This window comes from Nocardioides pyridinolyticus (assembly GCF_054653575.1).
Genome location: NZ_BAAIFY010000006.1, coordinates 110,190 through 217,047, shown reverse-complemented (window position 1 = coordinate 217,047; position 106,858 = coordinate 110,190). Strand labels below are relative to the sequence as shown.

Here is a 106,858-nt window from a genome sequence, read left to right as displayed (position 1 = left end):
ACCGGTCGGGCTGCATCGGGACCGCCGATCAGGGCGATTGCGGGGATCTCAGGGTGCCCGTGGCAGAATGAATCCCGCGGCTCTTGACGACACCGGGACGGGCCGCGCCCTTGATCAGGTTTGACCGTCGTTTCCACGAGAGGTGTTCGTGTCCTCGAACGCGCGCAAGATGCTTCCTGCCGAGGTGCTCACGCACCCTGCCGTCGTGGCCCTCATCGAGCGAGGTGCCCCCGCCGGCAGCATCACCCCCGAGGAGGTCCGGCAGGCCAGTGAGGACGCCGCCGTCGAGCCGCGCCACCTCAAGGCCCTGCTGGCGCACCTGAGTGTGCTGGGCATCCACGTCCAGATCCCCGCGACCAGCCGCGCCGTCGCCGCGACCTCCGCTCGCCAGACGACGACCGCGAAGACCGCGACCAAGAAGGCGGCGGCCAAGAAGCCGGCCGCCCCGGCGAAGAAGGCGGCCGCCCCGGCCGCCGACGCCGAGGCCGCGCCCGCGGAGGCGGAGGTCGTGATCGGCCCCGACGGCAAGAAGGTCCTCCCGGACATCCCGGACGAGCAGTTCGAGAAGGACGTCAAGTCCGACCCGACGATCGAGGAGGACGAGAAGGACGCGTCCTTCGTCGTCTCCGCGGCCGACGACACCGACGAGCCTGAGCAGCAGGTCATGGTCGCCGGTGCGACCGCCGACCCGGTCAAGGACTACCTCAAGCAGATCGGCAAGGTCCCGCTGCTCAACGCCGAGATGGAGGTCGAGCTCGCCAAGCGGATCGAGGCCGGCCTGTTCTCGGAGGAGAAGCTCGCCAAGGGCGGCAAGATCTCCCCGAAGGTGCTCGAGGAGCTCGAGTGGATCGCGGAGGACGGACGCCGCGCCAAGAACCACCTGCTCGAGGCCAACCTCCGCCTCGTCGTCTCGCTGGCCAAGCGCTACACCGGCCGCGGCATGCTGTTCCTGGACCTGATCCAGGAGGGCAACCTGGGCCTGATCCGTGCGGTCGAGAAGTTCGACTACACCAAGGGCTACAAGTTCTCGACGTACGCCACCTGGTGGATCCGGCAGGCCATCACCCGCGCCATGGCCGACCAGGCCCGCACCATCCGCATCCCGGTGCACATGGTCGAGGTCATCAACAAGCTGGCCCGCGTCCAGCGCCAGATGCTCCAGGACCTGGGCCGCGAGCCCACCCCGGAGGAGCTCGCCAAGGAGCTCGACATGACCCCCGAGAAGGTCATCGAGGTCCAGAAGTACGGCCGCGAGCCGATCTCGCTGCACACCCCGCTCGGCGAGGACGGCGACTCCGAGTTCGGTGACCTCATCGAGGACTCCGAGGCGATCGTCCCGGCCGACGCCGTGTCGTTCACGCTGCTCCAGGAGCAGCTCCACGCGGTCCTCGACACGCTCTCCGAGCGCGAGGCCGGCGTCGTCAGCATGCGGTTCGGCCTCACCGACGGCCAGCCGAAGACGCTCGACGAGATCGGCAAGGTGTACGGCGTCACGCGCGAGCGCATCCGCCAGATCGAGTCCAAGACGATGTCGAAGCTGCGGCACCCGTCGCGCTCGCAGGTCCTGCGCGACTACCTGGACTGACGGCTGGACGTCCTTCGGGACTGTTCGAACCAGAGTCAGCCGGCGGCCACCAGCACGACCGCGGCAGCGCACAGCACCATCCCGTAGCCCTGCATGCGGTGCACCTGCTCGCGGAGCACGGTGGCGGCGAGCAGCACGGTGAAGGCGGGGTAGAGCGACGTGATCACGGCCGCCACGGTGAGGTAGCCGTGCTGGGTCGCGACCAGGAACGAGCCGGTCGCGAGGGTGCCGAGCACGCCGCTGATCGCGCCGCCGAGGGCGTAGCGGTTGCGCGGCACCCAGTCGGCCCGCAGCGCGAGCGCCACGCCGACGATGGTCGCGGCGGCCATCAGTTGGTTGGCCGCCAGGGGCAGGAAGCCGGCCTCCTCGGGGATCTGCGCGAGCGCCGCGAAGAGCGTGCCGAAGCCGAGGCCGGCCAGGACGCCGTCGGCCAGGCCGCTGCCGCCGGCGGTGCCGGCGGCCGGCTGCTGGTCCGGCTCGCGGGAGACCAGCCAGATCGCGGGCAGGGCCAGCAGCACGCCCACCCACACCAGGGGGCCGGGCCGCTCCCCGCCGACCACCCCGACGACGACCGGCACGAGCACGGCCCCGACGCCCGAGACGGGCGCGACCACGCCCATCCGGCCCGCGGAGAGCCCGCGGTAGAGGAACGCCGTCCCGATGCCGTTGGCGACGCCGGCGACCAGCGCCCAGGCGAGGTCGGTGCCGGTGGGGGAGCCGCCGGTGACCAGCGCCACCGTCAGCACGACGGTGAACCCCGTCAGCTGGCCGAGGAGCGAGACCGCCCAGACGCCGCCGCGGCGGGAGAACAGGCCGCCGCTGAAGTCGCTCACGCCGTACGACACCGCGGCGAGCAGCGAGAGGAGCACGCTCACGTGGCGACGACCCCCGCGACCCACGTCCCGGTCGCCAGCAGTGCGAAGACCAGCTCGATCACGATGCTCCAGCCGACCGCCTTGAGGGAGTGGACGGTGGAGGGCCAGGCCCGGTCCGCGCCGACCCGGCGTAGCTCGGCGAGGTAGACGCCGACCACGAACCCCAGGAAGAGGCCGACGACCGGGATCACGAAGAACCCGACCACGCCGAGGGCGACCCCGATCCACTGCGTGGAGGCCGGGATGCCGGCGACCTGGAGCTGCCGGCCGGGGATGAGGTACTTCACCACGGCGCCGACCACGATGAGCGCGGCCGCGACCCCGAAGACCAGCCAGGCCGTCGTACCGCCGGTCACGACCGCCCAGACCAGGATGCCGCCGGCGACCAGCACGGAGCCGGGGAGGATCGGCACGAGGATGCCGACCAGGCCGACGGCGATGACGACGGCGACGAGGACCTCGGTCACGGACACGGGCTGATCCTAGGGACTCCGGACGACACAGCGGGGCCCCGGACGTGGTCCGGGGCCCCGCTGGAAGTCGGTACGGAGTCGGGTCAGCGCTCGTCGTCCGCGGCGCTGGCCGGGGTGCTGGAGAGCTTGTGGGTCTCGTCGACGACGTTGGCGGCGATCTCGCGGAGCTTGTCGCCGTGCTCCCGCGCGTGGTGGGCGCAGAAGAGCAGCTCACCGCCCGACTGGAGCTCGACGCGGAGGTAGGCCTGGGCTCCGCAACGGTCACAACGGTCCGCGGCGCTCAGCGCGGCGGTGCTGGGGGCAACTGCAGTGGTCACATCGGCCTCATTTCTCGTACTGCCTCGGTGTCTGGGTCAACGTACTGGCGGGTTCCAAGATTCCCTGTCGTGCGTGGCGCCGGACACGTCATCCAATCATGTGTTCTCTTCCCGTTCGGACGCTTTTCCATGCAATGGGCAACCGGATGTGAGGAGAACGACGCTCTGTGCTGAGTGTGACGCGGGTCCGGACCGTCTCGTTGCGGAATCGGGGCTCCCGAGCGCCGATCGTGTCCACATCGTGACAACCGCGGTGGTGCCTGGTGCTGCTCCGGGGAAGTGCTGCCCACGGTAGCCCCGGCGTCGGCAGGCGAGCCTTCATCGGGGTCCGGCGTGTCGCAGGTAGATTCGGAGCAGAGCACGGACCGGATTTCGCACAGCTGTCGCACCGCAGGAGCCCCACCATCGACAACACGTACAACGCAGCGCACCTCCTCGTCCTCGAGGGACTGGAGGCGGTGCGCAAGCGTCCCGGGATGTACATCGGCTCGACGGACACGCGCGGTCTCATGCACTGCCTGTGGGAGATCATCGACAACGGCGTGGACGAGGCACTGGCCGGCGCCGCGCACAGCGTCCAGGTGACACTGCACCCGGACGGCTCGGCCGAGGTCCACGACGACGGCCGCGGCATCCCGACCGACAAGGAGCCCAAGACCGGCCTCCCGGGCGTCGAGGTCGTGGCGACCAAGCTCCACGCGGGCGGCAAGTTCGGCGGCGGCTCGTACGTCGCCACCGGAGGCCTGCACGGCGTCGGCCTCTCGGTCGTCAACGCGCTGTCGGCGCGGATGGACATCGACGTCCAGCGCTCGCCGTCCGAGCAGGGCCTGTCGTTCCGGCACGGTGCCCCGGGCGTGTTCGCCGGCGAGGGCCCGGACGCGGCGTTCGAGCCGAAGTCCGGCCTGACCCGCAAGGGCGGCCGCGTCGCGAAGGGCAGGAGCGGGACCCGGATCCGGTTCTGGCCGGACCGCCGGATCTTCACCAAGGACGCCGCGTTCGTCTTCGACGAGCTGATCGGGCGCGCCCGCCAGACCTCGTTCATCGTCCCCGGCCTCGAGCTGGTGATCCGGGACCTGCGCGGCGAGACCCCGCGCGAGGAGAAGTTCCGCCACGACGGCGGCATCGCGGAGTTCGCCGACTTCCTCGCGCCCGACGAGCCGGTCACCGACATCATCCGGCTCCAGGGCGCCGACACCTTCACCGAGACGGTGCCGATGCTCGACGACAAGGGCCACATGACGCCCCAGGAGGTCGAGCGCGAGCTCCAGGTCGACGTCGCCGTCCGGTGGGGCACCGGCTACGAGACCGTGCTGCGGTCGTTCGTGAACGTGATCGCCACCCCCAAGGGCGGCACCCACGTCAGCGGCTTCGAGAGCGCGGTCACCAAGACGTTCAACGAGGCGATGAAGGCCACCAAGGTCCTCAAGGTCAACGACGACGACGTCATCAAGGACGACGTGCTCGAGGGCCTCACCGGGGTGGTGACCGTCCGGCTCGCGGAGCCGCAGTTCGAGGGCCAGACCAAGGAGATCCTCGGTACGCCGGCCGCGCGCACCGTCGTACGCCGCGTGGTGTCGGCCGAGCTCAAGAAGTTCCTGACCTCGACCAAGCGGGCCGAGAAGGCCCAGGCCAAGCTGGTCATGGAGAAGGTCGCCGGCGCGGCCAAGACCCGCGTCGCGGCGCGGCAGCACAAGGAGACCCAGCGCCGGAAGAACGCGCTGGAGTCCTCCGCCCTGCCCTCGAAGCTGGCCGACTGCCGGGCGACCGACAACGAGCGGACCGAGCTGTTCATCGTCGAGGGCGACTCGGCGCTCGGCACCGCCAAGCTCGCCCGCAACTCCGAGTTCCAGGCACTGCTGCCGATCCGCGGCAAGATCCTCAACGTCCAGAAGGCGTCGGTCGGCGACATGCTGAAGAACGCCGAGTGCGCCTCGATCATCCAGGTCGTCGGCGCCGGCTCGGGTCGGACCTTCGACCTGGAGGCGCGCCGCTACGGCCGGATCATCTTCATGGCCGACGCGGACTCCGACGGCGCGCACATCCGCTGCCTGCTGGCGACGCTGTTCTACAAGTACATGCCCGAGCTGATCACCGAGAAGCGGGTCTACACCGCCGTGCCTCCGCTGCACCGCATCGAGATCTCCAACCCGAAGAAGGGCATGGACAAGTACGTCTACACGTACTCCGACGCCGAGCTCCAGCGGACGCTGGCGGAGCTGAAGAAGAAGAACGTGCGCTGGAAGGACCCGGTCCAGCGTTACAAGGGCCTCGGCGAGATGGACGCCGACCAGCTGGCCGAGACCACGATGGACCCGCGCCACCGCACCCTGCGCCGGCTCACCATCGACGACGCCGACGCCGCGGCGAACATCTTCGAGCTGCTCATGGGCTCCGAGGTCGCCCCGCGCAAGGAGTTCATCGTCCAGGGCGCCTACGAGGTCGACATGGAGGCGCTCGACGCCTGATCCCTCACGTCGAGTTGGGCCATGTTCGCGTGCGAGAGGGGCGAAACTCCCGCCCGCCCGGGAGAACGGCCCAACTCGATTGCGAGGGGGCCCAACTCAACGGGGAGGGGGGCCCAACTCGACGGGTCAGACCAGCTGGTCGAGCAGGCCGGTGTCGACGTCGTAGAGGAAGCCGCCGACGAGGGTGGCGTCGGGGACGAGCGGGTGGGAGCGCACCTTCTGGACGTCCTCGCGGAGGGCGGCCGTCTGGTCCGCGACGACGGGGAAGGGCTGCCACGAGGCGTCCTGGCCGGCGGAGGCGGCGACGCGCTCGCGCAGCGCGGCCTCGGTGTTGCTGGCCACGGCGCAGCGGGTGTGCGGGACGATCAGCACCCGCTCCACGTTCAGCAGGTGGACGGCCAGCACGAGGGCCTCCATGGCCTCCGGCGTCACCCGGCCACCCGGGTTGCGGAAGATCTTGGCGTCGCCGGCCTTGAGGCCCAGCATCCGCAGCGGATCGATCCGCGAGTCCATGCAGGTCACGATCGCGACGCCCGCGTGGGCGACGCCGTCGAAGCCGGCGAGGTCGAAGGAGGCCGCGAACTCTTGGTTGGCGGCGAGCAGGTCATCGAAGCCGTCCACGAGCGGCGACGTTATCGGACGCTCATCCGGCCGCGCGCAGCAGGTCGCCGGTCGAGACGGCGCGGGTGGCCGCGCTGCGGAACAGGACGAGGGCGAGCACGCCGGCGACGACCGCGCACGCGGCGGCGCCGAGGAACACCGTCTGCTCCTGGGCGATGCCGGCGGTCTTGAGCAGCTCCGTGAACTCCGCGCACCGGGTCGAGTCGCCGCAGACCTCGCGGGCGGCGGGCAGGTCGGCCTGCTCGGCGTAGTAGCGGCGCAGCCCGATCGTGGTCAGGGCCGAGATGCCGACGAGCATGCCGACCATCCGCGACACCACCACGAACGCGCTGGCCAGGCCGTGCACGTCGTCGTCGGTGCTGGCCAGCACGGCGGCGTTCACCGGGGCGAGCGCGAGGCCGAAGCCGAGCCCGCCGAGCACCAGCGGCAGCGTCGCGACCGGGCTGTCCAGGCTCTCGAGGTCCCACGTCGACATCCAGAGGAAGCTGCCGGCCGCGGCCGCCATCCCGATCGCGGTGACGACCCCGGCGCCGACCGACCGGGTCAGCCAGCCGCCGATCACCGCGCCGACCGGCAGCGCGACCAGGAACCGCACCAGCACCAGCGCGGCCATCAGCTGGTCACCGGGGTAGATCGTGGTCCGCGCGAACAGCGGGATGTCGATGAGCGCGGCGATCAGCGCGGCGCCGACGAAGAAGCTGACCAGCATCGCTCCCCAGGCAGGGGTACGGCGCAGCGCGCCGGTCGGCACCAGCGGCACCTCGGCCCGGCGCAGGTGGAGCACGAAGGCGACGGCGGCGAGCGCGGCGCCGAGGAGGTACCAGAGCCCCTGGTCGGAGAAGACCTGGATCTTCGGGTCGGCGGTCGCGAAGGCGAGGATCACCCCGGACAGCGCGAGCGCGAGCAGCAGCGCGCCGAGCAGGTCGGCCGCGCGCATGGTGCGCACCCACTCGCGGACGTCGAGCAGCGGCCGCCGCGCGGTGCAGCAGCGGACCACGAGCAGCGCGCAGGCGAGGATCGCGGTGAGGCCCAGCGGCGTGAGCCAGCGCCCGTCGCCGAGGACGGGGATGAACAGCCGGCCCCATGTGAGGTCGCGCATCAGCTGGGACGGACGCACGCAGACGAGCGCCCCGGTGACCAGCGCGGCGCCCAGGAGCACGAGCCCGACCCAGTCGAAGCGGCGCAGGTCCCGCGGAGGGCGGTCCCCGGCCAGCGAGCGGATCGCGGCCGCGAGCACCAGGCCGACGGCGAGGTTGATCAGGAAGATCGCCCGCCAGTCGGCGACGGCGACCACGAGGGCGCCGAACAGCGGGCCGACCACGCTACCGAGCTCCTGGACGGCGGAGACGATGCCGAGCGGGACCCCGCGACGCTCGGCGGGGTAGAGGTCGGCGACCAGCGCGAGCGTGGCGGGCACCAGGCCGCCGCCCCCGACACCCTGGAGGAAGCGGCCGGTGACCATCGACGGCATGTCGTAGGCCAGCGTGGTGATCAGCGAGCCGACCGCGAACACCACGAGCGCGGCGACGAGGACCGGCACCCGGCCCCGCAGGTCGGCGATCCGGCCGATGAGCGGCAGCATGGCGACGTAGCCGAGCAGGAAGCCGGACACGATCGGGGCCGCGCGCTGGAGCTCGTCGACCGGGATGCCGGAGCTGGCCATCATCTCCGGCAGCGCGAGGACGACCACGTAGGTGTCCGCCGCCGCGAAGGCCACGGCGACTGCGGCAAGTCCGAGCAGCCAGCGCGGCGAGCGCGTCATGGCGCGGTGATGTCCTGCTCGGTGCCGTAGTCCTCGAAGGTCACGACGTAGCTCATCGGCTCGGAGTCCGCGTAGAAGACGCCGGTGAGCCGGGCCGCACGGAGCTCGTCGTCGTCGTCGGTGATCGTGTAGACGACGTCGAAGTCCCCGGACGCGGTCGGGATGACGTGCTGCATCACCTCGCCGGTGACGGAGCCGGAGTACTCGGTGAGCACCTCGCTGTTGTCGTCGCCGCCCCGGACGCTGTTGCCCCGCTCGAGGCCGGTGGTCTCGCTCAGGAGCGTGGAGAGGCCGGCGTCGGGGTTCATCAGCTGCGCCGGGTCCGGCGCGCCGTAGTCGGCCGGGTCGACGTCCTGGAAGCCGCTGGTGAACGGCAGCTCGGCGTAGACCGTGCCGTCGACCGCGACGACCGGGACCTCGACGGCCTGGCCGAGCAGGTTGACCGTGATCGTGCCCTCGAACGCCGGCGCGTGCGTGGCCACGCCCTGGGCCTTCTCCACGCCGGTCACGCCGTCGGGGAGGTTGTCGGTCGCGAGGGTGAGGTGCACCCCGCTGGTCTCGTCGAGCGTGGTCTTCGCGGCGGCGAGCACGTCCTCGGGAGGCGTGTCGTCGGCCGAGCTGTCGTCGCCGCCGCACGCGGTGACGGCGGCGAGGAGAACGCCGACGGCCAGGGCCGAGGTGAGTCGGGGTCTGCGCACCGGGTCAGCCTTCCACACGGACGCGAGCGGCGACCGGGCCCGCGCACGCCGCGATCGGCTGGCTGCCGGGCACGCCGGAGCCGTCGCGCTTGCCGGTCGCCTCGGGCAGGTCGACGGGGGCGCCACTGGCCGCGGCCGCCCGCGCGGGCGCCGTGCCGGCCCAGGCCAGGACCAGCGCGTCCTCGCCCTTGAGGAACCGGTGGCAGCGGACGCCGCCGGTGGCGCGGCCCTTGGCAGGGTACTCCGAGAACGGCGTGACCTTGAGCGAGCCCGGCTCGGTGCCGGGCAGCGCGGTCGAGGAGCCGGACGAGGTGACCACCACCGAGCCCTCGGGCGCGTCGGGGTCGATCGCACCGAAGAACACGACCCGCTCGCCGCCGGTGACCCGGATGCCGGCGATGCCGCCGCCGGAGCGCCCCTGCGGGCGGACCGCGTCGGCGCCGAAGTGCAGCAGCTGGGCGTCGGACGTGATGAAGCACAGCGTCTCGCGGCCGGTGGTGAGCTCGACCGCGCCGACGACCTCGTCGCCGTCGGCGAGCCGGATGACCTCCCACTCGTCCTTGCCGAGCACCTCGGGGTTGACCCGCTTCACGGTGCCCTGGCGGGTGCCGAGCGCGAGCCCGGGGCCCTCGGTGGCGAGCGTGCACAGCCCGAGCAGGCGCTCGCCCGGCTCGAGCGCGAGGATCTCGCTCACCGGGAGGCCGCCCGCGAGGTGCGGGTCGTTGGCGGTGTCGGGCAGCTGCGGCAGCTCGAGCACGCCGATCTTGACCAGCCGGCCGGCGCTCGTCAGGCCGCCGACCTCGCCGCGCGCGGTCGCGCGGACCGCCGAGACCACCACGTCGTGGTTGGCCCGGCCGCCGCCCTGACCGGGCTGCTCGGCGTTCGCGGTGCGGGCGAGGAGCCCGGAGGAGGAGAGGTAGACCAGGCACGGGTCGTCCGCGACCTCGAGGGGTACGGCGGCCGCGGTGACCGCCGTGCCGGCGGACTCGAGCAGCACCGTGCGGCGCGGGGTGCCGAAGGTCTTCGCGACCTCGGCCAGCTCGTCGGAGACGACCTTCCAGCGCAGCTTCTCGTCGCCCAGGATCGCGTCGAGCGCCTCGATCGTCGCGCGCAGCTCGTCCTGCTCCTTCTCCAGCTCGATGCGGGAGAACTTCGTGAGCCGGCGCAGCGGCATGTCGAGGATGTAGTCGGTCTGGGCCTCCGACAGGTCGAAGACCGACATCAGCCGCTCCTTCGCGGCGGCGGCGTTGTCGCTGGAGCGGATCAGCTGGATGACCTCGTCGATGTCGAGGATCGCCAGGAGCAGGCCCTCGACGAGGTGCAGGCGGTCGGCGGCCTTGCCGCGGCGGAAGACCGAGCGCCGGCGGACGACCTCGAACCGGTGGTCGAGGAAGACCTGCAGCATCTCCTTGAGCGACAGCGTGCGCGGCTGGCCGTCGACCAGCGCGACCGCGTTGATGCCGAAGGTGTCCTCCATGGGCGTCAGCTTGTAGAGCTGCTCGAGCAGCGCCTCCGGCACGAAGCCGTTCTTGACCTCGATCACCAGCCGGAGCCCGTTCTCGCGGTCGGTGAGGTCCTTGATGTCGGAGATGCCCTGGAGCTTCTTGCCCTGGACGAGCGTCTTGATCCGCTCGACGACCTTCTCGGTGCCGACGCCGTAGGGCAGCTCGGTGACCACGATGCCCTTGCGGCGGTTGGTGATCGCCTCGACCCGCGCGGTGGCCCGCATGCGGAACGTGCCGCGGCCGGTCTCGTAGGCGTCGCGGATGCCGTCAAGCCCCACGATCTTGCCGCCGGTGGGGAGGTCGGGGCCGGGGATGAACCGCATCAGGTCGTCCACGCCGGCCCGGGGGTGGGTGATCAGGTGGCGCAGCGCCTGGACGACCTCGACCAGGTTGTGCGGCGCGCAGTTCGTGGCCATGCCGACCGCGATGCCCGTCGTCCCGTTGACGACGAGGTTGGGGATCGCCGAGGGCAGCACGCCGGGCTCGAACTCGCGGGAGTCGTAGTTGGGGCGGAAGTCGACAGTGTCCTCGTCGATCGACGCGGTCATCGCGACGGCGGGCGGCGCCATCCGGCACTCGGTGTAGCGCATCGCGGCGGGGGAGTCGTCGGGCGAGCCGAAGTTGCCGTGGCCGTCGATCATCGGCAGCCGCATCGACCACGGCTGGGCCAGGCGGACCAGCGCGTCGTAGATCGCGCCGTCGCCGTGCGGGTGCAGCCGGCCCATCACCTCGCCGACGACGCGGGCGCTCTTGACGTGGCCGCGGTCGGGCCGCAGGCCCATGTCGTTCATCGTGAACAGGATCCGTCGCTGGACCGGCTTCAGCCCGTCCCGGGCGTCCGGCAGCGCGCGGGAGTAGATGACGGAGTAGGCGTACTCGAGGAACGACGACTCCATCTCCTGCTTGATGTCGGTGTCGAGGATGTGCTCCTCGAAGTCGTCGGGAAGGTCCTGCTTCGTCGTACGCCGTGCCATGCCTGTGATCCTCTCAACCTCCACCGACCGAAACGGCACGGCCACGCCGTCTTCACCCGGGCAGGCTAGATTTCAGGCGTGAGCGAGACCACGGATGTCGCAGTGGACATAGCCGCGCCCCCGAAGCACTGGGAGGCCGACGTCCTGCTCCGCGACGGCCGCACGGCGCACATCAGGCCGATCCGGCCCGACGACAAGGACCTGTTCGTCGAGTTCTACAGCCGGGTCTCCGACCAGTCGAAGTACTACCGGTTCTTCTCCCCGATGCCGCGGCTCTCCGAGCGCGACCTCGCCCGGTTCATCAACGTCGACCACGTGAAGCGGGTCGCCTTCGTGCTGACCCTGCAGGGGCGGATCATCGCCGTGGGCCGGTACGACGAGGTCAAGCCCGGTGAGGCCGAGGTGGCGTTCCTCGTGGAGGACCAGCACCAGGGCCGCGGGATCGGGCAACTGCTGCTCGAGCACCTCGCCCAGGCCGGCCGCGAGCGGGGCATCGACCGGTTCATCGCGGAGGTCCTCCCGGACAACGCCCGGATGATCCAGACCTTCCGCGACGCCGGCTACCGCGTGGTGAGCGAGTACGAGGAGGGCGTCCTCCAGCTGGAGTTCTCCATCGACCCGACCGACACCGCGATCGGCGTGATGATGAGCCGCGAGCACCGCGCGGAGGCCGCGTCGATCGAGAAGTTCTTCAAGCCGCGCTCGGTCGCGGTCATCGGCGCGAGCCGCCGCCAGGAGACCATCGGCCAGGCGCTGGTGCGCAACCTGGTGACCGGCGACTTCACCGGCCGCGTGTACGCCGTGAACCCCAGCGCGAACGCGGTGAGCGGCCTGCCGACGTACAAGACCGTCGGCGACATCCCCGACGACGTCGACGTCGCGATCGTCGCCGTGCCCGCGGAGTCGGTGCAGGACGTCGTGCTCGACTGCGCCGCCAAGGGCGTGCACGGGCTGGTCGTGATCTCGTCGGGCTTCGCCGAGACCGGTGAGGAGGGCCGGGTCCGGCAGCGCAAGCTGGTCGGGCTCTCGCGCTCCTACGGGCTGCGGCTGATCGGCCCGAACGCGCTGGGCATCATCAACACCCAGAGCGACGTCTCGCTCAACGCCTCGCTCTCGCCGCTGATGCCGCCCCGCGGCCGCGCCGGCTTCTTCTGCCAGTCCGGCGCCCTGGGCACCGCGATCCTGGAGAAGGTCTACAACCGCGGCCTCGGCCTCTCGACGTTCGTCAGCGCGGGCAACCGCGCCGACGTCTCCGGCAACGACCTCCTCCAGTACTGGGAGGAGGACGACTCGACCGAGGTCGTCCTGCTCTACCTGGAGTCCATCGGCAACCCGCGCAAGTTCTCCCGGATCGCGCGGCGGGTCTCGCTGCGCAAGCCGATCATCGCGGTCCGCTCCGGCCGGACCACGCAGGGCGTGCCGATGGGCCACGCGGTCCGCCAGATCGCCGCCCCGCCGGCCGCGGTCGACGCGATGTTCCGCCAGGCCGGCGTGATCCAGGTCGACACGCTCGAGGAGATGTTCGACGTCGCCCAGCTGCTGGCCCACCAGCCGTTGCCCCGCGGGCGCCGGGTCGCGATCGTCGGCAACTCCGACGCGCTGGGCCTGCTCGCCGCGGACGCCGCCGCCGCGGTCGGGCTCGTGGTCAACAAGTCCACGGCGCTGGGCACCGACGCGGGCGCGGAGGACTTCGAGGACGCCCTCGACGCGGCCATCGACGACCCCGAGATCGACTCGGTGGTCGCGGTCTACGTGCCGCCGATCAACGTGTCCGGCGAGGACGTCGCCAACGTGCTCGCCGCGGTCGGCGAGCAGTCCGACAAGCCGCTGGTCTCCTCCTTCCTCGGCGCCGAGGGCGTCCCCGAGCTGCTGCGCGTCCCCGACGTCGCCGGCTCGACCGCGGGCCGCGGCTCGGTCCCGTCCTACCCGGGCGTGGAGGCGGCGGTCCGGGCGCTCGCCCGGGTCGTGGACTACGCCGTCTGGCTGCGCACCCCCGACGGCTCGCCCGCCGACCCCGCGGAGGTCGACGCCGCGGCGGCGAGGCGGCTGGTCAACGAGCTGCTCTCGGCCCACCCCGAGGGGGTCGAGCTCGACGCCGACACGCTCACGAGGCTGCTGGCGGCGTACGGCATCGAGCTCTGGCAGACCCGGCCGGTCTCCTCGCGCGAGGAGGCCGTGGCCGCCGGCGAGGCTCTCGGGTGGGACGTCGTGCTCAAGGCGACCGCCGAGCACCTGCGCGAGCGGCCCGACCAGGCCCACGTGTGGCGCAACATCGACAACGCCGAGGAGATGCGCGACGCCTGGGACTCGCTGTCGAAGCTCATCACCAACCCCGAGCACGCCGGGTTCGTCGTCCAGAAGAACTCCCGCCCCGGGGTGCCCGTGGCGATCCGCAGCATCGAGGACCCGCTGTTCGGCCCGGTCGTCTCGTTCGGCATCGCCGGCCCGCTCACCGAGCTGCTGGCCGACAAGGCCTACCGGATCCCGCCGTTGGGGGAGCGCGACGCCGCCTCGATGGTGCGCGAGATCAAGTCGGCGCCGATGCTCTTCGGCTACCGCGGCAGCGAGGTCGTCGACGTCGCGGAGGTGGAGCGGCTGATCCAGCGGGTCGCGCAGCTCCAGAACGACCTGCCGCAGATCAGCTCCCTGGAGCTGTCGCTGGTCCTCGCCGGGGCCGACGGCGCGACGGTGCTCACGGCCGCCGCCCGCGTCGACCCGGTCACCGACCCGCGGTCGGACTGGTTCGTCCGTCGCCTCGCCACACCCGCGGGGGACACGCTGCCGCAGTGACCCACCCCCGGTGCGTGCAAGACTGGCCGTCATGCGGAGCAGCAGGACCCCGGAGCTCAGGGACGCCATCGACCGGACCGGGTACTACCCGGACGTCGTCGCGGAGGGCGTCGACGCGGCCGTCGCGGGGGAGCAGGTGGTGTCGTTCTTCGTGCACCACGAGCCGACCTTCGACCGGGACGAGGTGCGCCGCCACCTGTCCGTCGTGGTGCTCACGCCGACCCGGCTGATCATCGCGCACACCGACGAGCACGAGGGCGACGACCTGCTGCCCGAGCCGTACACGTCGACCTCGACCGAGGCGGTCTCGCTGTCCTCGGTGAAGTCCGTGGTCGTCACCCGCATGATCGCCAACCCGACCGCCGGGCCGAGCCGGCCGGCCGAGGCGGTCGTGACCATCGGGTGGGGCGGGGTGAGCCGGGTCGACCTCGAGCCGGCCGGCTGCTCGGACCCGAACTGCGACGCCGACCACGGCTACACGGGCGTGCTCGCCTCCGACGACTTCTCGCTGCGGGTCTCGTCCGCGGCCGACGGGGCCGAGGCCGTGAACCGGCTGCTGGCCTTCGCGGAGTCGCTCTCCGCCCGGACGCAGTGACCGCCTTCCTCGAGCCCGCCTACGGCTCGAGGTCGCTCGGCGACGTGGTGCCCGCGGTCGGCGCGGCGCTCGGCCTGCCGCTGAACGTGGCGGGTGGTCCTGCTGGTGGTCCTGCTGGTGGTCCTGCTGGTGGTGGGGTCGGCCTCGAGCTCCCCGACGCGTCGGCGTACGTCGTCTTCCTCGTCGACGGCCTGGGCGCCCGGCTGCTGGAGAGCCACGCGCACGCCGCGCCGTTCCTCGCCTCGCAGCTGACCGAGCAGGCGACCGCGACCGCCGGCGTGCCGTCCACGACGGCGACCAGCCTGACGTCGTTCGGCACCGGGCTGACCCCGGGCGCGCACGGGCTCGTCGGCTTCACGTCGCGGGTCCCCGGCACCGACAAGCTGCTCAACGCGCTGTGGTGGGACAAGGACGTCGACCCGGTCGAGTGGCAGCCGCACCCGACCGCGTTCTCGCGGCTGCGCGAGCTCGGCGCGACCGTGACCGTGGTCAACAAGCGGGAGTTCGAGGACTCCGGGCTGACGATGGCCGCGCACCGGGGGGCGGACTACGTCGGCGCCGACAAGGTCGGCGAGCGGATCGCCGCCGCGGTCGCCGCGTCCCGCGAGCCCGCGTCGCTCACCTACCTCTACGACTCCGACCTCGACTGGACCGGCCACAAGTGGGGCGTCGCGTCCCACCAGTGGCTGCAGCAGCTCGCGATGGTCGACGCCGAGGCCGAGCAGCTGCGCGAGACCCTGCCGCCGTCGGTGCGGCTGCTCGTCGTCGCCGACCACGGCATGGTCGACTCCTCGCCCGCCTCGCGGGTCGACATCGACGAGCACGCCGAGCTGCGGGACGGCGTCGCCCTGCTGGGCGGCGAGGCGCGCTTCCGCCACCTCTACTGCCACAACGGCGCCGTCGCCGACGTCGTCGCCACCTGGACCGCCGTGCTCGGGCCGCGGGCGACCGTGCTCACCCGGGCGCAGGCGATCGAGCGCGGCTGGTTCGGCGCCGTCGCGCCGTCGGTCCTTCCCCGCCTGGGCGACGTGGTCGTCGCGGCCCACGACGACCTGGCCGTGCTCTCCTCGGTCGACTTCCCCTACGAGGCCTCGCTGGTCGGCCTCCACGGCTCGCTCACGCCCGACGAGATGCTGATCCCGCTGCTGGTGAGCTGAGCTCAGCCGAACGGCAGCGGCTCCGGGGCGAGCGAGACCGCCTTGGCGCGCGCGGCGGTGAGCCGGCGGCGGTGGTGCTGGCGGCAGAGCACCTCGTAGGCGATGTCGTCGGGGCCGGCCGGGGGCTGGTCGACCGCATCGACGTCGCCGACCACGATCACCTCGCCCTCGACGACCATGATGCCGTTCTCGGTGCGGGCGTTGTGGGTGGCGCGCTTGCCGCACCAGCACAGCGCCTCGACCTGGAGCACGTGCATCCGGTCGGCCAGCTCGACCAGCCGGGCGCTGCCCTCGAAGAGCTGGGTGCGGAAGTCGGTGAGGATGCCGAAGGCGAACACGTCGATCTGCAGCTCGTCGACGATCTTGGCGAGCTGGTCGATCTGGGTGCGCGTGTAGAACTGTGCCTCGTCGCACACGAGGTAGTCGATCCGGCCGCCCTGGGTCAGCGAGTCGACGACGTAGCGCCAGAAGTCGAAGTCCGGCGTCACCTCAAGCGCCTCGTGGGTCAGCCCGAGGCGGCTGGAGAGCTTCGCCTCGCCGGCCCGGTCGTGGGTGGTGAACAGCCGGCCCACCAACCCGCGCGCCGCGTGATTGTGGTTCGTCTGGAGCGCCAGCGTGCTCTTGCCGGAGTCCATGGTGCCGGTGAAGAAGTGCAGTTCAGCCACGGGGCAGAATCCTCTCATGCGATCCCCGCTGATCTCCGCCGCCGAGCTCCACCAGGCCCTGGGCGGCGTGACCGTCCTCGACGTCCGCTACCGGATGGGCGGGCCGGGCGGCCGCGAGGAGTACGAGCGGGGCCACGTCCCGGGTGCGGTGTACGTCGACCTGGACGCCGACCTGGCGGCGGCGCCGGGCGCGGGCGGCCGCCATCCGCTGCCGGACCCGGCCGACTTCGAGGCCGCGATGCGCCGGGCCGGAGTGCGCGACGACCGGCCGGTGGTGGTCTACGACGACTGGGCCGGCCTCGCCGCCGGCCGGGCCTGGTGGCTGCTGCGCCACCACGGCCACCAGGACGTGCGGGTGCTCGACGGCGCCTGGCCGGCCTGGGTCGAGGCGGGGGGAGCGGTGCACACCGGCACCACGCTGCCCGGCCGCGGCGACTTCACCGCCCACCCGGGCGGCATGCCGGTCGTCGAGGCCGACGCGGTGCTCGGCGTACCCGTCCTCGTGGACGCCCGGGCCCCGGAGCGCTACCGCGGCGAGGTCGAGCCGATCGACCCGGTCGCCGGCCACATCCCGGGCGCCGTGAACGTGCCGACGAGCACGAACCTGCGCGCGGACGGGCGGTTCCGCTCCGCCGACGAGCTCCGCGCGCTGTACGCCGCCGCCGGCGTGTCCGGCGACGCGCCTGGCGACGAGCCGAGCGTCGCCGTCTACTGCGGGTCGGGGGTCACCGCGGTGCACGACATCATCGCGCTGGAGGTCGCGGGGATCCCGGCCGCGCTCTACCCGGGCAGCTGGTCGGGCTGGGTCACCGACCCCGGCCGGCCGGTGGCCGGGCCTACCAGTGGACGCCCTTGAACATCCTCGCGAGCATGATCTGCTCCGACTCGCGGGTGCCGCCCTCGGCCGGCGGGCCCTTCGCGGCCGCCGAGTCCGGGAACACGTGGTAGGCCATGTTGAGCACCCGGAACGCCAGCTTCGGGGCCACCGTGTGCGCGACCGCGCCGGCGTTGCCGAGCAGCGTGTTGATCTCGTGCGGGCGCTCGACCATCGCCTCGATCACCAGGTCCGCGGCCTGCGCCGGTGAGATCGTGGGGAACTTGTCGTAGAGCTTGGTCGGGGCGATCATCGGCGTCCGCACCAGCGGCATGTGGATGTTGGTGAACGTGATGCCGTCGCCGACGAGCTCCGAGGCGACCACGTTGCTCCACGAGTCGAGCGCGGCCTTCGAGGCGACGTAGGCCGAGAACCGCGGCGGGTTGGTCTGCACGCCGATCGAGGAGACGTTCACGATGTGTCCGCGCCTCTGCTCGCGCATCGACGGGATCAGGCCCATGGCCAGGCGGACGGCGCCGAAGTAGTTGAGCTGCATGGTGCGCTCGAAGTCGTGGAACCGGTCCTGCGAGAGCCGCAGCGACCGGCGGATCGAGCGGCCGGCGTTGTTGACGACGAAGTCGATCGAGGGGAGCTCGGCGGTGAGGGACTCGCAGAGCGCGTCGATCGCGTCGAGGTCGGACAGGTCGCAGGGCTGCACCACGGCCTGGCCGCCGCGGTCCTCGATCACGGCCCGCAGCTCGTCGAGCTTCTCCTTGCCCCGGGCCACGAGCACCGGCGTCCCGCCGGCCTGCGCGACCTTGAGCGCGGTCACCTTGCCGATGCCGGAGGAGGCGCCGGTGACCACGACGTACCTGCCCTGGAGCTTCTCGCGCACCCGGGCGTCCCGGCCGGTCGCGTCGTCGAGGTGCTCCTCCCAGTAGCCCCAGAGGTTGCGGGCGTAGGAGTCGAGCTCGGGGACGCCGATGCCGGAGCCCGCCAGCGCCTGCTCGGTGCGCCGGGAGTCGAAGTGGGCCTGGAAGGACGTGTGCGCCAGCACCTCGGCCGGCACGCCGACCCGGCTGGTCGCCAGGTCGAGCGCCGACTGCACCACCGGCTGCTTCGCGAGCAGGTTGAGCGCGCCCGCCGGGGTGAGCGGCTGGGGGAGGAGCCGCGTCCGCTTGCGGTCGACCGGCGTGAGGAACCGCGGCGCGCCGGCGGCGCCGCAGAACGCGTTGACCATGTCGATCACCGGCTGCGGCTCCGGGTTGACCAGGTGGAACGCCTCGCCGTCGCGGTCGGGCAGGTGCGCGATGTGGTCCATCGCGGCGGCGACGTAGTCGACCGGCACCACGTTGGTGTCGCCGAGGTCGACGCCGAGCATCGGCAGCCAGCCGGGCAGCCGGTCGCGCATCGCCTTGATGACGCCGAAGAAGTAGTAGGGGCCGTCGATCTTGTCCATCTCGCCGGTGTCGGAGGCCCCGACGACGATCGCCGGCCGGTAGACCCGCCACGGCACGGTCGCCTCGGTGCGCACGATCCGCTCGGACTCGAACTTCGTGCGGTGGTACGGCGAGGGCAGGCGCTGTCCCTCGTCGAACATCGTCTCGTCGAACCGCCCGCGGTACTCGCCGGCGGCGGCCACCGAGGACACCTGGTGGAAGCAGCCCACCCGGAGTGCCTCGGCCAGCGAGAGCGCGTGGCGGGTGCCGCCCACGTTGAGCGCCTCGTTGGTCTCGTCGTCGGCGGTCATGTCGTAGATCGCCGCGAGGTGGAAGAAGTGGTCGACCTTCCCCCGGTGCTCCTCGACCCAGCCGGGGTCGACGCCGAGCGCGTCCGCGCCGAGGTCGCCGACGACCGGGGTGACCCGGTCGGTGTCCCAGCGGGCGATCAACGCCTCCATGCGGGGGAGCGAGGACTCGCGCACGAGCACGAAGACCTCGCGGTCGCGGTGGTCGAGCAGCTCACGGACCAGGTGCCGGCCGATGAAGCCGGTCGCGCCGGTGACGAAGTACGACGACATGGGGGGACGTTACCCCCGGGTCACACGTCCGAGTCACCCCTTGTCGCCGCCGCCGAACATGATCTCGTCCCAGCTCGGGACCGAGGCCCGGCCCCGGGTCTTCTTCACGGGGCGCCGGGTCGGCTGCTCGTGCTCGTGGTCGTGGAGGTCGTCGGAGCCGTGCAGGTCGTCCTCGGCCGCGGCCTCCTCGGCCTCCTCGCGGGCCTCCGCCTCGTGCTCGACGACCTCGGGCTCGGTGGGCGGCTCCTCGTCGAGGAACGCCTCGACCGGCTGGTCGGAGCCCACGCCCGCGCCGGAGACCAGGTCGATCGCGTCGGCGCCGAGCTCGTCGCCGAGCGGCAGTTCGTCGTCCTGGACCGAGGTGAGCCGGCGCTCGCGGGCCTGGCGCAGGTCGTCGCGGTGGGCGGGTGTGGGGGCGACGGCCTCGCCGACCAGCCAGCGGGCGTCGTCGTTGTCGAGCGTGACGTAGTTGCCGGGGGCGTCGAAGGTGAGCTCGGCGGTGCCGGAGCGGTCGGCCGCGGTGAAGCCGGCGGTCATCGACCACCGCCCGTCCTCGCGGCGCCAGGCGTCCCACTCGACGCTGTCGGGGTCGACGTTGAGGCCGCGCAGGTGCGTGGTGACGGCGTCGCCGAGGGTGCGGGCGCCGTGCGGGGCCGCACCCTCGCCGCGGCGTACCGACGAGCGCTGGGCGCGCTCGGCGACGTGCTGGCGCTCGGCGAGCACGGGCGCCGCGAAGGCCATGATCTTGTCGACGGACGTCTGGGCCGCCTGGGCCACCGCCTCGGGCGTCTCGCCCGCGCGGATGCGGGCCTGGATGTCACGCGGCCGGAGGGCACTGTCCATCTTGGTCTCCAATCGGCGGGAGGGCGGGTCTCCCAGGGCGGCCCGGAGGCGGGCGTCGATCTCGACGGTGTGCTCGGTCCCGTCCTCGTCCCGGAGGCGCAGGCGCTTCCCGTCATCGCTCACTCCGGCGAGCGTGAGGTGCGCCATGGTGGGTCCTGCTCCTGTCCCGTTCCTGCTGAGGGTTGCCTGCGGTGCGCCGAGCCTACGCCAGCGCCGACCGCTGGGCCGGGAGCGTCGCCGGTGTCGCCGGCGTTAGCCTCCCCACGTGTCCACCTCCGAGCCCCCGCTCATCCTCGTCGTCTTCGACCTGCTGGGCATCTTCGTCTTCGCGATCACCGGTGCCCTCGTCGCGGTCCGCAAGAACCTCGACGTGTTCGGGGTCCTCGTCCTGGCCGGGACGACCGGCCTGGGCGGCGGCTTCCTCCGCGACGTCCTCATCGACGCCACCCCGCCGGCCGCCCTCCAGGACTGGCGCTACCTCGTGGTGCCGGTGGCCGCCGGCCTGCTCGCGTTCTTCTTCCACCCGGCGATCGGGCGGGCCGAGCGCTCGATCAACGTCCTCGACGCGTTCGGGCTCGGGCTGTTCTGCGTGACCGGGGCGTTCAAGGCGCTCGACTACGGCCTCGGCGTCGTGCCGGCCGCGCTCATGGGCATGGTCACCGGCATCGGCGGGGGCATGCTGCGCGACCTGCTCGCGGGCCGCGTGCCGGCGGTGTTCCGCGGCGACCTGTACGCGACCCCGGCGCTGGCCGGCGCCGCCCTGGTCGTCGCCGGTGCCCACACCGACCTGCCGACGGTCGCCGTGGCCTTCGCCGGCGGCGGGGTCTGCATCGCGTGGCGGCTGCTGGCCATCTGGCGCCACTGGCAGGCGCCGATCCCGACGGGCTCGGCGTCGGTGTAGCTAGTCGCCGAGCACGCGCCGCAGGTAGGGGTTCGCGAACACGCGGTCCGGGTCGAGCCGGTCGCGCAGCGCGAGGAACTGCCCGAAGCGCGGGTACGCCGGCTCCAGGTCGGCCGCGGTCCGCGTGTGCACCTTGCCCCAGTGGGGGCGGCCGTCGTGGGCGCGCAGGATGGGCTCGACGAGCGCGAAGTACGCGCGGTGGTCGGCGTCGCGGTGGGTGTGGAACGCGAGGTAGAGCGAGTCGCGGCCCGACGAGGTGGACATCGCGATGTCGTCGGCCGGGGTCACCCGGATCTCGACCGGGAACGTGATCCTCAGGTCCGACGCGTCGATCGCCGCCCGGGCCTCGCGCAGCGCGGCGAGGCCGGCATCGCGCGGCACGGCGTACTCCATCTCCCGGAAGACCACGTCGCGCGGGGAGGTGAACACCCGGTGGGCGACGTCGCTGTAGGAGCGGGCCGCCAGCATCCGGCTGGAGACCTGGTTGAGGCGCGGGACGATCGCGGGCACCGCGTTGGCGAGGTGGTTGAGGGCGCCGAAGAGCGAGTTCGAGAGGAACTCGTCGTCCCACCACCTCCGCAGCGGGGAGAGCGGCTCGGTCTCCGGGGTGGCGCGGCGGTCGTTGGTCTTGGTCAGCATCCGGTCGGTGTGCGGGAACCAGTAGGTGTCGACGTGGTGGTGGTTCGCCACCCGCTCGTCGAAGCCGTCGAGCGCCTCGTCCCACGACATCGGGGTCTCGTTCGCCTCGAGCACGAAGAGCGGCTCGACGCGGAAGGTGATCGTCGTGAGGATCCCGAGCGCGCCGAGGCCGACCCGGGCGACCTCGAGCACCTCCGGGCTCTCGGTCTCGGTCGCGGTGACCACCTCGCCGGTGCCGGTGACCAGCTCGAGACCGCAGACCTGCGCGGACAGCGAGGCCGCGACGCCGCCGGTGCCGTGGGTGCCGGTCGAGATCGCGCCGGCCAGCGTCTGCTCGGCGATGTCGCCCATGTTGTGCAGGCTCAGGCCCATCGCCTCGAGTTGGGCGTTGAGTACCTCGAGCCGGGTGCCGGCGAGCGCGGTGACCGTCATCGCGTCACGGTCGACGGACAGGATGCCGCCGAGGTGCGTCGGCCGGAGGATGGTGTCCTCGGGCGCGGAGATCGCGGTGAAGCTGTGGCCGGTGCCGACCATCTTCACCGTCGAGCCCTCGGTGCGCGCCCGCTCCACCGCCGCCACGATCGCGGCCGTGTCCACCGGATCCTCCACGCGCGCGGGCCGGGCCGCTTCCAGACCCGACCAGTTGCTCCACCCGGTCACGCGGTGAGCGTAGTGGCCGGTCTCTGTCGCGGGATGGCCAGCGCGGCGAGGGCGGCGACCGTGCCGGCCGCGAGCGAGACGAGGTACGCCGACGAGGCACCCTGGTGGTCGACGACGAGGCCGCTCAGCGTGGCGCCGGGAGCGACGCCGGCGACCAGGCCGGTCTGCATGATCGCCATGCCCTCGGTGAGCCGTCCGGACGACACGACGGCCTCGGTCAGCGACATCGCGGCGATCATCGTCGGCGCGATCGCGAAGCCCGCCACGAGGAGCGTGAGGCCCATCAGGGGGAGCGACCCGACGAAGGACAGCGGCGCCATCGCGCAGGCCATCGCCAGCGCGCCCCATCGGACCCGGTAGGACGGGCCGCGGCGCCAGTGCACGGCGCCGGTGATCACGCCGGCGGCCAGGCTGCCGAGCGCCCAGAGCGCGAGCAGGACGCCGGAGAGCGCCCGGTGTCCCTGCTCGTCGGCGAAGGCGACGGTGGTGACCTCGACCGCGCCGAAGAGGACGCCGAGCGCGGCACACACGACCGCCAGTGGGATGACCGTCCGCCACGGCATCGGCGGCCGCGGACCCGAGGTGGTGGCCTGCGACTGGGCAGGTGGCTCGGTGGCGCGCTGGCCGGCGAGGTAGAGGGTGCCGCCGACGCAGGCGACCAGTGCGACCGCGATGCCGGCGACCGGGTGCCATGCGGTGGCCAGCACGGTGATCAGGATCGGCCCGAGCATGAACAGGACCTCGTCGAGCACGGCCTCGAGGGCGTAGGCGGTCTGCACGTCGGCCGGCTGGTCGAGCACGTGCGACCACCGGGCGCGGACGCTCGAGCCGACCTGGGGGAGCACCGCTCCGGCCAGCGCGGCGAAGACGTAGGCGGCCGCGATGGGCCAGTCGGCCTGCACCGCCACGACGAGCAGCGAGACGAACGTGCCGAAGGCCAGGCTCAGCGCCGACAGCACCCGGCCCTGGCCGAACCGGTCGAGCCAGCGACCCTGCGGGATCGCGAGGGCGGCGTTGGCGATCAGGTACGCCGCCGCGACGGCGCCCGCGACGGCGTACCTGCCGGTCGCGGCCGAGACCAGCAGCACGATGCCGAGGCCGACCATCGAGATCGGCAGCCGGGCCACGAGGCCGGTCAGCGAGAACCGCAGAGCGCCGGGACGAGCCAGGATCCGGCGGTACGACATGAGCACGCGGCGAGCCTAGGGGCCGCCTCGGACCGCCGACGAATCCTTATCCGCCCCTCCCTACGATGAACGGCATGACCCCCGACGCCCGGCCCTACGACGCCGTCCTGCTCGTGTCGTTCGGAGGCCCGGAGCGACCCGAGGACGTCGTGCCGTTCCTCGAGAACGTCACCCGCGGTCGCGGCATCCCGCGGGAGCGGCTGGAGGAGGTCGGGGAGCACTACTTCCTCTTCGGCGGCACGTCGCCGATCAACGACCAGAACCGCGCCTTCCTCGCCGCGCTGCGCGAGGACCTCGACGGCGCCGGGCTCGACCTGCCGGTCTACTGGGGCAACCGGAACTGGGACCCCTATCTCACCGACACGGTCCAGCAGATGGCCGCCGACGGGGTACGCCGGGCGGCGTGCTTCGTCACCAGCGCCTACTCGTCGTACTCCTCGTGCCGGCAGTACCGGGAGAACCTCTACGACGCGGTCGAGGGCGTCGGGCAGCAGGGCGAGCACGCGCCGCAGCTGGACAAGCTGCGTCACTACTTCAACCACCCCGGTTTCGTGGAGCCGATGGTCGACGCGACCCTGGCCGCCCTCGCCGACCTGCCCGACGAGGTGCGCGACGGTGCGCACCTGACGTTCGTGACGCACTCGATCCCGGAGGCGATGAACGCCGGCAGCGGACCGGACGGCGGGGCCTACGTCCTCCAGCACCTGAGCGTCGCCGAGGAGATCGTCGAGCGGGTCCGGCAGGAGACCGGTCGCCGCCACCGGCACGCGCTCGTCTACTGCTCGCGCTCGGGCTCCCCGCACGTCCCGTGGCTGGAGCCGGACGTCAACGACCACCTCGAGGCGCTCCACGCCGACGGCGTGCCGGGCGTCGTGATGGTGCCGATCGGCTTCGTGTCCGACCACATGGAGGTCATCTACGACCTCGACACCGAGGCCCTCGCCACGGCCGAGCGGCTGGGGCTGCCCGCAGCCCGGGCCGCGACGGCCGGCGTCGACCCGCGCTTCGTCGCGACCGTCCGCGACCTCCTGCTCGAGCGCGCGGCGGTGGAGCGCGGCGAGGAGGTCGCTCGGGCCAGTGTCGGGGCGCTGCCGCCCTGCTGGGACCGGTGCCCGGCCGGCTGCTGCCCGAACCCGCGCGGCGACCGCCCCGCCCTGGCCGGCGCATGACCGCGTCGAACGCCGAGCTCGCCGGCCTCGCGCTCGAGGTGGCCCGGGAGGCGGCCGCCCTGGTGCGCGAGCGCCGTCGGGGCGACGTCACCGTGGCCGCGACCAAGAGCAGCGACGTCGACATCGTCACCGAGGCCGACCGCGCGAGCGAGACGCTGATCCGCGAGCGGCTGCTGGCCCGGCGGCCCGACGACGGGGTCCTGGGGGAGGAGGGCGACGACGTCCCGAGCCGCAGCGGCGTCCGCTGGGTCGTCGACCCGATCGACGGCACCGTGAACTTCCTCTACGACATCCCGCAGTACGCCGTCTCGATCGCCGCCGAGCGCTCCACCGACGAGGGCAGCGAGTTCGTCGCCGGCGTGGTGCTCAACGTGGCGCCCGGCACCGAGTACGTCGGACACCTGGCCGACGAGCACGGCCCGGCGCTCGCGACACGCGACGGCCGGCCGATCGCGGTCCGGGAGCCGACCCCGCTCGCGCTGCGGCTGCTCGGGACCGGCTTCAACTACGACGCCGGGATCCGGCGCCGGCAGATGGGGGCACTGGTGAACCTGATCACCGAGGTGCGCGACGTGCGCCGTCTGGGGGCGTGCTCGCTCGACCTGTGCCACGTCGCTGAAGGATCGCTCGATGGGTACTTCGAGGAGGGCCTGAACCTCTGGGACCACGCGGCGGGCGGTCTGATCGCCCGGATCGCCGGCGCGCGGCTCGAGGTGCATCCCGGAGTGGGCGGCACGCCGATGGTGGTGTGTGGTCCTGCTCACGGGTTCGAGGACCTCCTCGGGGCCCTGCGCACCGCCGGTTTCTCCCCCGAAGCGGCGGAATAGCAAGCCGTTACCAGATGTTCACGCTCCGCGTCGTGGACCCAGTGTGCGAATCCGGCCCGGAATGGTGCACAATCTGGCGCCGGCGACGACGACGCAGCGAGCATTCAGCACGGGAGATTGGGAAGACGATGGCGACCGATTACGACGCACCGCGGAAGAACGAGGACGAGCAGTCCGAGGAGAGCATCGAAGAGCTCAAGGCGCGGCGTCACGACAAGAACTCCGGCAAGGTCGACGAGGACGAGGCCGAGGCGGCCGAGTCGTTCGAGCTCCCCGGCGCCGACCTCTCGCACGAGGAGCTGGCCGTCGAGGTCAAGCCGAAGCAGGAGGACGAGTTCACCTGCATGAGCTGCTTCCTGGTGCACCACCGCAGCCAGCTGGCCGACCAGAAGAAGATGATCTGTCGCGACTGCGCCGCCTGACCTGAGACGTCAACACACGTCAACGTCGAAGGACCTCGACCCCGCAGGGTCGAGGTCCTTCGTGCGTCCTGGGCTGCGCGACTCAGGCGCGCTGGCCGTCCCTGCGGAGGTCCGGCGGCAGGTGGCCGGTCGACCGCGTGTAGTACGACGCCGCCTTGCGCTGCGCGAGCATCCGGGCGAGCCCGACGGCCACACCGCTGGCGATCGCCCAGCTGACCGCCTCCCAGATCTCGACGTCGGGGTCGGCCGGGTTCTCCGGCGGCTGCTTCCCGGTCGCCAGCGACCAGGCCTTGTCGAGCCCCTTCTTCGCCAACGCCGCCGCGCCGAGCGCCGAGGCCAGCGAGAAGACGGACCAGATCTTCGAGGAGTCCTTTGCCATGACGGCACAGTACCCAGCGGGCTCAGGCCCGAGTCATGGCCGTCAGGGCCCGGGCCAGCTCCTCGGGGTGGCGGGTGCCGATCAGCCAGTACGGCGCCGGGTCGGCCGGGTCGGTGATCTCGACCTTCACCGCGCGCTTGAGGTAGGGCCGGATCAGCAGGTAGGCGCGGGCGTCCGCGTCGACGCCGGCGGTCCGGCGGGTCTGCCCGGCGTCCAGGGCCACCGCCTCGCCGAGGTGCTCGGCGGCGATGTGGGCGCGGCCGGCGCGCAGCGTGCCGTCGGCCACGACGACCCGCGCACCGCCGTACGAGGTGAAGAGGAAGGTCATCAGCGCCAGGGCCACGAGCGTGACGATCCAGGCCCCGAGCGGCGGCATCGCCACCGCGACGGCCAGCCACAGCGACGCGATCAGCATCGTCCCCTGCACCCACCAGCGCAGCGGGACGCCGAGGCGCTCGGCGTAGGCGGGGGTCAGACTCACGGGCTGAATCCTTCCATTGGCCCGGCCGCGCCCGGCCGGTAGGGTCCGGCCACGTGTCCGATCTAGAGGTGCTGGTCACCCGCCTCGACCCCGACCTCCCGCTCCCGGCCTACGCGCATCCCGGCGACGCCGGTGCCGACCTCGTCACGACCGTCGACGTGGCGCTCGCGCCGGGTGAGCGGGCGCTGGTCCCGACCGGCCTGGCGATCGCGCTGCCGCTGGGGTACGTCGCCCTGGTGCACCCGCGCTCCGGCCTGGCCGCGAAGCACGGCCTGTCGATCGTCAACACCCCGGGCACCGTCGACGCGGGCTACCGCGGCGAGATCAAGGTGATGCTGATCAACCACGACCCACGCGAGCCGATCGAGCTGCGGCGCGGCGACCGGATCGCCCAGCTGGTCATCCAGCGGGTCGAGCTGGCCCGGTTCACCGAGGTGGAGGAACTCCCCACGTCGGTCCGTGGTGACGGGGGCTACGGTTCTACCGGGGGTTTCGGCACCCCGCCCGTCCCGACCGAGGAGTAGTCCCGTGAAGTTCCGTCGCAAGTCCACCGAGGCCGACCCGGCCGTCGAGGAGGAGACCGTCGACGCGACGGGCGCCGAGACCGGACCGGCGACCGGCGGCCCGTACGACGTGGACGACCTCACCGAGGACGAGGCCCGGGCCCTGACGGACCTCGGCGCGATCCTGATCCCGCCCGCCGAGGGCGTGGAGCTGCGGGTCCAGGTGGACGAGAGGACCGAGCAGGTCCAGTCCGTGCTGCTCGCCGGCGAGGAGGGCGCGGTCGAGATCCGCGCCTTCGCCGCGCCGCGGGGCGGCGACCTGTGGGGCGAGGTGCGGCCGCGGCTGGCCGCCGACTTCGCCCAGCGCGGCGGCACGGCCTCCGAGGCCGAGGGCCGCTTCGGCACCGAGGTCCACGGCCGGCTGACCGTGACGGCGCCCGACGGGCGCACCGGCACCCAGGTCTCCCGGATCATCGGTGTCAACGGCCCCCGCTGGATGCTCCGGGCGACGCTGCTCGGCAAGCCCGCCGTCGAGTCCGAGTCCGCCGGCCCCTGGGAGGACCTCATCGCCGCGATCGCGGTGCGCCGCGGCAGCCAGGCGATGCCCTCGGGCGCGGAGCTCCCCGTCGTCCTGCCCCCGCGCGGCTAGGAGCCCCGATGGCCGAGAAGAGCCGGCTGCGCCGCACGATCAGCCGCTGGGCGAGCCCCGACGACCAGCACGCCCGCGACCTGCGCCGTACCTTCGCCGCGGAGGACGTGGCCGGGGTCGACCGGATCGGCGACGCCGCCGACCGCGAGCGGGTCCGCCTGCGCGGCACGCTGCGCACGGTGACGCTCCGCCCGCGTGGCGGCGTGCCGGCGCTCGAGGCCGAGCTGTACGACGGCACCGGCTCCATCACCGTCATCTGGCTGGGCCGCCGGCAGATCTCCGGCGTCGTCCCCGGCCGCTCGCTCGAGATCCAGGGCCGGATCGGCCGCCACGACGGCCAGCGGATCATGTACAACCCGCGCTATGAGCTGATGCCGTGAGCGAGCCGCACGCGCCCGCGACGGTCGACACGGTCGAGGCCGTCGTCCGAGCCCAGATCTCGCGGGCGCTCGGTGGCCGCCGCGGGATGATCGAGGCCGCGGTGCCGACGATCGTCTTCACCGTCGTGTGGCTCGCCACCAAGGAGCTGCGCTACGCCCTCACCGCGAGCATCGCGATCGCGGTGGTCCTGCTGGTCGTGCGGTTGGTCCAGCGCTCGACGGTGCAGTTCGTCGTCAACGCGCTGTTCGGCATCGGCATCGGCTGGCTGTTCATCACGATCTCGGCCCGCCGCGGCGGCAGCGAGGACGACCAGGCGCTGGCCTACTTCCTGCCGGGGATCATCTACAACTCGGCGTACACCGTCGTGCTGGCGCTGACCTGCCTCATCGGCTGGCCGCTGGTGGGCTTCATGGTCGGCAGCGTCACCGGCGACCCGACCGCGTGGCACCGGGACCGGCAGATCGTGCGGCTCTGCGCGATCCTCACCTGGCTGCTCGCCGTGCCCTGCCTGCTGCGGGTGCTCGTGCAGGCGCCGATCTGGTTCGCGGCGAAGAGCGGCGCGATGGACGTCGACTCGGCCGTCGCCGCGCTCGGCGTCCTCAAGATCGTGATGGGCTGGCCGCTCCAGCTGGCCGCGCTCGCCGCGATGGCGTGGGTCCTGGCCCGGAACAAGACGCCGGTCGGCGGCTCACCCTCCGTGGGCTGAGGGGGCCAGGAGGCGCTCGAGGTCCTCCTCGACGTCGGCGGGTACGACGAACAGCAGCTCGTCGCCGGCCTCGATCGGCTGCTCGGCGTCGGGGACGTAGACCTGGCCGTCGCGCAGGATCGTCACCAGCGCGCAGTTCTCGGGGAACGGGATCAGCCCGGCGGGCTTGCCGACGTAGGGCGAGTCCGTGGGCAGCGTCATCTCGACGAGGTTGGCGTTGCCCTGGCGGAAGGTGAACAGCCGGACCAGGTCGCCGACGGTCACCGCCTCCTCGACCAGGGCGGACATGATCCGCGGGGTCGAGACGTTGACGTCGACGCCCCACGCCTCGGTGAACAGCCACTCGTTGTTGGGGTGGTTGACCCGGGCAACCGTGCGGGGCACGCCGAACTCGGTCTTGGCGAGCAGCGAGGTGACCAGGTTGACCTTGTCGTCGCCGGTCGCGGCGATGACCACGTCGCACTGGTCGAGGCGGGCCTCCTCGAGCGACGACATCTCGCAGGAGTCGGCGAGCAACCACTCGGCGTCCGGTACCCGCTCGGGGCGGATGGAGGACGGGCTCTTGTCGACGAGCAGCACCTCGTGCCCGTTCTGGATCAGCTCGCGGGCGATGGACCGGCCGACGGCTCCCGCACCGGCGATGGCGACTCTCACCTGGTGTCTCCTAGCTCTCGTCCGGGCCGGCGTCGAAGACCTGGTAGGCGTGCGCGGCGTTCTCCTCGCGCATCACCAGGTGCAGGAGGTCGCCCTCCTGGATCACGCTGTCGCGGGTGGGCAGCATGCCCTCGCCGAGCCGGTCGATCCACGCGATCCGGCTCTTGGACTGCAGCTGGAAGTCGACCGTGCGGTGGCCGATCCACTTCTCCGTGACGGGCACCTGGTCGAGGCGGATCGTGCCGGACGGGTCACGGAAGTCCGGCTCGGCGCCCGCCGGCAGGATCCTCCGCAGCACCTGGTCCGCGGTCCACTTCACGGTCGCCACGGTCGTGATGCCGAGCCGCTGGTAGACCTCGGCGCGGCCGGGGTCGTAGATCCGGGCGACGACCTGCTGGATGCCGAACGTCTCGCGGGCCACCCGCGCGGCGATGATGTTGGAGTTGTCGCCGCTGGAGACCGCGGCGAACGCGTCCGCCCGGCGGATGCCGGCCTTCTCCAGGACCTCCTGGTCGAAGCCGTAGCCGGTGACCTTGTCGCCGTTGAAGCCCGGTCCGAGCCGACGGAACGCGTCCGGCTCGCTGTCGATGACGGAGACCGTGTGATTGCGGTCCTCGAGGCTCCGCGCGAGCGTCGACCCCACGCGTCCGCAGCCCATGATCACGACGTGCACGGTGCAGACGCTACAACAGGAGGACCGAGGGTCTAGCCTTTCCCGTCGTGGGCGTCGGCGACGTATCGAAGCGGATCCTGCTGGGACGCAAGCTGCGCAGCTCCCAGCTGGGCGAGACGCTCCTCCCCAAGCGGATCGCGCTGCCGGTCTTCGCCAGCGACGCGCTCTCCTCGGTCGCCTACGCCCCCGACGAGATCTTCATCATGCTCTCGCTGGCCGGCGCCTCGGCGTACATCTGGTCCTGGAAGATCGGCATCGCGGTCGCGCTGGTGATGATCGCGGTCGTCGCGTCGTACCGGCAGACCGTCCACGCCTACCCCAGCGGCGGCGGCGACTACGAGGTCGCCACGGTTAACCTCGGGCGGACGGCGGGCACCACGGTCGCCAGCGCCCTGCTGGTCGACTACGTGCTGACCGTCGCGGTGTCGATCTCCTCGGGCGCGCAGTACGCCGCCTCCGCGATCCCGTCGCTGTCCGGGCACGAGGTGACGGTCGCGAGCCTCGCGGTCGTCCTGCTGATGGCCATCAACCTGCGCGGCATCCGCGAGTCCGGGTCGTTCTTCGCCGTCCCGACCTACGCCTTCATGGTCGCGATCCTGGGCATGTCGCTGTTCGGCCTCTACCGGCTCGCCGCGGGCGACCTGCCCCAGGTCGAGAGCGCGTCGTTCGCGATGGCGCCCGAGCCGGGCTACAGCGACTCCCTGACCACGTTCGCGCTGCTCTTCCTGCTGGCCCGCGCGTTCTCGTCCGGCTGTGCCGCGCTGACCGGTGTCGAGGCGATCTCGAACGGCGTCCCGGCGTTCCGCCGCCCGAAGAGCCGCAACGCCGCGACGACGCTGATGCTGCTTGGCCTGATCGCGATCTCGATGATGCTCAGCGTCATCGTGCTGGCCAAGCAGATGGGGCTCCAGCTCGTCGACCCCGACGACCTTGACCGGCTGACCCGCGACGGTGAGCCGTTGCCGGCGGGCTACGACCAGCACACCGCGATCTCGCAGATCGCCGACGCGCTCTTCCAGGACTTCCGGCCCGGCTTCTACCTCGTCGTCACCGTCACCGGCATCATCCTGGTCCTCGCGGCCAACACCGCGTTCAACGGCTTCCCGGTGCTCGGCTCGATCCTGGCCAAGGACGGCTATGCGCCCCGCGCCCTCGGCTCGCGCGGCGACCGGCTCGCCTACAGCAACGGCATCGTGTTCCTCGCGGTGATGGCGATCGTGCTCATCGTCTCCTTCGACGCCGAGCCCACCCGGCTGATCCAGCTCTACATCGTCGGCGTGTTCGTCTCGTTCAACCTCAGCCAGCTCGGCATGATCCGGCACTGGACCCGGCATCTGAAGACCGAGCGCGACCCCGCCGTACGCCGCCGGATGATCCGGTCCCGGCTGATCAACACCGTGGGTCTGTCGATGACGGCGGTCGTGCTGGTCATCGTGCTCATCACCAAGTTCTTCGCCGGCGCCTGGATCACGATCCTGGCGATGGTGATGTTCTTCGTGGTCATGCGCGGCATCCGCCGGCACTACGACAACGTCGAGGAGGAGCTGGCCGCCGACGAGGAGGACAAGGTCCTCCCGACGCGCGTGCACGCGATCGTCCTCGTCTCCAAGCTGCACAAGCCGACGCTGCGCGCGCTGGCCTTCGCCAAGGCCGGCCGGCCGAACGTGCTCGAGGGCGTCTACGTCTCCACCGACCCCGCCGCCACCCAGCGGCTGCTGCAGGAGTGGGACGAGCGCAACACCGGCGTCCCGCTCAAGGTCCTGCACTCGCCGTACCGCGAGCTGGTCCGGCCGATCGTCGACTACGCGCTGGAGATCCGGAAGGCCAACCCGCGCGGCGTCGTGGCCGTCTACATCCCGGAGTACGTCGTGGGCCGCTGGTGGGAGCAACTGCTGCACAACCAGACCGCGCTGCGGCTCAAGGGCCGGCTGCTGTTCGCGCCCGGCGTGATGGTGACGTCGGTGCCCTACCAGCTGCGGTCGTCCCAGATCGTCGCCGAGCGCGAGGAGCGCGAGGGCATGTGGCTGCGACCGGGCCTGCGCACCGGCCACGTGCCCGAGCGCCGCGACGACCGGCAGGTCCAGTGACACCTCCGACGAGCCGTCGGCACCGCCAGCGCAAGGCCCGCGGTGCCTCCCGGGTCGGCGAGCGGTTCGAGGCCGTCGTCGGACCGGTCGCCCACGGTGGCCACTGCGTCGTCCGGCTCGAGGAGCGCGTGGTCTTCGTGCGCCACGCGGTGCCGGGGGAGACGGTCGTCGTCGAGATCACCGAGGGCACCGACGGCGACCGGTTCTGGCGCGGCGACGCCGTCGAGGTCGTCGAGGCGTCGCCCGACCGCGTCGCGCCGCCCTGCCCGTACGCCGGGCCGGGGCTGTGCGGCGGCTGCGACTTCCAGCACGTGGCGCTGCCGCGCCAGCGCCAGCTCAAGGCCGCGGTCGTGCGGGAGCAGCTCAGCCGGCTGGCGGGCATCCAGGTCCCCGTGGACGTCGAGGCGGTGCCCGGCGACGAGGAGGGGCTGCGCTACCGCACCCGGATCCAGTGGGCGTCCGGCCCGCGCGGCGTCCGCGGGCTGCGCAGGTACCGCTCCCACGACGTCATCCCGGTCGACGACTGCCTGATCACCCGCACCGACGCCCGCGCGGTCACGCGCGCGGTGACCTCGGGCACCTCGGGCACCGTCGTCAGCGAACGCGTCACCGTGTCGCCGTACGGCGAGCGCGCGTTCGCCGTCGAGGCCGACGGCTTCTGGCAGGTGCACCCCGGAGCGCCCCGCGCGCTGGTGGCGGCGGTGCTGGACGCGCTCGAGCCGAGGCCGGGGGAGGCGGTGCTCGACCTCTACTCCGGCGTCGGGCTGTTCGCGCGCTTCCTCGCCGAGGCGGTCGGGCCCACCGGGCGGGTGCTGGCGGTCGAGGGCGACCGGACCGCCTCGGACCACGCACGCACCAACCTGGCCGGCCTGCCCGGCGTCACGATCGAGTGCGGTGCGGTGGACCGGGTGCTCGCCGCGCCGCTGCCGCCGGCGTTCTCGTCCGCGGACCTCGTGGTGCTGGACCCGCCACGCGAGGGCGCGCGGGCGCGGGTCGTCGAGCAGGTGGTCCAGCGCGGGCCCCGCGCGGTCGCCTACGTCGCCTGCGACCCGGCCGCGCTGGCGCGTGACGTCGCGACGTTCCAGGAGCTGGGCTACCAGCTGCGCTCGCTGCGGGCCTTCGACATCTTCCCGATGACTTCCCATGTGGAGTGCGTTGCGCAACTCGTGAAGAGCAACTCCGGCCTGCGTTGATGCGCCCGTGCCCCGGGCGTCGATCCGTGAAGACCGGCGTCGAGGCTCGCTTTGGGCTCGCTTTGGTTCGGGGCTGTCGCGACTACATGACCCAGGTCAGCTCGAACTGGCACATGCGGCGCGGAGAGGCTCAGCTGGGGCGCGGGGCTCCCTTGCGTGCGTAGCGCACCCAGGTGATGACGACACACATCACCGCCCAAGCGATCCCCACGGAGTAGAAGGCGGTGGCACCGATGGTGGTGATTCCGACACCGAAGAAGAACGGCCCGAAGGCGGCGATCGCGGCAGTCCATCCGATCACGCCGCCGGCCTGGCGGCGCTCGAAGATCATCGGCATCTGCTTGAAGGTCGAGGCGTTCCCGATGCCGGCGAACAAGAAGATGGCGAGCATGCCCCACAGGAACTGGTCAAAGTCGGAGTTCAGGCTGCTCGCCGAGCTCAGGTCCGGGGTCAGCGCTGGGATGGTGTAGGCGATGGAGGCGATCAGGCCGAGCCCGGAGATCAACGTCCAGACCGCGCCGCCCATGCGGTCGGTCAGCGGCGCAAAAGCCACGCGTGCTCCGGCTCCGATGAGTGGGCCGAGGAAGACGAACTTCACGGGGTCCGGCACGGCATACCCGTCGATCAGGACGGTCGCGGTGGCGCCGGTCCCACTGATGATGTCGCCGTTGCCGGAGCCGTAGAGGTTCGACATCAGGAGGCCGAACTGGGCTGCCAGTCCCGAGAACGTCCCGAACGTCATGATGTAGAGCAGGGTCATCAGCCAGGTGTCGGTGTTGTTGAAGATGTCGAACTGCTGGCGGATGTTGGCCTTGATCGGCACCGACTTGAGCATCGTCCACGCCAGTGCGGCGCCGATCACCATGAGCGGGATCCACACGAAGGCGGCGTTCTGGTACCAGACCTCCGTCGATGGCTTGCCTGCGACGGAGAGGTCCTGGCTGTCGCCGAGGAAGGCGAAGAACGAAACGGCGATCAGGTACGGCGTGAGCAGCTGGACCAGCGAGACTCCGAAGTTGCCGAGTCCGGCCTGGAGACCTAGAGCCGTGCCTTGCTTGCTGCGTGGGAAGAAGTAGGACGTGCTGGGCATGAAGCCGGAGAATGCGCCACCGCCGATGCCGGCGAGGAAGGCAAGGACCATCAGCTCCCAGTAGGGCGCGGTGGGGGACTGCACGCGGACGCCCCACCCGAGCGTGGATGCGATCAGCAGCAGCGTTGTCAGCGAGACCATCTTGCGGGTACCGAGGATCGGAGGGAGCGTCATCCACCCCAGTCGGAACAAGCCTGCCGAGAGCCCCGGCATGGCAGCCATCCAGTACAGTTGGGAGCTGCTGAAGCTGTAGCCGAGGGCGTTGAGCTTCGGGATGATGGCGCTGGGCAGGAACCAGGCGACGAAGGCCAGGGTCAGGCAGAAGGTAGTGATCCACAGTGTCCGCCAGGCGAGTCCCGAGTCCCAGGTCGCCTCGTCCTCGGGGTCCCAGGACTCCAGCCATTCTCCGGACTTGGTCGATGTCGTGGAGCTCATACCAGGCTCTCCTCACGGGCCTCGCTCGGCCGCTCGATGTGTCGCGCCAGCTCGGGCGACTCGGTGTGCAACATGTGGACGACAGTCCAGTGCATCCACGCCAGGCAGATGACGGTCAGGACGAACAGGACGAAGAAGGTGCTCGAGGGGAACCCGGACCACGCTTTGGTGTAGGCGAACAACGGCGGAAGGAGGAACCCGCCGAGGCCACCGAGCATCCCGACGAGACCGCCGACGGCGCCGACGTTGTCAGGGAAGTACTCCGGGATGTGCTTGAAGACCGCCGCCTTGCCGACGCCCATCGCGCACCCCAGCAGGAAGACCAGCACGGCGAAGGGAGCAAGACCGATGGCGTAGGCGAGATGCTCGGTCTCACGGCCGTCGGTGTGGTCGATGACGATGTGACCGTTGGGCATCATCAGCAGCGCCGTGACCAGCAGCATGATGCTCAGCGACCAGTACATGACGCGGCGGGCCCCGAACCGGTCCGAGAGCCAACCGCCGTACGGGCGCAGCAACGAGGCGGGGAAGATGTAGAACGCGGTCAGGAACGCCGCGGTCTGCAGCGAGACGTCGAAGTTGTCCATGTAGTACGTCGGCAGCCAGGCCGCCAGGGCGACGTAGGCGCCGAAGAACGCTACGTAGTAGAGCGCGAAGCGCCAGACACGAAGCTGCTTGAGGGGTGTGAGCTGCTGGGCCAGCGGCTGTGACGCACCCGGCGCCCGGTCCTCGTGCGGGGCGAGGAACCAGGTCGCCGCAGCCATGAACACCAGCAGCACGGCGTACAGAACCGGCACGAAGCGCCATCCACCGGGGAAGATGCCCAGGTAGGTCGCCCCGACGGTGGTGCCCGCGATCAGCGGCGGGCCGACGAACTTGGTGACTGAGGCCCCGACGTTGCCTGCACCGAAGACCCCGAGTGCGAAGCCCTGGTGACGGCGCGGCTGCCAGGCCGAGTTCCAGGCGATGCCGGAGCTGAACGAGTTGCCGGCGAAGCCGACGAAGAAGGCCAGCACCAGCAGCATGGCGTAGGAGTCGGCCCTCGAGACGAGGTAGGCCGGCACAGCAGATCCGAGCAGCAGGAAGGTCATCACCTTCCGGCCACCGATTCGGTCCGTGATCATCCCGGCGGGGAGTCGCCACAAGGACCCGTTGAGCACCGCCGCGGCGATGATCCACGACAGCTGGACCTCGGACAGACCGAACTCGGCACTGATCGGCTTCCCGAGGATCCCGAACATCAGCCACACCGCAAACATGAGGGTGAAGCCCGCGGTCGAGAGGACGAGCACCCGGGTGGGGCCCGGTGCCACGACGCCAGTCGTACCGTCCGGACCGCGCACCGGGTCGTGGACCTGGCTGGGCGGGCTCACGGACGCCATGGGCTCTCCTGAACGACGGGCGCTGGCTGCTTCAGCGGCGGGATGAGAAGCGTGCTCCTGTATTTCCTCACCCGCACGAGTCATCGACCACGCCCGAGGGTCCTCTCAATAGGGGACTTTGGACCCGTTGCCCGTCCTTCTAATACAGGTGATGGTGAGGAGGTGACCTCCGAGCAGACGCCTCACGCCGCTGTCGGCGCCGGCCTGCTCGCCTCACCGGTGCGCCGGGCCATCGTCGATGCCCTGAAGGAACATCACCCGGCCGAGGGGGACATCGATCCGGGAGGGATGACGGCGGCCCAGCTCAGCGAGGTGCTCGGGCTGCATCCGACCACCGTGCGGTTCCACACCGACCGCCTCGAGGCCGCCGGCATCATCGCCTCGCACCTCACTACGGCATTCGGCGTAGGCCGGCCCCGTAAGGTGTACGCCCTCCCACCCCACGCCGACGACGCGGACCGGGCCACGTACCTGCTTCGCCTCCTCGAGCTGATGACGGAGTCGTTCAGCACCAGCGACACGCCCGAGCAGGCCGGGGAGCGGTGGGCCCGCGACCACCTGCCCCTGTCGGCATCTGCGCCGGCGTCATCTCCTGGAGCATGGCTCGGCAAGATCGGCCCCCTCGTTGACCTGCTTCGGGATTGGGGCTACTCGCCCGAGCTCACCACCAGCGACGGCGGGAGGACCTGGCGCATCGCTCTCGCCGACTGCCCCTTCATGGAGCTCGCACGCGCCAACACCGCTGTTGTGTGCGGCATCCATCATGGCCTGCTGCGCGGGGCTCTGCACCAGCTCGGCGAGGACGACGTCGGTGTCTCCGTCAGCCCGTTCGTCGGTCCGAACCTCTGCCACGCCGACGTCACCACGCGCCAGTCCTTCGCAGACCATCACGTCCACCTGTCAGCCGACCCGCCCCGCGAGGAGTCTCCGCATGAGTCTTGACAGCCCAATGCAGCAGGCCCTGATCTCAGGTCGCCGGTTCTTCACCAAGGCGGAGGTCAGCGACGACCAGCGCAGCCTCCACAAGAAGGGCGGCCGCGACGGCGACGCCTTCTACCGTGACCGGTGGAGCCACGACAAGGTGGTGCGCTCGACCCACGGGGTCAACTGCACCGGCTCCTGCTCGTGGAAGGTCTACGTCAAGGACGGCATCATCACCTGGGAGGCTCAGCAGACCGACTACCCCAGCGCCGGCCCCGACCGCCCCGAGTACGAGCCACGCGGTTGTCCCCGCGGTGCCGCATTCTCCTGGTACACCTACAGCCCGACGCGGGTGCGCTACCCCTACGTCCGCGGCGTGCTGCTCGAGATGTTCCGTGCGGCCAAGCAGACGTACGGCGACCCAGTGGTCGCCTGGGGATCCATCGTCCAGGACGAGGAGCAGGCACGCGTGTACAAGAGGGCGCGCGGCAAGGGTGGCCTGGTGCGGGCGAGCTGGGACGAGGTGGCTGAGATCGTGGCGGCCGCGCACGTCTACACGGTCAAGCGCTGGGGTCCGGACCGGATCGCCGGGTTCTCGCCGATTCCGGCGATGTCGCCCGTGTCCTACACCTCCGGTGCGCGCTTCCTCGAGCTGATCGGTGCCCCGATGCTGTCGTTCTACGACTGGTACGCCGACCTTCCCAACGCCTCGCCGCAGATGTTCGGTGACCAGACCGACGTCCCAGAGTCGGGCGACTGGTGGGACGCCGGCTACCTGATGATGTGGGGATCCAATGTCCCCACCACACGCACCCCGGACGCCCACTGGATGACGGAGTCGCGCTACCGCGGCCAGAAGGTCATCGCCGTCGCCCCTGACTACGCCGAGAGCGTGAAGTTCGCCGACGAGTGGGTCAGCCCGGCGCCCGGGACCGACGGCGCGCTCGCCATGGGGATCGGGCACGTGATCCTCAAGGAGCACTTCGTCGACAGCACCACCCCGTTCTTCGCCGACTACACCAAGCAGTTCACCGACCTGCCGCACCTGGTGTGCCTCGAGCCGTCCGCGGACGGCTCCTACCGTCCCGGCAAGTTCCTCGTCGAGGGCGACCTCGGCGGGGCGAGCGAGAACGCCATGTGGAAGCCGGCGCTCATCGACGCAGGCACCGGCGAGGTGCGGATCCCGCACGGCTCGATCGGCGACCGCTTCGGCGAGGAGGGCGTCGGGAAGTGGAACCTCGAGCTTGGCGACATCGACCCCGCGCTCAGCATGTACCGCGACCACCAGGGCGGCGCCCGGGAGGCCGTCGAGGTCGAGCTCCCGCGCTTCGACGCCGCCGACGGCAAGGTCCTCCACGAGCGCCGCGGCGTCCCGGTGGCCCGGGTGGGCGAACGCGTCGTCACGACCGTGCTCGACCTGCTGCTCGCGCAGTACGGAGTGGCACGCGAGGGCCTACCGGGGCAGTGGCCGCGCACCGACGCCGACGACCCGTACGGCTACGACGACCCGGCCGTGCCGGCCACGCCCGCGTGGCAGGAGCAGCACACGGGTGTCGCTGCGAGCCAGGTCACCCGGCTCGCGCGGGAGTGGGCGCAGAACGCCATCGACAGCAAGGGCCGGGGGATGATCCTGCTCGGGGCGGGTGTCAACCACTGGTTCCATTCCGACCAGATCTACCGCGCGATCCTGCTCCTCACCACCATCACCGGCACCCAGGGCCGCAACGGCGGCGGCTGGGCGCACTACGTCGGCCAGGAGAAGATCCGCCCGATCATGGGCTTCCAGCACATGGCGTTCGCCCTGGACTGGCACCGCCCGCCGCGCCACATGAACCAGACGGCGTACTGGTACGTGAACACCTCCCAGTATCGCTACGACACCTTCAGCGCCGACGACCTCGACGCCGGCACGGGGGTTTTCGCGGGACGGTCGGTGATGGATCTGCTTGCCCAGTCGGCGCGCCTGGGGTGGTCGCCGTCGTACCCCACCTTCGACCGCAGCAGCCTCCAGCTCGCCGACGACGCGGCCGCGGCCGGCATGGACCCCCCCTCCTACGTCGCCCAGCAGCTCAAGGACGGTGCCCTCCGCTTCGCGGTGGAGGACCCCGAGCACGAGGACAACCACCCCCGGATCCTGTCGCTGTGGCGCTCGAACCTGCTGGGGTCCTCGGCGAAGGGCAACGAGTACTTCCTGCGCCACCTGCTCGGCACGGACTCGGCTGCGACCGCCGTCGAGGCCCCGCCCGACCAGCGCCCACGTGACGTGGAGTGGCCCGAGAAGGCCGCCGAGGGACGCCTCGACCTCTTGATGACCATCGACTTCCGGATGACGTCCTCGACGATCTTCAGCGACGTGGTGCTGCCCGCAGCGACCTGGTACGAGAAGCACGACCTGTCGACCACCGACATGCACCCGTTCGTCCACTCCTTCAATCCCGCCATCGCACCCCCGTGGCAGACCAAGTCGGACTGGGACACCTGGAAGGTCATCGCCAAGAAGTTCTCCGATCTCGCGACGGTCCACCTCGGGACGCGCAAGGACGTCGTCGCCAAGCCGCTGTGGCACGACACCCCGGAAGCGATGGCGAGCGAGCACGGCGTGGTGAAGGATTGGAAGACGGGCGAGGTCGACCCGGTCCCGGGCAAGACGATGCCGCTGATCGCGGTGGCAGAGCGCGACTACACCGCGATCTTCGACAAGATGACCTCGATCGGGCCGCTCATGGAGAACGTCGGGATGCTCACCAAGGGTGTCGCCTACGACGTCAAGCGGGAGATCGACATCCTGCGCACCCGCAACGGCATCGCTCGCGGTGGCGCCGGCGACGGGCAGCCCAAGGTCGAGACCGACACCCAGATGGCCGACGCGATCCTCCACCTCGCAGGGGTCTCCAACGGGCACCTGGCCACCCAGGGCTTCCGGTTCCTGGAGAAGCGCACCGGCACCGAGCTCGCCGACCTCGCAGCCGAGCACGAGGGCAAGCAGATCACCTTCGCCGACACCCAGGTCGCGCCCGTGCCGGTGATCACCTCGCCGGAGTGGTCCGGCTCGGAGTCGGGAGGGCGGCGCTACAGCCCCTTCACCATCAACATCGAACGGAAGAAGCCGTTCCACACCCTCACCGGTCGCCAGCAGTTCTACGTCGACCACGACTGGTTCCTCGGGATGGGCGAGATGCTCCCGGTCTACCGACCGCCCCTCAACATGACCGCCCTGTTCGGGGAGAAATCCATCGGCGAGCAGAACGAGCTCGGCGTCTCCGTGCGCTACCTGACCCCGCACAACAAATGGTCGATCCACTCCGAGTACCAGGACAACCTCTTCATGCTCTCGCTCTCGCGCGGCGGGCAGTCGGTCTGGATGTCCGACCGGGACGCCGCCAAGGTCGGGATCAAGGACAACGACTGGATCGAGATGGTCAACCGCAACGGCGTCGTCGCGGCGCGCGCCATCGTGAGCCACCGGATGCCCGAGGGCACCGTCTACATGCACCACGCCCAGGACCGGCTCATCGACGTCCCGCTCACCGAGCGTGACGGCAAGCGCGGAGGCATCCACAACAGCCTGACCCGCATCCTGATGAAGCCCAACCACATCGTCGGCGGCTATGCCCAGCTGTCCTACTTCTTCAACTACATCGGACCGATCGGCAACAACCGTGACGAGGTCACGATGATCCGCAAGCGGACCGCGAAGGTGGAGTACTGACATGCGCGTGATGGCCCAGATGGCGATGGTGATGAACCTCGACAAGTGCATCGGGTGCCACACCTGTTCGGTGACCTGCAAGCAGGCCTGGACCAACCGCACCGGTACCGAGTACGTCTGGTTCAACAACGTCGAGACCCGGCCCGGCCTCGGATACCCCCGGACCTACGAGGACCAGGACGAGTGGCAGGGCGGGTGGGTGCGCAAGCCCAACGGGCGCCTGGCGCTGCGCGCCGGCGGCCGGGTGAAGAAGCTGCTCACCATCTTCTCCAACCCCAAGCTCCCCTCGATCGAGGACTACTACGAGCCCTGGACCTATGACTACGAGACGCTGCTCAACTCGCCACAGTCCGACACCTTCCCCGTGGCCCGGCCCAAGTCGTTGATCTCGGGCAAGGACATGAACGTCGAGTGGTCGGCCAACTGGGACGACGACCTCGGCGGCTCGCAGGAGCACGCGGCGCGCGACGTGATGCTCAAGGGCATCGAGGACAAGGTCAAGCTCGAGTTCGAGGAGACCTTCATGTTCTACCTGCCGCGGATCTGCGAGCACTGCCTCAACCCCTCATGCGCCGCGTCGTGTCCCAGCGGTGCGATCTACAAGCGCGAGGAGGACGGCATCGTCCTGGTCGACCAGGACCGCTGCCGCGGCTGGCGGATGTGCGTCTCGGGCTGCCCCTACAAGAAGGTCTACTTCAACCACAAGACCGGCAAGGCCGAGAAGTGCACGTTCTGCTACCCACGCATCGAGGTCGGCATCCCGACCGTGTGCTCGGAGACCTGTGTGGGTCGGCTGCGCTACATCGGGCTGATGCTCTACGACGCCGACGCGGTCCTCGAGGCTGCCGCGGTCGAGGACGAGCACGCCCTCTACGAGGCACAGCGCAAGGTCTTCCTCGACCCCCGCGACCCCGAGGTCGAGCGAGCGGCCCTCGCCGCGGGCATCGAGGCGGACTGGGTCGAGGCGGCGAAGAAGTCGCCCGTGCTGCGGCTGATCACCGACTACAAGGTCGCCCTGCCCCTGCACCCGGAGTACCGCACGATGCCGATGGTCTGGTACATCCCGCCGTTGTCGCCCGTGGTCGACGTGGTCAAGGAGACCGGTGAAGACGCGGAGGACCGGGGCAACCTGTTCGCCGCGATCGACACCCTGCGGATCCCCGTCGAGTACCTCGCCAACCTCTTCACCGCGGGCGACGTCGAGCCCGTGGCCGGGGTGCTCAAGAAGCTCGCCGCGATGCGGTCCTACATGCGCGACATCAACCTCGGACGTGAGACCGACCCGTCCATCCCCGCCGCCGTCGGCATGACGGAGGAGGAGATGTACGAGATGTTCCGACTGCTGGCGATCGCGAAGTACGCCGACCGCTACGTCATCCCGCCGGCCCACGCGGAGCAGGCCCACGCGCTCGAGGAGCTGGCCACCGACTGCTCGGTCGACTTCGACGCCGCCGGCTCGTACTACGACCAGGCGCTGCTGGGCGAGGGTGCGGGATACCCGACGCCGGTGGCGGTCGAGAACTTCCGGATGCTCCAGGACCGGCAGACCGCCGACACCGTCGCCTCTCCGGACGACAAGTCGTCGCGGGTGAACCTCCTCAACTGGGACGGCAAGGCAACACCTGAGGGCTTGTTCCCCCGGCGTGACGGCGGAGGCGACCGATGATGTTCCGGCGCAAGAGCACCGATGCCCGTCGCGAGGGCGCGGCGAGGACCTGGGCCGTCTGTTCGGTCCTGCTCGATTACCCGACCGAAGAGCTGGTCTCCTCCCTCGACGAGCTCGAGGCACTGGTCCCCGACGACCCCCACCTCGTCCCGCTCATCGATCACATGCGGGGGCGGACCCTCGCAGAACTGCAGCAGGACTACGTCGCCACCTTCGACCACACACGCAAGTGCGCGCTCTACCTCACCTACTTCGCCTACGGCGACACGCGCAGGCGCGGGGCCGCCCTGGTGGCGTTCAAGGACGCCTACCGCCGTGGGGGCGTCGAGTGGTCCGAGGAGCACGGCGAGCTGCCCGACCACCTGTGTGGCGTCCTGCAGTTCGGCGCCACGGTGGACGCCACCATCGCCCGGCAGCTGCTCGAGGACCACCGAGCGGGCGTCGAGATGCTGCGCATCGCACTCGCCGGCTGGCGCAACGACGACGGCTCGGTGGGCTCGCCCTGGGCGGGCGCCCTGGCGGCCGTCTCGGGCACCCTGCGCGAGCTGGCCGGCGACGAGGCCGAGGCCGTACGCCGACTCGTCGAGCAGGGCCCACCCGCTGAGGAGGTCGGACTGTCCGGCTACGGCGCAGACCCGGCCCTGTCCACCGGCCCGACCCTCATCTCCACCGCGACGATCCCCCTAGGAGCCCCACGGTGAACACTTTCCTCTGGGTCATCGTGCCCTACCTCTGTCTCGCCACGTTCGTCATCGGACACGCCTGGCGCTACCGCTACGACAAGTTCGGCTGGACCACCCGCTCCTCCCAGCTGTACGAGGACAAGCTGCTGCGCTTGGGCTCGCCGTTGTTCCACTTCGGCATGCTCGGCGTCGTCGGCGGACACGTGATCGGACTGCTCGTGCCTCGGTCATGGACCGAGGCCATCGGCATTGACGACCACCTCTACCACCTCGTCGCCGTCGCCGGTGGTCTCGTCGCGGGCGTCATGGCACTGGTTGGAATGGCGATCCTGATCTACCGACGCCGCACGGTCGGGCCGGTCTTCAGCGCCACCACGCCCATGGACAAGGTCATGTACGCCTTCCTCGGCGCCGCCATCGTCCTGGGAATGTGGAACACCATCGCCGGGTCGATCTTCTCCCTCGGCGGTGAGTACAACTACCGCGAGGGGGTGTCGGTCTGGTACCGCTCCTTCCTCGCCTTCAGCCCCGACGCCGACCTGATGGGGGCCGCCCCGATCGGGTTCCAGCTGCACGCCCTCGTCGCCTTCGCTCTCTTCGCCCTGTGGCCCTTCACCCGACTCGTCCACGTCTTCTCTGCCCCCATCGGCTATCTCACCCGCCCCTACATCGTCTACCGCTCCCGCGACGACCAGATGGGCGCTCGCCCCGCAAGGCGTGGCTGGGACCGGGTAGGGTCCTGAGGTGCAGGACCTGTGGGGCAAGGTCGTCCACGACGTCGTCGTACGCCTGCCGAAGACCCTGAGCCGGGCGACGAGCGTTGCTGAGGCCCGGGCTGCCTTCGACGACGACCATGTCCACATGTTGCTGCTCGTCGACGACGACGCTCGCTTGCTCGGCACCCTCGTCCGTGACGACCTCCCTGATGCCGAGGACGAAACCCCGCCAGCGGCCATGGAGCACTCCGTGCTTCGCGACCGGACGGTCCCCCCTGGAGTACCAGCGGAAGCGGCGCTCCAGCTCCTCCTCTCCCGCGGGGAGCGCCGCCGAGCCGTGATCGACCAGGACGGACGGCTCCTCGGGCTGCTGTGCCTGAAACGTCGTCTCGACGGGTTCTGCGGCGACGCCGACGTCCTCGCCCGGGCAACGAGTGCCGGGTGCGCACCTCGTGGGACCTGACGCCTCAAGGGCAGGAACGACGGGCAGCGCTGACGCAGGCGGATGTCGCGCAGTCCTCTGTGTGAACGCGCTGGAGGCGCACCGTGGATGCTGAGGGCATGGCCGTGTTCCGTCTGGCCCTGGCGAGTGATCAAAGGTTCGAACATATCGGCGGGCGGCCTGATCCGAGTTGCTGCCTACTAGGCCCAGGCTGGATGACTGCGTGATTGTCGAAGCTGGCGCCCGCGGTGGGCGATTGGGACTGCTGTCGTCGGCGTCCGTCGGCGTCCGTCGGCGTCCGTCGGCGCCTGCCGACACGAGGGCTCGGAATGGGCTCGCTTTGTTTCGCAATCACCTGCAACAGCATGCCGCTGCCTGCCGACGGCGAAAGCGGCATCGTCGCAGGTCAGCGGCAATATTGGTCCGATGTGTGCGGCTAGTCACAAACAATCGCACTCACGCTCAGGCCCTTCGAACTGTTCCCGATGACCCACCACGTCGAATGCGTGGCGCTGCTGGTGAAGACCGGCGCCAACCGGCCGGACTGACCCCTCGGACGTCGCCTCAGCGTGCCGGCGTCGGCGGCCCGGTGGTGGTACGGATGATCAGCTGCGTCGGGACCACGACACTCTCCGGTTCAGCGCGCACCTGAGGGTCGAGGACCGTCATCGCCAGGCGTGCGGCCATCTGGCCCTGTTCGTAGACAGGCTGGCGGACCGTGGTGAGATCGAGGAGCTCGGCGTGGGGATGGTCGTCGATACCGACGATCGAGATGTCTTCTGGGATCCGCAGTCCGGCCCGACGGATGCTCCGCATGGCACCGAAGGCCACCTCGTCGGAGTGCGCATACACGGCTGTCGGAACGCGAGGTTGGGACAGCAGGCGGCTCATGGCGTGGGCGCCGTTCTCACCGCCCCAGTCCGTGGTGACGACCAAGCGCGGGTCGACGGGCAGGCCAGCGTCCCGCAGCGCGTCGTAGTAGGCGGAGGTGCGCCCGGACGGCTCGACGGGTTGTTCAGGATCGACCGCCGCGATCATCGCGATGTCTCGATGTCCGAGCCCGATGAGGTGGTCGACCGCTTGGCGCCCGGCCTTCAGGTCATCGATGCACACGTGGGGATACGCCGCCTGCTGACCGCCTGCGGCGACGACGTTCACGTTGAGGAGCCTCTCGAGGCGTCGTCGCTCCAGCTCCTCGACCGGGAAGGCGATGGCGATGACGACGTCGACCTTGCGCCGAGCGGGTAACTTCTCGAAGAACTCGTGCCGGTCCTCCATGTCGCCCACGTGGTAGAGGAGGAGGTCCATCCCTTCGTCGCGCAGGACGCTCTCGACGCCGTCGAGCATCGCACCGAAGAACCATCGGCTCAGGTGGGGGACCAGGACGGCGACCCGGCGGGTCTTCCTGCCGGCCAGCCGGGAGGCCTCGGGTGAGACCACGTACGCGTGCTCCCGCGCCACCGCGAGCACCCGCTCCCGCGTCGCGGGAGCGACGTTGCCCTGCCCGCCCAACGCACGCGAGGCCGTGCCCAACCCGACCCCCGCCATCCTGGCGATGTCGCGCAGCGTCAGCTCGCGATCTTCGTCCTCAGCCACTGGCCCATCGTAGCCCCAGTGTGGTACCGGTTCCATGATCTGGGGAGCCGTGATGGATTGTGGGGGGCGTTCCCGGACGCCGAAGGGGTTGACACTCCCTAATTTGTGAGTAGGGTCACTCTGGAAGCGGTTCCAGTTCCGGCGACGCTCCGTCGCTGGCGGCCTCATCTCCTGGGAGAACACGATGCTCGACTCGACGACACGGCCAGTGAGTCCCACCCGGCGCCGCCGGTCCCCGCGCATGCCCGTCCTGGCCGCGGCGGTACTCGCCCTGGTCGCCCTGGCCGCGTGCGGAGGTCCGGGCGGCGCAGGATCGACGGCCGACACCGAGCCGACGTCGGTCAACACCGACGTCGCGGACACGGAGGCCAGCATCACGGTCTTCACCGGCGCGGGCACCAAGGACTTCAACCAGGCGCTGGCCGACGCCTTCCACGCGAAGTACCCGAAGATCGACGTGACGCTCCAGGTCGAGGCGGACAACAACTACAACACCGTGCTCCCCCGACTGCTCGCGTCGAACGACCCTCCGGACCTGGCGGCCCCGGCCGACCTGATCGGCTCGGTCGAGGACGGACTCGTCACCAACCTGGACAAGTACAGCGAGGCGTACGGCTGGGACTCCAAGGTGCCGGCCAGCATCCTTGACGCCGGTCGCGTGGTCGACGGCCGCATCGGATCAGGGTCCCTGTACGTCGCAGGCGGGGCCGCAGGACCGCTCGTGGGCGTCTACTACAACCGTGAGCTGGCCGACGAGGTCGGCATGACGGAGGTGCCCGCCACGATCGCCGACCTCGAGGCCGTGATGGCAAAGGCCAAGGACGCGGGGATCACCCCGATCGTGGCGTCCAACGCGGACGGCCTCATCGGACACCTGTACAACCTGCTTCTCGGCTCGTACATGGGACCGCAGTCCGTCCTCGACGTCGTCTGGCGCGCCGAGGGTGCGACCCTCGACACCCCGGAAGCCGTGGAGGCGACCACGCTGCTGAAGAAGTGGGCAGATGCGGGCTACTTCAACAGCAACGTCAACGCAATCAACCAGGACGCGTCCTACGGTCAGTTCGCCTCGGGCGACGGGCTCTTCATGTTCCAGGGGACCTGGATGACCCAGGCGCTGCCAGAGGACTTCGACGGGAAGTACGGCATCTTCCCCATGCCGCCCCAGGACGGTGGCGGACCCGCCATCAGCATGACGGGCAACTCGCTCGCCTTCGGCATCGCCGCCCACTCCGACGCCAAGGACGCCGCGGCTCTGTATCTCGACTTCCTGTCCACCTCGGACGCCGCGACGGTGGCGGTGGCCCATGGCTATCCCTCGGTCACGGACGAGTCGAAGTCGGCGACCATCACGCTCGACGACGCGGCCGAGGACCAGATCCAGGCCGGCTACGCCGTCGTGGCCTCCGACGACGGGTTCTTCTCCTGGATCCAGAACGCGGTCCCGGAGGTCAACACCCAGCTCACGACCGACCTCCAGTCGCTCGTCGGCGACAAGACCTCGCCCGAGGAGATGGTCGAGAGCCTGCAGGCGGCATACGAGAGCGGCCTGTGAGCATCCGATGCCTGACGCCGGGACGTCCACAGCGACGCTTGCACCCGAAGTCTCCGTGGCGACGACACGCCGTCGTCGCCGCGGGACCCGGAGAATCGCTCGACCACGAGGCGCGTGGGTCGGATGGCTCTACGCCCTCCCGGCGCTCGCCTTCTATGTGTTCTTCAACCTGCGCGCAGTCCTGGCCTCGATCCAGTACTCCTTCTACGACTGGAACGGGATCGGTGCGTCGACGTGGGTGGGACTCGACAACTACCGGGAAGCGCTCACGGACTCAGACCAGGTACTACCCCTCCTGCACGCACTGATCCTGATCGTCTTCTTCACCGCGCTCCCCGTTTCCTTCGGACTCATCGCGGCTGCGACCATGCGGTCGATCGAGGGGCGTTTCACCGGGGCTCTCGCACGCACGGTGCTGTTCCTCCCTCAGATCGTCCCGGGCGCAGCGGCCGGCGTCGCCTGGGTCTGGATGTACTCCGAGAACGGGGCCGTCAACCAGATCCTCCGGTTGCTCGGTCTGGGGGGATACACGCGAGCCTGGCTCGGAGACTTCGACTTCGCCCTGATCGCGGTCGGCTTCATCGGCACGTGGTTGTCGACCGGATTCTGCACGCTGCTGCTCATGTCCGGTGTCGGCAGGATCGACGCCAGCCTCTACGAGGCCGCCCGACTCGACGGAGCCACGGCAGTCGCCCAGTTCCGGCATATCACCATCCCGAGCCTGCGGGCGGAGATCGGGGTCTGCGTCACCGTCACGATCATCTCCGCGCTGGCGAGCTTCGACGTCGTCTACCTCTCGACGCAGGGCGGGCCCGGAGGGCGTACGAACGTCCCGGGTGTCCAGGTGTACAACCTGGCGTTCAACGATGGTCGGCTCGGTGCCGCCTGTGCCATGGCCGTCGTGCTCGCGCTGCTCATCATCGTGATCATCGTGCCGCTGCAGCGGCTGTTCCAGGAGAGGTGATCAGCCGTGGCCGACGTCCACGCCATGCGCAAGAAGGTTCCGGGGATGGTGCTGATCACCGTGGCGGGGCTCTACTCCGTCATCCCGATCATCAGCATGTTGACGGCAGCTCTGGCGAAGCAAGGCACGATCCCGGACGGACTGTCCTGGCCGAGCGACCCGCAGTGGCACAACTTCGTCGACGCCTGGAACGTCGCCAACGTGACGACGTTGCTGAAGTCGAGCGTGCTCATCGTGCTCGGAGTCGTCCCGTTCGCGGTGCTCATCGCCACGATGGCGGCGTACGCCCTGACGATGCTCGCCGTCCCTCTCGGCCGCGTCTTCTACCTGGTCCTGCTCCTGACGCTCACCCTCCCGTACGAGATCGTCATCGTGCCGCTCTACCAACAGGTGAACGAGCTCGGGCTGCTGGGCAGCCGGTGGGGCCTCATCCTGCCGTTGATCGGCCTCAACATGCCCTTCGCGGTCTTCTGGATGCGCGCCCACTTCATCAACGCCCCGGTCGAGCTGACGGAGGCGGCGAGCATCGACGGAGCCGGGGCCTGGAAGGCGTTGCTGCACATCCACGTCCCCCTCGCCCGGCCGGCGATCGCTTCGCTGGCGCTGCTCATGTTCTTGTCGACCTGGAACACCTTCCTGCTCGCGCTCGTGCTCATCAACGACCCCAACAAGCGCACCATGGCCGGCGCCCTCCAAGCATTCCAGTCGCGCTACAGCACGGACGTGGTCCTGCTCAACGCCGGCGCGCTGCTGCTCATGGCGCCGACGATCCTGGTGTTCCTGCTGCTCCAGCGACAGTTCTCCAAAGCCTTGCTGCAGGGCGCGGTCAAGGGGTAGCTCCCACCCTGTCGCTGTCGCTGTCGCTGTCGCTGTCGCTCGTCGTCTCGTCCCCCCCACCCTGTCCGGAAGGAAGTTGCATGCACCCACGAGGAGGCGGACCGGCACACACCTGGTGGGACACCGCCGTCGTCTACCAGATCTATCCCCGCAGCTTCGCGGACTCCGACGGCGATGGCGTCGGCGACCTCGGCGGTGTCACGGATCGGCTTCCCTACATCGCCGACCTGGGCGTGGACGCGATCTGGATGACGCCGTTCTACCCGTCTCCGTGGGCTGACGGCGGGTACGACGTGTCGGACTACCGCTCCGTCGATCCGAGGCTTGGCACCCTGGCCGACTTTGACGAGCTGGTCGACCGTGCCGGACGCCTGGGGCTCAAGGTCATCATCGACATCGTCCCCAACCACACGTCATCACGACACCCGTGGTTCCTCGAGGCGCTCGACTCGCCCCCGGGAAGCCGCGCCCGCGGCCGGTACATCTTCCGGGATGGCGTCGGCACGGCGCCGCCGAGCGACTGGCGCTCGCACTTCGGCGGGAGCGCCTGGACGCAAGTCGAGGACGGCCAGTGGTACTGCCATCTGTTCGACCACCACCAACCGGACCTCAACTGGGACGACGACGAGGTGCGCCAGGAGTTCCTCAGCATCCTCAGGTTCTGGGCTGACCGCGGGGTCGCGGGGTTCCGGGTGGATGTCGCTCACGCGCTGGCCAAGGACCTGTCGGAGCCGTTGCGCAGCCAACCGCACCTGGACAGTCGGCTTCCGGTGGACGGCACCGACCCGCTGTACGACCGCGACGAGGTGCACGCGATCTATCGGACCTGGCGTGAGGTCTTCGACTCCTACGACCCTCCGCTGATGGCCGTGGCCGAGACCTGGTACCCGCCGACTGAGCGCTCGCGTCTCTACGCGCGGCGCAGTGAGTTGGGCCAGGTGTTCGAGTTCGGCCTGCTGAAGGCCGCGTGGCTGGCCTCGAGCTTCCGTGACGTCATCGACACCTCGCTGGCCGCCTACGCCCGCGACGCCGCCCACGGGGGAGGGGGCACGACGTGGGTGCTCTCCAGCCACGACGTACCTCGCCACGCGTCACGGCTGGCTCTGCCTCCGCACGTGGCGCCCGAGCAGTGGCTGGTGACGCACGGCGAGATCCCTCGGATCGACGCGGGCGTCGGAGTCGCCCGGGCCCGCGCCGCCGCGCTCGTGATGCTCGCCCTTCCCGGCTCGCCGTACCTCTACCAGGGGGAGGAGCTGGGCCTGCCCGAGGTCGCGGACCTTCCGGTCAGCGCCCTCGCGGACCCGGTGTGGCATCGCAGCAACCAGACCGTGAAGGGCAGGGACGGGTGCCGGGTGCCGCTGCCGTGGACACGGACCGGGCCGTCGTTCGGATTCGGAGAGGCCGGGGGCTGGCTCCCGCAACCCCCGACATGGGGCGAGCTGTCCGTCGAGGCGCAGCTCGGTCGCGACGGATCCACCCTGGAGCTGTACCGGAGGGCCCTGACCCTGAGGCGGACGCTGTCGGACCTCGACGGATTCTCCTTCGAGTGGCTTGCCAGTCCACCCGGCGTCCTCTCCTTCCGCCGGGGCGGAGCCTTCGTGTGCACGGTCAACTTCGGCGACGACACGGTCCCGCTGCCCGACGACCAGCGAGTCCTCCTGTCCAGCTCCGGATCGGACAGCGTTCACCAACTGGCACCGAGCACGGCCGTGTGGTCGATCTCTGCCACGAGCTGACGCTGGCCGTCCGGTCCGCGGACGTCCTCCCTGCGAGAAGGGGTCGCGGCTGCTAGCGTCGTCGCATTCCACACGGGAGCCCGAGGCATCGGGCTGAGATGGGGCTGGAGCCGCTCCGACCGTCGAACCTGATCCGGGTCATGCCGGCGAAGGAAGTGAGACGAAACGTGCTGCCGCGCATTCACTGCATCACCCACTTCGAGTCCTACGGCGACGAGACGATCGCCGTGTTGGAGGCCGTGGTCCGCCAGGGCGTCGACGCGGTCCAGGTCCGGGCCAAGGGGGTGCCCGACCGCCAGGTCGTCGCGTTCACCCGCAGCCTCGTGGATCGCCTGGCGGGCACCCCGGCGCGGTTGATCGTCAACGACCGACTCGACCTCGCGCTCGCCGCCGGCGCGCACGGTGTCCACCTCGGCCGTGACGACCTCCTCGTCGCCGACGCGAGACGCCTGGCACCACCGGGGTTCCTCGTCGGCGGCACCTGCCGCAACGCCGACCAGGCCCGTGAGGCGAAGGCGCAGGGCGCCGACTACATCGGCGTGGGGCCCGTCTATCCCACGACCACGAAGAGCGGTCTCCCCGACCCGATCGGGCTGGGCGCGCTGCGCGAGGCGGCTCGGGTCCTGCCGGCGATCGCCGTCTCGGGCATCGACGCCGAGCGTGCGCCCGAGGTGATGGCGGCCGGGGCCCACGGGATCGCGGTGGCCTCGGCCATCTGCCGGTCACCACATCCCCCTGATGCCGCGAGAGGGCTGGTCGACGCGGTCGCGCTCGCATGAGGGTGGCGGTGGTCGGCGCCGGCATCGTCGGTCTGGCCTGTGCCGAGGAGCTGGTCCGCGCGGGGCACGACGTGCGGGTGTTCGACCCCGACCCGGGCGGTGGCGCCACCAGGGCGGCGGCCGGGATGCTCGCCCCGGCCGGTGAGGCCTGGCACGGTGAGACCGACCTGCTCAGGCTCGGCGTCGCCTCCGCGCGGCTGTGGCCGGCGTACGCCGCTCGGCTGCAGGCGACCTCCGGCGTGGACGTCGACCTGCGCACCCAGGGAACGTTGCTGGTCGGGCAGGACCACGACGACCTGCAGCAGGTGCGACGGAGCCTCGAGGTCCTCGCGGGCGAAGGGCTGTTCTTCCGCGAGCTCGACCGGCGAGGTGCACGCGCGGAGGAGCCCACCCTCGCGCGGGTCGCCGGCGCCGCCCTGCTGCCCGAGGACCATCAGGTCAACCCACGCCGGGTCGCCGAGGCGCTGCTGCGCCTGCTGGGCGACCGGGTGGTGCGTGCCCGCGCCACGGTGGTCGACGGGGGAGTCTCCTGCGCGGGCGGGACCGGGTTCGGCTGCGACGCGGTGGTCGTCGCGACCGGGGCGGAGGCCCGGAGCCTGGTGCCGCAGGTCCGACCGGTCCGGGGAGAGACGATCCGGCTGCGGGTCTCCGACCCGCCGTCCCGGGTCGTGCGGGCGCGCGTGCACGGAGAGTCGGTGTACGTCGTCCCACGGGCGGGCGGCGAGATCGTCGTGGGAGCGACCGAGGAGGAGCATGCCGCGGAGCCGGTGGCGACGCTCGGGGCGGTGGTCCGGCTGCTGCACGCCGCGCGCACCGTCGTCCCGGGGCTGGAGTGCGCCGAGGTCCTCGAGATCACCGCACGGTGCCGCCCCGGCACCCCTGACAACGGACCACTGCTCGGGGTCGCGCCCAGTCCCGGCGCGGTGCGGCAGGTGCTGGCCGTCGGCCACTACCGCGGCGGCGTGCTGCTCGCGCCGCTGACCGCCCAAGTGATCCGCGCCCACGTCGAGGACGGCGACGTCCCTGCCGTCGCGCGGCGGTTCGAGCCGAGCCGGTTCGGCCGCCAGAGCCCGAAACCCGCCGATCACCGGAAGGACCCCGTGTCATGAGGATCAGTCTCAACGGCCAGCCGCGCATCGTGGAGGACGGCACGACCCTGCACGATCTCCTCCCGTCGGCCCGCGGGGTCGCCGCCGCGCTCAACGGGGCCGTCGTGCCCGCGGCATCGTGGGAGTCGACCCGGCTCTCGGAGAACGACGCGGTCGAGCTGGTCACCGCGCACCAGGGCGGGTGAGCGCGATGCAGGTGGCGGGTGTCGACCTCCCCGGGCGGCTGTGGATCGGCACCGGGGGCCTGACCAGCACCAGCCTGGTGGGCGAGATCATCGACGCGGCCCGGCCCGGCCTGGTGACCGTGTCCGTCCGGCGCACCTCCGACACCGGGGGCGGCGGGCTGCTCGACACGTTGCGGCGGCTGGGCGTCCGCATCCTGCCCAACACCGCTGGCTGCCTCAGCGCTCGCGAGGCCGTGCTCACCGCTCAGCTGGCGCGGGAGGCTCTCGATACCGACTGGGTCAAGCTCGAGGTGATCGGTGACGAGACGAGCCTGATGCCCGACGCCGTCGAGCTGCTCGACGCGGCCGAGACGCTGGTGCGGCAGGGGTTCACGGTGTTGCCCTACACCACCGCCGACCCGGTCCTGGCGCGGCGCCTGGCCGACGTCGGCTGCGCGGCCGTCATGCCCCTCGGCTCGCCCATCGGCACCGGGCGTGGCATCGACGATCCCCGGGCGATCGAGGCCGTGCGTGCCGCTGTCACGGTTCCCGTGGTCCTGGACGCCGGGATCGGCACGGCGAGCGACGCCGCGCTGGCGATGGAGCTGGGGTGCGACGCCGTGCTGGCGGCGACCGCGATCACGAGGGCGGACCGTCCGGCGCGGATGGCGGCGGCGCTGCGGGCCGCGGTCGAGGCCGGCGAGCTGGCCCGCCGGGCCGGCCGCATCCCACGGCTCACCACCGCGCGTGCGTCGAGCCCCATGGCCGGGCGGGTGGGTACATGAAGGTGCCGCGCGTGCTGCTGCTCACCGACCGCAGCCAGCTCCCGGCCGGCCGCGACCTCGTGAGCACCGTGGCCGCGTGCGCGGAGGCGGGGCTAGAGGTCGTGGTGCTGCGCGAGCTCGACCTGTCCGAGGACCATCGGCAACGGCTCGCCCACGCACTCGGCTCGACCGGGGTCGCCGTGATCAGCGCTCGGACCCGGTTGGACGGGGTGGCGGGCGTGCACCTGGCCTCGGCGCAGCCTCCTCCCGGGGAAGAGGCGGCCCTCCCGCACGGACGCTCCTGTCACGACGCCGCCGAGATCCGGGCCGCCGTGCGCGACGGGGCGTCGTACGTGACGATCTCGCCCGTCGCGGCCTCGGCCTCCAAGCCGGGCTACGGGCCCGCGTTGGGGCTGCCCGGCGTGCGGCGAGCCGTGCGGCTCGCGGGGAGCGTCCCGGTGCTGGCCCTCGGAGGGGTCGGCGCCCGGAACGCCGCGGCGCTGCGGACCGCCGGTGCGCACGGGGTGGCCGTCATGGGGGCGGTCATGCGCGCCGACGACCCCGGTGACACCTTCCGGCAGATCGCGCAGGCCGTCCGGTGAGCGGCCCGCTGGTCGCGCTGACCGTCGCCGGCACCGACTCCGGTGGCGCCGCCGGTGTCGCCGCCGACCTGACGACGTTCGCGGCGCTCGGTGCCCACGGGGCCTGTGCCGTCACCGCGGTGACCGCCCAGGACACCCTCGGGGTGCGCCAGGTCGTGCAGCTGACGGCCGACGACGTCCGTGCCCAGGTCGACGCCGTCCTCGAGGACCTGCCGGTCGCCGTGGTCAAGACCGGGATGCTGGGCTCGGCGGAGGTCGCCGGCGTCGTGGCCGACCTCCCGGCCCGGCTCCCGCTGGTCGTGGACCCCGTCCTGGTCGCCACGAGCGGTGCCGAGCTCGGCGACGCAGCGGTCGTGGCGGCCTACCGCGGCCACGTCCTCCCGCGGGCCACCGTCGTCACGCCCAACCTCGACGAGGCGCTCCGGCTGACCGGCGCCGGTCAGGCCGACCCGCGCGAGGACGTGGCCCGGGCCCTGCACGCCCTCGGGCCGGCGGTCGTGCTCACCGGGGGCGGTCTCGACGCCGCGACCTGCCGCGACGTGGTGGTCGACAGCCGCGGCCGGATGCAGAGCGTCGAGCACCCCGCCGTACCCACCACCAACGACCACGGCACCGGGTGCACGTTCGCGGCCGCCCTCGCCGTCCACCTCGCCCGCGGCGCGGACCTGGTCGCCGCCGCCACCGCCGCCCACCTGTTCGTGGCCGCCGCCCTGCGCGCGAGCTCCGGCTGGCGTCTGGGCCGCGGCCGCGGCCCGGTCGCCCACACCTTTGCCCACCGCACCACCCAGGAGGAATGATGCAGATCCATCCCAGCCACAGCACCGTCCACCGCACCGGACCGCGACCCGACATCCGCGTCCCCTTCACCCGGGTCGCGCTGACCAACGGCGACACGTTCGACCGGTACACCACCGCCGGACCGGGCAGCGACCCCGAGGTGGGGCTCCCGCCCCTGCGCGCCGACTGGGTCGCCGAGCGCGGCGACATCGAGGAGTACGCCGGTCGCGAGACCCAGCTCGTCGACAACGGGAAGTCGGCGATCCGACGGGGGGAGGCGCGCGGGCAGTGGCGGGGCGCGAAGCCCCGTCCGCGGCGCGGCACCGGCACCGTCACGCAGATGCACTACGCCCGCCAGGGCGTGATCACCCCGGAGATGGAGTACGTCGCGGTCCGGGAGGGTTGTGACGTCGAGCTGGTCCGCTCCGAGGTGGCGGCCGGGCGGGCGATCATCCCGGTCAACGTCAACCATCCCGAGGCCGAGCCGATGATCATCGGGCGCCGGTTCCTGGTGAAGATCAACGCCAACATCGGCAACTCCGCCGTCACCAGCTCGATCGCCGAGGAGGTCGACAAGCTCACCTGGGCGGTGACCTGGGGCGCCGACACGGTGATGGACCTGTCCACCGGCGAGGACATCCACACCACTCGGGAGTGGATCATCCGCAACTCACCCGTCCCGATCGGGACGGTGCCGATCTACCAGGCCCTGGAGAAGGTCGACGGCGACGCGAGCAAGCTCAGCTGGGAGGTCTTCCGTGACACGGTGATCGAGCAGTGCGAGCAGGGCGTGGACTACATGACCATCCACGCCGGCGTGCTGCTGCGGTACGTGCCGCTCACCGCCGACCGCATCACCGGCATCGTCTCCCGAGGCGGGTCCATCATGGCGGGCTGGTGCCTGGCCCACCACGAGGAGAACTTCCTCTACACCCACTTCGACGAGCTCTGCGAGATCTTCGCCCGCTACGACGTGTCGTTCTCCCTCGGTGACGGACTGCGGCCCGGCTGCACGGCCGACGCCCACGACGAGGCGCAGCTCGGCGAGCTCCGCACCCTGGCCGAGCTGACGCTCCGCGCCTGGGAGCACGACGTGCAGGTGATGGTCGAGGGTCCCGGCCACGTCCCGCTGAACCTGGTGGAGGAGAACGTCGTCCTGCAGCAGGAGTGGTGCCACGGCGCGCCGTTCTACACGCTGGGCCCGCTGGCCACCGACATCGCGCCCGGCTACGACCACATCACCTCCGCGATCGGTGCGGCGGCGATCGCCATGCACGGCACCGCCATGCTGTGCTACGTCACCCCCAAGGAGCACCTGGGCCTGCCCAACCGCGACGACGTGAAGACCGGCGTGATCACCTACAAGCTCGCCGCGCACGCCGCCGACGTCGCCAAGGGGCACCCGGGCGCCCGGGACTGGGACGACGCCTTGTCGCGTGCCCGCTTCGAGTTCCGCTGGCACGACCAGTTCGCGCTCTCCCTGGACCCGCACACCGCCGAGGCGTTCCACGACGAGACGCTTCCGGCGGAGGCCAGCAAGGTCGCCCACTTCTGCTCGATGTGCGGCCCGAAGTTCTGCTCCATGCGGATCAGCCAGGACATCCGGGACCAGGTCGCGAGCGGCATGGCCGAGAAGTCCGCCCAGTTCGTCGAGCTCGGCAGCTCGATCTACGTCGACAGCGAGACCTACACTGCGGCCCCGTGACCTGGCAACGGCCGGTACCCCTCATCGGTGACCAGACCTCGGCGGCGGAGCGCGCCGCCGAGGTCGGGGCGTGGGCGTTCCCCGAACGCGTCCGGGACGACTTCTACGACGTGGTCCGCGCTCGCCGGGACGTCCGCCGCTACCGGCCGGACCCGGTCGCGGGCGAGATCGTGGACCGGGTCCTGTCCGCGGCCCACCATGCGCCGTCGGTCGGGCACAGCCAGCCCTGGCGGTTCATCGTGGTCTCCGAGCCGGCGACCCGTGAGCGAGCCGCCCGGATGGCCGACGAGCAGCGGCTGCGGCAGGCGCGGCAGATGGAGCCCGACGCGGCCCGGCGGCTGCTGGACCTCCAGCTGGAGGGCATCCGCGAGGCTCCGTTGGGGGTGGTCGTGGCCTGCGACCGGCGTGCCCCTGCCGGCGGGGTGCTCGGCCGGGCGACGTTCCCGGACGCCGACCTGTGGTCGTGCGCCTGCGCCATCGAGAACCTGTGGCTCGCCTCCCGGGCGGAGGGGCTGGGGATCGGGTGGGTGACGCTGTTCGACCAGCAGCAGCTCGCGCAGCTCGTCGGCGTACCCGACGGCGTGGTCACCCTCGGGTGGCTGTGCCTGGGGTGGCCCGACGAGCGGCCACCCGCGCCGGGCCTGGAGCGGGCCGGGTGGTCGCGCCGCCAGCCGGTCAGCGAGGTCGTGATGAAGGAACGCTGGGACGAGGCGGCCCCGACACCGCCCTCGTACCTCCGTGCACCGGACAGCACCGCAGTCGTCGGGGCCCGGGACGAGGCCGACGTCCTGCTCACGCCGCCCGGCTCGCTCGGTCTCCTCGACCGGTACGTCGACCGCGTCGCGGCCGCCGCGCAGGGGCGGCCCGCCGCCGTCCCGACCGGACAGCTGCTGCTCGTGGCCGGCCGGCACGGCGTGGTCGCCCACGGGGTCTCGGCCTTCGCGTCCTCGGTCGTCGACGACGTCCTGGCCGCGAGCGTGGTCGGCGAGTCGGCCGGCGCGGCCGGGGCCCGCGCGGCGGGCCTGAGCTTCCGCGTCGTCGATGCCGGCACCGCGGCGGGCGACCTGGTCCACACCGACCCCATGCCCGCCGACCAGGTCCGCGACCTGCTCGACCGCGGCCGCCGTCTCGGCGAGTCGGCGGGCCGCGAACACGGCCTCCTCGCTGTGGGGGAGGTGGGCATCGGCAACACGACGGTCGCAGCCGCGCTGACGGCCGTCCTGCTCGACGTCGCTCCCGCCGAGGTCGTGGGCCTCGGCGCGGGCGCGGACACCGCCATGGTGCGGCGCAAGACCGAGGTCGTGGCCGCCGCCCTGGCACGCGTGGAGAGTGTCCGTGACGGGGAGCCCTGGTCGCCCGAGGACGTCCTCGCCCGGGTCGGGGGACCGGAGTTCTGCGTGCTGGCCGGTGCGGTGCTCGGAGCGGCATCCGTCGGCGCGGTCACGGTGCTCGACGGGCTGGCCACCAGCGTCGCGGCCCTGCTCGCCGTCCGCATGGAGCCCGGCGCGGCGGCGTACCTGATCGCCGGCCAGCGGAGCCGGGAGCGGGCGCACGACCTCGTGCTGGACCACCTCGGCCTCGAGCCACTGCTGGACCTGCGGCTGCGCGCCGGGGAGGGCGTCGGCGCGGCGTTGGCGGCCGGCCTGGTGATCAGCGGGCTCGAGCTCCGCCGCGGCATCGGCCGCACCGCGCCCTGAGACACTCCTCCTCTCGTCGTCGTGTATCTTGATATCAAGAGATATCGCGACCCTGTCCCGGGTACCGGAAGTTAGGCGAGCCTTCCTTTTCCGGCCCTTCCGCCCGGCGGCAGGATGGGGAACGCGATCAGACCCAGGTGTGACAAGGGACGACGAGTCAGGAGATGACTGCTGTGGCCAGTCAGGACAGCTTCGGTGCGAAGAGCACCCTGGACGTGGACGGGAAGTCCTACGAGATCTTCCGCCTCGACGCGGTGACGGGCGAGGGCGTGGACGTGGCCTCGCTGCCGTTCAGCCTCAAGGTGCTGCTCGAGAACCTCCTCCGCACCGAGGACGGCGCCGACATCACCGCCGACGACATCTTGGCGCTGGCGGGATGGGACGAGAACGCCGAGCCCGACAAGGAGATCCAGTTCACGCCGGCGCGCGTGATCATGCAGGACTTCACCGGCGTCCCGTGCGTCGTCGACCTCGCCACGATGCGCGAGGCGATGGCGGACCTCGGGGGCGACCCGTCGAGGATCAACCCGCTCGCGCCGGCCGAGATGGTCATCGACCACTCGGTGATCGCCGACGTGTTCGGCACCCCCGAGGCGTTCGAGCGCAACGTCGAGATCGAGTACGAGCGCAACCGCGAGCGCTACCAGTTCCTCCGCTGGGGCCAGGGCGCCTTCGACGACTTCAAGGTCGTCCCCCCGGGCACCGGCATCGTGCACCAGGTCAACATCGAGCACCTGGCCCGCACGATCTTCACCCGTGAGGTCGACGCCCCTGACGGTGGGAAGAGCCTGCTGGCCTACCCCGACACCTGCGTGGGCACCGACTCCCACACCACGATGGTCAACGGCATCGGCGTGGTCGGCTGGGGCGTCGGCGGCATCGAGGCCGAGGCGGCGATGCTCGGCCAGCCGGTGTCGATGCTGATCCCGCGCGTGGTCGGCTTCAAGCTCTCCGGCGACCTGCCCGAGGGCTCCACCGCGACCGACCTGGTGCTCACGATCACCGAGATGCTGCGCAAGCACGGCGTGGTCGGCAAGTTCGTCGAGTTCTACGGCCCCGGCGTCTCGGCGCTCCCGCTGGCCAACCGCGCCACGATCGGCAACATGAGCCCGGAGTTCGGCTCGACCATCGCGGTCTTCCCGATCGACGAGGAGACGGTGAAGTACCTCGAGCTCACCGGCCGCTCGGCCGAGCAGCTCGCGCTGGTCGAGGCCTACGCCAAGGCCCAGGGCCTGTGGCACGACCCCGCCGCCGAGCCGCGCTACAGCGAGCGGCTCGAGCTCGACCTCGCGACCGTCGTCCCGTCGCTGGCCGGCCCGAAGCGGCCGCAGGACCGGGTCGAGCTCGCCGCGGCGCGTGAGTCCTTCCGGGGCGCGCTGGTCGACTACGTCGACCAGGGCTACGACGAGCCCGACGACGCCGCGCACGCCGCCGAGAGCAAGGGGTACGACGAGGCGGTCGAGGAGACCTTCCCGGCCTCCGACCCGCCCTCCCACGAGGGCAACGGGTCGGCCCCGCCGCGCGAGTACGCCTCCGCGGCGCCGGCCGACGGCGGCCGGGCGAGCAACCCGGCGCTGGTCGAGCTGGAGGACGGCACCCGGTTCGAGCTGGACCACGGCGCGGTGACGATCGCCGCGATCACGTCGTGCACGAACACCTCCAACCCGTCGGTGATGATCGGCGCGGCCCTGCTGGCCAAGAAGGCGGTCGAGAAGGGCCTGGAGCGCAAGCCGTGGGTCAAGACGACCCTGGCGCCGGGCTCGAAGGTGGTCTCGGACTACTACGAGAAGGCCGGGCTCACGCCGTACCTCGACAAGCTCGGCTTCAACCTGGTCGGCTACGGCTGCACCACCTGCATCGGCAACAGCGGCCCGCTGATCCCCGAGGTCTCGGCCGCGGTCAACGAGAACGACCTCGCGGTCGTCTCGGTGCTCTCGGGCAACCGCAACTTCGAGGGCCGGATCAACCCGGACGTGAAGATGAACTACCTGGCGTCGCCGCCGCTGGTCGTCGCCTACGCGCTGGCCGGCTCGATGGACGTCGACCTGTTCAACGACTCCCTCGGCAAGGACACCGAGGGCAACGACGTCTTCCTCAAGGACATCTGGCCGTCGCCGACCGAGGTCGAGGAGGTCATCGGCCGGGCGATGTCGTCCGAGACGTTCGCCCGTGAGTACGCCGACGTCTTCGCCGGCGACGAGCGCTGGCAGTCGCTGCCGACGCCCGAGGGCGACACGTTCTCCTGGGACCCGGAGTCGACCTACGTCCGCAAGCCCCCGTACTTCGACGGCATGCCCGACGAGCCGGAGGCCGTCACCGACATCGAGGGTGCGCGCGTCCTGCTCAAGCTCGGTGACTCGGTCACCACCGACCACATCAGCCCGGCCGGTGCGATCAAGAAGGACTCGCCCGCGGGCCGGTACCTCGCCGAGCACGGTGTCGAGCAGCGGGACTTCAACTCCTACGGCTCGCGCCGCGGCAACCACGAGGTGATGATCCGGGGCACGTTCGCGAACATCCGCCTGCGCAACCAGCTCGCGCCGGGCACCGAGGGCGGCTTCACCCGCGACTTCACCAACGGGGGCGACGTCACCACGGTGTTCGAGGCGTCGGAGAACTACATCGCCGCCGGCACCCCGCTGGTCGTCCTCGCCGGCAAGGAGTACGGCTCCGGCTCGTCGCGCGACTGGGCGGCCAAGGGCACCTCGCTGCTGGGCGTGAAGGCGGTCATCGCCGAGTCCTACGAGCGGATCCACCGCTCGAACCTGATCGGCATGGGCGTCATCCCGCTCCAGTTCCCGCAGGGCGAGAACGCCGAGTCGCTGGGCCTCACCGGCGAGGAGGAGTTCTCGATCACCGGGATCACCGAGCTCAACGAGGGACGCACGCCCAAGACGGTCAAGGTGCAGGCCGGCGACGTCGAGTTCGACGCGGTCGTCCGCATCGACACCCCCGGCGAGGCGAACTACTACCGCAACGGCGGCATCATGCAGTTCGTGCTGCGGAACCTGCGGAAGGCCTGAGCCTCCTGTTCCACGCCGAGTCGGCGCTGTCTCAGCGGAGACAGCGCCGACTCGGCGCATTTCGGAGGCGGTCGATACCGTTTCCGCATGATCGTCGCGTTCAGCATCTCGCCGACCACCGGGGACGAGACCGGCAGCGTGTCCGAGGCCGTCGCGGCCGCCGTGCGGGTGGTGAAGGAGTCCGGCCTGCCGTACGAGCTGAACTCGATGTTCACCAACGTCGAGGGGGAGTGGGACGAGGTGATGGCGGTCGTGAAGCGCGCCGTCGACGTCGTCGCCGAGGTCTCGCCGCGGGTCGGGCTGGTCCTCAAGGCCGACATCCGGCCGGGGTGGGACGGCCAGCTGACCGCGAAGGTCGAGCGCGTGGAGAGCATCCTGGGCGACTGATGTCGGACCTGCCCACCCATCCGCCGCCGGCGTACCCGCCGCCCCCGCCCCCGTCTGCGGAGCAGTCCCCGAAGCGCCGGGCACTGCCGGTCGTGCTCGCGGTCGTGACCGCGGTGCTGCTCATCGGCGTCGCCGCGAGCGTGCCGCTGGTGCTGCGCCAGCTCGACGCCGACGACGTGGCGCGCGAGGGCCCGGTCAACCTCGACGCCGTCGAGATCTACGACGACCTCGACCCGGCGCACACCGAGCAGGACGTCGACTACCCGCAGCGCCCGGCCGTCGGCGGCCCGCACGCGCCGGTGTGGCTCGAGTGCGGCGTCTACGACGAGCCGGTGCGCGAGGAGAACGTCGTGCACGACCTGGAGCACGGCACGGTCTGGATCACCTACGACCCCGCGGCCGACGTCGACGCCGACGCGCTCGCCGGGCTGCTGCCCCAGAACGGCATCCTCTCGCCGTACGACGACCTCGGCTCGCCGGTCGTGGTCACGGTGTGGGGCCGCCAGCTCGCGCTCGACGGGGCGGACGACCCGCGGCTGCCGCTGTTCATCGCCACCTACGAGGGTGGCGAGACCGCACCCGAGCCGTTCGCGTCCTGCGCGGGCGGCGTGCGGTCCCCGTCCGGCCAGCAGGGGTCGAGCGTCTAGCCCGGCCACGGCGACGTGCGACGATCGGTCGGGTGGACTCCGAGACCCGTACGTACCGCACCGGCGACCGCGACGTCGTCCTCGACCTCACCCACGACTGCCAGGAGTTCGTCTCCTCGCGCGGGGACGGCCTGCTGCACGTCTTCGTCCCGCACGCCACCGCCGGCATCGCGATCCTCGAGACCGGCGCCGGCAGCGACGACGACCTCCTCGCCGCGCTCGGCGACCTGCTGCCCGCCGACGACCGCTGGCGGCACGCGCACGGCAGCCGCGGCCACGGGCGCTCGCACGTGATGCCGGCGCTGATCCCGCCGTACGCCACCGTCCCGGTGCTCGGCGGCCGCCTCGCGATCGGGACCTGGCAGAGCATCTGCCTGGTCGACCTCAACGTCGACAACCACGAGCGCGACGTGCGGCTCAGCTTCCTGACGGGCTGACCGGGCCGGCTGATCACTTTGTCGACAATTTGGCGGGGACGTGGGGACGGCAGGCCCGTCGCGGTCGCTGCCGTGCCCGCGCCCCTCGGCATCTCGGCCACGCCGGACCCGACGATGCCGGTCCAGGACGTGGCGTCCGTCGACGCGAGGACCGACGAGGTCTTCGCGCGCTTCATCCTCTAGCGAGGGTCCGGCCCGGAGCTCCACTCGTGGGCTAGCGTGCGAGGTGAACACGGAGGAGGTGTCGACGGTGCTGTCGGACATCGAGATCGCCCGTGCGGCGACCCTGCGGCCGATCCGGGACGTGGCCGCCGAGACGCTGGGGATCGAGGAGCGGCACCTCGTGCCGTACGGCCACTTCAAGGCGAAGATCGACCCCGTCTACCTGGCGTCGCTCGCCGACCGGCCGCTCGGCCGGCTCGTGCTGATGACGGCGCTCTCGCCGACGCCGCCGGGGGAGGGCAAGACCACCACGACGGTCGGGCTCACCGACGCGCTGCACGGGCTCGGGCACCGTGCGCTCGCGTGCCTGCGGGAGCCGTCGATGGGGCCGGTGTTCGGCATGAAGGGCGGCGCGGCCGGCGGTGGCTACAGCCAGGTCGTGCCGATGACCGACATCAACCTGCACTTCACCGGAGACTTCGCGGCGATCGCGGCGGCCAACAACCTGCTCGCGGCGCTCATCGACAACCACGTGCACCACGGCAACGAGCTCGACATCGACGTACGCAGCGTCACCTGGAAGCGCGTGCTCGACATGAACGACCGCGCGCTGCGCTCGGTGGTGGTGGCGCTCGGCGGCCACGCCAACGGCTTCCCCCGCGAGGACGGCTTCGACATCGTCGTCGCCTCGGAGCTGATGGCGATCTTCTGCCTCACCGAGTCGTGGGCCGACCTCAAGCGCCGGATCGGCGACATCGTCATCGGCTACGACCGGTCGACCCAGCCGGTCACCGCGCGCGACCTCGGGGCGGACGGCGCCATGGCCGCCCTGCTCCGTGACGCGATCGCGCCCAACCTGGTGCAAACGCTCGAGGGCGCGCCGGCGTTCGTGCACGGCGGCCCGTTCGCCAACATCGCCCACGGCTGCTCCTCGGTGATGGCCACGCGCGCCGGCCTGCGGCTCGCGGACATCGTGGTGACCGAGGCCGGCTTCGGGGCGGACCTCGGTGCGGAGAAGTTCGTCGACATCAAGTGCCGCAAGTCCGGCCTGCGCCCCGACGTCGCCGTCGTCGTGGCGACCGTGCGGGCGTTGAAGTACCACGGGGGAGTGGCGCTCGCCGACCTCGGCACCGAGGACCTGGCCGCCGTCGAGGCCGGGATGGCCAACCTGCGCCGCCACCTCGACAACGTCCGCGACGTCTACGGGATCCCGTGCGTCGTCGCGGTCAACCGGTTCCCGACCGACACCGCGGCGGAGGTCGATCTGGTCGTGGCTCTCTGCGCGGCCGAGGGTGTGCAGGCCTACCCGGCCACGCACTTCGCCGACGGCGGCGCCGGCGCGGCCGAGCTGGCGAAGGGGGTCCTGGCCGTGCTCGACGAGCCCTCGCCGTACTCCTTCTCGTTCACCTACCCCGACGAGCTCTCCCTCAGCGAGAAGGTCACCGCGGTGGCCACGCGCCTGTACGGCGCCGGCCAGGTGACCTGGGACGCCGCGGCCCGAAGGCGGCTCCAGCGGATCGAGCGGGACGGCTACGGCTCGTTGCCGGTGTGCGTCGCGAAGACGCAGTACTCGTTCTCCACGGACCCTGCGGCGGTCGGCGCTCCGTCCGGCCACGAGCTGCACGTGCGCGAGGTGCGGCTGTCGGCCGGCGCCGGCTTCGTGGTGGTCGTCTGTGGCGACATGATGACCATGCCGGGCCTCCCGCGGGACCCCTCGGCCGCGCGCATCGATCTGGCCGACGACGGCACGATCCTGGGGCTCTCGTAGCCTTTCTCGCGTGACTCCGCGCCGGCTCTGTCCGCTCCTCGCCGACCTCGTCTGCGTCCTCGCTCTGGCGCTCGGCGGCAAGAACACCCACGGCGCCGCCGACTCCTCGTGGGTGGTGTTGGTGATCGCGTGGCCGTTCGCGCTGGCTGCCGTGCTGGCCCACGCGGTGCTGCTCTGGCCGGGCTGGTCGGCCTCCCGCGTCTGGCCGTCCGGAGTGGTGGTGCTGGCGGCGACGTACGTCCTCGGCATGGGGCTCCGCGCGCTGTCGGGCCGCGGCCTCGCCCCGGGCTTCCTCGTCGTGGCCTTCCTCTTCCTCGCGGTGACGATGCTGGGCTGGCGGCTGGTCGCGGCGCGGACCGACCGGCGTCGAGCCGCTTCGTCGACACGTGTATGAATGTCTCGATGTCGAGCTACTTCGTCCGGACCGGCCCCGCCACGTTCCTGCCCACCGCCCACGTCGGGGGCGCGTGGAAGCTCGACGAGCAGCACATCGCTCCCGCGCTCGGACTGCTGACCCACGCGGTCGAGCGCGGCGCGTCGATGCCGATCTCGCGGTTGTCGTTCGACATCCTCGGCGTGATCCCGCTCGAGGAGGTCACGGTCGCGGTGCGGGTGCTGCGCCCGGGGCGCACGGTCGAGCTGGTCGAGGCCGAGCTGTCCCATGCGGGCCGGCCGGCGGTGCTGCTCCGCGCCTGGCTGATCGCGTCCCGGGACACCTCCGCGCTCGCGGGCTCGGGGCTGGCCCCGCTGCCGCCGCCCGACGCGATGGCGCCGTGGGACCCGACCACGGTCTGGCCGGGCGGCTTCATCGAGTCCACCCAGCTGCGCCGTGAGCAGGAGGCTCCGGGTCGCGGGCGGTTCTGGGTCCGCACCGACGTGTCGCTGCTCGACGAGCCGGTGAGCCCCCTGGCCGCGGCCGCCGGCCTGTTCGACATCGCCAACGGCATGACCATCCGCGCCGACCCCGGCGTCGTGGCGTTCCCCAACGTCGACCTCACGGCCCACCTGGTCCGGACGCCGGAGCGCGGCTGGCTGGGCTTCGACACCACGGTCACCTTCGGCCCGGCCGGGCACGGGATGACCAGCAGCGTGCTCCACGACGAGCGCGGGCCCTTCGGCACGATGACGCAGTCGCTCACCGTCCGCCCGAGGTGACGGCTCACCGGTGACGCCGGCGCCGTGACTCCTGGGCCGCCGGTCCGTTCAACATCACGACACAAGCGCCGCACGAAACGGAAAGGCACGTCCCCCATGCGTCGAATTCTCGGATCAGCCGTACCCCTCGCGGTGGCCGCCGCGCTGCTGCAGGCCGGCAGCGCCCAGGCAGCCACGAACGACCCCTTGCGCGACCTGCAGTGGGGCTTGGACCAGGTCCACGCCGAGCAGGCGTGGACCACGACGAGAGGCGCCGGAGCGGTGGTGGCCGTGGTGGACACCGGCGTCGACTTCGCCCACCCGGACCTGACGGCCAACCTCCTCCAGGGCGCCACCTTCACCGGCTGCGCCGGACAGGCGCCCTGCGGCAACGGTGACTACCGCGGCCCGGACGGCGTGAACAACGGCGACGAGCACGGCACCCACGTGGCGGGCATCGTCGCGGCCGTCACGGACAACGGCATCGGCGTGGCCGGCACCGCCCCGGACGCCAAGATCCTGCCGGTCAAGGTGCTCGAGGACGGGAGCGGCTCCTTCGAGGAGATCGCGGCGGGCATCCGCTGGTCCGCCGACAACGGCGCCGACGTCATCAACCTGAGCCTGGGCGCCCTGCCCGGCGTGCAGGCCCTGACCCTGACGGGGCTCGAGAGCTCGGTGACCGAGGCGGTCGCCTACGCCAACAGCAAGGGCGTCGCGGTCATCGCGGCGGCGGGCAACACGGGGACCGCCCTGTGCAACACCCCGGCCTTCGAGCCCGGCGCTGTCTGCGTCGCCTCGACCGACCGGAACGAGGCCAAGAGCTGGTTCTCGGAGCTCCCGAACAAGCCCGACCTCAAGGCGGTCTCGGCCCCCGGCGGTGCGGGCCTCGCGTTCTGCGAGGACGACATCGTCTCCACCGTGCCGCTGGGCACCGGCAGCGCCGGCTGCGGCGAGGAGGACTACGACTTCTACGCCGGCACGTCGATGGCCACCCCGCACGTCGCGGGCGTCGCGGCGCTGCTCTTCGCGCAGGGTCGCGACCTGGCCGAGGTCGAGAGCGTGCTGCTCGACACGGCGCGGCAGCCCCTCACCGAGGTCACCGGCGTCTACTCGCCGGTCTTCGGCTGGGGCATCGTCGACGCCGCCGCCGCCACGGCGACGCCGGTCACCACGGCCCCCGCGGCCGCCGCCCCTGCGCCCACGAAGGCGAAGGGCGGCAAGGGCGGCAAGGGCGGCAAGCCCCGCCCCTGAGGCACTGAGTCACTGAGCCACGGCACCTCCTCGGGCGCGGCCCGAGGAGGTGCCGTCACGCTCCTTTACGGGCGTCCGCGACTGGGACACGCTGGCCCCATGGACGTCCGATTCGTAGACGCGTCCGGAGCGCATCGGCAGGAGAGCGGCGCCCTTCTCTCCCTGCTGGACCGCGACGACGGCTTCGTCTGGGTCGACGTTCCGCAGTGGGACGACCAGGTCCGCGAGCTTCTCTCGCAGCTAGGCTGTCATCCCCGAGTGCTCGAGGACTGCGAACGGCGCAACCACGTGCCGACCGTGCACAGCTACGTCGACCACTACTTCGTGATCACGCACGCGCCGTTGGAGGGTGACAGCGGCCACGTGCACATGCTCGAGCTGGACCAGATCATCGGGGACCGGTTCCTGGTGACGGTGCACGGCCCCCTGAACCCGGTGGTGGACCCGCGCGAGGCGCTCGTGGAGACCTCCGCTGTGCGCGGCCGGATCGAGGCCGGCCGGTTCGCCCCCGCAACGCCGGCCGAGCTCTCCTATGCGCTCTCCTCGGCGCTGGCCCGGCGACAGCGAGCCCTCGTGGGTCTGGTCGCCGAGAAGCTCCCCGGTCTGGAGCACGAGGTGATGCAGTCTGCGCTCACCGACCCGGAGGTCCTGCTCGAGCGGATGTTCCTCATCCGGCACGAGCTGATCACCGCCCGGACGATGGCCGCTCAGACGCACGACGTGTACGCCCGGGTCGGCTCACTCGACCGCTTCGTGCCGGAGCCCTCCCGTCTGTTGGCCCGGGACCTGGCCGACCAGTTCAACCGCGTGCGCTCGATCGCTGACGGCGAGGCCCAGTTCCTCTTCGGGGTCATCGAGCTCTACCAGACGAAGGTCGACACGAAGATGACCCTGGCCATGGAGCGGCTCGCGGTGATCGCGGCGGTCACTTTGCCGATCACCGCCCTGGCGTCGGTGTACGGCATGAACGTGATCGTCAACCAGAGCACGCACGTCACCCAGCTGGTCGCCGTCGTGGCGGTCATGCTGACCATGTCGGGCCTGCTCCTGCACTGGGCCCATCGCCAGGGCTGGTGGTGAGGCCCACACTCTTCGAGCCGGAGTTCGGTCGAGAAGTGTCCTGTTGTGCCAACAGTCGTCCCTGTTCGCACGAAGTCTCGAGTGGTCTCCCCAATGGTCATGCGCGTCCTGCCCCGGCGCCCCCAGTCAGTCAGCACGTCAGTCAACAACTCAACCGACACCTCAATCGGTCAAACCGGCTCCGGCAGCCGCGCACGGCGTGCGCGGCACAGCCCCTGGCGCAGCCTGCGCCACCGCAGCATGCGGCTGTGGACGGCATCGTCGCGGCCGCGGACGGCCCGGCCGTCTCGCTGCTCGGCAACGAGCTGGTCCCCCAGGAGGACGTGCCCTCCGCGATCGCGGTCGGGTCCACCGCCGCGAACCTGGGCCGGCTGGGCGGTACGGCGCTGGCCGGCACCGCGGTGACCTTCGTCGGCATCAGCGCGGCGTACGTCGTCAACGGCCTGTCCTTCCTGCTCGTCGCGGCGACCATCCCGTTCCTGCGCAGCGCCCCGCGCCCGGCCGCCTCCGCCGACCCGGTCACCCCGCCGGCCGGCACCATGCCGTCGATCGCGGGCCGGCAGGGCGCGCGGGCCGGGGTCCGCTACCTGCTCGGCGACCGCGCGTTGCTGACCCTGCTGCTGGTGGTCCTGGTCACGACCCTGCTCGGCCGCAACTACACGCTGAGCACCGCCGCCCTGGTCACCGGGCCGCTCGGCGGCTACGCCCAGGTGAGCACCGCCCTGGCGGTCGGCGGCATCCTCGGCGCGCTGCTGGCCGGCTTCGTCCGGGTGCCGCGGCTCGGTGTCGTGCTGGCGCTCGCGGTCGCTGCCGCCGGCCTGCAGACCCTCGTCGGGCTCAGCCCGGTGCTGGCCGCGGTCGTGCTGCTCGCCATCCCCATGGCCGCCGCCGAGGGCGCGCTGGCGACCGGCACCCAGACGATGCTGCAGACGGTCCCACCGGAGTCGATGCGCGGCCGGGTGCTCGGCGCCTGGCGCACCGCCAGCACCAGCTGGGGTCTGGCCGGACCGCCGGTCCTCGGGGCGCTGCTCGAGTTCCTCGGTGCCCGCAACGGGCTGATCGTCGGGGGCCTCGCCAGCATCCTGCTGCTGGCGGGTGTCGCCGCGGTGTCGCTGCGGCGCCGTCGCACCGACCTCGATGGCGCGAGCGTCGTGCCACTCCCGCACGCCGCTTCTGCCCCGGCCCGGGCGGCCGCCTGACCTCGAGCGGTCGGTGTCGTCGTCCTTCCGTACGGCGCAAGGATGCGTCCTTGCTTCGTCGGCTTCGCCGACATCGGAGGTGGTGGCCGAAACCGATGAGACCTCACCTCTCGTTCAGCCTACGGATCAGCCGGAACAGGACGCCCCCGAGCAGCAGGAGTAACAGGACGAGCACCGCTCCGCGGAGGACGATTCTCGCCAGGAGCTGCTCCTGGCCTCCGAGGAAGTTGTAGCTGTCGGCGAGGACCGAGACCAGTGTCAAGGACGTGAGCGCTAAGAGCACCACATTGATCAGATCGCTACGTCGGCGCGCCGCGTCCTGCTCGTCCGCCGCCTGCACGTTGTACAACACGTCGACGCCATCGGTTATCTGTGTGTGCTTCTCCTGCAGCTTCTCTTCCGCCTCGAACGCATCGAAGTACTTCTGGTCCTCCTCCGTCACGCTGATCAAGTCGTACCGCGTCAGATTCACGACGGCCAGGGACGTGGCGCGAAGCCGGTTCAGCTTCTGCGGGTCCGCGCGGTACGCAAGGCCTTCGCTGTAGGCATCCACCTGCTTGCGGATGGCGTCGAGCACCAACGTCGAGTAGGCGTTGCAGACGCCGGCGAAGACGTGCGTGACCTCGATGTCGGCGAGTATTCGCTCGGCCTCGCGCATCATCGTCGGATCGTCCGCGCCAGTGTGCAGGCCCTTCGCCTCAAACACGAACAGCTCCGAGCTGTGGTACAGGCACCCGTGGAGCTCAAACTCGAGCGAGGTCACCCTATCGGGGGTCATGTCCCCCACGAGCGCGTCTACGGCGGCTCTGTCACCGGGATCGATGCCCAGCACGACATGCCGAAAGTACGTGAACTGAGTTGACTCCTGGTAGTTCTCTGCGTCGGTCCTGATCGCCGCGATCGGGCGCCTGGTGAGCTCCTCGAGCGGTCCGTGGGTGACCTTCGCCGCCCGGTCTCGGTGGCTGGTCGCCGCGGCGAGAAGGTCGGCGGACACCTGGGGGGTGTAGCCGGCGAACTCGAAGCAGTTCAGGAGACCATCGCAATAGCGAACAGGCAGGCTTGGACTGAATCGCAGATGCACGTAGACCACCCCGACCGAGTAGACGGTGAGGGCGCAGCGTTCGACGGGGTGGCCGGCAACGAGTTCGGCCATTCGGGTCTCGAAGGCGCTCAGCGGCCCGTCGATATCCGCCGACCAACCGAGCGCCTCCTCCCCAGCCAGCCGGTGGACCTGGTACTGCGCCTCAAGTCGCCACCTTGAGAGAACCGGTCCGGAGGGTTCCAGGACGAGGGTCGATCCCCACCCGAGCGGGTTGTCGATGCCCACTTCACCGAGGCTGGCTGCCGGCCTGCGGAAGTCCTCCTCGAATGCGCTGTCCGCAATTCCGAAGGAGGAGCCGAGATCAAACGTGCTGACGAGGAGTGGTCTCATGGGCTTCTGCTCCCTCGGTGAGGGTTCGCGGTGTTCTGAGACTGACGACGCTCCTCGCGGCGACGACATCGGTCAAGACGTTGGGCGGGGCGCATCGCAAGTTCGAGGAGATCGTGGGGGCAGCCCCGGGCCCCCGCTTGGCAGTCCGCGAGAACTTGCTCTACCCCCGTCGGGGTCCTACGGGAGGCGCAGGCCGTGGGATCTTCACCGAGGCGGCGTCCGAGTCGCATAGCGATGCGGTCGACGGAACTCTCGACATCGACCTGGGCCAGACGCTCTTCGCCACCGGCCGACCTGGCGTCTTACTGGGCGGAGTGCCCCAGCGGCAGAGATCACCCAAGACCCGCGCGCTGCTAGATTCGCGTCATGTTCGGCATCGGCGTGATCGAGCTCGTCGGCGCGCTCATCATCATCGTGATGATCGCCTGGATCCTGAAGCGTCGCTAGCCCACCGCTCCAGCAGCCAGGCGTACACCTCGGCCTCGTAGGCGAGGTGGCCGAACCGCCCCGACGGTCCGACGTGCTCGCCCGCCCGTCGAGCGGGGTGTCGCGGTGGGGCAGCAGGGTCGGGGGAACGAGCGTCCCGTCCGCGGAGGGGAAGGTGCGGCGCTCGGTCGGCGCTCACCGACCCGTCGTACGCGGTGCACTGGCTCGTGTGAGGTGGAGCGGACCCGTCCCGAGGCGGCAGAATCCAGGCAGTACGTGTGAGGAGGAGGCAGCAATGAGCGATCTGGTACGTCTCCAGGACGAGATCCGCGACCGCGACGGGTCCGTTCCGGCCATGCTGCCCGGGACCGCCTACACCTCGGAAGAGGTGCTGGCCTGGGAGCGGCGGCATCTCTTCGCGGGCGGCTGGACCTGTCTGGGCCGGCTCGCGGAGCTGCTGCCGGCCGCGCTGGAGGAGGACGGCAAGCCCGCCACCCAGCGCGCGGTGATGGTCGGCGACGTGTCCGCGCTGTTGACGCGGTCCGGTGACGCCGTGCGGATGTTCGCGAACACCTGCCGCCACCGCGCCCACGAGCTGCTCCCGGACGGGGACGCGTCGGCCCGGAGGTCGGTCATCTGCCCGTACCACGCATGGTCCTACGACCTCGCCGGCGACCTCGTGGCGGCGCCCGGCTACCGCGACGAGCCGGGCTTCGACCCGGCGGCGTACTCGCTGGTCGAGCTCCCGGTCACCGTGTGGGAGGGGTGGGTCTTCGGCCACGCCGCGCACCGCCTCGGTGACCCCGACGTGGTGCCGTTCGAGGAGTACGTCGGCGAGCTCGGGGGGATCGTCGCGCCGTACGACATCGCCTCGCTGGTGCTCGCCGAGCGCCACTCCTACGAGATCGCCGCGAACTGGAAGATCGTCGCGGAGAACTATCACGAGTGCTACCACTGCCCGCTGATCCACCCCGAGCTGTGCCAGGTCACGCCGCCGACGTCCGGCGACAACTACGACCTGCCCGGCGCGTGGGTCGGTGGCTCGATGGTGCTGCGTGACGGCATGCGGACGATGTCGCTGACGGGGGAGTCCAACGGCGTGCCGATCCCCGGCGTCGCGGCCACCGCGGTGGAGTACCTCCACCTCCTCCCGAACCTGCTGATCTCGCCGCATCCCGACTACGTGATGACGCATCGGCTGGTGCCGCTCGCGCCCGGCCGGACCTGGATCGAGTGCTCCTGGTACCTCGTGCCGGAGGCGGACGGCTCGGTGCCCGACCCGACCTTCGCCGTGGAGTTCTGGGACCTCACCAACCGCCAGGACTGGGCCGCCTGCGAGTCCGTCCAGCGCGGCCTGGCGTCCCCGCACTACGCGCCCGGCCCGTTCTCGCCCTCCGAGGACGCCGTCGAGCGGTTCGTCGCGCTGGTCTCCCGGGCCTACGTCGGCAAGTCGCTGCACGATTACCGACACCGGGCTCATACGTAGGAGCTGACGGCGCGGCGGGTGCCGGTGGGCGTCGGTGGGCGTCGGTAGTTGAGGAGGGCGTCTGCGCCCGTCTCGGAGCCACCGCTCGCGGCCGGGGAGCATGGGTTGCGGGCCGGCGCTAAGCCCGGATCCACCGATGAGTTGGGCTGGTTGAGCGTGCCGTAGAACGAGAATGCCCTTGCGTGGCGGGAGAATCGGAGTTCTTCAGGCAACGATTCGACCGAAACGCAAGGGGCATCTCTGAGGTGAAACTCTCTCACACGCTGCGGGCTTCCTCGGCAGCCTTCGATGATCCCAATCTGGTGTCGGCCGGCGGCCTGGTTCCGGTGCTCGCGTTGGCCGAGTCCGCCGGACTGCGTGACCTGGCTGATGAGCACCTCACGGTGCCGACCGACAAGGGCGCGAACGCCGGTCTGAAGGTCGCCTCGCTGGTGGCGGGGATGGTCGCCGGTGCGGACTCGATCGATGACATGGCCCTGCTGCGGCATGGCGGGATGGGCCGGGTCTTCGCCCGGGCCTACGCGCCCTCGACGCTGGGGTCGTTCCTGCGGACGTTCACCTTCGGCCACGTCCGCCAGCTCGACGCGATCGCATCACGGTTCCTGACCGCGCTGGCCGGGCTGACCGGGCTGCTGGGCGCCAGGGCCGCGTCCGGGGCGGACACCGACGGAACCGGGTACGCATTGCTCGATGTCGACGACACGATCATCGAGGTCCACGGCTACGCCAAGCAGGGCGCCGGGTTCGGCTACTCCGGTGTCCGTGGGCTCAACGCGCTGCTCGCCACGCTCGCGACCGCGACAACGGCGCCGGTGATCGTGGCCCAACGACTCCGCAAGGGCGCGGCCGGGTCGCCACGCGGCGCGAAGCGGCTGGTCGGCGACGCGGTGCGGACCACCCGACGGCTGCTCGGCACGACCCAGCCGGTGCTGGTGCGGATGGACTCGGCCTTCTACGGCCGCGGACCGGTCCACGCCGCGATCAACGGCGGTGCCGCGGTGTCGGTCACGGTGCGGATGGACAAGGCGGTCAAGAGGGCGATCGCCACCATCCCCGACCACGCGTGGACCACCATCGAGTACCCCGACGCCATCTTCGACGAGACCACCGGCCGCTGGATCTCCCGCGCCGAGGTCGCCGAGATCGGCTTCACCGCCTTCGCTGCGCAGAAGAAGTCCGAGCAGGTGCCGGGCCGGCTGGTCGTGCGCCGGATACCCGACTTCAACGCCGAGAAGAACAAGGCCGCCGGCCAGGACGCCCTGTTCGACACCTGGCGCTTCCACGCCTTCTTCACCACCGCCGACCCCAAGGTCCTCGACACCGTCGCCGCCGACAAGACTCACCGCCACCACGCCGTCATCGAGCAGGTCCACGCCGACCTCAAGGACGCCGCGCTGGCACACCTGCCATCCGGTGTGTTCACCGCCAACGCCGCCTGGCTGGTGCTCGCCGTCATCGCGTTCAACCTCACCCGCGCGGCGGGCACCGTGGCGGCACCAGACCTGGCACGGGCGACCACCGCGACGATCCGCCGCAAGCTGATCACCGTGCCGGCACGAGTCGCGACCTCGGCCCGCCGCATCACCCTGCACCTGCCTCGAGCCTGGCCCTGGCAGCCCGCCTGGACCGCACTCTTCGACCGGGTCAGCGACCCACCACCCGTCCTCGCGGCCTGACCACCCAGCAGCCACCGCTGCGCGACCGAGGATCACTGTGGACGACCCGGACAACGAGGTCCGGCAGATCAACACGCCCACGACCCCTCATACCCCGCCAATCCCGATCACGCGCTCACCGCCATGGCCATCGGTGGATCCGGGCTAAGGCACTTGTCCGATCCTCAAGAGTGCGATGTCATGTCGCAGGACATCGGTGACGAATCTCCATCAGGACATCGGTGACACTTTAAATCGTCTTGGTGGTGACACTTCTGCCCCGAGGCTTCGGCGGTGGCAGCCAGTGAACCCATCGATCCCCGTGTCCGTCTCGCGATCTCCCAGTGGCCCGATGACGCACCGCGCGGGGCGGTCTCGACGTTCTGTGCCGAGCACGGCATCTCCCGCAAGTCGTTCTACGAGCTGCGCAAGCGCGCCAAGACCGAGGGACCGGCCGCGGTGCTCGAGCCCCGCACCCGCCGACCGAAGACGAGCCCCTCGAAGCTGACCGAGGCGGTCAAGGCCCAAGCGGTTCAGGTGCGCGCGGCGCTCGAGGCGTCCGGGCTGGACCACGGGCCGATCAGCGTGCACGACAAGATGCACGCGATGGGCCTGGACGTGGTGCCCTCGGTCGCGTCGCTGGCTCGGATCTTCCGCGAGGCTGGCGTTGCCCGACTCGAGCCGAAGAAACGACCTCGCTCGGCCTGGCGGCGGTTCGTCTACCCGGCCCCGAACGCGTGCTGGCAACTGGATGCCACCGAGTACGTCCTGACCGGTGGCCGCAAGTGTGTGATCTTCCAGCTCATCGACGACCACTCCCGCTACGCCGTGGCGTCCCACGTCGCCTGGGGCGAGACCGTCATGGACGCGATCAAGGTGGTCGACAAGGCCATCGCCGCCCACGGTGTCCCGCAACGGCTGCTGTCCGACAACGGACTCGCGCTCAACCCCTCGCGGCGCGGGTACCTGGGCCAACTCGTCGACCACGTGTCGCGGCTTGGGGTCGAGCCGATCACCGGGAAGCCGTACAAGCCGACCACCCAGGGCAAGAACGAACGCTTCCACCAGACTCTGTTCCGCTACCTCGACAAGCAGCCGCTTGCCGAGTCGCTGGCCGAGCTGCAGGCTCAGGTCGACGCCTTCGACCACATCTACAACACCGAACGTCCGCACCAAGGGCTACCGGGCCGCGTCACACCGTTGGCGGCATGGGAAGCAACACCGAAGGCCAACCCGCCCCGCCCCAGCACTGATCAGAAGCCATGGTTCGAGCGGCCCGTGCCGCAGCGGTACATGCACCCGCAACCACCCCCGCCGGCCGAGCTGCCAGCCGACACCCGCATCCGGAAGGTCAGCACCGGCGGCACCGTTCACGTGGACAAGGTCTTCTACAAGATCGACGTCGACCACGCCTTCAAACAGGTCCTCGTCATCACCGAGGGCACTCAGCCCGGAGACAAGATCACCATCACCGACCTGCAAGGCGAGATCCTCGCCGAACACGTCCGACCCGCCGTCGGGATCAGCTACGTCGGCAACGGCCGACCACCCGGAACACGTCCGAAGAACCCCCAAGTGTCACCGAAGTCCTGACACATCAGGTGTCACCGAAGTCCTGATGCAGAACTGTCACCCATGTCCTGAGACATCACACCTCAAGAGTGCGATCAAGCCTCTTGCATTCGAACATACATTCGAATACTATGTGGTATGGCCGCACTCGGGATGCTGGACGACTTGTCGGAGGACGAGCTCCTCGACGTCGCCGGCGCGTGTGCGGAGACGGCTCGTCAGGCGGAGGTCGATCTGCTGCGCGTGGCCTACCAGTGGGCGGTGCTGCACGCGGCCGACCGGCTCGACCCCGCCGAGGCCGCTCGGCCCGGACGTGAGCGGGCCCGGCAACTGGGTGGTCCGGGCACTCCGGAGGTCACCGAGTTCGGGGCCGCCGAGCTCGGGGCGCGGATCGGGCGCTCGCCGTACGCCGCGGCCCGGCTGATCGGCGACGCCCTGGACCTCTACCGCCGCCACCCCGAGCTGTGGGCGCGGGTGCAGGCCGGTCAGGTGCGCGCCTCCTACGCCCGGCACGTCGTCGCCAAGACCCGCGACCTGGAGCCCGCCGAGGCGGCCTACGTCGACGCCGCGGTCGCCGAGTCGGCCGACGGCCGCATCGCCTGGTCCCGGTTCGAGGCGCTGGTCGAGGCCAAGGTCGCCCAGGCCGCCCCCGAGGCCGCCCGCGAGCGCGAGGAGCAGACCGCCCGGGCGACGTTCGCCCGCAAGATCGCCGGCGAGGCGCACGGCATGGCCACCTTCCTGGTCCGCGCCGACGTCGCGACCATCGACACCATCGAGGCCGCCGTCCGCGCCGAGGCCGAGCGTCTCGACCCCGAGCTCCCCGCCGACCTCCCCGCCGACGAACGCCGCGTCCGGGCCGTCCTGCGGCTGGTCACCGGCAGCGACACCGCGTCGGTGGACGTGCAGCTGTTCGTCCATGTCTACGACGGCCCCGACCGCGAGAGCCTCGCGCGTCTGGAGGGCCACGGCCCGGTGACCGAGCGCTGGGTCCGCGACGTGCTCGGGCCCCAGGCCCGCTTCACGATCCGCCCGATCCTCGACCTGGCCGGGCAGGCCCCCGTCGACGCCTACGAGATCCCCGACCGACATAGGCGGGCCGTGCATCTGATGACGCCGGCCGACACCTTCCCCTTCGCCTCCTGCACCTCCCGCCAGATGCAGGTCGACCACACCGTCCCGTACGACGAGGGCGGGGAGTCCAGCGTGGGCAACTACGGCCCGATGACCACCCCGCACCACCGCCTCAAGACCCACGGCCGGTGGCGGGTCCGGCAGCCCTTCCCCGGCATCTACCTCTGGCGCGACCCCCACGGCGCGTTCTACGTCGTGGACCACACCGGCACCCGTCGGCTCCCGAACGCGCCCGCCGCGTCCCGGCCCCGGGCGGTCGTGGTCGAGATGTGGCACCCGTCGTTCAAGCTCGACTACGCCGCTGCCTGACTGCCTTCGTAGGAATGTCATCGCGGCGGTGTCACGCCACGCCATCCAGGAGCACCGATGACCAAGGGATCCGACATCGTCGCGGGCGTAGTCGAGTGCCTCCTCCTGGGCCTCATCGTCTGGGCCGGGTTCGCCTGTGCCCGCACCCACGAGACGAGAGCTCCGGACGCTTCGCGAGCACGTGTCAGGCCGAGTCAGTTCACGTGTGCAGAGCGAGGGCCTCGAAGTGCCGATCCGTGCATTGCACCGAGGCAGTGACCTGTCCGCGCTGCCACAGCGATGCCTTCACGTCTGCTGGGGTCAGGGCCGGGTCGGTGGCCTCGGTGGCACGCACCATGAGCGTCGTCCCGACATACCTCGCCGGGCCGGACCTCACCTGCACCTCCAACCGGTACGGCAGCCGGATGTCCCCGTCGAACCGGGCCTGCTTCGACCCGGTCACCCCGAGCCAGTCGCCGGTCAGTTCGAACGTTCCGGCGGTGCCGCAGCGCAGTCGGCGGACCCGGCAGCGCCGCCACTGCAACCGGACAGCCCCGCAAGAAGCATCGATCCGGCGACGATCGTGCTCGCCGGGCCCGCGGACCTCGGCATGCCGGACGTTGTCATGGACGTGGGACGAGTGTGGGACGTTCGGGGTTCCTGCGAAGACACATCACGCGACCGCACATCGGCTCCGGTCGCTTCGGCCACCGCGTTGCTGACCCCCCCGTCATCACGAGCCTCCTTGCGATCTGGGTCCCTCAACTCAGCCAGACGAAGCAGACCTGCGTTCGTTGCCGGCGAGACGACAGAGGGGCACGTTCCGTGACCAGGCGGTCTTCTCCTAGACCGTCGTGTCGCTGGCCTTCGGCGTCGAAGGGTCCTCGGTTGCGTCCTGACGTCGCCGGGGGAAGAGGTCCCAGCTCGCGACGATCCACGCCGCGCCGAAGGAACTGAACGCCATCAGCTCACCCATGTAGACCGGTGGGGCAAGCCAATGGGGACCTAGCAAGCACCAGATGGCGCCGAGCAGGACGCCGGCCATGCAGCCCAAGTACAGGTAGGTCCGTGCGAACTCCTTGCGCCTGCTCGGGTGCCGGCGCAGCAGCTTCCACACGTTGCGGACCCCCAGTCGCCCGGGAGCCAGCCTGTGGGCGGCTTTGCCGTAGCCGAACTCTCTCAGAGCGAAGACCAGGCATAGTGCCGCGAACGAGACGACGACGAACGCTGCGGCCGTCTTGTGTGCCACCTCTACGGCACCTTCGCCCAGGGTCTCCTGGATTGCCGCGCAAGGCGGCGCCGTGACGGTGGCGCAACTGGTTCCGCTGGCGTCCACGTCGGGGCGCCCAGTCGGGAAGGTGGCTACGGACAGCACCGCAATCCCCGCAACGAGTGAGAGCGAGAAGTCCCAGGTCTTGAACTTCCACCACAGGTAGCTGACGAGAACGACGCCAGTGGCCCAGAGTCCGCCGACGAACAGGTCGCGCGCCGGGGAGTGGTAGTAGGCGCTCATGGATCCCCGCACCTCAGCCTTACCGTCCAGGAACGCAGCGTCGACGACGACGAGTGTCAGTGGCAGGGCCAGTCCCAGGAAGCCGATCAGGAACCGGATGCCGAGGTAGGACTTGTTGAAGTCGTCGATGAAGTTCCCGTCCGGGTCCTGACGGTCGTACGTCGTCAACGTCGGCCAGCGCATCAGCTCACCTCCGCGGTGTGCTTCGAGGCGATCGTTTCGATGGTCCCAGTCGCTGGGTCGCCTTACAAGGCCCCCTCGGGGAGTGGGTTGAGCTTGGTGAGTTGGGGCAGAAGACCGGGGCGTCGGGCGAACGCGGCTCGGCCATACGGGAACCTCTCGCACTCCTCGTTCCATCGGCGTCGGACCTCGGCCGGAAAGCCCGTCCGTGGCCAGCGCTGACAGGCCTGCTCAATTGCCGCTGGATCGATCTTCCAGGCGTAGGTGCCGAGGACGTCCATCAGGCTCCCGGCTCGCAGGTAGTACGCCAGGGGAGTCGCCGGCCGCACGTCCACGTGAGTGCTGACGGCCATGGCTGCGTTCTCTGCCGTCCGAAGCCGATGATCTCCGGTTTCGATGAACGCAAGGGACGCAGCGCAACCAGCTCCCACGGTGAGACCCGAACAAGGAGGACGGGCGATCGCATCAGCGTACGCCCGCGCAACTAGGGTGTCGCCGTGCGCGCGATGGTGGTCGAGGCAGCCCGGTCCCGGCCAGTGGTCCAGGAGGTGCCGGACCCCTCCGCGCCGGCCGGCGGCGTCGTGGTGCGCGTCGTGGCCACCGGACTGTGCCGCAGCGACTGGCACGCCTGGGCCGGGCACGACGACATCGCGTTCCCGCACGTGCCGGGGCACGAGCTGGCCGGTGAGGTGGTCGAGGTCGGCGCGGGTGTCACCCGGTGGCAGGTCGGCGACCGGGTCACCGTCCCGTTCGTCTGTGGCTGCGGACGATGCGTGTGGTGCCTGGACGGGAACGCCCAGGTCTGTCCCGACCAGGAGCAGCCCGGCTTCACGCACTGGGGCTCGTTCGCGGAGTACGTCGCGCTGCACGCCGCGGACAGCAACCTGGTCGCCCTCCCCGAGCACGTCGACTTCTCGACGGCGGCCAGCCTCGGGTGCCGGTTCGCCACGGCGTACCGCGCGCTGGTGGGGCGCGCCCGGGTCACCCGGGGCGAGTGGGTCACCGTCATCGGAGCGGGCGGTGTCGGCCTCAGCACGGTGATGATCGCCAGCGCCCTCGGCGCCCGGGTCATCGCGGTGGACCGCAACCCCGAAGCCCTCACGGCCGCAGCCGCGCTCGGGGCCGGTCACACCCTGCTCGCCGGCGACCTCGACGTGCCTGCGGCCGTCGTCGAGCTCGTTCCGGGTGGCAGCCACGTCGCGGTCGACGCGGTGGGCAGCGAGCAGACGTGCGCTGACGCCATCCTCAGCCTGCGCCGGCGGGGTCGCCTCGCCCAGATCGGCCTCCTCCCACCGCTCGAGGGACACCCCCGGGTGCCGATGTCACGGGTGATCGCCTGGGAGCTCGACCTGCTGGGCAGCCACGGCATGGCGGCGGCGGACTACCCCGACATGATGGCGCTCATCGAGACCGGCGCCCTGCAGCCGCAGAGGCTCATCGAGCGCACCATCGGACTGGAGGAGGCCGCGGCGCTACTGCCCACCTTCGACCGAGCCACCGTGGCCGGCATGACCATGATCGACCCCACTCGCTGAGCCAGCGGGCCACGGGTCCGGCATACCCCATTTGGGGGGGCGACGACGGCACCGGGGCCACGTAAATTCCGGCCTCGTGTTCACGCCCACGTCGATTGTCTGGTCCCGCGCGCTCCGTGCTCACACGGCTCTCGCTCGTGAGAACGCGCGGCACGCTGCCCGGGTTCTGCGCGAGCGCCGCGCCGAGCGTGAGGAGGTCGAACGCTTCCTGCTCGAGACGCGTCGGTAGGCCTGCGCCCCGCTAGTCCGTCATCTTCCGGCGCCAGATCATCCGACACCCGAGCCGTGCCGCCGCGTACTGCCGCAGATCGAAGGTCTCTGGCAGGATGGAACATCAGGTCCTCCTCCAGGCGTCCAAGAACCAGCGAGGAAGCAGATGACCGTTCTCAGCAGTTCGAACCTGGCCATGATCGCGGCGACCGTCCCGGTGCCGAGCTACGACCGCGAGCGGCTGCGCACGGGCATCGTCCACATCGGGGTCGGCGGTTTCCACCGCGCTCATGAGGCGATGTACATCGACTCGTTGATGGAGCGTGGCACCGGTCACGACTGGGGGATCACGGGGGTGGGCCTGCTCCCGGGAGACCGTCGTATGGCTGACGTCATGGCGAAGCAGGACTGCCTCTACACCCTTGTCCTGAAGCACCCGGACGGGTCTCGGGAGCCCCGGGTCATCGGCTCGCTGGTCGACTACCTGTTCGCGCCCGAGCAGCCCGAGGACGTGCTCCGGGTCATGGCCGAGCCGTCCACGCGCATCGTGTCCCTGACCATCACCGAGGGCGGCTACCACGTCAACCAGGCGACCGGCGAGTTCGACGCCGAGGCGCCGGCCATCCGGCACGACCTGGCAGCCGGTGCCGTGCCGAGCACGGCGTTCGGCTTCCTGGCCGAGGCGCTGGCCCGCCGCCGGGCGGCTGGGGTCGCGCCGTTCACCGTGATGTCGTGCGACAACATCCCGGGGAACGGGGGAGTCACGCGACGGATGCTCTGCGCCTTCGCTGCGCTGAAGGACTCCGACCTCGCGCCGTGGATCGAGGCGAACGTCCGGTTCCCCGACTCGATGGTGGACCGCATCACCCCGGTCACCACCGACGACGACCGCGCCGAGCTCGCGGAGCGCTTCGGGGTCGAGGACGACTGGCCGGTCGTGTGTGAGCCCTGGACGCAGTGGGTGCTGGCCGACGACTTCGGCACGGAGCGGCCGCCGTTGGAACAGGTCGGGGTCCAGGTCGTCGACGACGTCGAGCCCTACGAGCTGATGAAGCTGCGGCTGCTGAACGGCAGCCACCAGGCCCTCTGCTACCTCGGCTACCTCGCCGGCTACCGCTACGTCCACGAGGTGTGCACGGACCCCCTGTTCGTCGACTTCCTCACCGGCTACCTCGACCATGAAGGCACGCCGACGCTGCCGCCGGTCCCGGGAGTCGATCTGGAGGCGTACAAGCGGGAACTGATCGTGCGCTTCGCCAACCCCGAGGTCAGGGACACCCTGGCCCGGCTGTGCGCCGAGAGCTCCGACCGCATCCCCAAGTGGCTGGTGCCAGTGATCCGCGCACAGCTCGAGCGCGGCGGCGAGGTCCGGCGGTCCGCGCTGGTGGTCGCGTCCTGGGCGCGCTACGCGGAGGGAGTGGACGAGAGGGGCGAGCCCATCGAGGTCGTCGACGGTCGCCGCGACGAGGTGATGGCTCGAGCACGCGCCCAGGCCGAGGACCCGCTGGCGTTCCTGCGCGACCCCAGCCTCTTCGGCGATCTCGTCGACGAGCCCCGGTTCACCACTCCTTACCTCGACGCCCTCCACCTGCTGCACGACAAGGGCGCCCGGGCGACGGTCGAGGCATGGGTGCGACAGTGACGGCCGCCCGAACCCGGCCGTCTCGATCCTGGCTCCACCGCATGAGCCGGTCATAGCGCCGCACCCGGCACAAGAGCCACGCGGCGGCCACCTTCAACTCGGGGAGTAACCATGGCGACGAGACGACCGACCCGACGCTTGTCCATGATGGCCGCGGCCACCCTCGCGGCCCTCGGCCTCTCTGCCTGTGGCGGCTCGGCGGGCTGGGGAGGCGGCGCGGGGGGCGGCGGACCGGACACCATCAACGTGCTGATGGTCAACAACCCCCAGATGGTCGACCTGCAGCAGCTGACCGCCGAGAACTTCACCAAGGAGACCGGCATCGGGGTGAACTTCACCGTGCTCCCCGAGAACGACGTGCGCGACAAGATCAGCCAGGAGTTCTCCAGCCAGGCCGGCCAGTACGACGTGGCGTCGCTGAGCAACTTCGAGATCCCGATCTACGCCAACGCGGGGTGGATCGCGCCGCTCGACGACTACATCGCCCAGGACGGCGCCTTCGACCAGTCCGACATCCTGGAGCCGATGACGACCTCGCTGTCGAGCGAGGGCTCGGTCTACGGCGAGCCGTTCTACGGCGAGTCCTCCTTCCTGATGTACCGCAAGGACATCCTCGAGCAAGCGGGCATCACCATGCCCGACAACCCGACCTGGCCCGAGGTCGCCGACATCGCGGCCCGGGTGGACGGCGCCGAGCCGGGCATGGCCGGGATCTGCCTGCGCGGGCAGCCGGGCTGGGGCCAGCTGTTCGCGCCGCTGACCACCGTGGTCAACACCTTCGGCGGCACCTGGTTCGAGGCGGACTGGACCCCCAAGGTCGACGCCCCCGAGTTCACGGAGGCCACCGAGTTCTACGTCGACCTGGTCCGAGCGCACGGCGAGAAGGGCGCCCCGCAGGCCGGGTTCACCGAGTGCCTGAACAACCTCACCCAGGGCCAGGCCGCGATGTGGTACGACGCCACCTCGGCCGCGGGATCCCTCGAGGCCGACGACTCGCCGGTCAAGGGCAAGATCGGGTACGCCCCGGCGCCCGTGGTCGAGACCGACTCCTCGGGCTGGCTGTACGCCTGGGCGTGGAGCATCCAGGAAGCCAGCACCAAGAAGGACGCGGCCTGGGAGTTCATCTCGTGGGCCAGCAGCAAGGAGTACGAGAACCTGGTCGGCACCGAGCTCGGGTGGTCCCGAGTCCCTGCGGGCAAGCGGGCCTCCACCTACGAGAACGCCGAGTACCTCGAGGTCGCGGCTGCCTTCGCCGAGCCCACGAAGTCGGCGATCGAGTCCGCCGACCCCGAGAACCCCGGGGTGCAGCCCCGCCCGGCGATCGGGATCCAGTTCGTCGACATCCCCGAGTTCCCGGATCTGGGGACCCAGGTGAGCCAGGACGTCAGCTCGGCGATCGCCGGAAAGACCTCGGTCGAGGATGCGTTGGCGGACGGTCAACAGCTCGCCGAGGACGTCGCAGAGCGTTACCAGTCACGGGAGGAGTAAGGATGTCGTCCACCACAGCCTCGACCGGCGGCCCCGGCGGAGCCTCGACCGGTACGCCGACGCGACCCCCGGGCGCGCCGAGCGACGCGCTCCGCAAGACGGGCGACTGGGCGCGTCGCGCCCCGCTGCTGCCCGCCCTCGTCTTCACGATCGTGATGACCCAGGTGCCGTTCGTGGCGACGCTGGTCATCTCGTTCATGAACTGGAACGCCTACTACCCGGACGAGCGGGGCTTCACCGGGTTCGACAACTACGTCCGCGTCTTCACCGACACCAACGCCCGCTCAGCAGTGATCGTCACGATCGTCCTCACCGTGTCGGTCGTCGCCGTCAGCCTGCTCCTGGGACTCGGCATCGCGCTGCTGCTCGACCGCAAGTTCCGGGGACGGGCCGCCGTACGGACCTTGATGGTGCTGCCGTTCCTCATCGTCCCGGTCGCCGCGGCACTGCTGTGGAAGCACGCCCTCTACAACCCCGAGTACGGGTTGTTCAACGGGATGCTGAAGCTCGTGTTCGGTGACGACGCCCCGCAGCCGGACTGGATCACCAACAACCCGCTGATCGCGATCATCGCCGCGCTGGTGTGGCAGTGGACGCCCTTCATGATGCTGATCCTGCTCGCGGGGCTGCAGAGCCGACCCCTCGACGTGATCGAGGCCGCCCGCATCGACGGCGCCAGCAGCTGGCAGATCTTCACCCAGATGACGCTTCCGCACCTGCGCCAGTACATCGAGCTGTCCGCGCTGCTCGGCGCGATCTACGTCGTGCAGAACTTCGACGCCGTCTTCACCATCACCTCAGGTGGTCTCGGCACCGCGAACCTGCCCTACTACATCTACCAGACCTTCTACACCGCCCAGGACTACGGGCGCGCGTCAGCCGCCGGCGTGATGGTCGTCATCGCCACCATCATCATCGCCACCGCGGCGCTGCGCACCGTGTTCACCCTGTTCAAGGAGGAGGGACGATGAGCGCCACCACTGCCGGCTCCGGCCGGCGCGCCCGCGCTGACCGCCGCGGCTCCCGGCACGCCCGCCCGCCCCGCAGCGCGGCGCTGTTCAGCCTGCTCGCCTGGATCGTCGGCCTGCTGTTCGCGGCGCCGGTGTTCTGGATGATCCTCACGTCGTTCCACAAGGAGACGGACGCCGCGCAGAACCCGCCCGCGTTCTTCGCACCGCTGAGCCTGGACGGGTACGAGACCTTCTTCGACTCCGACCCGTGGCCGCCCCTCCTGAACTCGTTGACGGCGAGCGTGGTGTCAACCGGACTCGTGCTGCTGCTGGCGTTCCCGGCCGCGTACGCGCTGTCGATCCGGCCGGTGAAGAAGTGGACCGACGTGCTGTTCTTCTTCCTGTCGACCAAGATGCTGCCGATCGTGGCCGGCATCCTGCCGCTGTACCTGTTCGCACAGAAGCTGCACGTGCTCGACAACATCTTCTACCTCATCCTGCTGTACACCGCGATGAACCTGCCGATCGCGATCTGGATGCTGCGGTCGTTCCTCGCGGAGGTCCCGGTCGAGATGCTGGAGGCCGCCTCGATCGACGGAGCGAGCCTGCCTCGCACCCTGCGGGAGGTGGTCGCGCCCGTCGTCATGCCAGGGATCGCAGCTGCCGCCCTGATCTGCTTCATCTTCAGCTGGAACGAGCTGCTCCTCGCCCGCGTGCTGACGGGGACGGTGGCCGGGACGGCGCCGGTGTTCCTGACCGGCTTCGTGACCAGCCAGGGCCTGTTCCTCGCCAAGGTCTGCGCCGCCTCCTTCGTCGTCTCCCTGCCCGTGCTCATCGCAGGGTTCGCCGCTCAGGACAAGCTGGTCCAGGGCCTGTCGATGGGGGCGGTGAAGTAGCACCGATTCGGCGCATCGGGCCCCGGCTCAGACCGACCGTGGGACGTGCTCGGACCAGGTCCGGGTGGAGACGTGCTCGCCGTTCAGGGCCGCGACGGTCTCGATCGTGACGTCGAGGCCGGGGGCGGTGATGGCGACGTCCATCGTCGACGTCACCTGCACCGAGATGCCGGGCCAGGTGGGGTCGTAGGTCGTGACGGCGTGCGAGCCCTGGTCCCAGGTACGGCGGTCGACCCAGACGTACTCCTCACGGGCGGTGCCGTCGTGCGGGGTGTCGTACTCCGACACCGAGGACGTGTGGGCGGTGGTGCGCCGGCCGATCACGTCGTCCTTGCGGTAGGGCAGCGCCTCCAGCAGGCACGGCTGCGGACCGGCGGCCGGGTCCGGCAGGTAGAGCGTCGCGGCGAGCTCGACGCCGTCGCGGACGGGGATGCGGACCTCGGTCACCGCAGCAGCTCCAGCACCGCCGGCGAGTGTAGGGACTCGCTGGTGTTGCCGCCGCGTCCGACCACCGTGGGGGCGCCGAACATCGAGTTGAGCACCGCCTCCTCGGCCGCCTCGACGACGGCCGCGAAGAGCGGGTCGACCCCGCGGCCGGTCAGGGGAGCGGACGACTGCCGCTGGTCGCGGTCGAGTCGCAGGCCGGTGCCGAAGGCCAGGAAGATCTCGCCGCTGCCGTGGTGCGCCACCGACCCGGCCCGCGCCAGGCCGAGCCCGACCCGCCGGGCCAGCCGCGCGCAGGACGCGCCGTCGACCGGGGCGTCGGTGACGACGATGCCGATGCAGGAGCCCGCCGGCCTCTCCGGCGCGGACGGCGCCGGCGGCAGCAGGCGCCCGACCGGGGTGCCGGCGACGACGAGCTCCTCGCGCGCGCCGAAGTTCGTCAGCAGCAGGACGGCGACCGTGTGGCCCTCGGGCGTCACGCGCGACGCCGTACCGATGCCGCCCTTGAAGCCCAGGCAGGACATGCCGGTCCCGGCGCCGACCGCTCCCTCCTCGGGTGGCGTCGGCGAGCCGCGGGAGGCCAGCGCCGCCGCGTGCGCGGCGCGGACGTCGGCCGCGGTGACGTGCATCCGGCGGCAGTCGTTGAGGAAGGAGTCGTCGCACTCGCCGACCACCGGGATCACCACATCGTCGGCGACCCCACCGTCGCGCTCGAGCTCGATCTCGCACGCCGCGTCGTAGACCCGGCCGAGCTGCATGGTCGAGGTCAGGTAGACCGGCGTCTCGACGGACGCCCACTCGGACGCGGTGAGGAAGCCGGTGCACTCGCCGGCCCCGTTGAGGACCGCGCCACCCGCGGGCAGCGGTCGGCGATAGGCGTCCTCGGCGAGCAGCAGGCACGTGACGCCCGTGCGGGCGACGAGCGGCTCGTCCCGCCAGACGGTCGCGTGGCCGAGGCCGACCCCGGCGACGTCGAGCACCGAGTTGGTCGGGCCGGTCGGCAGCGCCCCGATCCTGACGTCCAGGTCACGCGCGCGCGGCATGCGCCCATCCTGCCCGAATGGCGCATCTGCGGTGGGATGCTGACGCCGTGCGCATCCCCGTCGTCTGGTCAGCCGCCACCAAGCGACACGTCCCGAAGCACGAGGTGTGGGTGGGCGTCCCGACGCCCGGCACCGAGGTGCCGGAACGCGTCGACGTCGTCCTCGACGCCCTCGCCGAGCACCCGCGGCACGAGGCGACGCCGCACGACGACGTGCCGGGCCCTCGGCGACCTGGGCGTGCCGAGCGTGCTCGTGCAGGAGGGCGGCTACGACCTGGCGCACATGGGTGGCCTGGTCGCGGCGTACCTCGAGGGTCACGCTGGGGCAGGATGACCCAGATGGACCAGACGGACGGCGCCCGCACCCCGGTGACCTACGAGAGCTCGGACCGGGTCCCCGGCCCGTTCTTCCACGGCACCAAGGCCGAGCTCGAGCCCGGCACCGAGCTGGTGGCGGGCTTCGGCTCGAACTTCCAGGAGGGCCGGGTCTCGAACAACATCTACTTCGCCGCCCGGCTGGAGACGGCCGTGTGGGGCGCCGAGCTCGCCACCGCGCTGGCCGGCCTCGCCGAGCGCGGCCACGTCTACGAGGTGGAGCCGCTCGGGCCGTTCGAGGACGACCCGAACGTCACCGACAAGCGGTTCCCCGGCAACCCCACCGAGTCCTACCGCACGCACCACTCGTTGCGCGTCGTCCGCGAGGTCGAGGACTGGGAGGGCCACCCGCCCGAGGTCCTCCAGGGGATGCTCGACAGCCTGGCGAACCTGCGCGCGCAGGGCCTGGACGTCATCGAGGACTAGCGAGGTCGATCACGACGTCGTCTCGGCCGTCCTCCTCGACGAACCCATGTCGATCGATTCATCACGGTAGGCAGACGGGTCCGCACTCCCCGCGGCATACCCACCAGGGGGAGTGCGGGTTCACCTACCTACCGTGATGACTCGGCAGCGGCGGTGGCAGCGGCGAACGACGACTCAGCGCCAGCCGAGCTCGGCGGCCACCTTCAGCACGTTCTCGAGGACGTGGGCGTTGTAGTCGACGCCGAGCTGGTTGGGGACGGTGAGCAGCAGGGTGTCGGCGGCGGCGATCGCCTCGTCCTCGGCGAGGTCCTGCACCAGCTGCTCCGGGGAGCCGGCGTAGGTCTTGCCGAAGCGGGCCAGGCCGCCGTCGAGGTGGCCGACCTGGTCCTGGCTGCGGGACTCGTGGCCGAAGTAGGCGCGGTCCATGTCGCTGACGACCGGGAAGATGCTGCGGCTGACCGAGACGCGCGGCGTCCGCTCGTGGCCGGCGGCCTTCCAGGCGTCGCGGAAGCGCTGGATCTGCTCGGCCTGGAGCTGGTGGAACGGGACGCCGGTGTCCTCGGTGAGCAGGGTCGAGCTCATCAGGTTCAGGCCCTGCTCGGCGGTCCACTCGGCCGTGGCGCGGCTGCCGGCGCCCCACCAGATCCGGTCGCGCAGGCCGGGGGAGTGCGGCTCCAGCGGCAGCAGGCCGGGCGGGTTGGGAAACATCGGTCGCGGGTTGGGCTCGGCGAAGCCCTTGCCCTGGATGACCTCGAGGAAGACGCGGGTGTGGTCGCGCGCCATGTCGGCGTGGTCGGAGCCCTCGGCGGGCTGGTAGCCGAAGTAGCGGAAGCCGTCGATGACCTGCTCCGGTGATCCGCGGCTCACCCCGAGCTGGAGCCGCCCGCCGGAGATCAGGTCCGCGGCGCCGGCGTCCTCGGCCATGTAGAGCGGGTTCTCGTAGCGCATGTCGATCACGCCCGTGCCGATCTCGATGCGGCTGGTGCGGGCGCCGACGGCGGCGAGCAGGGGGAACGGCGAGGCCAGCTGCCGCGCGAAGTGGTGCACGCGGAAGTAGGCGCCGTCCACGCCCAGCTCCTCGGCCGCGACGGCCAGGTCGATGGACTGGAGCAGCGCGTCCGCGGCCGACCGCGTCTGCGACTGCGGCGAGGGCGTCCAGTGCCCGAACGAGAGGAACCCGATCTTCTTCATGCCCCTCCCAACGACGGTTGAACGCTCAATCTTCCCGTGGTCCAGTCCGCCGGATCCGGATCTGGCCCGCGGCGTGCTCGGGAGGTTCCACGAGAGCGGCCCGGGCATGCGCGGCCACGTTCGGCGGGAACGGCGCCGCGCTGCGCCCGACCACGTGTACGCCGAGGACCTCCTCGGTGGCGCGCAGCCGGCCCTCGGCGTACAGCTCGTGCCAGATCCACAGCAGCTTGTCCGTCACGCCGATGACCTCCGAGCGCACCTCGAGGTCGGCACCCGCGGACACCTCGTCGAGGTACCGCACGTGCGCCTCGACCGTGTAGAGCGAGGCGTCGTGCTCCGCGCGGTACGCCGGGCCGAGTCCGACCGCGTCCATGACGGCATCGGTCGCGTGGCCGAGTACCAGCACGTAGTAGGGCTCGGAGAGGTGCCCGTTGTAGTCGATCCAGGCGTCCTGGACCGGCTCGCGCCACTCGACGGTCACGCGCGGCCCAGCGCACGCAGGATCGCGACGACGCCGCGGTCCCGCTCGGCGACCAGCTCGTCGATCGAGCGGCCGTCCGCCTCGCGGTCGCAGCCGGCCACGACCGCGTCGCGCAGCTCCGGCGTGAGCTCGGCCGCGACCAGCCGGGTCCACGGCGACTGGAGCGACGGGCCGAAGTGGTCGAGCATGTGCGCCATGCCGCCCTGCCCGCCGGCCAGGTGGAAGGTCAGCATCGGGCCGTGGACCGGCCACCGCAGCCCCGGCCCGTCGGTGATGGACAGGTCGATCTGCTCGACCGTCGCCTCGCCGGCGTTCACCATGTGCAGCGCCTCGCGCCACAGCGCCTCCTGGAGCCGGTTCGCGATGAAGCCCGGCACCTCGCGGTCCATGGTGATCACGGACTTGCCGGCGTGCCGGTAGAACGCCGACGCCCAGGCGACCGCGTCGGGGTCGGTGGCGGCGCCGCCGACCACCTCGACGAGCGGGATCAGGTACGGCGGGTTGAACGGGTGTCCCACGACCGTGCGCCCCGGATGCGTGCACCTGACCTGCATCTCGCTCATCCCGTAGCCCGAGGTGGAGGAGCCGATCACCACGTCGTCGGGCGTCACCGCGTCGATGTCGGCCAGCAGCGAGCGCTTGAGCTCAAGATCCTCCGGCGCGCTCTCCTGGACGAACTCGGCGCGTGCGCACGCGGTCGCCAGGTCCGGCTCGACCGTCAGACGGTCCCTGCTCGCGCCGGGGGCGAGGCCGAGGTCGGTGAGCGCCGGCCAGGCCGCCTCGACCAGATGGCGCAGCCGCACCTCGGCGTCCTCGGCCGGGTCCCACGCGATCACGTCGTAGCCGCGGGCCAGGAAGTAGGCGACCCAGCCGCCGCCGATGACACCGGCGCCAACGCAGGTGACGGTGCGGACCTCCTCCGGAGCGACCCTCATCGCCGCTTCAGCGCGAGGATCTCGCGGCCCTCGTCCGGCGTCGCCACCAACGCGCCCATGCTCTCGACGATCGTCCGGGCGCGCTCGACCAGCTGGGCGTTCGTCGCCTTGACGCCCTTGCTCAGATAGAGGTTGTCCTCGAGCCCGACCCGGACGTGCCCGCCGAGCAGGACCGACTGCGCGACCCACGGCATCTGCATGGAGCCCAGGGCGAACGACGCCCACACCGCGTCGTCGGGCAGTTGCTTGACCATCGCCGCCAGCGTGAGCGGGTCCGCGGGCGCACCGTAGGGGATCCCCATGCAGAGCTGGTACATCGCCGGCGCGTCGATCAGGCCCTCCTCGACCAGCGTCTTCGCGAACCAGAGGTGGCCGGTGTCGAAGATCTCCATCTCACAGCGGACGCCGAGCTCCTGGATCTTCTTCGCGCCCTCGCGCAGCATGTCCGGGGTGCTGACGTAGACGAGGCTGCCCTCGCCGAAGTTGAGGCTCCCGCAGTCGAGCGTGCAGATGTCGGGGAGCAGCTCCTCGACGTGGGGCAGGCGGTCGACGCCGCTCACCAGGTCGGTGCCGTCGAGGAACGTCGTCGGGTCGTGTGGGTCGAGCACCAGGTCGCCGCCCATGCCGGCGGTGGTGTTGACGATGACGTCGACATCGGAGGCCCGGACGCGTTCGACCACCTCGCGGTAGAGCGCGACGTCCCGCGAGCCCGAGCCCGTCTGGGGGTCCCGGACGTGGATGTGGATGATCGTCGCGCCGGCGCGGGCCGCGGCGATGCCGGACTCCGCGATCTGCTCCGGGGTCACCGGCACGTGCTCGGAGCGGCCGACGGTGTCGCCGGCGCCGGTCAGCGCACAGGTGATCATGACCTTGCGGTTCACGGGGTGCCTCCTCGGGATTCAGTCGATGCGAGGGCTGTTGGCGAGCAGGTCGCGGGTGTACTCCTGCTGCGGGGTCTCCATGACGGTCACCACCGAGCCCGCCTCGACGACGTGGCCCGCCCGGAGGATCTCGACCCGCGCGGCGATGGAGCGGACCAGCGCGAGGTTGTGGGTCACGAACAGCATGCTGATGCCGCGGTCCTTCCGGAGCCCCTCGAGGAGGGCCACGATCGAGCCCTGCACCGACACGTCGAGGGCCGAGGTGATCTCGTCGCAGATCATGACGTCCGGCTCGGCCGCCAGGGCGCGGGCGATCGCGACGCGCTGCCGCTCGCCGCCGGAGAGCCGGCCGGCCTGGTAGTGGAGCATGCCGGTTCCGAGCGCCACCTGGCCCATCAGCTCGACGACCCGGTCGGTGGCCTCGCTGCCCCGCGCGATCCCGAAGAGCTCCATCGGGCGCCTGATGATCTGCTCGACGGTGAGCCGCGGGTTCAACGACAGGTAGGGGTTCTGGAAGATGTACTGGATCCGCCTGCGGTCCTCGGCGCTGCGCCGGCGGGCGCTCCTGGCCAGCTCCCGGCCCTCGAAGCGGAGGTTGCCGGTCCACTCCTTGTGGAGGCCGCCCACGGACCGCGAGATCGTGGTCTTGCCGCTGCCGGACTCGCCGACCAGCGCCACCACCTCGCCCTTGGCGAGGTCGAAGGAGACGTCGTGGACGACCTTCTTGCGGCCGTAGAACACGTCGAGCCCGTCCACGGAGAGGATCACGTCGCGTGCCCGGTGGGGGTCGGCGTCGGCGACCGTGCCGCGGTTGATGTCCCAGCGCCCGATCTCCTCCGCGCGCAGGCACCGCACCTCGTGTTCGGGAGCGAGGGTGCGCAGCTCGGGGACCTGCTGACGACACGCGTCGACGGCGAAGGCACACCGGTCGTTGAAGCGGCAGCCGTCGGGCCGGGCGCCCGGGGCCGGCGTACGACCCGGGATGCCGCGCAGGTCGCGGGCCTGGCTGAGGTGGGGGATCGAGTCGAGCAGCGCCCGGGTGTAGGGGTGCATCGGGTTGGCGAAGATCGCGTGCCGTGGCCCGAGCTCGGCGATCTGCCCGGCGTACATCACCGCGACCCGGTCGGCGATGTTGGCGACCACCGCGAGGTCGTGGGTGACGTACAGCGCGCTGACCCCGTGCGTGCGGCAGAGCCCGGCCATCGTGTCGAGCACCATCTTCTGCGTCGTCACGTCGAGGCCGGTCGTCGGCTCGTCGAGGACGAGCACCTTGGGCTTGGGCAGGAACGCCATCGCCAGCGCCACGCGCTGCACCTGGCCGCCGGAGAGCTGGTGCACGTAGCGACGGAGGAACTCGTCGTCGTTCGGCAGCCCGACCTCGGCGAGGCCGTCGCGCGCACTCTGCAGGCGCGACTCGGCCGTCCCGATGCCGCGCAGCTCGAGGAACTCGACGATCTGCTTGCCGATCCGGATGCTCGGGTTGAGGGCGGCGGCGGGGTCCTGGGGGACGTAGGCGATCTCCTCGCCGCGCAGCTGCCGGACCTGCTTCCAGTGGAGCTGCAGCACGTCTCGGCCCTCGAGCAGCACCCTGCCGGCCGAGATGACCGCTCCCGGGCGGGAGTAGCCGAGCAGCGAGGTGCCGACGGTGGTCTTGCCGGAGCCGGACTCGCCCACGAGCCCGACCACCTCGCCGGGGCGCAGGACCAGGTCGATGTCGTCGACGACGTCGACCGGCCGACCGGTGAGGGTGACGCCGAGGTCCTCGACGACGAGGCCGTCTGCCATCAGAGCTCTCCCTTCTGGGCGAGCTGGGCGAGCCCGTCGGCCATCAGGTTGGTGCCGATCGTGAAGATCGCGACCATCGCGACGGGCGCCATCACCGCCCACGGCTGGGTGGCCAGACCGAGCCGGTTCTCGTTCATCATCTGCCCCCAGTTGGCCGCACCCGGGTCCGCCGCGAAGCCGAGGAAGCCGAGTGCCGCGACCAGGCCGATGGAGTAGGTGAGGCGGAGGCCGGCCTCCGCCAGCAGCGGGCCGGTCATGTTCGGCAGCACCTCGGCGAGGATCACGCGCGACCGGCGCTCGCCCAGCGCCTCGGCCGCGACCACGAAGTCGCGCGAGACGATGCCCAGCGCGACGCCGCGGGCCACCCGCGCCACGCGCGGTGCGTGCGAGGCGCCGACCAGGACGACGACGATCCAGGGGGCGGGGTTCTCCAGGGCGGTCAGCACCACGAGGGCCAGCAGGATCTGCGGGAAGGCGAGCAGCACGTCGTTCAGCCGCATGATCACCTCGTCCCACCAGCCGCCGCTGTAGGCCGCGACGACCCCGATGAGGATGCCGAGCACCATCCCGAGCAGCGTGGCCAGCATCGCGACCAGCAGGATCCCCAGCCCGCCGTACATCACCCGGCTCAGCACGTCCTGGCCGAGGTAGTCGGTGCCGAGGAGTCCGTCCTTCGCGTACGGCGCACCGGCGGTCTCGTTCTCGCCGTACGGCGCGAAGAAGGGCGCGAGGACCGCGAAGAGCACCACCAGCACGGTGACGGTGAGGCCGAACGTGAAGCGCTTCTGCCGGACCGCCCGCCGCAGGAAGGACGGACCCGTGGTGCTGCTCGTGGGCGCGCTCATGAGGAGATCGTCGTCCTGGCTCGGGGGGTCAGCAGGATCGAGAGGATGTCGGCGACGAGGTTCACCACGATGTAGACGGCGGCGATGATCATGCTCAGCGCCTGCACCATCGGGACGTCGTGGTTGCGGACCGAGTCGACCAGCTGCCGGCCCACGCCGGGGTAGGCGAACAGTGTCTCGACGAGGACCACTCCGCCGGCCAGCCAGGCGAGCTGGAGCGCGATCACCTGGATCCCCGGCACGACCGCGTTGAGCAGCGCGTGCTTGCGCATCACCACCGGCTCGGGGATGCCCTTGAGGCGCGCCAGCTCGACGTAGTCGCTGTCGAGGACCTCGAGCAGCGTGGCGCGCACGATCCGGGAGACGTACGGCGTCACCGCCAGCACCAGCGTCACGACCGGCAGCACCATGCCCTCGGGGGTGTCCCAGGGCCGGCTGCCCGGCGTGGCGATCGTGACCGCCGGGAACACGTGGTAGACCGTCGTCGAGAAGAAGGCGACGAGCAGGATGCCGAGCACGAACTCGGGCACGCCGGCCAGCGCCAGCAGGACCGTCTGGATGACGGTGTCGGGGCGGCGCCCGCGGTAGTGGGCCGAGATCATCGCGATCCCGAAGGCCAGCGGGATCATCACCACGGCCGCCAGCAGCACCAGCACGAGCGTGTTGACGACGTTCGCGGAGATCTGGCCCCAGACCGGCTGCTGGTTGGCCAGCGACGTGCCGGGGTCACCGGTCAGCAGCCCGCCGAGCCAGCTGAAGTAGCGCGAGACGAGCGGGTCGTCGGCGTTCAGCTGCGCCTCGAGCTGGGCCACCCGTCCGGGGTTGGAGTTGTAGTCGCGCCCGAGGATCGCGCGCACCGGGTCGCCCAGGGCGACGGTGGCCACGAACACCAGGACGGACACCAGCCACAGGGTCAGGACCGCCAGGCCGACCCGGCGCAGCAGCCAGGTCGCCCAGGCGGCTGCCCCGGACCTGCCCCGAGGGGGTGCGACCTCCTCGAACGGATCCGGGAGGCCCGCGACCAGAGTCATGTCAGATCGACACCTTGTCGAACTTGTAGGACCCGAGCGGGAGGTACTTGCTCGGCTCCAGGCCCTGCACGTTGGCGCCGTAGCCGTCGACCTGCTGCCGGAAGCCCCAGATGATCAGGCCGCCCTCCTCGTACTCGATCTCCTGCGCCTGGTGCAGGAGATCGGCCCGCTTGGCCTCGTCGAGCTCGCGGGCCGCCGAGTTCACCAGCTCGCGGTGCTGCTCGTTGTCCCAGTGCGTCTCGTTGTAGGTCCCGCCCTGCTCCGGCGGGAACGTGCCGACGACCGCCTGGGGGATGTAGTTGCGGGTGTTCCAGAAGTCCTGGGCGAAGGGGTAGGACAGGTAGTCGTCGTCGTAGAACGTCGCCTTCTTGGTGACCTTCACGTCGACCCCGGCCGCCTTGGCCTGCTCGGCGAAGAGGTTCGCGGCCGCGGGGGCCACCGACCCGATGTCGTCGCCGGTGAACAGCTCGACCTGGAGCCCCTCGTGGCCCGCCTGCTGGAGCAGCGACTTGGCCTGCTCGATGTCCTGCTCGCGCTGGGGCAGGTCGCTGGCGTAGGCCACGTCGAACGGCGCGTAGAGGTCGTTGCCCAGGGAGCCGTAGCCGCTCAGGGTCTGGTCGATCATCGCCTGGCGGTCGACGATCAGCCGCATCGCCTGGCGCACCCGGACGTCGGAGAACGGTGCCGAGTCGACGCGCATCGTGAACGGCACCCACGCACCGGTCTCGGAGACGAGCACGCCGCCGCCGGAGCTCTTGATGCTGTCGATGAGGTTGTACGGCAGGTTGTCGACCGTGTGGACCTGACCGGCCTGGAGGGCGTTGATCTTGGCGTTGTCGTCGGCGAAGTCCTGGATCTGGAGCTCGTCGACGAACGCCTTGGTGCCCCAGTAGTCCTCGTAGCGGGTGAAGGAGCTCGTCTTGCCGGGCTCGAAGGACTTGTACTGGAACGCCCCCGTGCCGACCGGGTTCTGGAGGTCGAAGTCGGTGGGGATGATGCCGAGCGTGTACTCCGCCAGCAGCGAGTCGAGCAGCGCGTAGGGGGTGTTGAGCACCAGCTCGAGCGTGGTGTCGTCGACGACCTTGGTCGACTGGAAGTCGACGATCTGGGAGAGCTGGCCACCGGCAGAGAGCGGCGCCTTGGGGTTCGCGACGCGCTGGATGCTGAACCAGGCGTCCTCCGCGGTGACCGTCTTGCCGTGGTGGAACGTGACGTCGGGCCGCAGCTTGATCGTCCAGGTCACGCCGTCCGGCGAGGCCTCGACCGCCTCGGCCAGCGCCGGCTCGAGCTCGTAGTTGTTGTTCCAGAACAGCAGTGGCTCGAACAGGTTGCTCACCCGGGAGATGTCCGGGTTGGTGACCGGCGCGTGCGGGTCGAGCGTGTCCTTGCTGCCGCCGCCGGTGGCTCCGTGGATGAGGATGCCGCCGGAGCTCTGCGGTCCGCCGCCGCCACCTCCGCCCCCGCCGCCGTCGTCACCGCCGCATGCCGTCAGGAAGCTGCTGCCGCCCACGGCCAGCGCGCCGATGCCGGAGTACTTGAGAAGCTGCCGCCGGGAGAAACCGGGGTAAGTGCGAGGCTGGTTCACTTGGTGACTCCTCTGTTTCACTATCCGAACACCGGAAGATGTGATCTACGGAACATAAAGACGTCTCGGGAGGTGGTCAATGGCTAGGTCGGAGGTTTTGCAGGGTGTTGCGCGATAAGCAACAAAGTGTGTCCAGCGCAACGAGGACGTCTGGACACGTCCAGTCCGTCGAGCGCGCCGCGGCGCTGCTGCGGGCCGTGGCCACGGCGTCCGGCCCGGCCGCCTCGGCGACCGCGCTGGCCGAGGCCGTCGGGCTCAACCGGACGACGGCCTGGCGGATCCTCTCCACCCTCGAGGAGCAGCGCCTCCTGCGGCTCGACCGGGAGACCGGCTGGTACTCGCTGGGCTTCGGCCTGGTCGACCTGGCCGGCCAGGCCGGCGGGAGCTCGCTCGCCCACGCCGCGCAGTCCGTGCTCCGGCGGATCGCCGGCCGGACGGGTGAGACGGCGGCACTGGCGGTGCAGCGGGGCGGTGCCCTGACCTACGTCGCGGAGGCGCTCGGCTCGGCGCTCGGCTCGGCGATCGTCTCGGTGACCTGGCAGGGCCAGCCGGTGCCCCTCCACGCGACCTCGACCGGCAAGGTCCTGCTGGCCTTCTCCACCCCGGACGAGGTCGAGGCGCTGCTGGACCTCCCGCGCGGCGGCCGGCTCCAGCGCTACACCGCCACGACGATCACCTCGCGTGCCGCGCTCCGCACGGAGCTGGACCGGACCCGCGAACGGGGGTACGCCGTGTGCCGCGGCGAGCTGGAGGAGTCCGCCTGGGGGGTCTCCGCGCCCGTCCTCGACGCCGCCGGCCGCCCCGTGGCGGTCGTGAGCATCTGGGGCCCGCCCGAGCGGATCACCGCCCGGCGGTTCGCCCCGCTCGGCGAGCTCGCCGTCGCGGGCGCGGCCGAGCTGGCCGGCCCCTGACAGACACTGGAACGCTCACTGGTGGGTGAGGTGCGCGCGGGCGCGCTGCTCCTCGGTGACCGTGCCCGCGACCGGCCCCAGGTCGAAGCGCACGCGGTGGATCAGGCCCTCGAACCGGTTGCGCACCGGCAGGTAGTCGTCCACCACGGGGGTCCCGCGGTCGACCCCGACGTTGAAGGTCTCGTCGAAGGAGAAGTAGTACGCGGTCGTGACCGGGATCCGGCCGGACCCGACCGGGGCGCCGTCGACCTCGAGCGTGACGTGCGCGCCGCTGCCGGGCGGCCCGCCGTCGTACTCGAACCGGACGGCGAGGTCGTGACGGCCGGGCAGGATCGGCTTCCCGCCGCGGACGACGGTGAGGTCGCGGCCGGCGAAGTTGTAGGCGTAGTGCGGGATCCCGGCGACGAGGTAGAGCGACCAGCCCCCGAACCGGCCGCCCTGCGCGACCACGACGCCGTTGGTGCCCGTGACCACCTCGAGGTCGGCGGTGACCAGGTGCGAGCGGTTCTTGACGTTCGGCGCCGCCTCCTCGGTCAGCCGTCCGACGCGGGGCCCGAAGGACAGCGTGGACCGGCCCGAGTGGAGGTCCAGACGCCCGGCGACGTCGGGGTTCTCGCGCTCGGTGACCCGGTCGTCCAGGGGGAGGACGTGGTACCGCTCGGCCTCCTGGAGGAAGAGCTCCTGGAGCTCGCGCAGCTTGTCGGGGTGCTCGGCGGCGACGTCGTGGGCCTGGCTCCAGTCGCCGCTCGTGTGGTCGTAGAGCTCCCAGACGTCCTCGTCGAAGGGCCGGCCGCCGGTGTGCACCATCTCCCACGGCGTGCCGTGACGGGTCACCGCGGTCCAGCCGTCGTGGTAGACGCCGCGGTTGCCGATCATCTCGAAGTACTGCGTGGAGCGGCGGCCCTCCGCGTCGGCGTCGTCGAAGGAGTACGCCAGGCTGGTGCCCTCGATCGGCTGCTGCTCGACGCCGCCGTAGACCTCGGGGGCGGGCACGCCGGCCGCCTCGAGGATGGTGGGCAGCACGTCGATCACGTGGTGCCACTGGTGCCGGATCTCGCCGCGGGCCTCGATCCCGTTGCTCCAGCGGACGATCATGCCGTCGCGGGTGCCGCCCAGGTGCGCGAGCTGCTTGGTCCAGGGGTACGGCGTGTTCATCGCCAGCGCCCAGCCGACCGGGTAGATCGCGTAGGTCGTGGGGTCGCCGATCGTGTCCAGCCGTGCGGCCATGTCCGCGGTGTCGTCCTGGACGCCGTGGCCGACCAGGTGCTCGCGGAAGGTGCCGCGCGGGCCGCCCTCGCCGGAGGCGCCGTTGTCGCCGAGCAGGTAGAGGATCAGGGTGTCGTCGAGGACGCCCAGGTCCTCGAGCGCGTCGACCAGCCGCCCGACCTGCGCGTCGGTGTGCTCGGCGAACCCGGCGTAGGTCTCCATGTGGCGCGCCGCGACCCGGCGTTCGGTCTCGTCGAGCTCGTCCCAGTGCGGGACGCCGTCGGCCCACGGGGCCAGGTCGGTCGTCCCCGGCACGATCCCGAGCTCCTTCTGGCGGGCGAGGGTCTGCTCGCGCAGCGCGTCCCACCCGGCGTCGAAGCGGCCGGCGTACTTGTCGCGCCACTCGGGGGCGACGTGGAACGGCGCGTGCGTCGCGCCGAACGCCACGTAGGTGAAGAACGGGCGGTCCGGGGTGATCGCCTGCTGGTTCTCGATCCAGGAGATCGCCTTCTCGACCAGGTCCTCGGACAGGTGGTAGCCGTCCTCGGGGAGCCGGTCCGGCTCGATGGCGTAGCGGCCCTGGTAGAGCTGCGGGTACCAGTGGTTCATCTCCGCGCCCATGAACCCGTAGAAGTAGTCGAAGCCCTCGCCCATCGGCCAGCGGGGGAAGGGCCCGGAGGGGCTGACCTCCACCGGCGGGGTCTGGTGCCACTTGCCGATCGCGGCCGTGCAGTAGCCGTTCCCGCTGAGGATCTGGGCGATGGTCGCGGCGCTCGCCGGGCGGTAGCCGTGGTAGCCGGGCAGCGGCGTCGACATCTCGCTGGTGACGCCCATGCCGACCGAGTGGTGGTTGCGGCCGGTCATCAGCGCCTGCCGCGTGGGGCTGCACAGGGAGGTGACGTGGAACCGGCTGTAGCGCAGCCCCTCGTCGGCGAGCCGCTGCGCCGTCGGCATCTCGCACGGACCGCCGTACGGCGAGGACGCGCCGAACCCCATGTCGTCGATGAGCACCACGACGACGTTCGGGGACCGGGGCGGTGCCTCGACGGGCCGGATCGGCCGGGCCGTGGTGTCGACGTCGAGGGGGAGCCGGCGGCGGTCCTGGTCGGTCACGGGCCGGATCCTCGCACGCCGACTCGCGCCCGGGGACGGGTTCAACGCCCCCTCCAGACCGGCTTCCGCTTCTCGGCGAAGGCCCGGAAGCCCTCCTGCCCGTCCGCGGAGGCGTAGAGGGTCGCCACCGTCGGCAGCGTGCTCGAGGTGACCAGGTCCATCGCCTCCTGGAACCGGAGGGACTCCGCGATGCGGGCGGTCTCCTTGATCGCGGCGAACACCAGGGGCGGCCCCGACGCCAGCAGCCGGGCGGTCTCCCAGGCGCGGGCGCGGACCGCCTGGTCGTCGGGCAGCACCTCGTTGACCAGGCCCCAGCGCGCCGCCTCCTCCGCGGGCACCCAGCGTCCGGTCAGGAGCAGCTCCATCGCGACGTGGTAGGGCATCCGCTTGGGGAGCTTGATGGTCGCGGCGTCCGCGAGCGTGCCGGCGTTGATCTCCGGCAGCCCGAACTGCGTGGCCGCGGACGCGTAGATCAGGTCGCACGAGAGCGCGAGCTCCCAGCCGCCGCCCATCGCCAGCCCGTGCACGGCGGCGATCACCGGCTTGTTGAGGTCGGGCAGCTCCTGGAGCCCGCCGAAGCCGCCCACGCCGTAGTCGCCATCGACCGCGTCACCGCCGGCCGCGGCCTTGAGGTCCCAGCCGGCGCAGAAGAACCTGTCGCCCTCGGTGCGCAGGATCGCGACCCGGAGGTCGGGGTCGTCGCGGAACGCCGCGAAGACTCGGCCCATCTCGCGGCTGGTGGCCAGGTCGATGGCGTTGGCCTTCGGCCGGTCCAGGGTGACCTCGAGGATCCCGTCCTCGGTGCGGGTGCGGACGACGTCGCCCGTGCTCGTGCTCATGCTCGTCCTTCCCACGGTCGCAGCAGCGACCGGCTGATGATGTGGCGCTGGATCTCGGACGTGCCGTCCCAGATCCGCTCGATCCGGGCGTCCCGCCAGATCCGCTCCAGCGGCAGCTCGTCCATGAGGCCCATGCCGCCGTGGATCTGGATCGCCTCGTCGGCGACCATCGCGAGCATCTCGGTGGCCTTCACCTTCGCCATGGCGATGTCGGCGTCGGTCGCGGTGCCCTGGTCGTGCTTCCAGGCCGCGTGCAGGGTCAGCAGCTCCGCGGCCCGGAGCTCGGTCGCCATGTCGGCGAGCTTGAAGCCGACGCCCTGGAACCGGCCGATCGGCTGCCCGAACTGCTCGCGCGTCGCGGCGTGCCGGGTCGCCAGCTCCAGGGCCCGCTCGGCCCGGCCGAGGCAGGACGCCGCGACCTGGAGGCGGGTGGTGGCCAGCCAGGTGCCGGCCAGCTCGAAGCCCTTGCCCTCCTCGCCGAGCAGCGCGTCGCCGCCGACCCGGACGTCGTCGAAGTCGAGGATCGAGTTGGTGTAGCCGCGGTGGCTGACGTTGCGGTAGCCCTCGTGCACCGACAGGCCGGGGGAGTCGAGGTCGACGAGGAACGTCGACATGGCGGGTCGTCCCGCGTCGTCCGTCCCCGTGACCGCCACCAGGATCACGAAGTCGGCCTCGTCGGCGTGGCTGATGAAGTGCTTGGTGCCGCGGATGCGCCAGCCTCCCGGGTGCACGGAGTCGTCACGGGTCGCCCGGGTCCGCATGCCGCGCATGTCGGACCCGGCGCCGGGCTCGGTCATCGCCAGGCAGTCGATCCTCTCGCCGCGGACGCAGGGGTACAGGTAGCGCTCGCGCTGGGCCTCGGTGCCGGCGAGCAGGATGTTCGAGGGCCGGACGACGCCGGTGTACTGGAGCGCGTAGCCGGCCCGGCCGAGCTCCTTCTCGAACAGCACCCACGTCACCGTGTCCAGGCCCGCTCCGCCGACCTCCTCGGGCATGTTGGCGGCGTAGAGGCCGGCGGCGATCGCCTTCCGGCGGATCTGCGCGACCAGCTCGGGCCGCAGCACGCCGGTGCGCTCGACCTCCTCCTCGTGGGGGTGGAGCTCGCGCTCGACGAACGCGCGGGTCACCTCCAGGATGCTGCGCTGCTCGTCGGTCAGCCCGAAGTCCATGCGCTCCTACCTCCCTGCCAGCGCCGCGGCGGCGGCCCCGCGGCCGGTCCGGACGGCGCCCTCCATGTAGCCCGCGACCCACTGGTCGGAGCCGCAGACGTAGAACGGCGGCTCGTGGGTGCCGTGCCGCCTCCCGACGCCCTCGACGTCGCCCGGACGCCACTGGGTGACGTAGCCCTGGGTCCACGGGTCCGTGCCCCAGAGCCGGGTCCAGGTCGCGATCGGCGCGGTCGCCTCCGGCCCGAACAGCTCGGCGACCTGGGCGAGGGCCTCGCGGGTGCGCCGGCCGGGCTCGGCGGCGAGGAAGGCGGCGTACCGCTCCGGCGGGACCAGCGCCGACAGCACGCCGTGCTGCTGCGGCCAGGTCGAGCCGAGGACGCCCTCGCTCTCGGACAGCCCGTTCTGGCCGCGGGCGCGCCAGAACGGCTCGTCGTACGCCGCGACGAACTTGGCCGCCAGCGCGTGCCGCTGCCGTCGCAGCGACGTCAGCCGCTCGTCGCTGACGCCGCGGATCTCCAGGTCGCGGGCCGGCCCGGACGGCACCGCGAGGACGACCGCGTCGGCGCGGAGCGTCTCGCCGGCGACGGTGGTCACCTCGCTGCGGGACCCGATCGCGAGGCGGCGCACCGGCGTGGACAGCCGCACGTCGCGGAGTCCCGCCGCCATCGTCAGGGCGACGGTGGCGGAGCCCTCGGCGACGCGGAGGTTCTCCCACTGCTCGACGTCGTAGCTGCCGGTCGTGCCGCCGACGACGGTCTTGCGGGCGTAGGCGAACAGGCTCTGCCGCTCGATCGACCCGTCGGACAGGCTCCGGTGGACGAGCTCGAAGAGCCGCAGCACGCTCGGTCTCGCGCCGACCTCGCGCAGCCAGTCGCCGAGGCTCAGCCGGTCCAGCCGGTGCAGATCGGGGCACGACCACGGGTCGTCGGGGTCGATCGTGGCCAGCACCTTCGCGAGCGCGGCCTCCACGTCGTCGAACGACGCCCGGTCGGCGTCGGTGCACCACGACGGCCACGCGCCGACGTCGACGGACCCAGGGACCTGGCGGGTGATCCGGCCCGGCTCCGCGACGTAGGACGCCGTCAGCGTGAGCCCCAGCTCCTCGACGAGACCGAGGTACCCGGTGTGCGCGGTGCCGACGACCTCGCCGCCGAGCTGGACGCGGCGGCCGTCCGGGAGCTCCACCTGCTCGACCCGGCCGCCGACCCGGTCGCGCGCCTCCAGCACGGTGACCTGCGCGCCGCCGGCCTCCAGGTCGCGGGCGGCCGCCAGCCCGGCCAGCCCGGCGCCCACGACCACGACGTCGGTCATCGCAGCACCACCGTGTGCTCGGGCAGCCAGCCGACCTCGACCAGGTCGCCGGGCTGCCAGCGGTCCTCGGCGCGCATGCGCGGGAGGTTCTGCTCCAGGACGGTGAGGGTGAGGCCGGGCGCGATCGCCACGAGGTACTGGGTGGTGGCGCCGTGGTAGCTGGTCGCGACGATGGTGCCGGGCAGGCGGTACATCCGCGGCGTCAGCTCGGTGAGCCAGATCTTCTCGGGGCGGACGGCCGCGCTGACCGCGTCGCCCTCGGCCGAGCCGGTGTGCCCGGGCGCGGGGATCCGGACGCCGGGCGCGACCGCGACGCAGCCGGCGGACCACGAGCCGCTCATCAGGTTGCTCGTCCCGATGAAGCCGGCCGCGAAGACCGACGTGGGCCGCTCGTAGATGTCCTCGGGCGTGCCGCACTGCTCGACCACGCCGTCGTTCATGATCGCGACGCGGTCGCTCATGCTGAGCGCCTCGTCCTGGTCGTGGGTGACGAAGAGGAAGGTGATGCCGACCTGGCGCTGGATCGCCTTGAGCTCGGCCTGCATCGCGTGGCGCAGCTTGAGGTCGAGCGCGGCCAGCGGCTCGTCGAGCAGCAGCACCTGGGGCTCGTTGATGAGCGCGCGGGCCAGCGCCACCCGCTGCCGTTGCCCGCCGGAGAGCCGGCTGGGGCGCTCCGTGGCCCGGTCGGCGAGCTCGACCAGCTCGAGCATGCGGGAGACCCGGTCGTCGATCGCCGACTTGTCGATCCCCTTGCGGCGCAGGCCGAACCCCACGTTGCGCCGGACGTCGAGGTGCTCGAAGAGGGCGTAGCTCTGGAAGACGGTGTTCACGTCGCGCTTGTGCGGGGGAGTGCTGGTGACGTCCTCGCCGCCGACGAGGATCGTGCCGGACGTGGGGTCGCTGAAGCCGGCGATCATCCGCAGCGTCGTGGTCTTGCCGCAGCCGGAGGGGCCCAGCAGCGCGAAGAACTCGCCGCGCGCGATGTCGAGGTCGAGGTGGTCGACGACGGTCGCGCCGCCGAACACCTTGGTCAGCCCGCGCAGGGAGACGCTGGGCGTGCCGGTCATCGGCGCTCCCCGGTGATCAGGTCCAGGCTGGACGGCTCGCGGGCGAAGAGACGCGGGAGCACCAGCGCGGCCACGATGAGCAGGGCGGAGACGAGCAGCATCAGCGTCCCGATCGCGTTGATGGCGGGGGAGACGCCGAAGCGGATGGAGGAGTAGACGCGCACCGGCAGCGGCTGCGGGTCCACCCCGGTGGTGAAGAACGCGAGCACGAAGTCGTCGAAGACGAGGGCGAAGACCAGCAGGCCGGCACCGAGGAGCGCCGGCGTGAGCAGCGGGATCGTGACCAGGCGCAGGGCTTGGAACGGCGTGCAGCCCAGGTCGCGCGCGGCCTCCTCGACCTCCAGCGCGATCCCGGCCAGCCGGCCGCGGACGATCACGGTGACGTAGGCGATCGAGAACGTGATCTCGGCCAGGACCACCGTCGTCATCGAGAGCTCGAGCCCGATGCCGGTGAACAGCAGCAGCGCGGCCACGCCGGTGACGATCTCGGGCGTGACGAGGGGGAGCAGCGTGACCGCCCCGATCACCCGGCCGCGGCGCGAGCGGACCCGCTCCAGCCCCAGGGCGAGCATCGTGCCGAGCACGAGCGACCCGGCCGTCGCGAGCGTCGCGATCTCCAGGCTGGCCACGAGCGAGTCCAGCAGCGCGCGGTCGTGGACCAGGGCGTCGTACCACCGCAGGCTGAAGCCGGAGAACGCCGACAGCGACTTCTCGTCGTTGAAGCTGAACAGCGCCACCGCCAGGATCGGCAGGTAGAGCCAGGCGAAGAACACCACGGTCACCGCCACCGCGAACCGCGGCCTGCGCTCCAGCCGGCGGGACATCACGCCTCCCGCGCCCGGGTCGAGGTGGCGCGCAGGTAGACGACCATGAGCACGGTCAGCGCGAGCATCATCCCGACGGTCAGGGCCGAGCCGAGCGGCCAGTTCTGGCCCTCCATGAACTGCTGCTGGACCAGGTTGCCCATCATGTAGGTGCTGGCGCCGCCGAGCAGCTGGGCGCTGACGAAGTCGCCGAGGGCGGGCAGGAAGACCAGCAGGATGCCGCCGTACAGGCCCGCCCGGGTCGCGGGCAGCGTCACGTGGACGAACGTGCGCACCGGCCCGTGGTAGAGGTCCTTGCCGGCCTCGACGAGCGACACGTCGAGCCGCTCCAGCGAGGCGTAGACCGGCAGGATCATGAAGACGACGAAGCCGTAGACCAGTCCGCCCACGACGGCGTACGGCGTGTTGAGGAAGGTGACCGCGCCGATCCCGGCCCGGCCCAGGCCGCTGTTGACCAGGCCGTCGTCGGAGAGCAGCGCCTTCCAGGCGTACATGCGGATCAGGTAGCTGGCGAAGAACGGCACGACGACCGCCGCGATCAGCGCGTTCTTGTAGCGGCCGCCGTGGAGCGCGATGGCGTAGGCGACCGGGTAGGCGATCAGCACCGAGATCGCGACCGTCGCGAGGGCGTAGGCGAGCGAGCGCAGGAACAGCTCGAGGTAGACCTCGTTCCAGAGCGCCTCGTAGCTGGCGGTGCTCGTGGCGAAGACCGGGAAGCCGTCGTTGGTCGTCCGGCCGAAGGAGAGCAGGACGACGATCACCATGCTGGACACGAAGAACGCCACCATCCACGCCGTCGGCAGCGCGAGCAGCGCGCCCCACAGCCACGTGCGCTGGGCCGAGCGGGGCGCGGTCGTGGCCACGTCAGCTCGCCTTCACCTCGGTCCACACCGCCGCGCGGCGCTG

General features: G+C 71.1%; 95 protein-coding genes, 1 pseudogene and 1 riboswitch (1 of these 97 running past the window's edge). Of the genes and pseudogenes, 55 read left to right on the top strand and 41 right to left on the bottom strand.

Going from position 1 to position 106,858, the window contains the following annotated elements:
- Positions 1–142 precede the first annotated feature (142 nt).
- Positions 143–1,585, top strand: a complete 1,443-nt coding sequence (locus ACYQ0U_RS08080) for an RNA polymerase sigma factor (protein WP_459971395.1) — start codon at positions 143–145, stop codon at positions 1,583–1,585.
- Between the two features lie 35 nt (positions 1,586–1,620).
- On the opposite strand, the gene ACYQ0U_RS08075 is transcribed toward ACYQ0U_RS08080, so the two are convergent.
- The 3 genes from ACYQ0U_RS08075 to ACYQ0U_RS08065 all read right to left on the bottom strand — a co-directional run bounded on the left by ACYQ0U_RS08075 (position 1,621) and on the right by ACYQ0U_RS08065 (position 3,250).
- Positions 1,621–2,460 (bottom strand): EamA family transporter, encoded by an 840-nt coding sequence (locus ACYQ0U_RS08075; RefSeq protein WP_459971393.1) that lies wholly within the window; start codon positions 2,458–2,460, stop codon positions 1,621–1,623.
- Entirely contained in the window at positions 2,457–2,933 is a 477-nt protein-coding gene (locus tag ACYQ0U_RS08070) for a DUF456 domain-containing protein (RefSeq protein WP_459971390.1), read from the bottom strand. Before ACYQ0U_RS08070 ends, ACYQ0U_RS08075 begins: the two co-directional genes overlap by 4 nt.
- 83 nt (positions 2,934–3,016) lie before the next feature.
- Entirely contained in the window at positions 3,017–3,250 is a 234-nt protein-coding gene (locus tag ACYQ0U_RS08065) for a DUF7455 domain-containing protein (protein WP_459971388.1), read from the bottom strand.
- Positions 3,251–3,630: 380 nt separating this feature from the next.
- Here ACYQ0U_RS08065 and ACYQ0U_RS08060 point away from each other — a divergent pair, with 380 nt between their 5' ends.
- Positions 3,631–5,715, top strand: coding sequence for a DNA gyrase/topoisomerase IV subunit B (locus ACYQ0U_RS08060; protein WP_459971421.1), 2,085 nt, complete (start codon positions 3,631–3,633; stop codon positions 5,713–5,715).
- A 126-nt stretch (positions 5,716–5,841) separates the two neighbouring features.
- Here the strand turns inward: ACYQ0U_RS08060 and ACYQ0U_RS08055 are convergent, their stop codons facing one another.
- Genes ACYQ0U_RS08055 through ACYQ0U_RS08040 form a run of 4 tightly spaced genes read right to left on the bottom strand, consistent with a single transcriptional unit; the run spans position 5,842 to position 11,275 of the window.
- The gene (locus ACYQ0U_RS08055) at positions 5,842–6,336 is read right to left on the bottom strand and encodes a beta-class carbonic anhydrase (protein ID WP_459971385.1); all 495 of its coding nucleotides are present in this window, start codon (positions 6,334–6,336) and stop codon (positions 5,842–5,844) included.
- A 22-nt stretch (positions 6,337–6,358) separates the two neighbouring features.
- Positions 6,359–8,098 carry an MFS transporter gene (locus ACYQ0U_RS08050; protein ID WP_459971383.1) on the bottom strand — a complete coding sequence of 580 codons (1,740 nt, stop codon included), beginning with the start codon at positions 8,096–8,098 and terminating at the stop codon, positions 6,359–6,361.
- Positions 8,095–8,796 (bottom strand): LppX_LprAFG lipoprotein, encoded by a 702-nt coding sequence (locus ACYQ0U_RS08045; protein WP_459971381.1) that lies wholly within the window; start codon positions 8,794–8,796, stop codon positions 8,095–8,097. The genes ACYQ0U_RS08050 and ACYQ0U_RS08045 overlap by 4 nt, the downstream gene beginning before the upstream one ends.
- A gap of 4 nt (positions 8,797–8,800) precedes the next feature.
- On the bottom strand, positions 8,801–11,275 hold the full coding sequence (locus tag ACYQ0U_RS08040; RefSeq protein ID WP_459971379.1) for a DNA gyrase/topoisomerase IV subunit A: 2,475 nt from the start codon (positions 11,273–11,275) through the stop codon (positions 8,801–8,803).
- Between the two features lie 78 nt (positions 11,276–11,353).
- On the opposite strand from ACYQ0U_RS08040, the gene ACYQ0U_RS08035 reads away from it, so the two are divergent.
- The 3 genes from ACYQ0U_RS08035 to ACYQ0U_RS08025 are packed head-to-tail and all read left to right on the top strand — an operon-like array spanning position 11,354 to position 15,817.
- Positions 11,354–14,065: a bifunctional acetate--CoA ligase family protein/GNAT family N-acetyltransferase gene (locus ACYQ0U_RS08035; RefSeq protein WP_459971377.1), complete on the top strand. Its 2,712-nt coding sequence runs from the start codon at positions 11,354–11,356 to the stop codon at positions 14,063–14,065.
- A gap of 31 nt (positions 14,066–14,096) precedes the next feature.
- Positions 14,097–14,660, top strand: coding sequence for a DUF5998 family protein (locus ACYQ0U_RS08030; protein ID WP_459971374.1), 564 nt, complete (start codon positions 14,097–14,099; stop codon positions 14,658–14,660).
- Positions 14,657–15,817, top strand: coding sequence for an alkaline phosphatase family protein (locus ACYQ0U_RS08025; protein WP_459971372.1), 1,161 nt, complete (start codon positions 14,657–14,659; stop codon positions 15,815–15,817). Before ACYQ0U_RS08030 ends, ACYQ0U_RS08025 begins: the two co-directional genes overlap by 4 nt.
- 2 nt (positions 15,818–15,819) lie before the next feature.
- Here the strand turns inward: ACYQ0U_RS08025 and ACYQ0U_RS08020 are convergent, their stop codons facing one another.
- Positions 15,820–16,500: a thymidine kinase gene (locus ACYQ0U_RS08020; RefSeq protein ID WP_459971370.1), complete on the bottom strand. Its 681-nt coding sequence runs from the start codon at positions 16,498–16,500 to the stop codon at positions 15,820–15,822.
- Here ACYQ0U_RS08020 and ACYQ0U_RS08015 point away from each other — a divergent pair.
- A complete protein-coding gene (locus tag ACYQ0U_RS08015; protein WP_459971368.1) occupies positions 16,499–17,338 on the top strand; it encodes a sulfurtransferase in 840 nt (279 codons plus the stop codon). The genes ACYQ0U_RS08020 and ACYQ0U_RS08015 overlap by 2 nt on opposite strands.
- Here the strand turns inward: ACYQ0U_RS08015 and ACYQ0U_RS08010 are convergent.
- Both ACYQ0U_RS08010 and sepH read right to left on the bottom strand, forming a co-directional pair.
- Complete coding sequence (locus ACYQ0U_RS08010; protein WP_459971366.1) at positions 17,319–19,316, bottom strand: SDR family oxidoreductase; 1,998 nt, start codon at positions 19,314–19,316, stop codon at positions 17,319–17,321. The two genes, ACYQ0U_RS08015 and ACYQ0U_RS08010, sit on opposite strands and share 20 nt — an antisense overlap.
- A 33-nt stretch (positions 19,317–19,349) precedes the next feature.
- A complete protein-coding gene (gene sepH, locus ACYQ0U_RS08005) occupies positions 19,350–20,306 on the bottom strand; it encodes a septation protein SepH (RefSeq protein WP_459971363.1) in 957 nt (318 codons plus the stop codon).
- A gap of 118 nt (positions 20,307–20,424) precedes the next feature.
- Between sepH and ACYQ0U_RS08000 the strand changes: the two genes are divergently transcribed.
- A complete protein-coding gene (locus tag ACYQ0U_RS08000) occupies positions 20,425–21,060 on the top strand; it encodes a trimeric intracellular cation channel family protein (protein WP_459971361.1) in 636 nt (211 codons plus the stop codon).
- On the opposite strand, the gene ACYQ0U_RS07995 is transcribed toward ACYQ0U_RS08000, so the two are convergent.
- Together ACYQ0U_RS07995 and ACYQ0U_RS07990 are read right to left on the bottom strand one after the other, a co-directional pair.
- Positions 21,061–22,359: a D-arabinono-1,4-lactone oxidase gene (locus ACYQ0U_RS07995; RefSeq protein ID WP_459971359.1), complete on the bottom strand. Its 1,299-nt coding sequence runs from the start codon at positions 22,357–22,359 to the stop codon at positions 21,061–21,063. It lies immediately after the preceding gene.
- Positions 22,356–23,546, bottom strand: coding sequence for an MFS transporter (locus tag ACYQ0U_RS07990; protein WP_459971419.1), 1,191 nt, complete (start codon positions 23,544–23,546; stop codon positions 22,356–22,358). The genes ACYQ0U_RS07995 and ACYQ0U_RS07990 overlap by 4 nt, the downstream gene beginning before the upstream one ends.
- A 74-nt stretch (positions 23,547–23,620) precedes the next feature.
- On the opposite strand from ACYQ0U_RS07990, the gene ACYQ0U_RS07985 reads away from it, so the two are divergent.
- The 3 genes from ACYQ0U_RS07985 to ACYQ0U_RS07975 all read left to right on the top strand — a co-directional run bounded on the left by ACYQ0U_RS07985 (position 23,621) and on the right by ACYQ0U_RS07975 (position 25,964).
- Complete coding sequence (locus ACYQ0U_RS07985) at positions 23,621–24,715, top strand: ferrochelatase (protein ID WP_459971356.1); 1,095 nt, start codon at positions 23,621–23,623, stop codon at positions 24,713–24,715.
- Positions 24,712–25,542, top strand: coding sequence for an inositol monophosphatase family protein (locus ACYQ0U_RS07980; protein ID WP_459971354.1), 831 nt, complete (start codon positions 24,712–24,714; stop codon positions 25,540–25,542). The genes ACYQ0U_RS07985 and ACYQ0U_RS07980 overlap by 4 nt, the downstream gene beginning before the upstream one ends.
- A 128-nt stretch (positions 25,543–25,670) precedes the next feature.
- A complete protein-coding gene (locus ACYQ0U_RS07975) occupies positions 25,671–25,964 on the top strand; it encodes a DUF4193 domain-containing protein (RefSeq protein WP_459971352.1) in 294 nt (97 codons plus the stop codon).
- Between the two features lie 82 nt (positions 25,965–26,046).
- Here the strand turns inward: ACYQ0U_RS07975 and ACYQ0U_RS07970 are convergent, their stop codons facing one another.
- Entirely contained in the window at positions 26,047–26,343 is a 297-nt protein-coding gene (locus ACYQ0U_RS07970) for a DUF4235 domain-containing protein (protein WP_459971350.1), read from the bottom strand.
- Between the two features lie 22 nt (positions 26,344–26,365).
- Positions 26,366–26,824 carry a DUF3093 domain-containing protein gene (locus ACYQ0U_RS07965; protein WP_459971348.1) on the bottom strand — a complete coding sequence of 153 codons (459 nt, stop codon included), beginning with the start codon at positions 26,822–26,824 and terminating at the stop codon, positions 26,366–26,368.
- A 53-nt stretch (positions 26,825–26,877) separates the two neighbouring features.
- On the opposite strand from ACYQ0U_RS07965, the gene dut reads away from it, so the two are divergent.
- Genes dut through ACYQ0U_RS07945 form a run of 4 tightly spaced genes read left to right on the top strand, consistent with a single transcriptional unit; the run spans position 26,878 to position 29,063 of the window.
- Positions 26,878–27,348 carry a dUTP diphosphatase gene (dut, locus tag ACYQ0U_RS07960; protein WP_459971345.1) on the top strand — a complete coding sequence of 157 codons (471 nt, stop codon included), beginning with the start codon at positions 26,878–26,880 and terminating at the stop codon, positions 27,346–27,348.
- Positions 27,349–27,352: 4 nt separating this feature from the next.
- A complete protein-coding gene (locus ACYQ0U_RS07955) occupies positions 27,353–27,976 on the top strand; it encodes a DUF3710 domain-containing protein (RefSeq protein ID WP_459971343.1) in 624 nt (207 codons plus the stop codon).
- An 8-nt stretch (positions 27,977–27,984) separates the two neighbouring features.
- Positions 27,985–28,356: an OB-fold nucleic acid binding domain-containing protein gene (locus tag ACYQ0U_RS07950; protein ID WP_459971341.1), complete on the top strand. Its 372-nt coding sequence runs from the start codon at positions 27,985–27,987 to the stop codon at positions 28,354–28,356.
- Positions 28,353–29,063: a DUF3159 domain-containing protein gene (locus ACYQ0U_RS07945; RefSeq protein WP_459971339.1), complete on the top strand. Its 711-nt coding sequence runs from the start codon at positions 28,353–28,355 to the stop codon at positions 29,061–29,063. Before ACYQ0U_RS07950 ends, ACYQ0U_RS07945 begins: the two co-directional genes overlap by 4 nt.
- On the opposite strand, the gene ACYQ0U_RS07940 is transcribed toward ACYQ0U_RS07945, so the two are convergent.
- Positions 29,046–29,717 carry a potassium channel family protein gene (locus tag ACYQ0U_RS07940; RefSeq protein ID WP_459971337.1) on the bottom strand — a complete coding sequence of 224 codons (672 nt, stop codon included), beginning with the start codon at positions 29,715–29,717 and terminating at the stop codon, positions 29,046–29,048. The two genes, ACYQ0U_RS07945 and ACYQ0U_RS07940, sit on opposite strands and share 18 nt — an antisense overlap.
- Positions 29,718–29,727: 10 nt before the next feature.
- Complete coding sequence (locus ACYQ0U_RS07935) at positions 29,728–30,390, bottom strand: potassium channel family protein (protein WP_459971335.1); 663 nt, start codon at positions 30,388–30,390, stop codon at positions 29,728–29,730.
- Between the two features lie 47 nt (positions 30,391–30,437).
- Between ACYQ0U_RS07935 and ACYQ0U_RS07930 the strand changes: the two genes are divergently transcribed.
- Together ACYQ0U_RS07930 and ACYQ0U_RS07925 are read left to right on the top strand one after the other, a co-directional pair.
- On the top strand, positions 30,438–32,477 hold the full coding sequence (locus ACYQ0U_RS07930; RefSeq protein ID WP_459971332.1) for an APC family permease: 2,040 nt from the start codon (positions 30,438–30,440) through the stop codon (positions 32,475–32,477).
- Positions 32,474–33,670 (top strand): class I SAM-dependent RNA methyltransferase, encoded by a 1,197-nt coding sequence (locus tag ACYQ0U_RS07925; protein WP_459971330.1) that lies wholly within the window; start codon positions 32,474–32,476, stop codon positions 33,668–33,670. Before ACYQ0U_RS07930 ends, ACYQ0U_RS07925 begins: the two co-directional genes overlap by 4 nt.
- A 130-nt stretch (positions 33,671–33,800) precedes the next feature.
- Here the strand turns inward: ACYQ0U_RS07925 and ACYQ0U_RS07920 are convergent, their stop codons facing one another.
- A complete protein-coding gene (locus ACYQ0U_RS07920; protein WP_459971328.1) occupies positions 33,801–35,195 on the bottom strand; it encodes an MFS transporter in 1,395 nt (464 codons plus the stop codon).
- Entirely contained in the window at positions 35,192–36,577 is a 1,386-nt protein-coding gene (locus ACYQ0U_RS07915) for an MFS transporter (RefSeq protein ID WP_459971326.1), read from the bottom strand. The genes ACYQ0U_RS07920 and ACYQ0U_RS07915 overlap by 4 nt, the downstream gene beginning before the upstream one ends.
- Positions 36,578–36,739: 162 nt before the next feature.
- On the opposite strand from ACYQ0U_RS07915, the gene ACYQ0U_RS07910 reads away from it, so the two are divergent.
- From ACYQ0U_RS07910 to ACYQ0U_RS07885, 6 genes are read left to right on the top strand one after another with little or no spacing between them, the layout of a single operon-like run.
- Positions 36,740–37,519 carry a helix-turn-helix transcriptional regulator gene (locus ACYQ0U_RS07910; RefSeq protein WP_459971324.1) on the top strand — a complete coding sequence of 260 codons (780 nt, stop codon included), beginning with the start codon at positions 36,740–36,742 and terminating at the stop codon, positions 37,517–37,519.
- The gene (locus tag ACYQ0U_RS07905) at positions 37,509–41,207 is read left to right on the top strand and encodes a nitrate reductase subunit alpha (protein ID WP_459971322.1); all 3,699 of its coding nucleotides are present in this window, start codon (positions 37,509–37,511) and stop codon (positions 41,205–41,207) included. Before ACYQ0U_RS07910 ends, ACYQ0U_RS07905 begins: the two co-directional genes overlap by 11 nt.
- Position 41,208: 1 nt before the next feature.
- The gene (narH, locus tag ACYQ0U_RS07900) at positions 41,209–42,873 is read left to right on the top strand and encodes a nitrate reductase subunit beta (RefSeq protein ID WP_459971320.1); all 1,665 of its coding nucleotides are present in this window, start codon (positions 41,209–41,211) and stop codon (positions 42,871–42,873) included.
- Entirely contained in the window at positions 42,870–43,574 is a 705-nt protein-coding gene (gene narJ, locus ACYQ0U_RS07895) for a nitrate reductase molybdenum cofactor assembly chaperone (RefSeq protein ID WP_459971318.1), read from the top strand. The genes narH and narJ overlap by 4 nt, the downstream gene beginning before the upstream one ends.
- Positions 43,571–44,299 (top strand): respiratory nitrate reductase subunit gamma, encoded by a 729-nt coding sequence (narI, locus tag ACYQ0U_RS07890; protein WP_459971316.1) that lies wholly within the window; start codon positions 43,571–43,573, stop codon positions 44,297–44,299. Before narJ ends, narI begins: the two co-directional genes overlap by 4 nt.
- 1 nt (position 44,300) lies before the next feature.
- A complete protein-coding gene (locus tag ACYQ0U_RS07885; RefSeq protein ID WP_459971314.1) occupies positions 44,301–44,735 on the top strand; it encodes a CBS domain-containing protein in 435 nt (144 codons plus the stop codon).
- Between the two features lie 543 nt (positions 44,736–45,278).
- Here ACYQ0U_RS07885 and ACYQ0U_RS07880 read toward each other — a convergent pair.
- Positions 45,279–46,493 (bottom strand): LacI family DNA-binding transcriptional regulator, encoded by a 1,215-nt coding sequence (locus ACYQ0U_RS07880; RefSeq protein WP_459971311.1) that lies wholly within the window; start codon positions 46,491–46,493, stop codon positions 45,279–45,281.
- A 25-nt stretch (positions 46,494–46,518) separates the two neighbouring features.
- Between ACYQ0U_RS07880 and ACYQ0U_RS07875 the strand changes: the two genes are divergently transcribed.
- The 22 genes from ACYQ0U_RS07875 (at position 46,519) to ACYQ0U_RS07770 (ending at position 70,087) form a co-directional block, all read left to right on the top strand.
- Positions 46,519–47,865 carry an ABC transporter substrate-binding protein gene (locus tag ACYQ0U_RS07875; protein ID WP_459971309.1) on the top strand — a complete coding sequence of 449 codons (1,347 nt, stop codon included), beginning with the start codon at positions 46,519–46,521 and terminating at the stop codon, positions 47,863–47,865.
- A gap of 55 nt (positions 47,866–47,920) precedes the next feature.
- Entirely contained in the window at positions 47,921–48,829 is a 909-nt protein-coding gene (locus ACYQ0U_RS07870) for a carbohydrate ABC transporter permease (protein ID WP_459971307.1), read from the top strand.
- 6 nt (positions 48,830–48,835) lie between these two features.
- On the top strand, positions 48,836–49,666 hold the full coding sequence (locus tag ACYQ0U_RS07865; protein WP_459971304.1) for a carbohydrate ABC transporter permease: 831 nt from the start codon (positions 48,836–48,838) through the stop codon (positions 49,664–49,666).
- 80 nt (positions 49,667–49,746) lie between these two features.
- Positions 49,747–51,402 carry a glycoside hydrolase family 13 protein gene (locus ACYQ0U_RS07860; protein WP_459971302.1) on the top strand — a complete coding sequence of 552 codons (1,656 nt, stop codon included), beginning with the start codon at positions 49,747–49,749 and terminating at the stop codon, positions 51,400–51,402.
- Positions 51,403–51,464: 62 nt separating this feature from the next.
- Positions 51,465–51,574, top strand: a riboswitch (TPP riboswitch).
- The gene (gene thiE, locus ACYQ0U_RS07855) at positions 51,570–52,181 is read left to right on the top strand and encodes a thiamine phosphate synthase (protein WP_459971300.1); all 612 of its coding nucleotides are present in this window, start codon (positions 51,570–51,572) and stop codon (positions 52,179–52,181) included. (Overlaps the previous riboswitch by 5 nt.)
- A complete protein-coding gene (gene thiO / locus ACYQ0U_RS07850; RefSeq protein WP_459971298.1) occupies positions 52,178–53,290 on the top strand; it encodes a glycine oxidase ThiO in 1,113 nt (370 codons plus the stop codon). Before thiE ends, thiO begins: the two co-directional genes overlap by 4 nt.
- Positions 53,287–53,475, top strand: coding sequence for a sulfur carrier protein ThiS (thiS, locus tag ACYQ0U_RS07845; RefSeq protein ID WP_459971296.1), 189 nt, complete (start codon positions 53,287–53,289; stop codon positions 53,473–53,475). The genes thiO and thiS overlap by 4 nt, the downstream gene beginning before the upstream one ends.
- Positions 53,476–53,480: 5 nt before the next feature.
- Entirely contained in the window at positions 53,481–54,239 is a 759-nt protein-coding gene (locus tag ACYQ0U_RS07840; protein ID WP_459971417.1) for a thiazole synthase, read from the top strand.
- Positions 54,236–54,820, top strand: a complete 585-nt coding sequence (locus ACYQ0U_RS07835) for a thiamine phosphate synthase (RefSeq protein ID WP_459971294.1) — start codon at positions 54,236–54,238, stop codon at positions 54,818–54,820. The genes ACYQ0U_RS07840 and ACYQ0U_RS07835 overlap by 4 nt, the downstream gene beginning before the upstream one ends.
- Positions 54,817–55,617: a bifunctional hydroxymethylpyrimidine kinase/phosphomethylpyrimidine kinase gene (gene thiD, locus ACYQ0U_RS07830; protein WP_459971292.1), complete on the top strand. Its 801-nt coding sequence runs from the start codon at positions 54,817–54,819 to the stop codon at positions 55,615–55,617. The genes ACYQ0U_RS07835 and thiD overlap by 4 nt, the downstream gene beginning before the upstream one ends.
- The gene (thiC, locus tag ACYQ0U_RS07825) at positions 55,617–57,302 is read left to right on the top strand and encodes a phosphomethylpyrimidine synthase ThiC (RefSeq protein ID WP_459971289.1); all 1,686 of its coding nucleotides are present in this window, start codon (positions 55,617–55,619) and stop codon (positions 57,300–57,302) included. The genes thiD and thiC overlap by 1 nt, the downstream gene beginning before the upstream one ends.
- Positions 57,299–58,999 carry a 5,6-dimethylbenzimidazole synthase gene (bluB, locus tag ACYQ0U_RS07820; protein ID WP_459971287.1) on the top strand — a complete coding sequence of 567 codons (1,701 nt, stop codon included), beginning with the start codon at positions 57,299–57,301 and terminating at the stop codon, positions 58,997–58,999. The genes thiC and bluB overlap by 4 nt, the downstream gene beginning before the upstream one ends.
- A gap of 164 nt (positions 59,000–59,163) precedes the next feature.
- Positions 59,164–62,022 (top strand): aconitate hydratase, encoded by a 2,859-nt coding sequence (locus ACYQ0U_RS07815; protein ID WP_459971283.1) that lies wholly within the window; start codon positions 59,164–59,166, stop codon positions 62,020–62,022.
- Positions 62,023–62,109: 87 nt separating this feature from the next.
- A complete protein-coding gene (locus ACYQ0U_RS07810) occupies positions 62,110–62,409 on the top strand; it encodes an MTH1187 family thiamine-binding protein (protein WP_459971281.1) in 300 nt (99 codons plus the stop codon).
- Positions 62,409–63,056: a thioredoxin-like domain-containing protein gene (locus ACYQ0U_RS07805; RefSeq protein WP_459971279.1), complete on the top strand. Its 648-nt coding sequence runs from the start codon at positions 62,409–62,411 to the stop codon at positions 63,054–63,056. The genes ACYQ0U_RS07810 and ACYQ0U_RS07805 overlap by 1 nt, the downstream gene beginning before the upstream one ends.
- Positions 63,057–63,088: 32 nt before the next feature.
- Positions 63,089–63,493 carry a secondary thiamine-phosphate synthase enzyme YjbQ gene (locus ACYQ0U_RS07800; protein WP_459971276.1) on the top strand — a complete coding sequence of 135 codons (405 nt, stop codon included), beginning with the start codon at positions 63,089–63,091 and terminating at the stop codon, positions 63,491–63,493.
- A 226-nt stretch (positions 63,494–63,719) separates the two neighbouring features.
- Positions 63,720–65,423, top strand: a complete 1,704-nt coding sequence (locus tag ACYQ0U_RS07795) for a formate--tetrahydrofolate ligase (RefSeq protein ID WP_459971272.1) — start codon at positions 63,720–63,722, stop codon at positions 65,421–65,423.
- Positions 65,424–65,433: 10 nt separating this feature from the next.
- Positions 65,434–65,817: a DUF3054 domain-containing protein gene (locus ACYQ0U_RS07790; RefSeq protein WP_459971270.1), complete on the top strand. Its 384-nt coding sequence runs from the start codon at positions 65,434–65,436 to the stop codon at positions 65,815–65,817.
- Positions 65,818–65,825: 8 nt separating this feature from the next.
- On the top strand, positions 65,826–66,578 hold the full coding sequence (locus tag ACYQ0U_RS07785; RefSeq protein WP_459971268.1) for a thioesterase family protein: 753 nt from the start codon (positions 65,826–65,828) through the stop codon (positions 66,576–66,578).
- Between the two features lie 96 nt (positions 66,579–66,674).
- Entirely contained in the window at positions 66,675–67,808 is a 1,134-nt protein-coding gene (locus ACYQ0U_RS07780; protein ID WP_459971266.1) for a S8 family peptidase, read from the top strand.
- A 99-nt stretch (positions 67,809–67,907) separates the two neighbouring features.
- A complete protein-coding gene (locus ACYQ0U_RS07775; protein ID WP_459971263.1) occupies positions 67,908–68,888 on the top strand; it encodes a magnesium transporter CorA family protein in 981 nt (326 codons plus the stop codon).
- Between the two features lie 248 nt (positions 68,889–69,136).
- Complete coding sequence (locus ACYQ0U_RS07770; RefSeq protein ID WP_459971260.1) at positions 69,137–70,087, top strand: MFS transporter; 951 nt, start codon at positions 69,137–69,139, stop codon at positions 70,085–70,087.
- A 103-nt stretch (positions 70,088–70,190) separates the two neighbouring features.
- Here the strand turns inward: ACYQ0U_RS07770 and ACYQ0U_RS07765 are convergent, their stop codons facing one another.
- Positions 70,191–71,519: a hypothetical protein gene (locus ACYQ0U_RS07765; RefSeq protein ID WP_459971258.1), complete on the bottom strand. Its 1,329-nt coding sequence runs from the start codon at positions 71,517–71,519 to the stop codon at positions 70,191–70,193.
- Positions 71,520–72,240: 721 nt separating this feature from the next.
- On the opposite strand from ACYQ0U_RS07765, the gene ACYQ0U_RS07760 reads away from it, so the two are divergent.
- The 4 genes and pseudogenes from ACYQ0U_RS07760 to ACYQ0U_RS07745 all read left to right on the top strand — a co-directional run bounded on the left by ACYQ0U_RS07760 (position 72,241) and on the right by ACYQ0U_RS07745 (position 78,098).
- Complete coding sequence (locus ACYQ0U_RS07760) at positions 72,241–73,431, top strand: aromatic ring-hydroxylating oxygenase subunit alpha (RefSeq protein ID WP_459971256.1); 1,191 nt, start codon at positions 72,241–72,243, stop codon at positions 73,429–73,431.
- A gap of 245 nt (positions 73,432–73,676) precedes the next feature.
- Positions 73,677–75,107: an IS1380 family transposase gene (locus tag ACYQ0U_RS07755; protein ID WP_459971254.1), complete on the top strand. Its 1,431-nt coding sequence runs from the start codon at positions 73,677–73,679 to the stop codon at positions 75,105–75,107.
- 273 nt (positions 75,108–75,380) lie between these two features.
- Positions 75,381–76,454 (top strand): annotated as a pseudogene (locus ACYQ0U_RS07750) (integrase core domain-containing protein); the annotation flags it as partial.
- A 342-nt stretch (positions 76,455–76,796) separates the two neighbouring features.
- The gene (locus tag ACYQ0U_RS07745; RefSeq protein WP_459971252.1) at positions 76,797–78,098 is read left to right on the top strand and encodes a 13E12 repeat family protein; all 1,302 of its coding nucleotides are present in this window, start codon (positions 76,797–76,799) and stop codon (positions 78,096–78,098) included.
- Between the two features lie 199 nt (positions 78,099–78,297).
- Here ACYQ0U_RS07745 and ACYQ0U_RS07740 read toward each other — a convergent pair whose 3' ends face one another.
- Both ACYQ0U_RS07740 and ACYQ0U_RS07735 read right to left on the bottom strand, forming a co-directional pair.
- Positions 78,298–78,621: a hypothetical protein gene (locus tag ACYQ0U_RS07740; protein ID WP_459971249.1), complete on the bottom strand. Its 324-nt coding sequence runs from the start codon at positions 78,619–78,621 to the stop codon at positions 78,298–78,300.
- Between the two features lie 300 nt (positions 78,622–78,921).
- A complete protein-coding gene (locus tag ACYQ0U_RS07735) occupies positions 78,922–79,773 on the bottom strand; it encodes a hypothetical protein (protein WP_459971247.1) in 852 nt (283 codons plus the stop codon).
- A 503-nt stretch (positions 79,774–80,276) separates the two neighbouring features.
- Between ACYQ0U_RS07735 and ACYQ0U_RS07730 the strand changes: the two genes are divergently transcribed.
- The 5 genes from ACYQ0U_RS07730 to ACYQ0U_RS07710 all read left to right on the top strand — a co-directional run bounded on the left by ACYQ0U_RS07730 (position 80,277) and on the right by ACYQ0U_RS07710 (position 86,491).
- Positions 80,277–81,305, top strand: coding sequence for an alcohol dehydrogenase catalytic domain-containing protein (locus ACYQ0U_RS07730; protein WP_459971415.1), 1,029 nt, complete (start codon positions 80,277–80,279; stop codon positions 81,303–81,305).
- Positions 81,306–81,681: 376 nt separating this feature from the next.
- Positions 81,682–83,157: a mannitol dehydrogenase family protein gene (locus tag ACYQ0U_RS07725; RefSeq protein WP_459971245.1), complete on the top strand. Its 1,476-nt coding sequence runs from the start codon at positions 81,682–81,684 to the stop codon at positions 83,155–83,157.
- Between the two features lie 147 nt (positions 83,158–83,304).
- On the top strand, positions 83,305–84,645 hold the full coding sequence (locus ACYQ0U_RS07720) for an ABC transporter substrate-binding protein (RefSeq protein ID WP_459971243.1): 1,341 nt from the start codon (positions 83,305–83,307) through the stop codon (positions 84,643–84,645).
- A 2-nt stretch (positions 84,646–84,647) separates the two neighbouring features.
- Positions 84,648–85,616 (top strand): carbohydrate ABC transporter permease, encoded by a 969-nt coding sequence (locus ACYQ0U_RS07715; RefSeq protein ID WP_459971241.1) that lies wholly within the window; start codon positions 84,648–84,650, stop codon positions 85,614–85,616.
- Positions 85,613–86,491, top strand: coding sequence for a carbohydrate ABC transporter permease (locus tag ACYQ0U_RS07710; protein WP_459971239.1), 879 nt, complete (start codon positions 85,613–85,615; stop codon positions 86,489–86,491). The genes ACYQ0U_RS07715 and ACYQ0U_RS07710 overlap by 4 nt, the downstream gene beginning before the upstream one ends.
- Before the next feature lie 27 nt (positions 86,492–86,518).
- Here ACYQ0U_RS07710 and ACYQ0U_RS07705 read toward each other — a convergent pair whose 3' ends face one another.
- The 3 genes from ACYQ0U_RS07705 to ACYQ0U_RS07695 form a co-directional block, all read right to left on the bottom strand.
- Positions 86,519–86,938, bottom strand: a complete 420-nt coding sequence (locus tag ACYQ0U_RS07705; RefSeq protein WP_459971237.1) for a CocE/NonD family hydrolase — start codon at positions 86,936–86,938, stop codon at positions 86,519–86,521.
- A complete protein-coding gene (locus ACYQ0U_RS07700) occupies positions 86,935–87,978 on the bottom strand; it encodes a P1 family peptidase (RefSeq protein WP_459971235.1) in 1,044 nt (347 codons plus the stop codon). Before ACYQ0U_RS07700 ends, ACYQ0U_RS07705 begins: the two co-directional genes overlap by 4 nt.
- Before the next feature lie 68 nt (positions 87,979–88,046).
- A complete protein-coding gene (locus ACYQ0U_RS07695) occupies positions 88,047–88,184 on the bottom strand; it encodes a hypothetical protein (protein WP_459971233.1) in 138 nt (45 codons plus the stop codon).
- Between the two features lie 132 nt (positions 88,185–88,316).
- Between ACYQ0U_RS07695 and arr the strand changes: the two genes are divergently transcribed.
- Positions 88,317–88,778 (top strand): NAD(+)--rifampin ADP-ribosyltransferase, encoded by a 462-nt coding sequence (arr, locus tag ACYQ0U_RS07690; RefSeq protein ID WP_459971230.1) that lies wholly within the window; start codon positions 88,317–88,319, stop codon positions 88,776–88,778.
- Between the two features lie 174 nt (positions 88,779–88,952).
- Here arr and ACYQ0U_RS07685 read toward each other — a convergent pair whose 3' ends face one another.
- Genes ACYQ0U_RS07685 through ACYQ0U_RS07650 form a run of 8 tightly spaced genes read right to left on the bottom strand, consistent with a single transcriptional unit; the run spans position 88,953 to position 97,512 of the window.
- Complete coding sequence (locus tag ACYQ0U_RS07685) at positions 88,953–89,969, bottom strand: LLM class flavin-dependent oxidoreductase (RefSeq protein ID WP_459971227.1); 1,017 nt, start codon at positions 89,967–89,969, stop codon at positions 88,953–88,955.
- Positions 89,970–89,994: 25 nt separating this feature from the next.
- Positions 89,995–90,450, bottom strand: coding sequence for a thioesterase family protein (locus ACYQ0U_RS07680; protein ID WP_459971225.1), 456 nt, complete (start codon positions 90,448–90,450; stop codon positions 89,995–89,997).
- Positions 90,447–91,385 (bottom strand): 3-hydroxyacyl-CoA dehydrogenase NAD-binding domain-containing protein, encoded by a 939-nt coding sequence (locus ACYQ0U_RS07675; protein WP_459971224.1) that lies wholly within the window; start codon positions 91,383–91,385, stop codon positions 90,447–90,449. Before ACYQ0U_RS07675 ends, ACYQ0U_RS07680 begins: the two co-directional genes overlap by 4 nt.
- On the bottom strand, positions 91,382–92,266 hold the full coding sequence (locus ACYQ0U_RS07670) for a beta-keto acid cleavage family enzyme (RefSeq protein ID WP_459971222.1): 885 nt from the start codon (positions 92,264–92,266) through the stop codon (positions 91,382–91,384). The genes ACYQ0U_RS07675 and ACYQ0U_RS07670 overlap by 4 nt, the downstream gene beginning before the upstream one ends.
- Before the next feature lie 18 nt (positions 92,267–92,284).
- Positions 92,285–94,051, bottom strand: coding sequence for an ABC transporter ATP-binding protein (locus ACYQ0U_RS07665; RefSeq protein ID WP_459971220.1), 1,767 nt, complete (start codon positions 94,049–94,051; stop codon positions 92,285–92,287).
- Entirely contained in the window at positions 94,051–94,896 is an 846-nt protein-coding gene (locus tag ACYQ0U_RS07660) for an ABC transporter permease (protein WP_459971218.1), read from the bottom strand. Before ACYQ0U_RS07660 ends, ACYQ0U_RS07665 begins: the two co-directional genes overlap by 1 nt.
- Complete coding sequence (locus tag ACYQ0U_RS07655) at positions 94,893–95,927, bottom strand: ABC transporter permease (RefSeq protein ID WP_459971216.1); 1,035 nt, start codon at positions 95,925–95,927, stop codon at positions 94,893–94,895. Before ACYQ0U_RS07655 ends, ACYQ0U_RS07660 begins: the two co-directional genes overlap by 4 nt.
- A 1-nt stretch (position 95,928) precedes the next feature.
- Complete coding sequence (locus tag ACYQ0U_RS07650; protein ID WP_459971214.1) at positions 95,929–97,512, bottom strand: ABC transporter substrate-binding protein; 1,584 nt, start codon at positions 97,510–97,512, stop codon at positions 95,929–95,931.
- 128 nt (positions 97,513–97,640) lie between these two features.
- Between ACYQ0U_RS07650 and ACYQ0U_RS07645 the strand changes: the two genes are divergently transcribed.
- Entirely contained in the window at positions 97,641–98,423 is a 783-nt protein-coding gene (locus ACYQ0U_RS07645) for an IclR family transcriptional regulator (protein ID WP_459971212.1), read from the top strand.
- Between the two features lie 15 nt (positions 98,424–98,438).
- On the opposite strand, the gene ACYQ0U_RS07640 is transcribed toward ACYQ0U_RS07645, so the two are convergent.
- The 8 genes in view from ACYQ0U_RS07640 to ACYQ0U_RS07605 are tightly spaced (at most 41 nt apart) and all read right to left on the bottom strand, a layout consistent with a single transcriptional unit that may run on beyond the window.
- A complete protein-coding gene (locus ACYQ0U_RS07640) occupies positions 98,439–100,742 on the bottom strand; it encodes an arylsulfatase (protein WP_459971210.1) in 2,304 nt (767 codons plus the stop codon).
- Between the two features lie 41 nt (positions 100,743–100,783).
- On the bottom strand, positions 100,784–101,581 hold the full coding sequence (locus ACYQ0U_RS07635) for an enoyl-CoA hydratase-related protein (protein ID WP_459971208.1): 798 nt from the start codon (positions 101,579–101,581) through the stop codon (positions 100,784–100,786).
- Positions 101,578–102,750, bottom strand: coding sequence for an acyl-CoA dehydrogenase family protein (locus ACYQ0U_RS07630; protein ID WP_459971206.1), 1,173 nt, complete (start codon positions 102,748–102,750; stop codon positions 101,578–101,580). The genes ACYQ0U_RS07635 and ACYQ0U_RS07630 overlap by 4 nt, the downstream gene beginning before the upstream one ends.
- Before the next feature lie 6 nt (positions 102,751–102,756).
- Positions 102,757–104,061: a flavin monoamine oxidase family protein gene (locus tag ACYQ0U_RS07625; protein WP_459971204.1), complete on the bottom strand. Its 1,305-nt coding sequence runs from the start codon at positions 104,059–104,061 to the stop codon at positions 102,757–102,759.
- Entirely contained in the window at positions 104,058–105,128 is a 1,071-nt protein-coding gene (locus ACYQ0U_RS07620; protein ID WP_459971201.1) for an ABC transporter ATP-binding protein, read from the bottom strand. The genes ACYQ0U_RS07625 and ACYQ0U_RS07620 overlap by 4 nt, the downstream gene beginning before the upstream one ends.
- Positions 105,125–105,952 carry an ABC transporter permease gene (locus ACYQ0U_RS07615; protein WP_459971200.1) on the bottom strand — a complete coding sequence of 276 codons (828 nt, stop codon included), beginning with the start codon at positions 105,950–105,952 and terminating at the stop codon, positions 105,125–105,127. The genes ACYQ0U_RS07620 and ACYQ0U_RS07615 overlap by 4 nt, the downstream gene beginning before the upstream one ends.
- The gene (locus ACYQ0U_RS07610) at positions 105,952–106,815 is read right to left on the bottom strand and encodes an ABC transporter permease (RefSeq protein ID WP_459971198.1); all 864 of its coding nucleotides are present in this window, start codon (positions 106,813–106,815) and stop codon (positions 105,952–105,954) included. Before ACYQ0U_RS07610 ends, ACYQ0U_RS07615 begins: the two co-directional genes overlap by 1 nt.
- A 1-nt stretch (position 106,816) precedes the next feature.
- A protein-coding gene (locus tag ACYQ0U_RS07605; protein WP_459971196.1) for a polyamine ABC transporter substrate-binding protein crosses the window boundary here: on the bottom strand, positions 106,817–106,858 show its final stretch. It continues 1,101 nt past the right edge of the window; only the last 42 of its 1,143 coding nucleotides appear in the window; the start codon falls outside the window, past its right edge; it ends in the stop codon at positions 106,817–106,819.

Coding starts and splice junctions, on each gene's coding strand:
- ACYQ0U_RS08050 (WP_459971383.1), bottom strand. CDS start 8,098: ATGACGCGCTCGCCGCGCTGGCTGCTCGGACTTGCCGCAGTCGCCGTG.
- ACYQ0U_RS08040 (WP_459971379.1), bottom strand. CDS start 11,275: ATGGCACGGCGTACGACGAAGCAGGACCTTCCCGACGACTTCGAGGAG.
- ACYQ0U_RS08030 (WP_459971374.1), top strand. CDS start 14,097: ATGCGGAGCAGCAGGACCCCGGAGCTCAGGGACGCCATCGACCGGACC.
- ACYQ0U_RS08015 (WP_459971368.1), top strand. CDS start 16,499: ATGCGATCCCCGCTGATCTCCGCCGCCGAGCTCCACCAGGCCCTGGGC.
- ACYQ0U_RS08020 (WP_459971370.1), bottom strand. CDS start 16,500: ATGAGAGGATTCTGCCCCGTGGCTGAACTGCACTTCTTCACCGGCACC.
- ACYQ0U_RS08010 (WP_459971366.1), bottom strand. CDS start 19,316: ATGTCGTCGTACTTCGTCACCGGCGCGACCGGCTTCATCGGCCGGCAC.
- sepH (WP_459971363.1), bottom strand. CDS start 20,306: ATGGCGCACCTCACGCTCGCCGGAGTGAGCGATGACGGGAAGCGCCTG.
- ACYQ0U_RS07990 (WP_459971419.1), bottom strand. CDS start 23,546: ATGTCGTACCGCCGGATCCTGGCTCGTCCCGGCGCTCTGCGGTTCTCG.
- ACYQ0U_RS07985 (WP_459971356.1), top strand. CDS start 23,621: ATGACCCCCGACGCCCGGCCCTACGACGCCGTCCTGCTCGTGTCGTTC.
- ACYQ0U_RS07980 (WP_459971354.1), top strand. CDS start 24,712: ATGACCGCGTCGAACGCCGAGCTCGCCGGCCTCGCGCTCGAGGTGGCC.
- ACYQ0U_RS07975 (WP_459971352.1), top strand. CDS start 25,671: ATGGCGACCGATTACGACGCACCGCGGAAGAACGAGGACGAGCAGTCC.
- ACYQ0U_RS07970 (WP_459971350.1), bottom strand. CDS start 26,343: ATGGCAAAGGACTCCTCGAAGATCTGGTCCGTCTTCTCGCTGGCCTCG.
- ACYQ0U_RS07950 (WP_459971341.1), top strand. CDS start 27,985: ATGGCCGAGAAGAGCCGGCTGCGCCGCACGATCAGCCGCTGGGCGAGC.
- ACYQ0U_RS07920 (WP_459971328.1), bottom strand. CDS start 35,195: ATGAGCTCCACGACATCGACCAAGTCCGGAGAATGGCTGGAGTCCTGG.
- ACYQ0U_RS07915 (WP_459971326.1), bottom strand. CDS start 36,577: ATGGCGTCCGTGAGCCCGCCCAGCCAGGTCCACGACCCGGTGCGCGGT.
- ACYQ0U_RS07905 (WP_459971322.1), top strand. CDS start 37,509: ATGAGTCTTGACAGCCCAATGCAGCAGGCCCTGATCTCAGGTCGCCGG.
- narH (WP_459971320.1), top strand. CDS start 41,209: ATGCGCGTGATGGCCCAGATGGCGATGGTGATGAACCTCGACAAGTGC.
- narJ (WP_459971318.1), top strand. CDS start 42,870: ATGATGTTCCGGCGCAAGAGCACCGATGCCCGTCGCGAGGGCGCGGCG.
- ACYQ0U_RS07860 (WP_459971302.1), top strand. CDS start 49,747: ATGCACCCACGAGGAGGCGGACCGGCACACACCTGGTGGGACACCGCC.
- thiO (WP_459971298.1), top strand. CDS start 52,178: ATGAGGGTGGCGGTGGTCGGCGCCGGCATCGTCGGTCTGGCCTGTGCC.
- thiS (WP_459971296.1), top strand. CDS start 53,287: ATGAGGATCAGTCTCAACGGCCAGCCGCGCATCGTGGAGGACGGCACG.
- ACYQ0U_RS07840 (WP_459971417.1), top strand. CDS start 53,481: ATGCAGGTGGCGGGTGTCGACCTCCCCGGGCGGCTGTGGATCGGCACC.
- ACYQ0U_RS07835 (WP_459971294.1), top strand. CDS start 54,236: ATGAAGGTGCCGCGCGTGCTGCTGCTCACCGACCGCAGCCAGCTCCCG.
- thiC (WP_459971289.1), top strand. CDS start 55,617: ATGCAGATCCATCCCAGCCACAGCACCGTCCACCGCACCGGACCGCGA.
- ACYQ0U_RS07815 (WP_459971283.1), top strand. CDS start 59,164: ATGACTGCTGTGGCCAGTCAGGACAGCTTCGGTGCGAAGAGCACCCTG.
- ACYQ0U_RS07810 (WP_459971281.1), top strand. CDS start 62,110: ATGATCGTCGCGTTCAGCATCTCGCCGACCACCGGGGACGAGACCGGC.
- ACYQ0U_RS07805 (WP_459971279.1), top strand. CDS start 62,409: ATGTCGGACCTGCCCACCCATCCGCCGCCGGCGTACCCGCCGCCCCCG.
- ACYQ0U_RS07785 (WP_459971268.1), top strand. CDS start 65,826: ATGTCGAGCTACTTCGTCCGGACCGGCCCCGCCACGTTCCTGCCCACC.
- ACYQ0U_RS07780 (WP_459971266.1), top strand. CDS start 66,675: ATGCGTCGAATTCTCGGATCAGCCGTACCCCTCGCGGTGGCCGCCGCG.
- ACYQ0U_RS07775 (WP_459971263.1), top strand. CDS start 67,908: ATGGACGTCCGATTCGTAGACGCGTCCGGAGCGCATCGGCAGGAGAGC.
- ACYQ0U_RS07765 (WP_459971258.1), bottom strand. CDS start 71,519: ATGAGACCACTCCTCGTCAGCACGTTTGATCTCGGCTCCTCCTTCGGA.
- ACYQ0U_RS07760 (WP_459971256.1), top strand. CDS start 72,241: ATGAGCGATCTGGTACGTCTCCAGGACGAGATCCGCGACCGCGACGGG.
- ACYQ0U_RS07745 (WP_459971252.1), top strand. CDS start 76,797: ATGGCCGCACTCGGGATGCTGGACGACTTGTCGGAGGACGAGCTCCTC.
- ACYQ0U_RS07735 (WP_459971247.1), bottom strand. CDS start 79,773: ATGCGCTGGCCGACGTTGACGACGTACGACCGTCAGGACCCGGACGGG.
- ACYQ0U_RS07730 (WP_459971415.1), top strand. CDS start 80,277: ATGGTGGTCGAGGCAGCCCGGTCCCGGCCAGTGGTCCAGGAGGTGCCG.
- ACYQ0U_RS07725 (WP_459971245.1), top strand. CDS start 81,682: ATGACCGTTCTCAGCAGTTCGAACCTGGCCATGATCGCGGCGACCGTC.
- ACYQ0U_RS07720 (WP_459971243.1), top strand. CDS start 83,305: ATGGCCGCGGCCACCCTCGCGGCCCTCGGCCTCTCTGCCTGTGGCGGC.
- ACYQ0U_RS07715 (WP_459971241.1), top strand. CDS start 84,648: ATGTCGTCCACCACAGCCTCGACCGGCGGCCCCGGCGGAGCCTCGACC.
- ACYQ0U_RS07710 (WP_459971239.1), top strand. CDS start 85,613: ATGAGCGCCACCACTGCCGGCTCCGGCCGGCGCGCCCGCGCTGACCGC.
- ACYQ0U_RS07700 (WP_459971235.1), bottom strand. CDS start 87,978: ATGCCGCGCGCGCGTGACCTGGACGTCAGGATCGGGGCGCTGCCGACC.
- arr (WP_459971230.1), top strand. CDS start 88,317: ATGGACCAGACGGACGGCGCCCGCACCCCGGTGACCTACGAGAGCTCG.
- ACYQ0U_RS07685 (WP_459971227.1), bottom strand. CDS start 89,969: ATGAAGAAGATCGGGTTCCTCTCGTTCGGGCACTGGACGCCCTCGCCG.
- ACYQ0U_RS07675 (WP_459971224.1), bottom strand. CDS start 91,385: ATGAGGGTCGCTCCGGAGGAGGTCCGCACCGTCACCTGCGTTGGCGCC.
- ACYQ0U_RS07665 (WP_459971220.1), bottom strand. CDS start 94,051: ATGGCAGACGGCCTCGTCGTCGAGGACCTCGGCGTCACCCTCACCGGT.
- ACYQ0U_RS07660 (WP_459971218.1), bottom strand. CDS start 94,896: ATGAGCGCGCCCACGAGCAGCACCACGGGTCCGTCCTTCCTGCGGCGG.
- ACYQ0U_RS07655 (WP_459971216.1), bottom strand. CDS start 95,927: ATGACTCTGGTCGCGGGCCTCCCGGATCCGTTCGAGGAGGTCGCACCC.
- ACYQ0U_RS07635 (WP_459971208.1), bottom strand. CDS start 101,581: ATGAGCACGAGCACGGGCGACGTCGTCCGCACCCGCACCGAGGACGGG.
- ACYQ0U_RS07630 (WP_459971206.1), bottom strand. CDS start 102,750: ATGGACTTCGGGCTGACCGACGAGCAGCGCAGCATCCTGGAGGTGACC.
- ACYQ0U_RS07625 (WP_459971204.1), bottom strand. CDS start 104,061: ATGACCGACGTCGTGGTCGTGGGCGCCGGGCTGGCCGGGCTGGCGGCC.
- ACYQ0U_RS07620 (WP_459971201.1), bottom strand. CDS start 105,128: ATGACCGGCACGCCCAGCGTCTCCCTGCGCGGGCTGACCAAGGTGTTC.
- ACYQ0U_RS07615 (WP_459971200.1), bottom strand. CDS start 105,952: ATGTCCCGCCGGCTGGAGCGCAGGCCGCGGTTCGCGGTGGCGGTGACC.